Raw genomic sequence first — 114,920 nt, forward strand, 5'->3', positions numbered from 1 at the left:
ACCTGGGCCATCACCCCCACCACCACATAACGCAGGAGGGGCTGTCCCCAACCGGGACAGCCCCTCCACCAACAAGATCTTCAGGAGCCTTCTAGACCCCGTCCGGAGCCTCCGGCAGCTCCAGCACCGCGAGCACCGGCAGGTGGTCGGTCGCGGCGCGCAGGTCGGCCTCGGTGACGCCGGGCAGCCCGTGCGGCACCCCGCAGCCGAGGACGGTGATCCCGGGCGTGGCGAACACCGCGTCGATCCGCTGGTAGGGGCGCTCGGGGACGGACGTGAACTCGCCGCCCCAGGGCGCGGTCGGGTACCCGTCCTGGAGCCGCCCGGCCAGCAGCTGCCAGCCCCTGCCGTCCGGGTGCTCGTTGAAGTCCCCTGCCACGATGCCGTGTTCGGCGATCCCGAGCTGGTCGAGCAGCAGCTCGAACTGTCCGTACCGCTCGTCGGCGTCCAGGCTGAGGTGGCAGCTGGTGAGGGTGAACGGCGCCGTTGCGGGCAGTCGCAGCAGCGCGCTGGCGAAGCCCCGGGCGTGCAGGCCGCGGGTCTTGGGCAGCAGCCGGTCGTGCACGCCCAGCAGGTGCGCCGCGCCGGGCCGGCCGAGCAGCAGCGGCCCGGCGGCGGTCCGGCCGCCGCCGGCCAGGACGACCGTCCCGGTGCTCCGGGCCAGCCAGGCGGCCTGCCCCTCGGGCCGCCAGTAGCGCGGTGACTCCTGGATGCAGACCAGGTCGGGCGCGCAGGCCCGGATCACCCGGGCCAGCGCCCGCCGGTCGTCCCGCAGCGAGCGGATGTTGTAGCTGAGCAGGCGCAGCCGGCGCGGGCCGGGCGGCGGCGGTTCGGCGGGTGCCGTGGTCATGGTCCTGGTCCTCCCCGTACGTACGTGGTGCGTGGGACGACCGTACGGCAGGGCCGGGGGCGTGCGTCGGCGGCGGCGCGTCCGGGGTTGGTCGGGGTCCGGTCGCACCGCCGCCGGCGGGTTCGGGGGGTGGTTACGCGGTGCGGGCCAGGTCGGCGGCGCCGACGATGCCGGCGGCGGAGCCCATCGAGGCCAGCACGACCTCGGCGCGCGGGCGGTGGATGCCGCCGGTGAGGTAGTGCTCGAAGGCCTTGGCGACCGGGTCGAGCAGCAGGCGGCCGGAGTCGGAGACGCCGCCGCCGAGGACGAAGACGCCCGGGTCGAAGAGCGCGGCGAGGTCGGCCATGCCGCGGCCGAGCCAGTCGGCCAGTTCGGCGTAGCACTCCAGGGCGAGCGGGTCGCCCTCCTCGGCCGCCTCGGTGATGTGGATGCCGCGGATGGTCTCGGCGACGCCGTCGTTGAGCTCCAGCATCCGCCGGCCGCGCACCTGGTCGGCGGCGGCCTTCTCCCGGCCGTAGCGGCGCAGCGCCCGCCCGGAGCCGTACTGCTCCCAGCAGCCCTTGCCGCCGCAGCCGCAGGTCAGGCCGTCGGGGACCATGTTGAGGTGGCCGATCTCGCCGGCCACGCCGAACCGGCCGCGGTGCAGCCGGCCGTCGAGGACGATGCCGCCGCCGATGCCGGTGCCGACGGTGATCAGCACCATGTCCTGGTGGTCGGCTGCGGCGCCGAAGCGGAACTCGGCCCAGGCGGCGCAGTTGGCGTCGTTCTCGACGACGGTGTCCAGGCCGGCGAGCTCCTCGATGCGGCCGCGCAGCGGCTCGTTCTCCCAGTCGATGTTGGGCGCGAAGATCACCGTGGAACGGTTGCTGTCCACGAAGCCGGGGGCGCCGACGCCGACGGCGGTGACGTCGGGGTGCTGCTCCTTGAGCTCGCGCACGGCCTGCGCGATGGCATCGACCGCCCACTGCGGGTCGGCCGGGGTGGGCACCCTGGTCCGGGCCAGGATCGCGCCCGCCTCGTCGACCACGCCTGCCGCGATCTTGGTCCCGCCGACATCGACGCCGATGGTCAGAGCCATGTGTCCCTCAGCTATTCACTCGTTCCCGCTGGGCGGAACGGTACCGCCCAACCCTGCCCCCCGTACACAGCCTCGCATACATTAACCGAAGACAATCATGGACCAACCCGGCCGCGACTCTTCAAAAGTCGTATCTAATCGCCCGCTTCGTCACGCACCAGAGCAACGCGATCACGGTTCGAAGGTTACGGATTCACTGCTTGGCGGACGCCTCGTCAGGCGTGTCGAGGTCGATCCGCTCGGTGGCGGCGCCCTCGCCGGCCGTCCAGCGGTGCTCGTGGCCGGCCACCGCGGCCCGGTAGGCGGCCAGCAGCTCGGTGCCCGCGGCGGCCAGTCCGGAGCCGGCGGCGGCGAGGTGGGAGTAGACCTCGGGCTGCTGGGTGCGCAGCCGGTCGGCCAGCCCGGAGAGGGTGATCAAGGTGTCGGCGCTGGCCTCCTGCGCCTTCTGGCCGACGGCGGAGGCGAGCTTGCGCACCTCGTCCACCAGCGGGCCCAGCTCCGGCCCGAACGGGTGGGCCTGCGGACCGCCCGGCTCGGCGGTGGGCTCGGTCCGGTCGTCGGTGCTGGTCATCGCGGGCGCCTCCTCAGCCGGGGCCGCACCCCGCGGCCCTCGGGCCCGACGCTACCGGACAGCCCGTAGGGGCCCCGAAAGCACTTCAGCCCCGGGGCCAGAGCGCCGGGTCGGGCGCGAACCGCACCGAGAGCGCCCCGTCGTGCAGGCTCGCGCCGGCCACCGTGCAGCGGCGCAGCGCGGACGGCAGGGTGAGCACCCGGCGGTGGGCACCGAGGCCGACCACCAGTTCGTCGCCGCGCCGGACGAGGTCCAGCTCGGCCCGGTCGGCGCCGGGCAACGCGAGGTGCCAGACCAGCAGGCCCTCCTCGGCGAGGCGGTCCTCGACCGGCCAGGGCTCGGGGGCCAGCCGCTCCGGGCCGGGCCCGTCCCCGTACAGGCGGTCGGCGACGGCCTCCAGGGTGGCCTCGGCCAGTCCGGTGGCCAGCACCGGGGCGTCGGTCTCGGCGGCGAGCTCGGCCAGTTCCTCCCGGCGGCGGCGGGCCAGCGCGGCCAGCCACGGGTCCGGCGAGTCGGCCGCGCCCTCGGGCAGCACGCCGTGCACCACGACGGCGTCCGGCCGGTGGCCGTGCAGGGCCAACCCGGCCCGGATCCGGCCCAGTTCCTGGTACGGGTGGCCGTCGGCGGGCACGACCAGGCGCACGCTGGTGCCGGGCGCGGCGATCGCGGCGCGGGACTCGGCGAGCACTGCGGCGGCCTTGGTCCGGCCCTCGTACAGCCACTCGGCGGGCATCGGCACGCCGGCCAGGCCGGCCAGCAGCGGGCGCAGCGCCCGGGCGGCCTGCCGCTGCTCGGGGACGAGCCGGTCCAGGTAGCGCTCCAGCTGCTCGGGCAGGGCGAGGGTGGCGATCAGCTCGGCCGGCGGCGGGGCGAGCACGACCAGGACGTCCTGGTCGGCGGCGGGCAGGGCGCGCAGCAGGGCGATCCGGGCGATGCCGGGGAGGGCGGTCAGCTCCTCCGGGTCGAGCTGCTCGGCGCCGAGCAGGTCGAGAGCGGGCTTGAGCCGGCTGGTGAGCTCGCCGGCGGCGTACCGGAAGGCGGCCTGCTCGTCGATCCGGGAGACGGTCAGGCCGGGTGCGTAGCGGGCCGGTTCGGGCTCCAGGCGGATGCCGAGGACGCCGTCCAGGGCGCGGTGCGGGTCGTCGGCGGCCAGCAGCCAGGTGCGGTGGCCGCGCCGGGCCGCGTGCAGGGCGGTGGCGGCGGCCACCGCGGGCGCGCCCGCGTCGCCGCTGACCAGGATGGTGCGTGTCGCCGTCATGCCGTCGGCCCCCCGTTCCGCCGCGTCAGCCCTGGACGGGCTTCTTGCCGTCGGCGTCCTCGACGCGCTTCTTCAGACCGGCCAGGGCACGGTCGATGATGACCTTCTCGGCCTTGCGCTTGATCATGCCGAGCATCGGGATCTTGACGTCCACGGCGAGCTGGTACGTCACCTCGGTGCGGCTGCCGGAGAGCGGGGCGAGGGAGTAGGAGCCGTCCAGCGAGCGGAGCATCTGGCTGCGCACGAGGGTCCAGCCGACCTCGCGGTCGCCGTCCCAGGTGTAGGCGAGGACGTGCTCGTCGCGGATGGCGCCGGCGTCGAGCAGCAGGCGGACCTGGGCGGCGCGGCCGTCCTCGCCGGCTTCCAGGACCTCGACCTCCTTGACCTCGCCGGTCCAGGCCGGGTAGGCGGCGAAGTCGGCGATCACGGCCATGACCGTGGCCGGGGTCGCGTCGATGGTGATGCTCGACCTGGTGTGCTCCGCCATGGAATGGCCCTCCGCGTCGTCCCTCTGCCTGCCGGTCCGGTCGAGCGTGCTCGGCCTTGTCCGCCCGGAGCAGGCTACCGCGACCGGCGATCGGCTCGGCCGCGCGGGCCGCGGCTCGGCGGGGGCCCGGCGCCGGTCGGCGGGGCATGCTACCGGCCGGTCACCTCGGGGCTGTCGTAGGGTGCCATTCGAACGACCCGGTCACGGCCTGGTCGGACCCGGCCGGGTGTGACACTTCGAACACCGGAGCCGACCCCCCTGGTCGAAGCTGCCTACCGGGCAGTAACGTCCTGCCGTCCCGCAGCGTCGCGAACGAGGAGCAGTCTTGCTCGACTTCAGCCTTCCGGCTCTCTATCAGGTACCCAGCGGCGGTAATCTCTCCGACCCTGTGCACCGGAACGCGGCGGAGCACCCGGACGTCGCGGTGCTCAGCCGGAAGGTGGACGGCGGCTGGCAGGAGTTGACCGCGGTGCAGTTCCTGGCCGAGGTGCACGCCGCCGCCAAGGGCCTGATCGCCGCGGGCATCGAGCCGGGCGACCGGGTGGGCGTCATGTCCCGCACCCGGTACGAGTGGACGCTGCTGGACTTCGCGATCTGGACGGCCGGCGCGGTCACCGTCCCGGTGTACGAGACCTCCTCCGCCGAGCAGGTCGAGTGGATCCTCGGCGACTCCGGCGCGGTCGCCGTCGTCACCGAGACCGACCAGCACGTCAAGGTGGTCGACGAGGTCCGCGGCCGGCTCACCGGGCTGAAGCACACCTGGCAGATCGAGCGCGGCGCGATCGCCGCGCTGGCCGAGGCCGGGAAGGACGTCCCGGACGGGACGGTGCAGGAGCGCCGCTCGACCGCGACCGCCGACTCGATCGCCACCATCGTGTACACCTCGGGCACCACCGGCCGCCCGAAGGGCTGTCAGCTGACGCACGCCAACTTCCTCGCCGAGTGCGGCAACGTGGTGGAGCGCCTGGCCCCGCTGTTCCGCACCGGCGACAGCTCCGTCCTGCTGTTCCTGCCGCTGGCCCACGTGCTCGGCCGGATCGCCGAGATCGCCACCGCGATGGCACCGATCAAGCTGGGCCACGTCTCCGACGTCAGGGACGTCACCGCCGAGCTGGCCGCCTTCAAGCCGAGCCTGATCCTGGGCGTGCCGAGAGTCTTCGAGAAGGTCTACAACACCGCCCGCGCCAAGGCCCAGGCCGACGGCAAGGGCAAGATCTTCGACAAGGCCGCCGACACCGCGATCGCCTACAGCCGGGCGCTGGACGCCGGCGGCGCGGGCCTGGTCCTGCGGATCAGGCACGCGGTCTTCGACAAGCTGGTCTACAGCAAGCTGCGCGCCGCCCTCGGCGGCCGGGCCACCCACGCCATCTCCGGCGGCGCCCCGCTCGGCGAGCGGCTGGGCCACTTCTACCGGGGCATCGGCTTCACCGTCCTGGAGGGCTACGGCCTGACCGAGACCTGCGCGGCCACCGCCTTCAACCCGTGGGACAAGCCGAAGATCGGCACGGTCGGCCAGCCGGTCCCCGGCGCCTCGGTGCGGATCGCCGAGGACGGCGAGGTCTTCTTCAAGGGCCCGCACGTCTTCACCGGCTACTGGAACAACCCGCAGGCCACCGCCGACACCCTCAAGGACGGCTGGATCGCCACCGGCGACCTCGGCTCGCTCGACTCCGAGGGCTACCTGACCATCACCGGCCGCAAGAAGGAGATCATCGTCACCGCGGGCGGCAAGAACGTCGCCCCGGCCGTGATCGAGGACCGCATCCGGGCGCACGCGCTGGTCGGCGAGGTCATGGTGGTCGGCGACCGCAAGCCCTTCGTGGCCTGCCTGGTCACCGTCGACCCGGACTTCTTCCCCAAGTGGAAGGAGCTCAACGGCAAGCCCGCCACCGCCACGGTGGCCGAGCTGAGCCAGGACCCGGACCTGCTGGCCGCCCTCCAGGCCGCGGTGGACGACGGCAACGCGGCCGTCTCGCACGCCGAGGCGGTCAAGAAGTTCCGCCTGCTGGACACCGAGTTCTCCGAGGAGAGCGGCCACCTGACGCCCTCCCTCAAGCTCAAGCGCAACCTCGTGCTGAAGGACTTCGCCGCCGACATCGAGGCGATCTACCAGAAGTAGCCGGGTACGGGCCCCGCCTCCGCCGAAGGAGACGGGGCCCGCTCACGTGCCCGAGCCCAGCCTAGGACGCCAGCAGCGAGGTCAGCCGCCCGGCCAGCAGGTCCCAGCGCCAGGAGCGTTCCACCCAGCGCCGCCCGGCCTCGCCCATCCGCCGCCGCAGCTCCTCGTCGCCCAGCAGCCGGACGATCCGCTCGGCGGCCGCGGCGGCCGAGCCGCCCGGCACCACGTACCCGGTCTCACCCTCCAGGACCGCGTCCGGCGCGCCGCCGGAGTCGCCCGCGACCACCGGCAGACCGGTCGCCGAGGCCTCCAGGTAGACGATGCCCAGGCCCTCGACGTCCAGCCCCCCGCGCCTGGTCCGGCAGGGCATCGCGAAGACGTCCCCGGCCCCGTAGTGGGCGGGCAGCTCCTCCCACGGCACCGCGCCGGTGAAGCGCACCGAGGCCCGGACCCCCGTGGCGTCGGCCAGCTTCTCCAGGTCCGCCCGGTACGGGCCGCCGCCGACGATCAGCAGCACGGCGTCCGGCACGTCGGCGAGGATCTGCGGCATCGCCTCGATCAGCGTGTCCTGGCCCTTGCGCGGCACCAGCCGGGAGACGCAGACCACCACCGGCCGGTCCGCCAGCCCGAGCCGGCGACGCACCTCGGCGCCCCCCGAGCCCGGGTGGAAGGTCGTCTCGTCCACGCCCGGCGGCAGCTGCACCATCCGGGCCGCGGCCTGCGGCCCGACCGCGCCCGCGATCCGGGACCGGGTGTACTCCCCCAGGTAGGTCAGCACGTCGGTACCCGCGCCGATCCGCCGCAGCAGCTGCCGGGCGGCCGGCAGCTGGGCCCAGGCCGCCTCGTGCCCGTGGGTCATGCCGAGCAGCCGCACCGCACCGGCCCGGCGCAGCGCGGGCGCCATCAGCCCGAGCGGGGCGGCGGCGCCGAACCAGACCGAGTCGCACTTCTCCGCCCGCAGGATCTCGGCGGCCCGCCGGGTGACCCGCGGTGTGGGAACCATCACCTTCGTCCGGTCCCGGATCACCGGGAACGGCTGCTCGGCGTCGAAGCGGGCCACCTCGCCGCCGTCCCGCCAGGTGGAGGCGTACACCACGATGCTCCCGGCGGGCTGACGTACAGCCATGTTGTGCACGAAGGCCTGGATGCCGCCGGGGCGGGGCGGGAAGTCGTTGGTGACGATCAAGGTTCGGTGCATTCAGGCCACGGCTCGCTTGTCGGGGGGTGCTCGGTGTACCGCTGGGTGATCCGTACGATAGGTCAACACCATGACCCGCCGGGAACGGATCCGCGCACGGCAACCGTTTCACCCCCGGGTCAGTCCTAGTACCTAGGCGGCCGGTGGCGGCCCGGCCAAGCGTGCCGCGCCCGCCCCTCCGACCGCCCGGGCGTCCGTCGCGCGGCGCCTCCGGTGGGACGTCCGAGACGAACGAGGGAGCGCAGTGGAGTTGGCCCCGGCCACCGAGTCCGGTACACCCAGCGGCGCCGCCGGCCCCGGCCCGACGCCGGCCGCCCGGCAGGAGCCGGCCCGTGCCCCCGGCCGCCCGTTCGGGGCGCTCGCCGCACTCGGTGCCACCTGGCTGGCCACCCGGACGGTGCTGGTGCTGCTGATGACCGGCGTGGTCAAGGGGCTCGGCGGGGACATCACCGCCGACGTCTGGATGATCTACCACGCCTGGTACGGCGTCCTGCAGACCGGCACCTTCCCGTTCGACGACGTGACCTGGCAGTACCCGCCCGGCGCGGCCCTGGTGATCCTGCTGCCGGGCCTGCTGCCCTGGTCCTACCTGGTCTCCTTCTGGGTGATCTGCGGGATCGCCGACGTCGCCGCCACCGCCCTGCTGGTCCGCACCGGACTGCGCCGGGGCCGGGCACTGACCGGCGCCTGGATGTGGGTGGTGGCCGTGCCGCTGCTCGGCCCGATGGTCTACAACCGGCTGGACATCATCGTCACCGCGATCGCCCTGGCCGGTCTGCTGGCGCTGATCCGCCGCCCGGCGATCGGCGGGATGCTGCTCGGCCTGGGCGGGATCATCAAGATCTGGCCGCTGCTCGCCCTGATCGGCACCCCCTCCGGCCGCCGCACCCGCCGCGCCTGGACGCTGGCCGCGGCCACCGCCGTCTCGGTGGGCTTCCTGCTCGCGGCCGGGATGAACGGCGCTTTCGGCTTCCTCGCCTTCCAGAAGGAGCGCGGCATCGAGGTGGAGTCGCTCGGCGCGCTGCCGCTGCACTTCGCCCGGCTCGCGGACGCCTGGGACGGCAAGGTCACCATGAACTACGGCTCCCCGGAGATGCTCGGGCCGTGGGTCCCCGTGATCAGCAAGGTGATGATGGCCGGCACCGTGCTGGGCTTCGCCTGGCTGCTGCTCTGGCGCTTCACCGCCAAGCGCCGCAACGCGGCCACCATGTACGACGCGGCGCTGAGCGCGCTGCTGATCTTCACCGTCACCAGCCGGGTGATCAGCCCGCAGTACCTGGTCTGGCTGATCGGCGTCGCCGCGGTCTGCCTGACCGTGCGCGGCAGCAGCCAGCGGCCGGTGGCCCTGCTGATCCTGCTCGCCTGCCCGCTGACGCTGGCCGAGTTCCCGCTGATGTTCAGCCGGATCCTCGCCAGCGAGCCCTGGGGCGTCACCGTGCTCAGCCTGCGCAACCTGCTGCTGCTGGCCGCCACCGTGCTCTCCTGCGTCCGGCTCTGGCGCGCCACCCGCGGCCCGGCACAGCTCCCGGCGACGGTGGTGCTGGCCAAGCCCGAGCCGGTGCCCGCCGGCGCCTATCCGGTGCGCCCCGGCATCGCCTACGAGCAGGACCTGCTGGACGGCATCGACCGGCCCGGCACCCCGGTCAGGCAGCGGCCCGGTACCCCGGCCAGGCAGCGGCGCTGAACGCCGCGCGCGCCGTCAGGCCCGGTCCGGCCGATCTTGCCGGGCCCGCGACGCCGGACACGCCCTAATCGCGCAGCGCGGCCACCTCGTCCAGCCAGAGCCGGGTGAACTCGGCCAGGCCGACGCCCGGTCCGGCCCGGAGCAGCCGGTCGAGCCGGCGGTCCCGGTCCTCCCCCTGCCCGTCGGCCGCGCCGACCGCCCGGTAGAGCGCAACGAGCCGCTCGGGCCCGTAGCGCCGGGCGATCAGCTCGCAGGCGAGCCAGGCCTGCTCGTACGCCTGGGCGATGCCGTCGGCCCCCGCGGTGAAGTCCCGGTCGGCGGGCAGCGTGGTGGGCAGCCGGCCGGCGGCGACGTCCCGGGCCAGCTCGGGGGCGATCTGCTGCGGGCGCCGGCCGGAGTCCCGGTAGGCGGTCCAGTCGGCGACGCCCTCGGAGAGCCAGAGCGGTGTCCAGGCCCGGGTGTCGGCCCTGGTCGCGACGTGGGTGGCCTCGTGGGTGACGACCACCTGCCGACCGAAGTCGCTGAGCCGCCCGAACGTGTCGGGGTTGACCAGCACCCGGTCGGCGGGGGTGTGCCAGGGCGCGCCGGGGGCGGCCGAGGTGACCGCCGCCATGCCCGCCCAGCCCGCCGGGTCGACCTCCAGCAGCCGGGCGAACTGCTCGGCGGTGGCGGGCACTTCGAGCAGCAGGCGGCCCGCCCAGCCGGTGCCCCAGACCTCGCTCACGGCGGGCGCGGCCCGGTCGGCCACCGCGACCAGACCGGCCGGGTCGGGCCCGTCGGCCAGACCGAGCACCAGGCAGTGCGCGCCCGCCGCGGACCGGGCGGTGCCGAGGTCCCAGAGCGCCGGGGGCCCGCTCGCGCTCTCCTCCCGGTCGACCCGCCAGCCGCCGCCGGCCAGGACCAGGTCGATCCGGCGCGGGTACACCACCGGGTAGTCGTCGTACCCGGTGATCCGGACCGCCAGGTCGGCGGCGGCCGTGAGCCGCTCCGGTCCGGCGTCCGCGCCGAGCACCAGGTTGCGGTAGCCGGCCTCGATCGCCGCCGGTCCGGACCAGGAGGGCAGCGCCCGGGCCCGCGCGTCCAGCAGCGCGGCCACCTCGGCCCGCCGCTCCGACGCCCGCCGCTCCGACGCCCGCCCGGCCGCGGAGGGGGCCGGGGCCGCCGGCGGCAGCGACAGCTGGGCCAGCCCGCCGGCCGCGAGCAGCAGCGCACCGCGCCGGGACAGCGTCCGGCGGGCGCCGTCTATCGGGTGGGGGGCGTCGGGGTCGGACGGTGCCGGGCTCAGAGCCGGACCACCCCCGCGACCGGCATCGCGTTGACGCTCTCGTAGCGGACCCTGGCGCCCGGGTAGGGGGCGTGCACGATCACCCCGCCGCCGGCGTACATCCCGACGTGGTGCATGTCCCGGTAGAAGATCACCAGGTCTCCCGGCCGCGCTTCGGAGAGGCTGACCCGCTGCCCGGCGTACGCCTGGGCCTGCGAGGTGCGCGGCAGGGTCACTCCGGCCTGCCGCCAGCTGTAGTACATCAGACCGGAGCAGTCGAAGGCTCGGGGCCCGGTGGATCCGTAGAGGTAGGGCGAGCCGATCATCCGCACCGCGGCGGCCAGCGCGGCCGCCCCGCGCTCGGAGGCGGGCGGGGCCGTGCCGAGGTCCAGCCGGTCGGTGCCCCGGGTGGCCCGCTGTTCGGCCTCCCGGGCGTCCTGGGCGGCCATCCGGGCCCGCTCGGCGACGCCCAGGCTGTTGAGCAGCCGCTGGGCCTTGGTGAGCCGCTGCTGGATCTGCTGCTTGCTGTCGGCCAGCGAGCGGCGGGCCTGGTCGAGTTCGGCGAGCTTGCCGGCGGTCTCGGTGCGGCGCTGGTCGAGCCGGCGCTCGCGGGTGGCCAGTTCGTGCAGGGTCTCCTGCTGCCGCTCGGCGGCCTGGCCGAGGGTGCGGGCCCGGGACAGGTAGCCCTCCGGGTCGGTGGAGAGCATCAGCTGGGCGGTCTGGGCCATGCCGCCGCCGCGGTACTCGGCGCCGGCCACGGTGGCGAGGTCGCCGCGCAACTGGTTGAGCTGGTCCTGGGCGACGGCGATCTCGCCCTGGAGGACGGCCGTCTCGCCCTGGAGCCGCTGCTGCGTCTCCTGGGCGGCGTTGTACTTCTCGGACGCCTGCTCGGCCTCGCCGTAGAGCTGCTCCACCTGCGCCTTGACGTCCTTGCGGGTGGGCGTGTCCGGCGCGGCGGGGGCGGCCTGGGCGCTGCCGCCCGTCGTCACGCCCAGGGCGGTGGTGGCGGCCGCGGTCAGCACCAGCGCACGGGCGAGCAGTTGGGAACGACGGTGCACGGGCATGGCGGCAGCTGCTCCGATCCGGCGGTGGGGCCCCGCCGCCGCCCCAACGCGGGCGGCCCTGGAAGCGGAGTCCGGTGGCAGACGTTAGCGAGTCCGGGCAACCGAGTCCAAACCCCTGCCAACCCGAATATTTGACCCGCAATCGGACATTCGTCCGAGGAACCGGAAAAGCCGCAGGCCCGGCCTTCCGTGTGGAAGGCCGGGCCTGGGAGGGCCTGCGCGGGGATCAGACCCGCACGACGGAGGTCAGCGGCATGTTGCTGACGGCCTCGTAGCGGACCGACGCGCCCGGCTTCGGTGCGTGCAGCACCTGGCCGTTGCCCGCGTAGATGCCGACGTGGTGGGCGTCCCCGTAGAAGATCAGCAGGTCGCCGGGCTGGGCCTGGGAGAGGTCGCTGCCGATCCGGGTGCCGGCGTGGGCCTGCTCCTGCGAGGTGCGCGGCAGCGAGACGTCGACCTGGTTGAACGCCCAGACCATCAGGCCCGAGCAGTCGAAGGAGCCGGGGCCGGAGGCGCCGTAGACGTACGGGCTGCCGATCTTGGAGGCGGCGATGGACAGCGCCGCGGCGCCGCGCGAGCTGCCGGCGCTCGGCTTGGTGACCGGCGCGGCGGGGGCCTGCGACGCGCTCAGGTCGGTGCGGCTGTTGTCGCGGGAGGAGCGGTCGGCGGCCTGCTGGGCCGCCGCCTGCTGCTGGGCGGCCTTCGCGGCGGCGTCGGCCTTCGTCTTGGCCTCGGCGGCGGCCTTCTCCTCGGCCGCGCGGATCGCCTGGCGCTCCTGCTCGGACAGGGTGTTGAAGAGGTCCTGCGCGGCCTTGAGCTTGCCCTGGACGTCGTCCTTGGCGCTCTTCAGCTGCTGGGTGGTGGTCTCCATCTCGGCGAGCTTGTCCTGGGCCTCGGAGCGCACCTGGTCGAGCTTGCGCTGCTCGTCCTGGAGCTGCTTGAGCTGGCCCTTCTGGGTGCCGCCGGCCTGGTTCAGCGTGTCGGCCTGGCTCAGGAAGGTGTCCGGACTGGCGGAGAACATCAGCTGGACGGTCTGGGATATTCCGCCGTTGCGGTACTGCTCGCCGGCGATCTCGGCCAGGCCGCCCTGGAGGTCGGTCACCTGCCCCTGCTGCCGCGCCACCTGGTCCTGGAGGTCGGTGACCTGCTTCTGCAGCTGCTGCTGCTTCTCCTGGGCGGCGTTGAGCTTCTCGGTCGCGACCTCGGCCTGGTCGTTGAGCTGGTCGACCTGCTCCTTGACCTGGTCCTTGGTCGGCTGCGGGTCGGCGTGGGCGCCGGACTGCGCGGACAGCGCGACGGCCGCCGCGGCGAAGCCGGTCAGGATCGAGACCCGGGTGCGACTGGCGGGCTTGGGACGACGATGGGACGCCACGAAGGCGGACTCCTTCTTCCTACGCCGTCTACCGGGTGAGCTGACGGGTTCGGGCCGGAAGCGTGCCCTACGACGCCTCACGACCGTTCCACCGGCCGACCTGGCGCCGATTCACCCCGGAGGAACGTGGTTCCCCGGCTCCGTTCGACAGCACCCCCGACTGCTGGGCTCCCCGTCGGGCAGGCACTGGGCCCGCCCCGCTGCGTCACGAACTCGACGGAAACCACCGCCGTCACCCTGGCTGGGCGATCGGGAGTGCGGTGGTTCGGGGCACGACCCTAGTAACTGAACCGTGATCCGTTCAAATCCTTGTCAGAAAAAAGACGGAAGAAGACCAAAGTTCTTTTGTGAATATGACACATAGTGATCACCGCCGCACGCAAAGCTGATCACTCTTCACCGGCGACTCGCACTGCGGACAAAACCCGAACGCCACCCCCGGTCGGAGGGTGGCGTGGATCACAGGCCCGGACGGGCCCTTCGGGCGTGTCGGGACGTCAGACCCGGCGGATCGTGTTGATCTGCATCGCGTCGACCTTCATCACCTTCACCACGTCACCGGTGTGCGGCGCGTGCACCACCATGCCGTTGCCGATGTACATCCCGACGTGGTGCCGGTCGGGGCCGTAGATGACGAGGTCGCCCGGCTGGGCCTGGTCCAGCGAGACCCTGGTGCCGACGTTGCCCTGCTCCTGCGAGGTGCGCGGCAGCGAGACACCGGCCTGGCCGTACGCCCAGACCATCAGGCCCGAGCAGTCGAAGGTGGTCGAGCCGGTGGCGCCCCACACGTACGGCGAGCCCTGCTTGCTCATCGCCTTGGCGACGGCCACGCCCGCGTAGCCGCCGGCCTGCGGGAGGCTGCCGAGGTCGGCGCGGTCGCTGCCGCGCGAGGCGCGGTCGTCCTGCTGCTGCTGGGCCCGCAGCGCGGCGCGGTCGGAGGCGCTGAGCGAGTTCAGCAGGTCCTGCGCGGCCTTGAGCTTCTGGTTGACGTCCGTCTTGGCCTGGTTCAGGTCCTTGGTGGTGGAGTCGAGCGAGGCCAGGACGGCGGCGGCCTCGGACTTCTCCTGGTCCAGCCGGCGCTGCTGGTCCAGCAGGCCCTTGAGCGCCTCGGACTCGCTGGCGCTGGCCTGCTGGGCACTGGACGCCTTCTCCAGGTAGCCGGACGGGTCGGAGGAGAGCATCAGCTGGACGGACGGGTCGATGCCGCCGGTGCGGTACTGCTCGCCCGCCACGCCGGCCAGGCCGGTCTGGAGCTGGGTCATCTCGTCCTGGCTGCGGGCCACCTTGTCCTGCAGCTGGTCGGACTGCTTGCGGAGCTGGTCGGCCCGCTCCTTGGCGCCGTTGTACTTCTCCGCCGCCTGCTCCTGGTCCTGCTGGAGCTGGTCGATCTGCGCCTTGACGTCGCTCTTGCTCGGCTGGGGCGCGGCGTGCGCGGCGACCTGCGCGGAGAGGGCGACCGCGGTCGCCGCGGCAGCGGTGAGCACGGAGACCCGGGCGCGGCTCGGCTGCTTGGGACGGCGGTGGGAGGCCAAGGGAATTGCTCCTTCTTCCATCGGCCTCACCCGATCAGGTGAGAATCCGGAAAATAGGTTTGACGCCACACCCTAGGGAAGATCCACGGGTTTTGCCACTCCCCCGAAGGCGTGAACTCCACTTCCCCCGCAGGCTTCACCCGATGTGCACACCACCGCAAACCGGGCGCTGACCAGGCATCATCCCGCCGCGGCAGCCGTCAGGGCCGCGCCAGCCGGTTCAGCAGCAGAACGGAGGCCACGGGGCGCGCGCCGGCCTTCCGCACGCCCTCCGCGACCTCCCGGTCGGTGGACACCACCACCACCGGACGCCCCTGCGGTTCGGCCCGCACCAGACGGCGGATCAGCTCGTCCGCGGTCTCGCCGGTCCTGCTGAACCGCACCCGCACCCCGCGCGGTGGCGCCATGATCACCGGAACGTCCAGGTCCTGCCCGTCGAACACGCAGGTGACCTCCGCCTGCGTGCGCTGGGCCAGCATCGCCAGCCCGCCCAGCAGCCGGATCCGCTGCTGCTCCAGCGGCAGCGTCGGATAGCCCGTCTTGGTCACGTTGTAGCCGTCCACCACCAGGTGCACCTGCGGGATCGCCAGCAGCTGGTCCAGCAGCGCCGGATCGTCGTCGGCCAGACCGCGCCGGGCCACGTCGTGCGGCGAGGCCGCACCCGGCACCACCGCCTCCACCAGGTCCCCCGGCCGGATCTGGGAGACCGGCAGCGCCAACTCCCGCTGGAGCCCCTGAGCCGACTGCAGCACCGTGTCCAGCAGCAGCCGCAGCCGCATGTCCTCGACGCTGCGGCCCTCGCGGGCCGACCGGCGGCCCTGCTCGGCCGCCGTCTCCAGCTCGCCGACCCGGTGCCGCAGCCGCCGCGCCTCGGACTCCGCGGCGCCACGCTCGGCGGCCGCCTGCGCCCTCGCGGCCTCCAGCTCGGCGGTCAGCCGCCTGGTCTCGGCCTGCGCCCGGCGGGTGTCGCTCTCCAGCGAGCGCACCTTCTTCCGCAGCGACTCGGCCTCCCGGCGGACGTCCTCGGACTCCGAGCGCTGCCGCTCCAGGTCCGCCCGGGCGGCGGACCGCAGCTCGGCGAGCTCCGCCTGCAACTTCTCCACCAGCCGGGTGGCCTCGGCGGCCGCGCCCTCGGCTCCGGCCCGCTCGGCCTCCTCCCCGGCCTCGGCCACCAGCCGGCTCCAGCCGGCCGCCCGCACCAGGTAAGCGGCGGCGGCGACGTCCATCGGATCGGCGGCGCCCGGGACGCTGCCCGACTCCAACGCCTTCACCAGGTCCGGCTGGCCCAGTCTCAGCCGCTCCGCTATCCGCACCCGGAACGCCGGCTCCGACTCCAGCGCCGCGGCCAGCGCCGTGGCCGCGTACTTGGCCCGCCGGGCCGGGGTGAACTTGACGTACTGGCGCAGGCTCTGCGGCAGCTCGCCGGGCGGCAGCCCGCCGAGCGCGTCCGAGGCCAGGCCGACCACACGCCGGCGCACGCCCTCGGGCAGCGGCCGGTCCAGCTTCTCGGCAGCACGCTCCGGCGCCACCTCGCCCGAACCCGCCGCCTCACCGGAGCCCGCCGCCCCGCCGACGGCCGCGGGCTCGGACGGGGCCGCGTCGGCGGCCTGCGCCTGCGCGGCCGCAGCGGGCTGAAGCCCCTGCGCTTCGGCGGGCTCCCTCGCTGCGTCCACCACGTCCTCGGCTCCGATCCTGGTCCTACGGGGTCACGGCCCGCGGCCGCCGCCCTGTCGTCACGCTCCGTGCGTCCTGTCTGTATTGTCCCAGCGCGGCGGGCAGGCGCGCCGTGCACCCGCCCCCCGCGCCGTCGGGCGTCAGCCCTGCTCGGCGGAGGCCTCCGCGTTCTCGGCGCCCGGACGGGCCACCAGCTCGACCTGGTCCACGGCGTTGCACCAGCGGCAGCGCACCGACTCGATCGTCTCGCTCAGCACCTCGGTCTCCTCGACCTTGGACTCGCCGGCCAGGTCGAAGTGCAGGAACTCGGTGACCCGCGCGGTGCGGGTCACGTCGAAGCGGGTGAGGTTTCCGCACAGGGTGCAGCGCCAGCGCGTCTCGGCGGTCAGGGCGGGGACGGTCATCGGGGGTCCTCTCGGGTGGTCCCTGGGTGGGCTAGGCGCTCCCCCCGGAGCCCCGGCGTCGGCGGCGGGAGGCGGGATTGCCCGCCCCAAGCCTATTGCCTGAGGCAACCATCGCGGCCACCGGTCAGGAGAACGAGCGGGCTAGTCCACCTGCCGTACAAGGCCGTGTCACACGCCCGACACGGAGGGATGCTTGGCCCCATGGCAGTGACGGCCCCCGGGCACACCGACGCGCGGGGCGAGTACCCGTCCGTGCCCGCCCCGGCGGTCACCTACGCCCTGATCGCGCTCAACACCCTGGTGTTCCTGCTGGGCCCGGCCGCCGGGCTCAACCCGCTGTACGGCACCGGCCAGTCCCGGCTCTGCGCGGAGCAGCGGTACGAGCAGCGCTGGGGCGTCATCCCCGCCGAGGTGCTGGCCGGCCGCCCGCTGACCGCCGAGCAGCTGGCCCAGGCCCCCGACCCGGCCCCGGGCTGCCCGGCCGCGCCCACCCCGCGCAAGCACCCGGCACTGTCCGTCCTCACCGGGCTCTTCGTACACGCCGGCTGGCTGCACCTGCTGGGCAACCTGCTCTTCCTCCACGTCTTCGGCCCCACCGTCGAACAGCGGCTGGGCCGGGCCCGGTTCGCCGTCTTCTACCTGGCCGCCGGCAGCCTGGCCACGTACGGCTTCGCCCTCGCCGAGGCGCACTCCCCGGGCTCCACCCGGGTCCTGATCGGCGCCTCCGGCGCGATCTCCGCCGTCCTCGGCGCCTACCTGCGCTTCCATCCGCGGGCCCGGGTGACGACGCTCGTCCCGCTGCTGCTGTTCCTGCCGCTGCGCTTCCCGGCCTGGCTGGTGCTCGGCCTCTGGTTCGCCCTGCAGTGGTGGTCGGTCCACTCGGCCGGGCCCGGGGTGGCCTATCTGGTCCACGTGATCGGCTTCTCGGCGGGCTTCCTCTACGCCTGCACGGTGGTCAGCCACCCCCCGAGACGACCCGGCTGACGCCCGATACGCTGGCGGCACCCCACAAAGGAGCCCGAACAGTGATCACCGCCATCGTCCTGATCAAGACCAGTGTCGACCGCATCCCGGAGATCGCCGAGGCCATCGCGGCCATCGAGGGCGTCAGCGAGGTGTACTCGGTGACCGGTGGCTACGACCTGGTGGCGATGGTCCGGGTGCGCCGGCACGACGATCTGGCCGCGGTCATCCCGGGCCGGCTGAACAAGGTCCCGGGCGTGGCCCACACCGAGACCCAGATCGCCTTCCGCACCTACTCCCAGCACGACCTCGAGGCCGCCTTCGCCCTCGGCCTGGACGAGTAGGCCCCCCGGCCCCGCAGACCGGGCCCCGCCGACCGGGCCCCTCAGCCCTGCTGACGCCCCCGGTCGACCTGCACGGTGGCGACGCAGCGCCCGCCCTCGTTGCGGTAGTTCCACGCGGCACCGTCCGTGACCAGCTCGCGCACGGCGGTCAGGAAGCGGTCGACGTGCTCGTCCGGGGTCCCGGCCCCGAAGCTCACCCGGATCGCGTTCAGGCTCCGCTCGCCGGGCAGCGACGGCTCGGGCGCCCCGCACTCGGAGGGGGAGACCTCTTCATCCCCGAGCAGGGTGCGCAGCAGCGGGTGCGCGCAGAACAGGCCGTCGCGGACCCCGATGCCGTACTCGGCGGACAGCGCGGCCGAGAAGTGCGAGCTGTTCCAGCCCTGGACGACGAAGGACAGCACGCCCACCCGGGCCGCCTCGGCGCCGAACAGGTTCAGCACCTTGACCTGCGGGATCTCCGCCAGCCCGGCGATCAGCCGGGCGATCAGCCGCCGCTCCCGGGCCTCCAGCGCGTCGAAGCCCGCCTCGCTCAGCGCCCGGCAGGCCGAGGCGATCGCGTAGGCGCCGATGACGTTCGGCGAGCCCGCCTCGTGCCGGGCCGGGCCGGAGTGCCACTGGACGGCCACCGAGCCGTCGTTCTCCCGGGCCACCGTCCGGGTCGCCCCGCCGCCGGCCAGGTACGGGTCGGCCGCGTCCAGCCAGTCCGCCCGGCCGGCCAGCACGCCGGCGCCGAAGGGCGCGTAGATCTTGTGGCCGGAGAAGGCGATCCAGTCGACGTCCAGCTCGCGCACCGAGACCCGGTGGTGCGGGGTCAGCTGGGCGGCGTCCAGCACCACCCGGGCGCCGTGCCGGTGCGCGGTCCCGGTCAGCTCGGCGACCGGCCACAGCTCGCCGGTCACGTTGGAGGCTCCGGTGACGCAGAGCAGCTTGGGGCCCTCGGGCGCCTCGGCGAGCGCGGCGTCCAGGGCGGCGACCGCCTCGGCGTGCGAGCGCGGCGCGCGCAGGTAGTGGACGTCGAGCCCGGCGTGCGCCCAGGGCAGCAGCGAGGCGTGGTGCTCGGTCTCGAAGGCGAACACCCGGGTCCCGGCCGGGACGGCCGAGGCGAGCAGGTTCAGCGAGTCGGTGGTGGCCCGGGTGAAGACCACCTGGTCGCCCTCGCGCAGGTCGAGGAACTCGGCGACGGTGCGGCGGCTCTGCTCGAACAGGTCGGTGGACAGCTGGGAGAGGTACCCGGCGCCGCGGTGCACGCTGCCGTAGTAGGGGGCGTAGGCGGAGACGTCGTCCCAGACCCGCTGGAGCGCCGGGGAGCTGGCCGCGTAGTCGAGGGCCGCGTACCCGACCTTCTCGCCGCTGGCGAGCGGGACCTGGACGTCGTGGCCGAGGACGGCGAGGGGGGCGCAGATTTCGGTGGCAATCGACATGAGGATGCACTCCTTCTGGGGGTATGGGACCCCGGGAGTGCTAGTCGTCGGGCGTCCGCGCTTGCCGCACGGACGATTCGCCGAGCGACCCGGTCCTCACCCAGGGCACCCCGCCACGGACGGAGGGTTGCCGGACAGCAAGCTGGGGCTTGGTGCTGTCACTCATGACCTGGCCAAGACTCTAGGTCGCGCCCAGCGAGTGGTCAAACAGGCATCCACCATCCGGACAGCCGAGGAGCCCGCGCCGGCGTTCCGGCACGGGCTCCCAAGTACCGCCTCACGCCTGACTGGTGGCCTCCGACCAACGCCGCAGCAGCTCCTGCGCCGCGCCCGAGTCGATGGCCCGCTCCGCCCGTGCCATGCCGGCCGCGAGCTGTTCGGTGAGCGGCGCCTCGCCCAGGTCGAGCGCGACCAGCGCCGCCGCCGTGTTCATCAGGACGGCGTCCCGCACGGCCCCGCGCTCGCCGGCCAGCAGCCGGCGCGCGACCTCGGCGTTGTACGAGGGGTCCGCCCCGCGCAGCGCCTCGATGCCGACCAGCTCGACGCCGACGTCCCGCGGGTCGAAGGAGGTCTCGGCGACGGTCCCGTCCCGCACGATCCACACCTGCGAGGTGGTGGTGATGGTCAGCTCGTCCAGGCCGTCGTCGCCCCGGAAGACCAGGCCGGTCGAGCCGCGCCGGGCGAGCACGCCGGCGATCAGTCCGGCGAGCCGGGTGTCGAAGCAGCCGATCGCGTGCGAGGTGACCTTGGCCGGGTTGGTCAGCGGGCCGAGGATGTTGAACGCGGTCGGCACCCCGAGGTCGCGCCGGGCGGTGGCGGCGTGCCGCATCGACGGGTGGAACTTGGCCGCGAAGCAGAAGGTCAGCCCGACCTCCTCGGCGATCTCGGCGACCCGCCGGGCCGACAGGTCGAGGCGGACACCGAGCTTCTCCAGCACGTCCGAGGAGCCGCTGGCCGAGGAGGAGGCCCGGTTGCCGTGCTTGACCACCTTGGCGCCGGCCGCGGCCGCGACGATCGCCGACATGGTGGAGATGTTGACGGTCTTGGCCCGGTCGCCGCCGGTGCCGACGATGTCCACGGCCGGGCCGGGGATGTCCAGCGGCTCGGCGTGCGCGTACATCGCGTCCACCAGGCCGGTGATCTCGTCGACCGTCTCGCCCTTGGCCCGCAGCGCCACCATGAACCCGGCCACCTGGACGGGGGACGCCTCGCCGCTCATGATCCGGTCCATCGCCCACGCGGTGGCCGAGCGGTCGAGGTCCTCCCCCTTCAACAGCGCCGCCAGGACGTCCGGCCAGGTGCGGACCACCTGCGCGGGTGCGGTACCACCGTTCGCAGGGTTCACGTTCACCATGGCTGACTCCAGCTGTTGTCGGGTTCCCCGCGTCGGGGGGACGTCCGTACGGATGGAGTCAGCCTATCGACCGGCGGGGTTCCCGCGGCGGCGTCTTCTCTGGTCCTGAGACGGCACCGCTCAGCGGCTGACGGGCGCCCGCTTGGCCAGCCGTGCCCGCAGCAGGGTGGCGACCGCCTCGGCCAGCGCCACCGGGTCCACCGGGCGGGAGATCGCGGCGTCGGCCCGGCTCCAGGCGGCCAGCCAGGAGTCCTGCGGCCGGCCGATCAGCACCAGCACCGGCGGGCAGCCGTAGATCTCGTCCTTGAGCTGGCGGCCGAGCCCGAGCCCGCCGGCCGGCACCGCCTCGCCGTCCAGGATGCAGAGGTCCACGCCGCCCTTCTCCAGTGCCTTCAGCACCGCGGGGGTGGTCGCGCACTCCAGGTAGGACAGTTCCGGAAGGTCCTCGACGGGCCGGCGGCCGAGTGCCGTCAGCACCTGCTCGCGGGTGTTGCGGTCATCGCTGTAGACGAGGACGGTGAGCGTCTCGTCGGTCGTGTACGCCATGGGCCCTGCTCCCTCAAGTGTGATCCGGACCACGTTCGCCTGATCCGGATGCTACTCCCGATCACCCGTCGCCGAGTCCCCCTCGCGGACCTTCCTCCTCAAGCCGCCGCGCCCGCGACTCACCCGCCCGGAGGACGGCCCGTCACCCGGACCCGTCCAGACCACCCGTACGGCCGATAAGGGGCCCTCGCATTACCCCCGGAGGCTCCGCCAAGCGTGCAACGACGCTCTGGGCAACGGGGTCCCGGGCCCCTTCGAGGAACCGTCAGAAAAGGGACACGCCGCTGCTCAGCCGCCATTGGGACCCCCCACCGCCCTCCAGGGGGGCATACCGCACGCACCGGACACTCCGAGGGACACCCCCCGGCGTGAAGACGGAATAAGGGACCGACATAATGTCCGTCGTGGCGACAGCAACAGCAGTAGAAACCGGGCACGCGCACGGATCGGTCAACCGGCCGAACATGGTCAGCGTCGGAACGATCGTCTGGCTCAGTTCCGAGTTGATGTTCTTCGCGGCCCTCTTCGCGATGTACTTCACGCTCCGCTCCGTCAAGGGAGCCGAGTTCTGGACCGAGAAGGCGCACGCCCTCAACGTGCCCTTCTCCTCGGTCAACACCACGATCCTGGTGCTCTCCTCGCTGACCTGCCAGCTCGGCGTGTTCGCTGCCGAGCGCGGGGACGTGAAGAAGCTCCGCTCGTGGTTCGTCATCACCTTCGTGATGGGCGCGATCTTCATCGGCGGCCAGATCTTCGAGTACACCGAGCTGGTCAAGAAGGACGGCCTCTCGCTGTCCTCCGACCCGTACGGCACGGTGTTCTACCTGACCACCGGCTTCCACGGTCTGCACGTGACGGGTGGTCTGATCGCCTTCCTGCTGGTCCTGGGACGGACGTACGCAGCCAAGCGCTTCACGCACGAGCAGGCCACCGCCGCGATCGTCGTGTCGTACTACTGGCACTTCGTCGACGTCGTGTGGATCGGCCTGTTCGCGACCATCTACCTGATCAAGTAACCAGCTGATCAGGTCGCTGGCCACCGGCTTCGGTCCCCGCCCTCACCGGCGTCGGGCCGATTCTGCCGGTGGGCGACGCTCCCACCGACCGACCGCGCGCGCAGCCCTAGACAGGCAGCCTCGTGCCGGCCAGACCGGCCGCCGGGTGCACCCACCAGTCGACCAGATCCTGACACCGGGGTTATTCCGTGAAAAAGCTCTCCGCACGACGGCGCCACCCATTGGCGGCGCTGGTCGTCCTACTTCTCGCCCTGGCGGCAACCGGGGGGCTGTACGCCGCGTTCGCGCCCGCCGACAAGGCGCAGGCCGACGTCGCCGCGCAGTCGCTCGCGATCGATGAGGGCAAGAAGCTCTTCGCCGTGGGCTGCTCCTCGTGCCACGGCCTGAACGGCCAGGGCAGCAGCGACGGTCCGAGCCTGGTCGGCGTCGGCTCCGCCTCTGTCGACTTCCAGGTCGGGACCGGCCGCATGCCGGCCCAGCAGCCCGGCGCCCAGGTGCCGCGCAAGAAGAACATCTACTCGCAGGCGGAGATCGACCAGCTCGCCGCCTTCGTCGCCTCGCTCGGCCCCGGCCCGGTGACGCCGACCCCGGAGCAGTACACCTCGACCAACCCGGATGACATCTCCAAGGGTGGCGAGCTGTTCCGCACCAACTGCGCCCAGTGCCACAACTTCGCCGGCCAGGGCGGTGCCCTGACCAAGGGCAAGTACGCCCCGTCGCTGGAGGGCGTGGACGCCAAGCACATCTACGAGGCCATGCAGACCGGCCCGCAGAACATGCCGTCGTTCCCGGACACCACCATGCCCGAGGAGCAGAAGAAGCAGATCGTGGCCTTCGTCCGCCACACCACCTCCGATGAGCCCAACCCCGGTGGTCTCACGCTCGGCAGCCTCGGTCCGGTGACCGAGGGTCTGTTCGGCTGGATCTTCGGTCTCGGCACGCTCATCGCGGTCGCGATCTGGGTCGCCGCCCACACCACCAAGGCCAAGAAGTCATGAGCCACGACATGTCAGAAGAGAAGCTGCCGGAGTCGCACGGCTCCGCCGGTGACGTCGCCGCGCACGGCGACCCGTTCGCCGACCCGGGCCTGCCGGCCCACGAGCCCCGCCGCACCGACATCGACGAGCGGGCCGCCCAGCGGGCCGAGCGCCAGGTCTCGCTGATGTTCGTGGTCTCGATGCTCGCCACCATCGGCTTCATCGCCTCGTACGTGGCCATCGACCCGGACAAGATCGTCTACATCTTCCCGCTCGGTCACGTCAGCGCGCTGAACTTCGCGCTCGGCCTGACCCTGGGCGTCGCGCTGTTCATGATCGGCGCGGGTGCGGTCCACTGGGCCCGCACGCTGATGTCGGACGTCGAGCTGCCGGCCGAGCGCCACCCGATCGAGGCTGACGACGAGGTCCGCGCGGACGTCATCGAGCAGTTCAAGACCGGTGCCGCCGAGTCCGGCTTCGGCCGCCGCAAGATGATCCGCAACACCCTCATCGGCTCCATGGCGCTGGTCCCGCTCTCCGGCGTGGTCCTGCTCCGCGACCTCGGGCCGCTGCCCGAGAAGAAGCTGAAGGAGACGGGCTGGATCGAGGCGACCCCGGCCAAGCCCCTGCAGCTCATCAACATGAACACCAACCTGCCGATGAAGGCCGAGGACATCGTCATCGGCTCGCTGACCTTCGCCATGCCCGAGGGTCTGCACGTCCACGACGAGGACTTCCAGCAGGCGATCGCCAAGGACGCCCTGATGCTGGTGCGCATCGCGCCGGACGACATCAAGGACGACCGGTCGCGGGAGAAGGGCTTCGAGGGCATCCTCGCCTACTCCAAGATCTGCACCCACGTCGGCTGCCCGATCAGCCTGTACGAGCAGCAGACCCACCACGCGCTCTGCCCCTGCCACCAGTCGACCTTCGACCTGGCGGACGGCGCGCGCGTGATCTTCGGCCCGGCCGGCCACCCGCTGCCGCAGCTGAAGATCATCACTGACGAGAAGGGCTACCTGGTCGCCACCGGCGACTTCGACGAGCCCGTCGGCCCGAGCTACTGGGAGCGTGCTCGATGAGTACGAGCAGCACCACCGGTGCCGCCAAGCCCGCCAGCACGCGCGCCAAGCCCGCCAACAAGTGGGAGGCCGCTGCTGACTGGACGGACGGCCGGGTGGGGATCTACTCCCTCGCCAAGGCCAACCTGCGCAAGATCTTCCCGGACCACTGGTCCTTCATGCTGGGCGAGATCTGCCTCTACACGTTCGTCATCATCATCCTGACCGGTGTCTACCTGACGCTGTTCTTCAAGCCGTCGATGGCCGAGGTCGTCTACAACGGCTCGTACGTGCCGCTCAAGGGCATCGGGATGTCCGAGGCGTACGCCTCGACGGTGGACATCAGCTTCGAGATCCGCGGCGGTCTGCTGATCCGGCAGATCCACCACTGGGCCGCCCTGGTCTTCGTGGCCGCGATGCTCGTGCACATGATGCGCGTGTTCTTCACCGGCGCGTTCCGCAAACCGCGTGAGATCAACTGGGTCTTCGGCTTCCTGCTGCTGATCCTGGGCATGTTCGACGGCTTCTTCGGCTACTCGCTGCCGGACGACCTGCTGTCGGGTACCGGTATCCGCTTCATGGAAGGCGCGATCCTCGCCGTCCCGCTGGTCGGCACCTACATCCAGATGTTCCTGTTCGGGGGCGAGTTCCCCGGCCACGACATCGTGCCGCGCTTCTTCACGATCCACGTGCTGCTGATCCCGGGCATCATGCTCGGCCTGCTGGTGGCGCACCTGATCCTGGTCTTCTACCACAAGCACACCCAGTGGGCGGGCCCGGGCAAGACCGAGAAGAACGTCGTCGGCATGCCGCTGATGCCGGTCTACATGGCCAAGGCCGGTGGCTTCTTCTTCCTGGTGTTCGGCCTGATCGCCGCCATCTCGGCGATCGCCACGATCAACCCGATCTGGGCGTACGGCCCGTACCGCCCGGACCAGGTGTCCACGGACGCCCAGCCCGACTGGTACATGGGCTTCTCCGAAGGCCTGATCCGCGTCATGCCGGGCTGGGAGGTCGGCCTGTGGGGCCACACCCTGAACCTGGGCGTCTTCATCCCGCTGATGATCTTCCCGCTGGTCCTGGTCTCGATCGCGGTCTACCCGTTCATCGAGGGCTGGATCACCGGCGACAAGCGCGAGCACCACATCCTGGACCGCCCGCGCAACGCGCCCGTCCGCACCGCGCTCGGCGCCGCCTGGATCAGCCTGTACCTGGTGCTGCTGGTCGGTGGTGGCAACGACCTGTTCGCCACCCACCTGCACCTGTCGATCAACTCGATCACCTACTTCGTCCGCGTCGGCTTCTTCGCGGTGCCGGTCATCACCTTCATCATCACCAAGCGCTGGTGCCTCGGCCTCCAGCGCCGGGACAAGGAGAAGGTGCTGCACGGCCGCGAGACGGGCGTCATCAAGCGCCTGCCGCACGGCGAGTTCGTCGAGGTGCACGCCCAGCTGCCGCAGAAGGACCTGTACAAGCTCACCGCGCACGAGCAGGTGCAGCCGGTCGAGCTGCCGGCCCAGACGGACGAGAACGGCGTGGCCAGCAAGGCCGGCCTGCTCGGCCGAACCCGGGCCAAGCTGTCCCGCGGCTTCTACGGCGGCGGCGCCCAGATCCCCAAGCCGACCTCCGAGGAACACCACGAGATCACCAGCGGCCACGGCCACCACTGATCCCGTACGCCCCGCAGCGTCACACCCGAGGGCCGCTGACCAGAGTTCTTCTGGTCGGCGGCCCTCGGGCTTTCCCGTCCCCCGTCCGCACCCTCCAGGAGCTCCCGTGCAGCTGTCCGTCGACCCCGCCGCCGCCACTCCCCCGTACGAGCAGATCCGGGCCCAGATCGCCGAGCGGGCCCGTTCCGGCGAACTGCCGACCGGGCTGCGGCTGCCCACCGTCCGGGCCCTGGCCGAGGAGCTGGGGCTGGCCGCCGGGACGGTCGCCCGGGCGTACCGGGAGCTGGAGGCGGACGGCGTGGTGGAGACCCACGGCCGGCGCGGCACGCTGATCGCGGCCACCGGCGACACCGCGCACCGGCTGGCCGCCGCGGCCGCCGCCGAGTACGCCGAGCGGGCGACCCGGCTCGGGCTCCCGCGGGCGGACGCGCTGGCCGCGGTGGACGCCGCCCTGCGGCTGGCCTACCAGGAGGCCTGAGGAGGCGCTCCAGGGGCCCTCAGGCCTCCGGGCGGATCATCCCCGAGGCGTGGGCCTGGGAGGCCGGCGCGGTGGTGCTGACGGGCTGTCCGAGGGCGCTGTGCTTGAGCCAGTCCGTCCAGGAGATGTTCCAGTCCCCGAAGCCGTTGCCGAAGGGCTCCATGGTGGCGCCGCGGCTGTTCACCACCGTCACCAGGTCCCCCACCCTGGTGTTCTGGTAGAACCACTTGGCGTTCTCGGTACTCATGCCGGTACAGCCGTGGCTGACGTTCTCCAGGCCCTGCGAGCGGACCGACCAGGGCGCCGCGTGGACGTACTCGCCGCTCCAGGTGACCCGGGTGGCCCACTCCACGTTGAGGTCGTAGAACTCCGAGCTCCCGGCCTTTATCCCGATCGTCTCGCCGTTCATCCGGACGGACCGCTCCTGGCCGAGCACCACCTTGACGCCGTTGCGGGTGTCGAAGCCGGGCTTGCCGGTGGTCACCGGGATGCTCCGGAGCAGCTCGCCGTCACGGCTGAGGGTGAGCAGGTGGGCGGCCGCGTCGACCACCGTCTCGACCCGTGCGCCGATCCGCAGGCCCAGCGTGCTGCGGTCGCCGCCGTAGAGGCCGTCCGCGATCCGGACGCCGGTGCCGTCGAAGGCCAGCGAGACGGTGGTCCCGGCCGGCCAGTACTCCTGCGGGCGGAAGTGCAGTTCCTTGTCGCCCACCCAGTACCAGGCGCCGGTGACGGCGGGCTGGGAGCTGACGGTCAGGACGCGCTCGACCTCCTGGCGGGCCTGCGGGTCCTGCACCGCCTCGGAGAGCTGCACGGTGAGCGGCTGGCCGACGCCGTAGAGGCCGCTGCCGGAGGAGTCCGGGCCCAGCTTGGCGGTGAGCAGGCGCTGGGCGGCGAGGGTGCTGAAGTCCGCCGTGGTGTCGCCGCGGCCGCCCTTGCCGTCGTCCGCGGCGATCCGCACCGAGTAGTCGGTGTCGGCCTTCAGCCGGCCGGTGGTCTGCCAGCTGCGCTGGTCCTCGGCGAGCTGGCCGGCCACCACCCGGCCGTCCGGGCCGGTCACGGTGACGTCGGTGAGCCGGCTGCCGGGCACGGACGTCACCGTGACCGGCTTGGAGGGGTCGACCTTGCCCTCCCCCTCGGCCGAGAGGTGGACGAGCACGGCCGCGTCGATCCGGTGGGGGCCGACCGCCTCGCCGCCGCCGGACGAGCAGGCGGCCAGCGGGGCCAGTACTGCGAGGGTCAGCGAGATGCCGCCGATACCTGCGATTCCGCGCCTGTCGGCCATGAAACGCCTCCGAGGGTCCGCACGATTGCTCAGATCGTAGGAACGAGGCCCCCCGAAGCGACATCGGAGCGACCCCGTGTTCACCCGGGTGAGTGGTTTCGTCACCCTGGAGACGCAACGGGGCCGGTCCTCCCCCTGCGGGGAGGACCGGCCCTGTCGTCGTCGGCGGAACCCGGGAACCTACTGGTTCTGGTTCTCGCCCCGGTAGAACTCGAAGACCCAGCCGAAGAGACCGATCAGGATGATCGGGATCGACCAGAACAGCAGCCACCAGCCGAAGATCACTCCGAGGAACGCCAGCGAACCGCCGATCGCCAGGGAGAGCGGCTGCCAGCTGTGCGGGGCGAAGAAGCCCAGCTCACCGGCGTCGTCCGCCACCTCGGCCTCGGGGTTGTCACCCGCGCCGCTGTCCACCCGGCGGGCGGTGAAGGCGAGGTAGTACCCGATGAAGGCGCAGAGCGCGAAGGCGAGGAACAGCGCCGTGGTGCCGGCCGCCTCGATCCCGTGCTCCGAGTGGTTGGTCCACAGGCCGTAGGTGACGGCCATCGCGAGGACGAAGACGGCCAGGCCGAGGAAGATCTTTCCCTGTTCCTTCATCAGACGTCGCCCTCCTTCTTGCCCTTGTCCAGCTTCGGGGCGTCGTACTTCGCCGGGGTCACGCCGGCGAGGTGCTTGGCCGGCTCACCGTGGTTCTCCAGGTAGTCCAGCGCGGCGATCTCCGGGTGGTGGAGGTCGAAGGCCGGGGATTCGGAGCGGATCCGGGGCAGGGTGAGGAAGTTGTGCCGCGGCGGCGGGCAGGAGGTCGCCCACTCCAGCGAACGGCCGTAGCCCCACGGGTCGTCGACCTCGACCTTCTCGCCGTACTTGGCCGTCTTCCACACGTTGTAGAGGAACGGCAGCATCGAGGCGCCGAGCACGAACGAGCCGATGGTCGAGACGGTGTTCAGCGTGGTGAAGCCGTCCGAGGCCAGGTAGTCGGCGTAGCGGCGGGGCATGCCCTCGGCGCCGAGCCAGTGCTGGACCAGGAAGGTGGTGTGGAAGCCGAAGAACAGCGTCCAGAAGGTGATCTTGCCGAGGCGCTCGTCCAGCATCTTGCCGGTCATCTTCGGCCACCAGAAGTGGAAGCCGGCGAACATCGCGAAGACGACGGTGCCGAAGACCACGTAGTGGAAGTGGGCGACGACGAAGTACGAGTCCGAGACGTGGAAGTCGATCGGCGGGGAGGCCAGCAGCACACCGGTCAGACCACCGAAGAGGAAGGTCACCAGGAAGCCGACCGTCCAGAGCATCGGCGTCTCGAAGCTCAGCGAGCCCTTCCACATGGTGCCGACCCAGTTGAAGAACTTCACACCGGTCGGGACCGCGATCAGGAAGGTCATGAAGGAGAAGAACGGCAGCAGCACCTGCCCGGTGACGTACATGTGGTGCGCCCACACCGTCACCGACAGACCGGCGATCGCGATGGTGGCCGCGATCAGGCCGGAGTAGCCGAACATCGGCTTGCGGCTGAAGACCGGGATGATCTCCGACACGATGCCGAAGAACGGCAGCGCGATGATGTACACCTCGGGGTGGCCGAAGAACCAGAACAGGTGTTGCCACAGCATCGCCCCGCCGTTGGCGGGATCGAATACGTGGGCCCCGAATTTACGGTCCGCCTCCAGGGCGAACAGCGCGGCGGCCAGGACCGGGAAGGCCAGCAGGACCAGCACGGCGGTCAGCAGGACGTTCCAGACGAAGATCGACATCCGGAACATCGTCATGCCGGGGGCGCGCATGCAGATGATCGTGGTGATGAAGTTGACCGCACCGAGGATCGTGCCGAAGCCGGAGAAGGCCAGACCCATGATCCACATGTCGGCGCCGACACCCGGCGAACGGACCGCGTCCGACAGCGGGGAGTAGGCGAACCAGCCGAAGTTGGCCGCGCCGTTCGGGGTCAGGAAGCCCGCCACCGCGATGGTCGAACCGAAGAGGTACAGCCAGTACGCGAACATGTTCAGACGCGGGAACGCCACGTCCGGGGCGCCGATCTGGAGCGGCATGATCCAGTTCGCGAAGCCGGCGAACAGCGGCGTCGCGAACATCAGCAGCATGATCGTGCCGTGCATCGTGAACGCCTGGTTGAACTGCTCGTTCGACAGGATCTGGGTCCCGGGACGAGCCAGCTCGGCGCGCATGACCAGCGCGAGGATGCCGCCGATCAGGAAGAAGGCGAACGACGTGCCCAGGTACAGGGTGCCGATCGTCTTGTGGTCGGTGGTGGTCAGCCACTTGATGATGGTCGAACCCGGCTTGCGGGTCCGCTGCGCCCCGACCGTGACGGCCCCGGCGCCCCCGCCGGCCGCGGCGGGCTCGTTGAGGATGGTCACTTCTCTTCACTTCCCATGGTCGTGATGCCGGAGGGCAACGCGCCGGTCTGGCCCTTGGCCCGGAGGTCCGCCAGGTGCTTGTCGTAGTCGGCGCGGTCGACGACCTTGACGTTGAACAGCATGCGCGAGTGGTCGACGCCACAGAGCTCCGCGCACTTGCCCATGTACTCGCCCTTGACGGTGGGGGTGACCTCGAACCTGTTCACCACGCCCGGCACGACGTCCATCTTCATCATGAAGTTGACGGGCCAGAAGTCGTGGATGACGTCACGCGAGGTCAGCCGGAACTGCACCGACTCGTTGACCGGCAGCCAGAGGGTCGGAACCTCCTTGGGCGTACCGACGTCGTACGCGGCGTCCTTGTTGGCCGGGTCGGGGTTCTCGGTGTTCTCGTAGTTGAACGCCCAGCTCCACTGGAAGCCGACCACGTTGACCGTGTGCTGCGGCTTCTCGGAGACGGCGATCAGCTTCGACTCGTCGCGGGCGACGAAGTAGAAGAGCACCGACACGATGATGATGGGGACCGCGGTGTAGAGCGCCTCGATGGGCACGTTGTACCGGGTCTGCGGGGGGACCTCCACGCCGGTGCGGCTGCGCCGGTGGAAGATCACGCTCCAGATGATCAGACCCCACATCAGTACGCCGACCACCAGCGCCGCGATCCAGGAGCCCTGCCACATCTGGAGGACCATCGGCCCTTCCTTGGTGACGGGGCTCGGGAGGCCAAGCCTGGGGAGGTCGTTGGCCGAGCAGCCGGTGGCGGTCGCGATGACGAGGCCCAGTGCCAGCGCCTGAGGCAGCTTCCGCCGCATCGTGCGCCGCGGCGAGCGGTCGGAGCCGTTGGGACTCACGTAGCGCCTTCCCGAAGTCTCGCCCGCCTTCGCGTCGCCCCGCGGAGGATTGTGAGCCTCCCCGGCGACCCGTCCACGGGCACGGTTTGAATGCTTATGCGGGCCAAACCCTACTCCAGCCTTATGCGCTCCTGACGGGCAGCCCCCGGTAACGCGCCGCCCGGTCGCCCGATCAGGCCCGGCAGGGGCTGCGCCGCAGGTCATCGTAGGCATTCGAGGTCCTTACGCCCGATCGGGGGACGACCTCGAACTACGCGGGTGACGGTCCGTCGGACGCGGACGAAGCGGACATTCGGGGTGATCGACTGACGGCCGGTAAGCGATGTCGTCGGACCGGAACGGCTCCGGGTGTGTCGTTAAATGTGACCGTGTACTTCGATGCGGCCTCGACGGCCCCTCTGCACCCCGTGGCACGGCAGGCGCTGACCGCCGCCCTGGACGAGGGCTGGGCCGATCCGGCCCGGCTGTACCGCTCCGGCCGGCAGGCCCGGATGCTGCTGGACGCCGCCCGCGAGACGGTGGCCGAGGCCCTGGGCGCCCGGGCGGACGAGATCGCCTTCACCGCGAGCGGGACGCAGGCGGTGCAACTCGGCATGCTGGGCGCGCTGGCCGGCCACCGGCGGCGCGGCGGCCACCTGGTGCACTCGGCGGTCGAGCACTCCAGCGTGCTGCACGTCGCCGAACGTCAGGAGGCGGGCGGGGGCACCGTCTCGGTGGCGCCGGTGGACCGCGCCGGACGGGTCGACCCCGACGTGTTCGCCGCGCTGCTGCGCGCGGACACCGCGCTGGCCGTCCTGCAGAGCGCCAACCACGAGGTGGGGACGGTCCAGCCGGTCGGCGAGGTCGCCGGACACTGCCGCGAGGCCGGTGTCCCGCTGCTGGTCGACGCGGCGCAGAGCGTCGGGCGGATGGACGTCCCGGCCGGCTGGTCGCTGCTGACCGCCAGCGCGCACAAGTGGGGCGGGCCGCCCGGAGTCGGGGTACTGGCGGTGCGCAAGGGCGTGCGGTACGCCTCGCCGCTGCCGGCCGACGAACGCGAGGGCGGGCGGGTGCCCGGCTACGTCAACGTCCCGGCGATCGTCGCCGCGGCCGCCTCGCTGCGGGCCGTCCGGGCCGAGGCCGCGCGGGAGAACGCCCGGCTGCACGCCCTGGTGGAGCGCATCCGGGCCCGGGTGCCGCAGCTGGTGCCCGAGGTGGAGGTGGTCGGCGACCCGGTGCGGCGGCTGCCGCACATCGTCACCTTCTCCTGTCTGTACGTGGACGGCGAGGTGCTGCTCACCGAACTGGACCGGGCGGGCTTCGCGGTCTCCTCCGGCTCCTCCTGCACCTCGTCCACCCTGACGCCGAGCCATGTGCTGGCCGCGATGGGGGTGCTCACCGAGGGGAACGTCCGGGTCTCGCTGCCGCCCGGGACGGCCGAGGCCGACGTCGAACGCTTCCTCACCGTGCTGCCGGAGCTGGTCGCGGGCGTCCGGGCGCCACTCGGGCTGGACCTGCCGGCCCCGGAGCCGGAGCCGGCGGCCGGGCCCCTGCTGGTGATCGACGCGCTGGGCAAGCGCTGCCCGCTGCCGGTCATCGAGCTGGCGAAGCGGATCGGCGAGGTGCCGGAGGGCGGCACGGTCGCCGTGCTCGCGGACGACGAGGCGGCCCGGCTGGACATCCCCGCCTGGTGCGGGATGCGCGGTCAGGAGTACGCGGGCGAGGCCCCGGCCGCCGACTACGGCGGCGACCGGGGCTCGGCCTACCTCGTCGTCCGGCGGACTACTTGACCAGGTGCGCGCGGATGTCCGCGGCGGCCTCGGCGCCGTAGGCGTCCTCGAAGCGCTTCAGGAAGGCGGTCGGGCGCAGCTCGTACTCCTGGGTGCCGACGGTCTCGATCACCAGGGTGGCGAGCATGCAGCCGAGCTGGGCGGCGCGCTCCAGGTCGAGCTGCCAGGACAGGCCGGCCAGGAAGCCGGCCCGGAAGGCGTCGCCGACGCCGGTCGGGTCGACCTTCGCCTCCTCGGCGGCGCAGCCGACCAGGATCGCCGCCTCGCCCTTGCGCTCGATCCGCACGCCCTTGCTGCCCAGGGTGGTGATCCGGGTGCCGACCCGGGTGAGGATCTCCTCGGCGTCCCAGCCGGTCTTGCTCTCGATCAGCGCGGCCTCGTACTCGTTGGTGAAGAGGTACGCGGCGCCGTCGACGATGTCGCGGATGTCGTCGCCGTCCAGGCGGGCCAGCTGCTGGGAGGGGTCGGCGGCGAAGGCGAAGCCGCGGGTGCGGCACTCCTGGGTGTGCCGCACCATGCCCTGCGGGTCGTCGGCGCCGATCAGGACGAGGTCGAGGCCGCCGACGCGGTCGGCGATCGGCTTGAGCTCGATGTTGCGGGCCTCCGCCATGGCGCCGGTGTAGAACGAGGCGATCTGGTTGTGGTCCTCGTCCGTGGTGCACATGAAGCGGGCGGTGTGCCGGGTCTCGGAGATGTGGACGGAGTTGCAGTCCACGTTGTTGCGCTCCAGCCAGCTGCGGTACTCGGCGAAGTCCGCGCCGGCCGCGCCGACCAGGATCGGGCGCAGCCCGAGCACGCCCATGCCGAACGCGATGTTCGGCGCGACTCCGCCGCGGCGGATGTCCAGGGTGTCGACCAGGAAGGACAGCGACACGGTGTGCAGCTGCTCGGCGACGAGCTGGTCGGCGAACCGACCGGGGAACGTCATCAGGTGGTCGGTGGCGATCGAGCCGGCGACGGCGATACGCACGGGAGGTCTCCTCAGGATGGCTGCGGGGCCAACGGGCAAGCACGGGTGAACCCACACACGGTACCGGGCGCGGGGCGGGCGGCAGCAAGACCGCCGCAATCCGCCGGCCCGCAGTGCCATCGTGGCACCCGTCGCCGTCGAACGTGTACTACCTCCGGGTAGCACTGGTGGGTGGGCCGAACCCCGGCCTAGGGTCGGCAGCAGGGGCCCCGCCGAGCCGGGCGGGCCCCGTCGTCGACCGTGGCAGTGCCGCCACGGCCATGGATCGGAGCGATGCCCGATGATGCCCAGCCACGCCCCGCTGCCCGCCCTCCGGACCGAAGCCGACGGCGAGAGCCTCGACGCGCTGGTGAGTTCGTCCCGGCGGCTGCGCCGGTTCTGGCCGCTGCTGGCGACCGGTCCCGAGCCGGCCGCGCCCGCCCGGGAGGGCTTCCGGGTGCCGTCCGACGCGCAGCGGCTGGTCGCCGGGATGGCCGAGTACGGCATGTGACCCGGCGCCCGCCCCGGCCGGGGCGGGTGGAACCGGAGTGGAACCGGATCCGACCGGGTCACGTCACATCCGCGCGGAGCGGCCGAGCGGGCGGCACCGCTGAGCCCTCGGGAGGATGTGCAGATGGACCTGGAGACGATGCCCCGGCGCGGTCGGCGGGCGGTGGCCCTGGCGGGCCTGGCACTGGCGGCGGTGGTGACGGTGGCCGGGTGCAACGGGGACGGCAAGACCTCCTCGGACTCGGCGGCGGGGGGCGCGGCCACGACCTCGGCGGGCGCGAGCGCCTCCCCCGAGGCCCCGGCGTCCTCCGGCGCCCCGTCCGCGCCGGCTCCGGCGGCGAGCCCGTCGGCCACGTCGGACCAGCCCGGCCGGACGCCGCCGACCAAGTGGGCCCCCACCGCGGCCTCGCCCGCCCCGGGGCAGCCGTCGACGGCCGGCTCCGGGGGCACTCCCCCGGGCCCCGGGATCGCGGTGGGCGAGCCCGACCCGGCCGGGTCGGGGGCGCGCCCGGCGGTCTCCTACCGGGTGGACGGCAGCAACGGGCTGACCGTCTACTTCTTCGGTGGGGTCTGCCAGAAGTACGCGCTGAAGGCGGACGAGTCGCACGCCGGCCGGGTGGACGTCAGGATCGTGGTGGCGGCGCCGGTGCAGCCCGGGCAGGTCTGCAACGCGCTGGCCAAGCGGCAGTCGGTGTCCGCCGATCTGCGCTCGCCGCTGGCCGGGCGGACGGTGACCGACCAGTCGAGCGGCCAGAACGTGCCGCTGGACGCCGATCCGCACATGGGCCCGGACCCGGTCACTCCGGACGTCGCCGGCCAGTAGCCGGGACGACCCGGTAGCCGCGACGACGGTGCGCAAACGCGGAGGCGGCCCCGGGGATGATCCCCGGGGCCGCCTCCGTACCGCGGCTCGAACGAGCGTCGAGCGGTGCTGCCTGGGCCTAGCTGAACGAGTCGCCGCAGGCGCAGGAGCCGGTGGCGTTCGGGTTGTCGATCGTGAAGCCCTGCTTCTCGATGGTGTCGACGAAGTCGACGGTGGCGCCGCCCAGGTACGGGGCGCTCATCCGGTCGGTGACGACCTTGACACCGTCGAAGTCCTTGAGCACGTCGCCGTCGAGCGAGCGCTCGTCGAAGAACAGCTGGTAACGCAGGCCGGAGCAGCCACCGGGCTGGACGGCGACGCGAAGTGCGAGGTCGTCGCGGCCCTCCTGCTCCAGCAGGCCCTTGACCTTGGCCGCGGCGGCATCGGTAAGGAGGATGCCACTCTCGACGGTGGTCTCGTCCTGGACGGTCATCTGCTTTCTCCCGGTCTTTGACAACGGTCTGCCGCCAGTGCCAACCACCGGCCGTCCGGATTCATTTCCCGAACGGCGGTCGTCTTCGTCGGCCTGTCGGCGGCGGAATTTCCGTGGGCCGGGTGAGCTACCCGCGTCCCCTACGCTCCCCATGCTCGCACAACCCGGGAGGGTGGGTCACCGTCCGAGCCGCGGAATCCGGGGAACCGGCCCCGGGCCGGGCCGGCGGACGCCAGGATGGTGGCCATGATCCTGCGCCAGGTCAGGGACACCGCCGCCGACGCGGAGGCCGTCCAGGAGCTCTCCCTCGCCGCGTTCGCCGATCCGGCCCTGCCCGGTCCGGCGGCCGCGCCGACCCCGTTGCAGCTCGCCCGGACCAGACATCTGGCACGCACCGACCCGGAGGGCTGCTGGCTGGCGGAGAGCGGCGGGGAGCCGGTCGGCGCGGTGCTGTCGATGCGCCGGGAGGGCCTGTGGGCGCCGTCGCTGTTCGCGGTCCGGCCGCAGGCGCAGGGCAAGGGCGTCGGGCGGCTGCTGCTGGAGCGGGCGGCGGCGCACTCGCGGGGCTGCCTGCGCGGGATGGTCTGCGCGTCGGCGTCCCCGGCGGCGGCCCGCCGCTACCGGCTGGCCGGGTTCACCCTGCACCCGGCGATGCGGCTGACCGGGCGGGTGGACCGGGCCGGGCTGCTCGACCCGGGTGACATCCCGGTGCACCGGGGCGGAGCCGTCCACCGGCACCTGCTGGACTCGGTGGACCGGCGGCTGCGCGGGTCCGCGCACGGCCCGGACCACGAGCTGATGCTGGGCCACTTCGAGGAACTGCTGATCGCCGACGCGCTGGCCGGCAGCGGCTACTGCTACCGGGACGGCGGCGAGGTGAAGCTGCTGGCGGCCACCACCAAGCGGATCGCCGCCCGGCTGCTCCGCGAGGCGCTGGCCCGGGTGCCGGACGGGGTCGAGGCGAGGGTGGAGTTCCTGACCGCCGAGCAGGAGTGGGCGCTGGACGTCGGCCTGGAGGTGGGGCTGACCCCGCAGAGCCGGGGCTTCGTCGGGCTGCGCGGGATGCGGCCGCCGGCGCCGTACCTGCCGAGCGGCGCCTTCCTCTGACCGCCCGGACGGCGGGGCCCCCGCCGGCTGCCTGCTCCGACGGGGCCACGGGTCACCGGGGGCCGGTCAGGCCATGGTGTCCAGGATCTCCCGGACCATGTCCATCGTCGTGCCCGGGTGCAGGAAGGCGAAGCGGGCGACCGTCTCGCCGTCCCAGCCGGTGGGGGTGACGAAGCCGATCTGGTCCGCGAGCAGCTGCTGCGACCAGCGGTAGTAGTCCTCGTTGGTCCAGCCCTTGCGCTTGAAGCAGACGGCCGAGAGCTGCGGGTCGAACAGCAGCTCCAGGTGGTCGGTGTCGCGGATGAGCTGGGCGGTGTCCCGGGCGAGCGTGAGGCCGGCCTCGATGGCGTCGGTGTAGGCCTGGGTGCCGTGGACGGCGAGGGAGAACCACAGCGGCAGGCCGCGGGCGCGCCGGGTGAGGTGGTAGGCGTAGTCGGTGGGGTTCCACTCGTCGCCCTCGGTGTGCAGGACGTCGAGGTAGGAGGCGTCCTGGGTGTGCACGGCCCGGGCGAGCTGCGGGTTGCGGTAGATCAGCGCGGCGCAGTCGAAGGGGGCGAACAGCCACTTGTGCGGGTCGACGACGAAGGAGTCGGCGTGCTCGATGCCGTTGTAGCGCTCGCGCACCGAGGGGGCGAACAGGCCCGCGCCGCCGTAGGCGCCGTCGACGTGGAACCACAGGTCCCGCTCGCGGGCGACCTCGGCCAGGCCCTTGAGGTCGTCGACGATGCCCTCGTTGGTCGTCCCGGCCGTGCCCACGACCGCGATGACGGTCTCCGGGTTCGGGTCGGCGGCCAGCGCGGCGCGCAGCGCCTCGCCGGTGAACCGGCGGTTCACGGTGGGGACCTTGAAGGCCTCGACGCCGATGATGTTGAAGGTGTTCTTGACCGAGGAGTGGACCTGGTCGGCGACGGCGATCCGCAGCCGCGCCTGCGGCCCGACGCCCAGCTTGCGGCGGGCGGTGTCGCGGGCGACGACGAGGGCGGAGAGGTTGCCCGCGGAGCCGCCGGAGACGAAGGTGCCGCCGGCCGAGGCGGGCAGGCCGGCGCGGTCGGCGATCAGGCGCAGCACCTGGTTCTCGGCGGCGATCGCGCCGGCCGCCTCCAGCCAGGAGATGCCCTGCAGGGACGCGCAGGAGACCACCATGTCGAAGAGCAGCGCGGCCTTGGTCGGGGCGCACGGGATGAACGACAGGTAGCGCGAGCTGTCGGCGGAGATCACCGCGCGGGACAGCTCGTGGTCGTAGAGCTTGAGCACGTCGGCGGGGGCGTTGCCGTCCGCGTTCAGCAGACCGGCCAGCTGGGCGCGCAGGTGCTCGCCGTCACCGGGGTGGTCGAGCGGGACGGGGTCGTACTGCAGCCGGTCCCGCATGTAGTCGAAAACCAGGTCGACCAGGTCGTTGTCGGGCCGGTGCATGCGGTCGGGGGCTGCGGACACGGCTGTCCCTCTCGGCTGTGGGGTGTCGGGGGATGCCCGGTCGGCGGGGCGGTTCACCGCGTGGACCGGACGTGATCAGCGTAGGCAGCGGGAGGGGTTCGCCGCGCGTCGGAACCCGGCTGGTCAGGCAGCTTTCGGGCGTCTTCGGGCCGGTCCGCGCAGGATTCCTGCGCACCCGCCGGAGGGGGCCGGGCGGGGGCGCGGATCAGTGGGTGATCAGCCGATGAGCTGGGAGAGGACGACCGAGGAGCGGCTGCGCTGGACGCCGGGCTCGCGTCGGATGCGCTCGATGACGGCCTCCAGGTGGCGCATGTCGGCGGCACGCAGGTGGACCAGGGCGTCCGGGTCGCCGGTGACCGTCCAGGCGGCGATCACCTCGGGGAACTGGCGCAGGCTGGCGAGGATCTCCTCGGGGGCGGTCCGCTCGCGGCAGTAGACCTCGACGAAGGCCTCGGTCTGCCAGCCGAGCACCGACGGGTCGAGCACCACGGTGAAGCCCCGCACCACGCCGCGCGCCCGCAGCCGGTCGATCCGGCGGCGCACGGCGGTGGCGGAGAGGTTGACCTGGAGGCCGATCTCGGCGTACGAGGCGCGGCCGTCGCGGCCGAGCCGGGCGAGCAGGAGCCGGTCGGTCTCGTCCAGGTCGGCCCCGACCACCTCGTGCGCTCGGCTGCTGGTCATCGGTGCGGGGCTCCACGGGTCGTACGGGTCGGTTGCGGCCTCGGGCGGCGGGCCCTCGGACGGAGGGCGGTAGGGGCGGCTGCCGAAACGGTTCGCCAACCATTCTGGCGGATGTCAGGAGCGAGTTCACCGCTGGCAGATGACGGCCGGTGGTCCGCCGGTGGTCCGCCGCCGGTCGGCAGCCGGTCCGCCGTCAGTCGGCCAGCAGGACGATCTTGCCCCGGGTGCGGCCCTCGGCGCTGAGCGCCTGGGCGGAGGCCGCCTGGGCGAGCGGGAACGTGGAGGCGACGGTGACGGTCAGCCGGCCGTCGTCGGCGAGCGCGGCCAGTTCGGCGAGGTCCGCGGCGTCCGGGCGGACCCAGACGTAGTGGCCGCCGAGGGCCTTCACCCCGAAGTCGGTGATCGAGGCGATCCGACTCCGGTCCGCCACCAGGCTCGCCGAGAGCGGGACGGCGCCGTGGCCGACCAGGTCGAGGGCCGCGTCGACCCCGCCCGGGGCGAGCGCCCGGACCCGGTCGGCCAGACCCTCGCCGTAGAGCACCGGCTCGGCACCGAGGCCGCGCAGGTAGTCGTGGTTGCGCTCGCCCGCGGTGCCGATCACCCGGGCGCCGAGGGCCCGGGCGATCTGGACGGCCAGGTGCCCGACCCCGCCGGCCGCGGCGTGCACCAGCAGGGTCTCCCCCGCCCGCAGCCGCAGCGCCTTGAGGCTCTGCAGCGCGGTGAGCCCGGCCAGCGGCAGGCCGCCGGCCTGGGCCCAGTCCAGTGCGGCCGGCTTGCGGGCGAGGGTGCGGACCGGGGCGGAGACGAGTTCGGCGTAGGTGCCGTGCTCGACGGTGTCCTTGCGGACGTAGCCGTAGACCTCGTCGCCGGGCTCGAACTCGGTGACGCCGCCGCCGACGGCGCGGACCACGCCGGCCAGGTCCCAGCCCATGACGAGCGGGAAGTGCGCGTCCAGCAGGCCGTCCAGGGCGCCGTCCCGGATCTTCCAGTCCACCGGGTTCACCCCGGCCGCCCGCATCTGCACCAGGACCGAGTCCGGACCGACCTTGGGGTCGGGCAGGTCGGTGTACTCGACGACGTCGGGGCCGCCGTAGCGGTTGATCGCGATTGCCTTCATGGCCTGAGCCATACCCGGGCCCGGCCGGATATCGATTCGGCCACGCGAGGACCACCCCAAAACGGTCATCCGGTTCCGCCGGGGTCCGATTCGGCGAGCGGTTCTCGTCACATCGACAGGATGGCCATCGTCACTCTGACGCTAACCGGTTATCATAGATAGCGTCAGATAGACGAAAAGTCTTCAGGCTTGATCGGCCGCACAGAAGGGCACCCGCCCGTGACCACCACCATCACCGAGACCCACGGCGTCGACCCCACTCCGACGCCGCTCGCTCTGCTGCTGCTCGGCCGCGAGGCCGACCCGAACAGCGAGCGCGGCGTCGAGTGCCCCGGCGACCTCCCCCCGGCCTCCGACCCGAACCTCGTCGAGCGCGCCCGCGCCGCCAAGGCCGCGCTCGGTGACCGCGTCTTCATCCTCGGACACCACTACCAGCGCGACGAGGTGATCGAGTTCGCCGACGTCACCGGCGACTCCTTCAAGCTCGCGCGCGACGCCGCGGCCCGCCCGGAGGCCGAGTACATCGTCTTCTGCGGCGTGCACTTCATGGCCGAGTCCGCCGACATCCTGACCGGCGACGCCCAGCAGGTCGTCCTCCCGGACCTCGCGGCCGGCTGCTCGATGGCCGACATGGCCACCGCCGAGCAGGTCGCCGAGTGCTGGGACGTGCTGACCGACGCCGGCATAGCCGACGTCACCGTCCCGGTCTCGTACATGAACTCCTCCGCCGACATCAAGGCCTTCACCGGCAGGCACGGCGGCACCATCTGCACCTCCTCCAACGCCGAGCGGGCCCTGGAGTGGGCCTTCGAGCAGGGCCAGAAGGTCCTGTTCCTGCCCGACCAGCACCTCGGCCGCAACACCGCGGTGCGGGACATGGGCTTCTCGCTGGACGACTGCGTCCTGTACAACCCGCACAAGCCGAACGGCGGCCTGACCGCCCAGCAGCTGCGGGACGCCAAGATGATCCTGTGGCGCGGCCACTGCTCGGTGCACGGCCGGTTCAGCGTGGACTCGGTGAACGACGTGCGCGAGCGGATCCCCGGCGTCACCGTGCTGGTGCACCCCGAGTGCAAGCACGAGGTCGTCTCGGCCGCCGACATGGTGGGCTCGACCGAGTACATCATCAAGGCGCTGGACGCCGCCGAGCCCGGCTCCAAGTGGGCCATCGGCACGGAGCTGAACCTGGTCCGCCGCCTGGCCAAGGCCCACCCGGACAAGGAGATCGTCTTCCTGGACCGGACGGTCTGCTTCTGCTCCACCATGAACCGGATCGACCTGCCGCACCTCGTCTGGGCGCTGGAGTCGCTGGTCGAGGGCCGGGTGCCGAACGTGATCACCGTCGACCCGGAGACCGAGAAGTACGCCAAGGCGGCGCTGGACCGGATGCTGGCCCTGCCTTAGCCCGCCCGGGCCGGCCCGGCCACCGGGACACGACGAAAGGGCGGGTCCCCTCCCACCGGAGGGGACCCGCCCTTTCGTCTGGCACCAGCCGCGGCGGCTACTCGGGGTAGCCCGGGATCACACCCTCGCCATCGGCCATCAACAGCTCGCGGACCTCGTCGATCGTCGCCTCGGCGCTCGGCAGGATCAGCTCGGACGGCGCCAGTGAATCCAGCGGCACCGGAGTGCCGAACTGCTTCACCGCGTCCAGCAGCTTGCCGTAGGCCCGACGGAAGTGCTCCTCGTCCCCCGACTCCACTGCGGTGACGAGCTCGGAGTCGAGCTCGTTGAGCAGGTTCAGGTGGTCGTCGCCCACCTCGTACTGCCCCTCACCCATGACCCTCATGATCATGCCGTGCGTCTCCCTGGTTCGTGGGATGGAGCTCAGATCACTTGTTGTAGTTGATGCGCGGGGTGTCCTGCTGGGGGTGGGCCTCCGGCTGCTGCGGCTTGCCCTGCTCGATCGCGGCCGGACCGGAGGACGGGCCCCCCAGCTCGGCCTTCATCCGGGCCAGCTCCAGCTCGACGTCGGTGCCGCCGGCCACTCGCTCCAGCTCGGCCTCGATGTCGTCCTTGCGGCCGAGACCGCTGGAGTCGTCGAGCGCACCGGACGCCAGCAGCTCGTCGATCGCACCGGCCCGGGCCTGCATCTGGGCCGTCTTGTCCTCGGCCCGCTGGATGGCCAGGCCGACGTCGCCCATCTCCTCCGAGATCCCGGAGAAGGACTCGGCGATACGGGTCTGCGCCTGAGCGGCGGTGTAGGTGGCCTTGATGGTCTCCTTCTTGGTGCGGAAGGCGTCCACCTTGGCCTGCAGCCGCTGGGAGGCGAGCGTGAGCTTCTCCTCCTCGCCCTGGAGGGCCTGGTACTGCGTCTCCAGGTCGGTGATCTGGGACTGCATGTTGGCCCGGCGGGTCAGCGCCTCGCGCGCGAGGTCCTCGCGGCCCAGGGACAGTGCCTTGCGGCCCTGGTCCTCGTACTTCGCCGACTGCTGCTGGAGCTGGGTCAGCTGGAGTTCCAGGCGCTTGCGCGAGGTCGCGACGTCCGCGACGCCACGCCGTACCTTCTGCAGCAGTTCGAGCTGCTTCTGGTAGGAGTAGTCGAGCGTCTCTCGGGGATCCTCCGCCCGGTCCAAGGCCTTGTTCGCCTTGGAGCGGAAGATCAACCCCATACGCTTCATGATTCCGTCGCTCATGGGCCTCGGGTGCCCCCTTCTCCGGCCTGCGGTCTCTATCTCGATACCAGACACGACGAGTGTATGTGCAGCGAGCCCGTCGCCGCAGTGCACCTGCCTGCTACAAGACTGCTACAGCGACCAGCGGAGTTCCTCCTCCCCCGGGTGGATCCGCCTCTCATCCCCTCCATAGTCCATCCGATTGATCCCCTACGGGAAGGGGCCGGGAAACCCCGGCGGGCGCCGACCTCGCGGATTGATACGCGTTTGGGTCCGAGGGGACCCCGAGAAGCCGCCCGGCACCCCGTACGCTGGTGGTGTGTTCCGACGCCGTTCAGATGATGCAGCCGCCTCCGCCACCGTGCTGGAGAAGCCGGACGAGACCCGCCACCCCCAGGCCAAGAAGGGCCGGCCAACGCCCAAGCGCAGTGAGGCCGAGGCCAACCGGCGCACCCGGGTGACGGTGCCCAAGGACCGCAAGGAGGCCGCCCGCCAGGCCCGCGAGCGGATGCGCTCCGAGCGCGAGAAGCAGCGCACCGCGCTGCTGGAGGGCGACGAGCGCCACCTGCCGGCCCGCGACAAGGGCCCGGTGCGCAAGTTCGCCCGCGACTACGTGGACGCCCGCTGGTCGCTCGCCGAGTTCTTCCTGCCCGCCGCCGTGGTCATCCTGGTGCTGAGCATCATCAAGGTGCCCGCCATCCAGCTGCTGTCCACGCTGCTGTTCCTGCTGTTCTTCGTGCTGGTGATCCTGGACTTCGTCCGCCTCGGCTTCGGTCTGCGCAAGCAGTTCGCCGAGCGCTTCGCCGGCCAGAACACCCGCGGCGCGGTCGCCTACGGCCTGATGCGCATCCTGCAGATGCGCCGGCTGCGACTGCCCAAGCCGCAGGTGCGGCGCGGGGAGAAGCCCTGACCGCCGAACCGGTGGACTCCGGCTGGGCCCCCCCGTCCTGGGAGGGGCCCGGCCTGTACGCGCTGCCGGGGCAGGGGGACGGCGGCCACGACCGGATCGGCCAGGAGCGCCGGCTGCCCTCGCGCAGCGGCTCCTTCGCCGGCGGTACCGGCGCCTGGCTGGACCGGCTCGGCGGACTGCGCAACTTCGTCCGCCAGGAGCTGGTCTCCCGGCAGCTCGCCGAGCAACTGGCCGGCCGCACCGCGCAGCGCGTCCTCGACATCGGCTGCGGCCAGGGCACCCAGGCGCTGCGCCTGGCCCGGGCCGGCCACTACGTCACCGGCATCGACTCCGACCCGGTCGCGCTCGGCGTCGCCCAGGGGGCGCTCGCCGAGGAACCGCCGGAGGTCGCCGGGCGGCTGCAACTGCTCAGCGGCGACGCCCACCAGTGCGGGCGCTGGTTCGGCCCGCGCAGCTTCGACGTGGTGCTCTGCCACGGCGTCCTGATGTACCTGCCCGCCCCCGACCCGATGATCGCCTCGCTGGCCCGGCTGCTGGCCCCGGGCGGGCTGCTCTCGCTGCTGGTCCGCAACCGCGACGCGCTCGCCCTGCGGCCCGCCGCCGCCGGGGACTGGCGGGCCGCCCTGCACGCCTTCGAGAGCGACCGGTACTACAACCGGCTCGGGCTGGCCGCGCGCGCCGACCGCCTCCCCGACCTCACCGTCACCCTCTCCGAGGTGTCGGTGCCGCTGAAGCACTGGTACGGCGTACGGGTCTTCACCGACAACGCGCCCGACGACGCGACCCCGCCGGTGGACGGGCGGCAGCTGGCCCAGCTGCTGGAGGCCGAGGACCGGGCCGGCCGCACCGACCCGTACCGGCAGGTCGCCGCGCTGCTGCACGTGGTCGGGGCCAAGTAGCGGCCCCGCGACGGCGGTTACGCCTCGTGCAGGCTCATCGAGTAGATCACCCGGTCGTCGTCCAGCAGGACCGCCGTGTCGATGCCGTCCTCGGCGAGCTGCTTCCAGGACTCCCCGATCCAGGTCTCGGCGTCCCCCTGGCCGGCGAACTCCTCCTGGGCGCCCTCCGGCACCACCGCGGTGCCGTCCGCCTTCTCGTACCGCCACGTCCAGACCATGCCCGGCTCCTCCCACCGACGACGCTGCCTGCGTGCTGCGCACCTTAGCCTGCCCGGCCCGATCTTCCGTATGCCTGGCCGGACGGTCCGGATGCCCGGTCGGGCAGGATGGGCGGCATGGCGATCCACCACCCGCTCCCCCGCACGCTGCTGCTCGGCGGCGCCCGCTCCGGCAAGTCCACCCGGGCCGAGCAGCTGCTCGGCGACCACCCGGACGTCCTGTACGTGGCCACCGGCGGCACCCGGGACGGCGACACGGAGTGGGCCCAGCGGGTCGCGCTGCACCGCGAGCGGCGGCCGGCGAGCTGGCGCACCGCCGAGACCTGCGACCTGGAGGCCGTGCTGGCCGACCGGACCGACCCGGCGCCGGTGCTGGTCGACTGCCTGGCGCTGTGGCTGACCGCCGTGATGGACGAGTGCGGCGCCTGGGACGACGCGGTCTGGGCGGCGGGCGGGGAGACCGCCGTCCAGCGGCGCTGCGAGGCCCTGGCGCGGGCCTGGGCGGCCACCGGGCGCACGGCCGTCGCGGTCAGCAACGAGGTCGGGATGGGCGTCGTCCCGGCGACCGCCGCCGGCCGGCGCTTCCGCGACACCCTGGGCCGGCTGAACATGGCCGTGGCGGACGCCTCCGAGCGTGTGCTGCTGGTCGTGGCCGGGCAGGTTCTGACCGTCAAGCCAGCCGCCGCCTGAACATCTGCGGCGTGTAGCCTTCCGGACGATGGACACGACCGTGGATCTCGATACGTTCTCCTCGCTCGTCGAGCGCCCCGACGAGAGCGCCCGACGGGCCGCCGAGGAACTCTGGCAGGAGGCCGGCCGACCGCGCGGCGGGCTCGGCAAGCTGGAGGAGCTGGGCAGCTGGCTGTCGTCCGTACAGGGGCGATCCCCCGTGCGGCCGGTGTCGGCCCCCAAGGTGCTGCTGTTCGCCGCCGACCACGGCGTGGCCGCGCTCGGGGTGTCCCGGCTGCCCGCCAAGGGCGGCACCGCCGCGCGGGTGCGCGCCGTCCTGGACGGCACCGCGCCGGTCACCCGGCTGGCCCGGCGCTACGGCGCCGAGGTGCGGGTCGTCGACGTCGCGGTGGACGCCGACCCCGCCGACTTCCCGGACGACGTGGTCACCCACCGGATCCGGCGCGGCTCCGGCCGGATCGACGTCGAGGACGCGCTCACCCCCGCGGAGACCGCGCGGGCCTTCCGGGCCGGCATGGCCGTCGCCGACGAGGAGGCCGACGCCGGCACCGACCTGGTGCTGCTCGGCGACCTCGGCGTCGGCGCCACCACCGTCGCCGCCGTCCTGGTCGGCGCGCTGTGCGGAACGGACGCGGCCGCCGTCACCGGGCGCGGCTCGGGCATCGACGACCGGGTCTGGATGGTCAAGTGCGCCACCATCCGCGACTCCCTGCGGCGGGCCCGGCCCGTCCTCGGCGACCAGCTGGCGCTGCTCGGCGCCACCGGCGGGGCCGACTTCGCGGCGATCACCGGTTTCCTGCTCCAGGCCGCGGTGCGACGGCTCCCGGTGGTGCTGGACGGCGTCGTCTCGGCGGCCTGCGCGCTGGTCGCGCAGCGGATCGCCTTCCGCGCGCCGGAGTGGTGGCGGGCCGGGCAGTCCAGTGGCGAACCCGCCCAGGCCAAGGCCTACGACCGGCTCACCCTGACGCCGTTGCAGGACCAGGGGATCACCATGGGCGAGGGCCTCGGCGCGCTGCTGGCCCTGCCGCTGCTCCAGGCCGCGGGCGACGCGCTCGCGGACGAGGCCCCGCGGCCGTTCGTGCCGTCGGCGCCGAAGGAGCAGCCGAAGCTGCCCTCGGCGGCGGACCTGCTGCGGCGACTGTAGGACGGTTGTAGGAGACCCGCGGCAACCTGAGGCACCAGGATCATCGGCGCCCCGTCCGGCACATCGGACGGGGCGCTTCCGTTCGGAGGGAAACACGTCGTGCAGGGCGCCAGTTGGGCCGAGGGGCTCCGGTTCGGGTTCGGGACGCTGTCCGTGCTGCGGGTGCGGGTGGAGCGGTGGGACCGGGCCGCGGCGGCGCGGGCGATGACGGCGGCCCCGGTGGTGGGGCTGGTGCTCGGCGCGGCGGCCGCCGGGGCGGGGTCACTGGTGGCCTGGCCGGCCGGCGGACCGCTCGGCGCGGTGGCGGCGGTGGGGGTGCTGGCCGTGCTCACCCGGGGGCTGCACCTGGACGGTCTGGCGGACGTGGCCGACGGCCTGGGCAGCGGGAAACCGGCCGAGGACGCGCTGCGCATCATGAAGCAGTCCGACATCGGCCCGTTCGGCGTCCTGACCCTCGTTCTCGTGCTGCTGGCCCAGATCGCGGCGCTGGCCGGACAGTTCGCCGAGTCGACCACGCGCGGCGCGCTCGCGGTGCTGGCGTCGGCGGTGACCGCGCGGTGCGCGCTCGCCTGGGGCTGCCTGCGGTCGGTGCCGGCCGCCCGGCCGGGCGGCCTGGGCGCGATGGTGGCGGGCACCGTGGCACCCGCCGGAGCGGTCGCGGGGACGGCCGCCGCGGCGCTCGCCCTGGCAGGACTCGGACTGTTTGACGGATCGTCAGCCTTCCGTCTCCCCCTGGCCGTTGCGCTCGGCGTCGGCTGCGCCCAGCTGCTGCTCCGGCGCTGCGTACGGCGGTTCGGCGGAATCACCGGGGACGTGCTCGGCGCGATGGCGGAAACCGCCGCGACCGCCTCGCTGTTCGCCCTGGCGTTGCTCGGCTGATACCGGGCGGCGCGTGATCCCACCATGCGGACTACCATGCGGGGAGCACCGCAGCCCTGCACCGTCGCAGGTCCTGCCCGCCCGGCGTGACCCGAGGAGCCGGGGCCTCTGGTGTGCGTGGCCGCGACCTGCGCGGGTGCGCGCGCCAGGGGGCCCGGACCCGGAGCGTGCCGGGCGGTCCGGCCTGCGACGGCGGGTTGCGCCGGTGCGGCAGCCTCGCCGCAACCGGCCGTGGACCGCGAAAGAACAGGACGCATTACGTGACTGCATTGTCTGTGAGCACCTCCTCCGCCGCCTCGCTGCGCGCGGACGCCCTGGTGGTCGGTGTCGCCAAGGGCCCCAAGGGCATCGTGCTGGCCCCCGGCTCCGAGGCCGTGAACGAGGCGTTCGAGGGCAAGCTGACCGAGGTCCTCAGCACCCTGGGCGCGACCGGCGCCGAGGGCGAGGCCGTCAAGGTGCCCTCCCCCGCCGGCCTGAAGGCCGCGCTCGTGCTCGCGGTCGGCCTCGGCGAGGCCGCCGAGGCCGGCTACCAGCTGGAGGCGCTGCGCCGCGCCGCTGGTGTCGCCGCCCGCACCCTGGCCGGCGCCAAGAAGGCCGCGCTGGCCCTGCCGACCGAGTCCGCGGACGAGGTCGAGGCCGTCGCGCTGGGCGGCCTGCTCGGCTCGTACGCCTTCGGCACCTACAAGGCCGACGGCAGCGGCAAGGAGCCGGTCGGCGAGCTGGTCGTGCTGGCCCCCCGCAAGGGCAGCAAGGACGCCAAGGCGGCCGTGGAGCGCGCCGCCGCGGTCGGCGAGGAGATGAACCGGGCCCGCGACCTGGTCAACACCGCGCCGAACGACCTGAACCCGAAGAGCTTCGCCGCGATCGCCCAGGCGGCCGGCAAGGAGCACGGCCTCAAGGTCGAGGTGCTGGACGAGAAGGCGCTGCTCAAGGGCGGCTTCGGCGGCCTGCTGGGCGTCGGCAACGGCTCGGCCAACCCGCCGCGGCTGGTGAAGGTGGCCTACACCCACCCGAAGGCGAAGGCCACGCTGGCCTTCATCGGCAAGGGCATCACCTACGACTCGGGCGGCATCTCGCTGAAGCCGGCCGGCCACAACGAGACCATGAAGTGCGACATGGCCGGCGCCGCCGCCGTGTTCGCCGCCGTGGTGGCCGCCAAGCGCCTGGGCCTGGCCGTCAACGTGACCGGCTGGCTGGCGCTGGCCGAGAACATGCCGTCCGGCTCCGCCACCCGCCCCGGCGACGTGCTGCGCATGTACGGCGGCAAGACCGTCGAGGTGCTGAACACCGACGCCGAGGGCCGTCTGGTGCTGGCCGACGCGATCGTGCGCGCCGGCGAGGAGAACCCGGACGTCATCGTCGACGTGGCGACCCTGACCGGCGCCATGGTGCTGGCCCTGGGCAACCGCACCTTCGGTGTGATGTCCAACAACGACGAGCTGCGCGAGACCCTGCACACCGTCTCGGGCGAGGTCGGCGAGCAGTCCTGGCCGATGCCGCTGCCGGCCGAGCTGCGCAAGGGCATGACCGAGTCGACCATCGCCGACCTGGCGAACATGGGCGAGCGGATGGGCGGCGGCCTGGTGGCCGGCCTGTTCCTGAAGGAGTTCGTGGCCGAGGGCATCGACTGGGCGCACCTGGACATCGCCGGCCCGGCGTTCCACGAGAGCGCCCCGTTCGGCTACACCCCGAAGGGCGGCACCGCGAGCGCGGTGCGCACCCTGGTCCGGTTCGCCGAGCAGACCGCGGCGGGCGGCAAGGCCTGATCAGGCACTGAGTCGACGGGGGTCCGGCGCGTGTGCGCCGGGCCCCCGTCGGCGTTCGCGCGCCGACACCGGTTACCTGCGAGTAGACCGGGACCCCGGCCCGCACCTCTGTTCGCTGCGGGCGAAACTTTGTTCCACCCTGCGGAAGAGGTGGCACCGCAAGGCCGCGCCGACGCCCGTCCGGCGGCTGTCAACCCCGCGTTGAGCTGCAATGATGCCCTTCCGTCGGGGGTATTCCCGCCCCGGTGACCGCTCCGTGGGACACCCCTGGGGTGGACCCGGACATCAGCCACCGCGAACAAGTGCGAAGATGTATTTCCGGCACGACTGGGCGCCTCACAAAGGCTTCCGACCCCACCGGACCGCGACCGGCCCGGCGACCCACCCCATTGCATGGAGGACGTGACGTGGCGAACGACGCCAGCACCGTTTTCGACGTAGTCATTCTCGGAGGCGGAAGCGGCGGTTACGCCGCGGCGCTCCGCGCCGCTCAGCTGGGCCTGAGCGTCGCCCTGGTCGAGAAGGGGGAGCTGGGCGGCACCTGCCTGCACCGCGGCTGCATCCCGACCAAGGCTCTGCTGCACGCCGCCGAGATCGCGGACGAGACGAAGGAGGCCGCCGAGTTCGGCGTTCTGGCCACCTTCCAGGGCATCGACATCAACGGCGTCCACAAGTACAAGGACGACGTCATCGCCGGCCTGTACAAGGGCCTCCAGGGCCTGGTCGCCTCCCGCAAGGTCACCTTCATCCAGGGCGCGGGCAAGCTCTCCTCGCAGACCTCGGTGGACGTCAACGGCCAGCGCATCGAGGGCCGCCACATCGTCCTGGCCACCGGCTCCGTGCCGCGCTCGATCCCTGGCCTGGAGATCGACGGCAACCGCGTGATCTCCTCGGACCACGCCCTCAAGCTCGACCGCATCCCGAAGTCGGTCGTCATCCTCGGCGGCGGCGTGATCGGCGTCGAGTTCGCCTCGGTCTGGAAGTCCTTCGGCGTCGAGGTCACCATCGTCGAGGCGCTGCCGCACCTCGTCCCGCTGGAGGACGAGAACTCCTCCAAGCTGCTGGAGCGCGCGTTCCGCAAGCGCGGCATCAAGTTCGAGCTGAAGGCCCGCTTCTCGGGCGTCGAGTACACCGAGACCGGTGTCCGCGTCTCCACCGAGAACGGCAAGCAGATCGACGCCGACCTGCTGCTCGTCGCCATCGGCCGCGGCCCGGTCTCGTCCGGCCTCGGCTACGAGGAGAACGGCGTCGCGATGGACCGCGGCTACGTCCTGGTCGACGAGTACATGCGCACCAACGTGCCCACCATCTCGGCCGTCGGCGACCTCGCCCCGACCCTGCAGCTGGCCCACGTCGGCTTCGCCGAGGGCATCCTGGTCGCCGAGCGCCTGGCCGGCCTCAAGCCGGTGCCGATCGACTACGACGGCGTCCCGCGCGTGACCTACTCCAACCCCGAGGTGGCCTCCGTCGGCATCTCCGAGGCCAAGGCCGTCGAGCTGTACGGCAAGGAGAAGGTCGTCACCCTCAAGTACAACCTGGCCGGCAACGGCAAGAGCAAGATCCTGAAGACCGCCGGCGAGATCAAGCTCGTCCAGGTCAAGGACGGCGCCGTGGTCGGCGTCCACATGGTCGGCGCCCGCATGGGCGAGCAGGTCGGCGAAGCTCAGCTGATCTACAACTGGGAGGCCCTGCCGGCCGAGGTCGCGCAGCTCATCCACGCGCACCCGACCCAGTCCGAGGCCCTGGGCGAGGCGCACCTGGCGCTGGCCGGCAAGCCGCTGCACGCGCACGACTGATCACGCCACCACCCCCCATTTCCAGTACGCAAGACTTGATAGGAGTCGCTGAAACCATGGCGGTCTCAGTAACACTGCCCGCGCTGGGCGAGAGCGTTTCCGAGGGCACCGTCACCCGTTGGCTGAAGGCCGAGGGTGAGCGTGTCGAGGTCGACGAGCCGCTGCTCGAGGTGTCGACCGACAAGGTCGACACCGAGATCCCGTCGCCGGCCTCCGGCATCCTGGCCTCGATCAAGGTCGGCGAGGACGAGACCGTCGACGTCGGCGCCGAGCTGGCGATCATCGACGACGGCTCCGGTGCCCCGGTCGCCGCCGCGGCCCCGGTCGCCGAGGCCGCGCCCGTCGCCGCCCCGGCCCCGGTCGTGGAGGCGCCCGCCGCCCCCGCCCCGGTCGCCGCTGCCGCCCCGGCGGCTCCGGCTGCCGCTCCGGCCGCCGACGCCACCCCGGTCCTGCTGCCCGCGCTGGGCGAGTCGGTCACCGAGGGCACCGTCACCCGCTGGCTGAAGGCCGAGGGTGAGACGGTCGAGGTCGACGAGCCGCTGCTCGAGGTCTCCACCGACAAGGTCGACACCGAGATCCCGTCGCCGATCGCCGGTGTCGTGGTGAAGATCCTGGTCGGCGAGGACGAGACCGCCGAGGTCGGCGCCCAGCTCGCGCTGATCGGTGCCGCGGGTGCCGTCGCCGCCGCTCCGGCTCCGGTCGCCGCCCCGGCTCCGGTGGCTGCTCCGGCCCCGGTCGCCGCCCCGGCTCCGGTCGCCGCTCCGGCCCCCGTCGCCCCGGCTGCCCCGGTCGCCCCGGCTGCTCCGGCTCCCGTCGCCGCCGCTCCGGCCCCGGTGGCCCCGGCCGCGCCCGCTCCGGTCGCCGCCCCGGCTCCCGTCGCGCCGGCTGCCCCGGTGGCCGACGCCGGTGACGCCTACGTCACCCCGCTGGTGCGCAAGCTCGCCGCCGAGCACGGTGTCGAGCTGTCCTCCGTCGCCGGTACCGGCGTCGGCGGCCGCATCCGCAAGCAGGACGTCGTCGCCGCCGCGGAGGCCGCCAAGGCCGCTCCGGCCCCGGTCGCCGCCGCCGCTCCGGCCGCTGCCCCGAAGGCCGCCGCCGCGCCGTCCGCCCTGCGCGGCCAGACGGTCAAGATGACCCGCATGCGCAAGGTCATCGGCGACAACATGCTGAAGGCCCTGCACGAGCAGGCCCAGCTGACCAGCGTGGTCGAGGTGGACGTCACCAAGATCATGTCGCTGCGCGGCAAGGCCAAGGAGGGCTTCCTCGCCCGCGAGGGCGTCAAGCTGTCCCCGATGCCGTTCTTCGTCAAGGCCGCCGCCCAGGCGCTGAAGACCCACGCGGTCGTCAACGCCCGGATCAACGAGGCCGAGGGCACCATCACCTACTTCGACACCGAGAACATCGGTATCGCGGTGGACTCCGAGAAGGGTCTGATGACCCCGGTCATCAAGGGTGCGGGCGACCTCAACATCGCCGGCATCTCGAAGAAGACCGCCGAGCTGGCCGCCAAGGTCCGCGACAGCAAGATCACCCCGGACGAGCTGTCCGGCGCCACCTTCACCATCAGCAACACCGGCTCGCGCGGTGCGCTGTTCGACACCGTGATCGTGCCGCCGAACCAGGTCGCCATCCTGGGCATCGGTGCCACCGTCAAGCGCCCGGTGGTCATCGAGGCCGACGGCGGCACCGCCATCGGCATCCGCGACATGACCTACCTGTCGCTCTCCTACGACCACCGCCTGGTGGACGGCGCCGACGCCGCCCGCTACCTGGTCGCGGTCAAGGAGATCCTGGAGGCCGGCGAGTTCGAGGTCGAGCTCGGCCTGTAAGGCACTGCTGGTCCGCGGTTTCGGCTGCACGGAGCCCCGCGTCGTCCCTGGACGGCGCGGGGCTCCGCCGTTGCCCGGGGCCGCCCGTCGTCCGCCCGTCGTCCGCCCGCTTCCGGCCGCGCCCGCCCGTCCGGGGCCGCGACGGCCACGCCTGGCTGCGTCGAACATCACCAGCGTTTCGCCGGGCCATGGCATGCGCGGGGGCTGGCGAACGGGGATGCTGGAGCGGTGATGGACGAGACCGACTTCTGGCAGATGATCGACGAGACCCGGGAGGACGCCGACGGCGATCCGGACGAGCAGGCCGACCGGCTGGTGGAACGGCTGGTCCAGCTGACCCCGGACGACGTCATCGACTTCGCCCGGCTGTTCGAGGCCCGGTTCCAGCGGGCCTACCGCCACGATCTCTGGGGCGCCGCCTACCTGCTGCTGGACGGCGCCTCCGACGACACCTTCGACTACTTCCGCTGCTGGCTGATCGGCCAGGGCCGGGACGTCTTCGAGGGCGCTCTGTTCGAGCCGGACGACCTGGCGGACCTGCTGCCCGAGTTCGACGAGGAGGAGGACGGCGAGGCCGAGGACCTCGGCTACGCCGCCGACGAGGCGTACGAGCAGCTGACCGGACTGCCGCTGCCCGAGGTGGGCGGGCGACAGTCCGGCCGACCGGCCGGGGCCGCGCTGGACTTCGACGACCCGGACGTCATGGCGAAACGGTTTCCCAAGCTCTGGGAGCGCTACGGGGATTAGGACAGCCCGAAGGTTCTGTCCGACCGGACGGCGCGTCAGACACGCCCCCGGCATGAGCGGGGCCGGACGCGTCAGGCGGTGCTGCCGCCGCCGGACGTGCCGTCCTGCTTGACGCCCTTGAGGATCTGGTCCAGCGCGGACGCGTCCGGCGCGCTCGGGGTATCGTCCACCCCGCCCTCGAACACCACGAAGCCGCCGCCCTTGGCCGGGACGGCGGCCAGCAGGACGTAGCCCTGGGTGCCGTCCGCGGTGCGGATGTGCCAGCGCACGGCGTAGCCGGACACGCCCGCGACGGTCGTGTAGCCGGAGCCGGAGTCGGTGTGCGAGCTGATCCCGGTGAAGATCTGGCCGGCGTACGCGGGCATCGTGGCCTCGGCGGCCGCCTTGGCGGTGGCGCCCTGGACGGTGTCCTTCTCGACCGAGAACTGGCCGCGGATACAGGAGTTGCCGTCCGGGCAGGTGTAGCTGCCGGTGCCCAGGTAGACCGTGGAGTGCGGGGAGTTGGGCGCCACGTCCCAGCCGTCGAGCACCGGGACGGTGATCGCGTGCTGGGCGTCCGGGACGGTGCTCCTGACGGTCGGCGCCGGCTTGGGCGCGGGCGTCGGGGCGGACGTGCCCGCCGTGGGGCTCGGGGCGGGGCCGCTCCGGGTGATGGTGACCGTCGGGTTCGGGGCCGGGTCGGCCTGCGGGGAGCCGCCGCCGCTGAGCACGATCCCGGCGGCGATCCCGCCCACGGCCAGGACGGCGACCGCGATGCCGACGACCAGGCCGGGCCTCACCCGGCGTGACGCCGGCTGCTGCGGCGGGTAGCCCGACGCCGGGTAGCCGTAGCCCGCGCCTTGGGCGGGGTAGCCGTCCTGGGCCGGGTAGTAGCCGTCCTGGCCCGGGCGGTAGCCGTCCTGGCCCGGGTAGCCGTAGCCCGGGGCAGGGGCGCTGCCCGGGTAGCCGTGGCCGGGGGCGTCCTGCGGGCCGCCGTAGCCGTACCCGGGCTGCCGGCCGGGGGGCTGCCAGCCCTGGGTGGGGGCGTCGGCGAGGTGGCCGACGCCGCCCTGGGGCGGGCGTACCTCGCTGGTCCAGGCGTTGCCGTCCCACCAGCGCTCGTGACCGGGGGTGCCGTCCGCACCGGGGACCGGGTACCACCCGGGGGGCGTCGAGTTGCTCACGGCCGTACGGTACCCGGCGGGGTGCCGGTCCAGACAGAGCGGATCGGTCACGACTCTGCACCACCCGCCACTCCCTGACGAATCGTCAGACATGGCGGGCGGCAAGGCCGGTCGGGCAGGTCAGTCCGCCAGGCGGCGGGCCATCAGGATGCCGTCCACGTAGGAGCCGTCGATCAGGAACTCCTCCGCCAGCGAGCCCTCGACGCCGAAGCCGCAGCCCTCGTAGAGGCGGCGGGCCGGGGCGTTCCAGCCGAGCACCCCCAGGGTGATCCTGCGGGCGCCCGCGGCCCGGGCGGCCTCGCAGGCCGCCTCGACCAGGCGCCGGCCGACACCCCGGCCGCGGACCGTGTCGTCGACGGCCAGACCCTGGATCTGCCGGACGTGCCGGTTGCTGGCCAGCGGACTCGGCGGGACTTGGCGGATGTAGCCGACGAGCCGGCGGTCCAGGAAGGCGAGCAGGTACTGCTCCGGGGTGTGCCGCTCGTCGAAGATCCCGCCCTCCTCGGGCGGCCGCGGGGAGACCTCGGACAGCGGGGACCAGGCGGCGCGGTTGAGGACGACGAGTTCGCCCTCGTCCTCGGGCCGCGCCGGGCGGATGATCAGATCGTCCTCGTACATGCGCGTCATGCTAATGAGACGCACCTCGACATGACAGGGCATTGGGACCTGGGAGGATGGACGTATGCGCATCGCTGTCACAGGCTCCACGGGATTGATCGGTTCGGCTCTCGTCCGCTCCCTGCTGGCGGACGGCCACGAGGTGGTCCGGCTGGTCCGGCGCCACTCCAGGACGGGCCCGCAGCCCGACGGCAGCACGGCCATCGGCTGGAACCCGCTGCTCGGCCAGGTCGAGCAGGACGGGCTGGCCGGGGTCGAGGCGGTCGTGCACCTGGCCGGCGCCGGGGTCGGCGACCACCGCTGGACGGACGCCTACAAGCGGGAGATCCGGGAGAGCCGGGCACTCGGCACCGAGACGCTGGCCGTCGCACTGGCCGCGCTCAAGGAGCCGCCCCGGGTGCTGGTCAGCGGCTCCGCGGTCGGCTGGTACGGGCAGACCGGCGACCGGGTGATCGACGAGGACTCCCCCGCCGGCGACGACTTCCTGGCCGAGGTCTGCGTGGAGTGGGAGGCCGCCGCGCGGCCGGCCGAGCTGGCCGGCATCCGGGTCGTCCACCCGCGCACCGGGATGGTGCTGTCCGCGGCCGGCGGGGCCGGCGCGCGGCTGTTCCCGCTGTTCAAGCTGGGGCTGGGCGGGCGGCTCGGCGACGGGCGGCAGTACTGGAGCTTCATCTCGCTGGCCGACCAGGTCGCCGCGCTGCGGTTCCTGATCGACCGGGACGACCTCTCCGGCCCCGTCAACCTCACCGCGCCCGATCCCGTCACCAACGCCGAGCTGACGGCGGCGCTCGGGCGGGTGCTCCGGCGGCCGACCCCGTTCCCGGTGCCGGAGGCGGTGCTCAAGGTGGTGCTCGGCGAGCTGGCGGTCGAGGTGGTCGGCAGCCACCGGGTGGTGCCGCGGCGGCTGCTGGACGCGGGCTTCCGCTTCGCGCACCCGAACGTGGACGCGGCGGTGCGCGCGGCGCTGTGAGTGGCAGTGCTCGCGACGCTGTGAGTGGCGGTGCTCGCGCTGCTGTGAGCGGCGGTGCTCGCGGTGCGCTCGGCACTGTGAGTTGTCACTGGGGGCGACCGGCGGCGCGGAACCCTGCCGTCCGCCGCGGGTTTCCGGCACGGGCTGCGCGGCGGGGTTCCGGTACGTCCCGCCGCGTACGGCGGCTACGGCATTCGCCCTGGCCAGGGGCATATGCCGGGCGGAGATCGGGTGGGGGTCGGACGGGGCTTCGGGAGGGGGCGCATGGGAGCACACACCAGGCGCGTCGCACGCCCCCGGTGACCGTGCGCGCCCGCCGACCCCGGAACCCGGCCCCAACGGCGCACTGTCCGTGACCGCGCTCCCGCCCGGTGCCGCACGCCCCCTCTCGCCCCTTGGATCGGGCCCGATGCGCTTGTCTGATGCTCACACTGACTGGGCATCACACCGTCGGACCGTGTCCCGGCACCCCGCTGCCTGCGTCGGCCGGAGCCCCGGGACCAGGGAGGGAGCACGCCAGTGCCCACATACGACTTCACCCGCCGCGCCCGCCGCCCGTCCGACCCTGACGTCATCGTCATCGGCGCCGGACTCGCCGGTCTGGCCGCCGCACGCACGCTCACCGGCCGCGGCCTCACCGTGCAGATCCTTGAGGCCACGGACCGGATCGGCGGCCGGATGGCCACCCGCGAACTGGACGGATTCCGGCTCGACGACGGCAGCCACCTGCTGAACACCGCCTTCCCCGAACTCCGCCGCGTCCTCGACCTCGACCGCCTCGACCTGCGCCCGCTCGCCGCCGGAGTCCTCGTGCACAGCGCCGGCCGCCGCTACCGCACCGGGGACCCGCAGCTCACCACCGCCCGGCAGGCCGCCACCCGCGCCCCACTCGGCAGCCCGCTGGACAAGGCCCGGCTCGGCAGTTGGCTCGGCCGGCTCGCCACCACCCCCGCCAGCCGGCTCAAGGCCCGCCCGGAGACCACCACCGCCCGCGCGCTGGCCGGCCACGGCCTCGCCCCGCGCACCCTCGACGGCTTCCTGCGGCCACTGCTCAGCGCGCTGCTCAGTGACCCCGCCCTCGGCACCAGCAGCCGGATCGCCGACCTGGTCCTGCGCTCCTACGCGCGCGGACGGCTCTGTCTGCCCGCCGGCGGGATCGCTGCCGTGCCGGCCCAGCTGGCCACCACCCTGCCCGCCGGCACCGTACGCACCGGGGTGCAGGTCACCTCGATCACCGCCGACGGCGTGGAGACCGTCGCCCACGGGCGGATCGGCGCCCAGGCCGTCGTCCTCGCCACCGACGCCCGCTCCGCCGCCGAACTGCTGCCCGGGCTGCGGCTGCCGGACTTCCACCCCGTCACGACCTTCTACCACGCGGCCGACCGCACCCCGCTGGGCGAGGCCGTCCTGCTGCTCGACGGCGACCGGCCCGGCGGGCAGCCGCCGCTGGTCTCGCACTCGCTGGTGCTCAGCGAACTGCACCCCTCCTACGCCCCCGCCGGACAGGCACTGATCGCCACCACCGTGCTCGGGCGGCGCTCCTTCGACGCGGGCGGACCGGCCGGGCTGGAACCGGTGGTCCGGGCCCGGCTCGCCGAGCTGTACGGCACCTCGACCACCGGCTGGCAGTTCCTGAACGTGCGGCACGTCCCGGACGCGCTGCCCGCGATGCCGCCGCCGCACAACCCCCGGCGCCCGGTGCGGGTGCTGGCCGGGCTGTACGTCGCCGGGGACCACCGGGACACCAGCAGCGTGCAGGGCGCGCTGGTCTCCGGGCGGCGGGCGGCGCAGGCGGTGCTGCGCGACCTCGGCGTCCCGGCCGGCGCCCGGGAGGCCGAGGCGGCGGCCTGAGCCTGGCGGGCTCCGGGTCTGGCTCCGGCTCCGGCTCCGGCTCCGGCTCCGGGTCTGGCTCCGGCTCCCGCTCCCGCTCCCGCTCCCGGGACACGCTGACGACCTGCCGGTGGGTGACGGAGCGGCGGCATGCCAGGATGCCGACATGACCGCTCATCGGATGATTTACACCGTACGGCCGGTTGCGCGGTGAGCGCCGCCGTCCAGCCGGTGGCCCTGATCCTGATCCCCGCCGCGGCCGTCGCCGCGCCGCTGCTCGCCGACCGCCTGCTGCGGTGGATCGCCGTCCCGACCGTCGTGTTCGAGATCCTGCTCGGCGTCCTGATCGGCCCCGACGTCCTGAACTGGGCGCACGTCGACGACCTGGTCAACGCGCTCTCCCAGTTCGGCCTGGCCATGCTGATGTTCCTGGCCGGGTACGAGATCGACTTCGCCAAGCTGCGCGGCGGCCCGCTGAAACGGGCGGGCACCGCGTGGCTGGTCTCGCTCGTGCTGGCGCTCGGCGTGGGCGCGCTGGTCAACCGGGATCCGCTGAACGGCGCCTTCGCCGGGCTCGCGCTCACCACCACCGCCCTCGGGACCATCCTGCCGATCCTCCGCGACTCCGGCGAACTGCCCACTCCCTTCGGCTCGTCGGTGATGGCCACCGGGGCGGTCGGCGAGTTCGGGCCGATCATCGCGATCGCCGTCCTGCTCAGCGGCAACTCCCCGGTCCGGACGGCCGTCATCCTCGGCGCCTTCGCGGTGATCACCGCCGCCGCCGTCCTCGGCGCACGCCGCCCCCGGCCCGCCTGGGCCACCCGGCTCATCGAGCGCACCCTGCGCACCTCGGGGCAGTTCGCGGTCCGGGCGGTGATCCTGGTGCTCGCCGTCATGGTGGCCGCCGCGATCTGGCTCGACCTGGACATGCTGCTCGGCGCCTTCACCGCCGGGATCGTCTCCCGGCTGCTGCTCTCCGACATCCGCCGGGCCGAGGAGGAGGTGATCGCGGCCAAGCTGGAGAGCATCGGCTTCGGTTTCCTGGTGCCGGTGTTCTTCGTGGTCAGCGGGATGAACTTCGACCTGGCCGCCCTGCTGGACGACCCCGGCACGATACTGCTCGTCCCGGTGTTCCTGCTGCTGCTCCTGGCCGTGCGCGGGCTGCCCGCCGGGCTGCTCGCCCCGGCCGGACTCGGCCGGCGGGACCGCACGGCGCTCGGGCTCTACGGCGCGACGGCGCTGCCGCTGGTCGTGGTGATCACCACCATCGAGGTGGACGACGGCCACCTGCCGTCCTCGACGGCGGCCGCGCTGGTCGGCGCCGGCATGCTCTCGGTCCTGGTGTTCCCGCTGGTGGCGCAGCGGGTGCGTGGCGGCGTCCGGCCGCCCGCGCCGGAGGCCGGGCAGCCGCGCGTCCGGGCCGAGAGCTGGTGAGCCGCTTCGCTCCCGTCCGCCGCCGGAACACTCGGTGCCTGTGCCGGAGCCGGTGCCGGGCGGATGGGCCCTTCGGCCCGGGGCGGACCCGGGCCGGACGGGTTTCCAGGGCCGCCGGGGCTCGCCCGACCGGCCCCTCTTCGACGGGTCCTCAGATCACGCCGGCCTGGCGGGCCGTCTCCTCGAAGGCGCGGGCCACCGGGCTGCCCCGGTAGGGGGTGAGGCGGCGGTGGAAGTCCCGGACGTACTCCAGCGAGCGGGCCGAGCGCATCTCCCCCGCCGCCCGCAGCGCGTCGGTGGCCATGGTGCAGGCCTCGTCGAGGTCCCCCATGCCGAGCCGGGCGGTGGCCAGCACCAGCCGGCAGAAGATCCGGCTGCGCGCGTAGGCGGGCGAGCGCAGCCGCAGCGACTTCTCGGCGTGTTGCGCGGAGGTGCGCCACTGCTGGAGGTCGCGGTAGCAGTGGGCGAACTCGTCGGAGAGCTGGGCCTCGTCGAAGTACCGCGCCCAGGAAGGCAGTTCGTCGCCGACCCGGGCCGCGGCCAGTGCCCGCTCGGAGCGCACCAGGGCGGTGGTGCAGGCCCGGACGTCGCCCAGCAGGCCGTGCCCGCGCGCCTCGGCGGTGTGCATCAGCGACTGGACCACCGGCGGCACGGCGGTGCCCACGCCCTGCTGGGCGACCCTGGCCAGTTGGACGGCCTCCCGGCCGTGGCCCAGGTGGACGGCCTGCTGGCTCATCGTCACCAGGACGTACCCGCCGAGCGCGCGGTCCCCGGCGGCCTGGGACAGGCGCAGCGCCTGGACGAAGTAGCGCTGGGCGAGGCCGTGCGCGGCGATGTCGAAGGACGTCCAGCCGGCCAGCCTGGTCAGGTCGGCGACGGCGCCGAACAGCGCCCGGCCGATCTGCTCGCCGTAGCGGCCGCGCAGCATCGGCTCGGCCTCGCTCTCCAGGTAGCGGACCAGCGCCTGCCGGGCGTGCCCGCCGCCGTAGGCGTGATCGAGCGCCCGGAAGAGGTCACCGACGGCGCGGATGGCGGCGATGTCGCCGCGGCCGACCCGCAGGGCGGGGCGCGACTCGCGGGCCGGTTCGGTGTACGGCGGCTCGACGGCGATCGGCGGGCGCCGGCTCTGGGTGGGCACCCGGCCGATGGCGGGCCCGGCGGGGCCGGCCGCGCCCGGCACGGGGCGCATGCCGGGGGCTCCGAGGTGGGCCTGGCCGCGCGCCGGGCTCGGAGGGGGAGCGCCGGGCGCGGGGGGCACGCTCTGGGCGGGCGCGGCGGATGCGGCGGATGCTGCCGTCACGGCGGATGCCGCGGTGCCGGTGGTGGCGGTGGTGGCGGTGGGCGGGCCGGTGGCGGCGTCGGGACGGGCCATCGTCGAGCCGTCCCGGGCGACGCGCTCGTCGGTGCGGCCGATCAGCCAGTCCCGGCTGGGGACGACCAGGCCCGCCGGGGTGAAGGCGATCCGGCGCAGTTCGGACTGCGGGCCGTTGTCCTTGCGCCACATGCTCGCCACGATGTCCACCGCCTCCTGCGGGGTCTCGGCGAACTCCAGGCCCGCGTACACCGGGGCGCAGGCGTCCAGGCCGAGGTCCTGGGCGGTGAGGCGGCGGCCGAGGCGGCGGGTGAAGACCTCGGCGATCAGCGCGGGGGTGGCGCCGCGGGGCTGCTGACCGCGCAGCCAGCGGGTGACCGAGGTCTTGTCGTAGCGCAGGTCGAGGCCGTGCTCCAGGCCGAGCTGGTCGACCCGGCGGGCCAGGCCCGCGTGCGAGAAGCCGGCTTCCTCGATGAGCGTGGCGAGCTGGCCGTTCTGCGGCGCCGGGCCGGAGTGCCCGGAGTGGCCGCCGACCGGCCCGGGGGCGGCGGGTTCGTGCCGGTCGGTTGTGGCCTGCGCGGGCAGCCGCAGTTCGTCGGCGGTCGGGGCGTCGGCGGTCAGGGCGTCGGGGGCGTCCGGCAGGGCCCGGCCGACCGGGCCTCGGTGGTGGCCGAGCGGGTCGAGCGGTCCGTACGCCGGGCTGTCGGTTGCAGGCCGTTGGGGCATGTCAGTCAACACCTCTCGGACGTCGCACCGGGCTCTACCAGCACTTCGGCTGCCTGGGGCGGCGCCCCCTGTCGGGAATCGGCGTGAATGTAGCGAGCATTCGGGCGCTATGGGTGGATCTGACCGAGCAATCCTCCGAACGGGTGAAGCAATCGCGCCCATTGTGGGGAAGCGCGGTCGGCGCGGGTTTGGCCTTTCGCGGTCGAACCGTCGATCGACCATCGTGGCGGTGAACACCACAGCCAACCGGGATGCTGTGGTGGACCACCACATGGGAGCCTGGCCCCCTGGTTTCCTAGCGTTCTCGGCCATGGACACCACTACAGCCCGCCCGCTCGACGGCCGGACGGCCCTGGTCACCGGGGCCGCCTCGGGCATCGGCCGGGCCTGCGCCGAGGCCTTCGCCGGGGCCGGCGCCCGGGTCTACGTCGTCGACCTCGCGGCCGGCCCGGCCCGGGAGCTCGCGGAGCGGATCGGCGGCCAGGCCGTCGTCGCGGACCTCGCCGACCCGGAGGCCGTGGAGGCCCTGCCGGCCGACGCCGACATCGTGGTCAACAACGCCGGTCTCCAACACGTCGCGCCCGTCCACGAGTTCCCGCCCGACCGCTTCACCCTCATCCAACGCGTCATGGTCGAGGCGCCGTTCCGCATCCTGCGCCGCACTCTCCCGCACATGTACGAGCGGGAGTGGGGCCGGGTGGTCAACATCTCCTCCGTCCACGGCCTGCGGGCCAGCGCCTTCAAGTCCGCCTACGTCACCGCCAAGCACGCGCTGGAGGGCCTCAGCAAGACCGTCGCCCTGGAGGGCGCCCCCTACGGCGTCACCAGCAACTGCATCAACCCGGGCTACGTCCGAACTCCCCTGGTGGAGAAGCAGATCGCGAGCCAGGCGCTCGCCCACGGCATCCGCGAGGACGAGGTCGTCGAGCAGATCATGCTCGAACGCACGGCCGTCAAGCGCCTCATCGAGCCCGAGGAGATCGCCCAACTCGCCCTCTGGCTCTGCTCCCCGCCCGCCTCCTACATCACCGGCGCCAGCCTCCCCGTCGACGGCGGCTGGACGGCGCACTGAGCCGCGGCACCTGGCCGCCCTGCCCAGGCCGACCCCCGGGACTGTGTGGGCGGCCCACATAGTCCCGGGGAACGCGCCTTCCCACCTTGTGGCGACGTCCATTGGGGTCACGCCCGCGCGGCGACATCCCTTGGGGCGCGCAACAAGGCCGCTACCGGAAGGACTCTCCCAGAAGAGCCTCCCGGTGCTGCCAGGCAAGCCGTAGAAGGGCCGCACCGGCAGGCTGCATCGGTTCGGCGCCCGTGAGGCGATCCACCTGCTCGGCGGTAAACGGAATCCCGGTCGAGCGCCCGGTCGTATCCTCCCGTCCGACACGATGGCCTTCATCGTTGGTTGAGACGATCCGCTGGAACGTCTCGTCGAACAAGTCGGCGTCGAACACGGCCACGGTCAGCATGTCGGTGACGAAGGTCAGCGGATCCATGCCGAGGCCGAGCCAGAAGACCTGCAGTCTCCCGTCCTGGCGAGCAGCGGTGAGTGTCCTGTTGAGCGGCCAGGCCGCGTAGTCGATGGGCGCCCTGTCGCTACCGTAGTCCTCGGTGGCACCGAGCAGTTCCTCGCTCAGCTCCCTGAGGATCGCTCGCCAGAGATCGAAGTCGTTCCCCTCGTTCCATGGTGCGTCGTGTGACGCCTGAAACATCCCGACAGGCATGACCTGGTAGAGGCCTCCACCGCTGGCGACCTTTTCAGGGTCGCGCCAGTGCAGCACGAACTCGGCTCCGCCGGTTGCCCGATCGTTCCGGATGGTCAGCGTGCTCGTTGCCGCCATGACGGGCCGACGCATGAGATCGGTCGGATCGGCGATGGCTACGCGGAAGGGCGTAGCTGAAGGATCCACTGGCTTGTCCGAGCTCGCCAGGACTGCCGCGGCGTACTCGTGCGCGGCAGCCTCGCAGATGTTGATCACGTCGAAGTACCGGCCGCGGCCGAAGGTCAGTCTCGGACCGGCGGCCGATGCCTCAACGTCGAGCAGGCGATAGCAGTTTCGGTTCTCGAACAGCCTTGGCTTGGCGAGATCCCGGACGGCTTCCGCATATTCGCGGTAGGCGGTCCCGTCCTCCCGGTGCGGTCGGATGTGATCGAGCTCCGGCTCACTGCCGTTCAACAGCGGTGCAGACGCGTTTGGCTTCCAGCTCAGCCGGACGCGCTCCAGCGGCACCGGCTGTTCCGGAATCCAGTGCTGTCGGGCCAGGAGGGGTGTCCCCGGGATGAGGCTCTCGGACGTGTTCTCTGCCAGCAGCCGACTGGTCAACGCGTAACGCTGATCGTTCAGAAAGCCGCGCACCCGTCGCCACTGCTCTCCACTGTCGAATGGGGTGGGCTGGTCATCTCCCACGGGCGCGCTGGACACGATGCTCCTTCGTTGCATACGGGCACGACGCCTTGCGGTCGGCTACGAGCCGAGCAGCAGGTCGCGGTACTTCCAGGCCAGAGCCAAGCATGCCGCGCCCGGCGACGCCATGGGCTCACTTCTGATGAACTGCAGGACGTTCTGCTCGGTGAACGGGATACCAGCAGAGGTGTCCTGGCCGTTCCACTCCGTGACGGTCACCCCCTCGGCGTTGGTCTTCACCACCTCGCCGAACAACTCCTCGAAGACCTCATCCTCGATCACGAGCGCTGTCGGGATAGTTGCCGCCAGCGTGAGCGCGTCACAGCCCACCCCGAAGCAGTACAACCGGATCCTCCGGGTTCGCCGGGCTCGCTCAAGCGCACGGTAGAGCGGCCATCGATCGTAATCGAGCGGCCGGCTCCCGGAACCGTCGTACTCAGGCGCGCCCAGCAGTTCCTCGTTGAGCTCTCTGACGATGTTGCGCCACAGGTCGAAGTCGCTGCCCGCAGGGTCACCGGCGATGGCGCTCGGTTGGAATTCCCCGGCCGGAATGGTGTCGTAAAGCCCGCCGGCGGTGGCCACCTTGCCTGGATCGCGCCAGTGCAGCAAGAAGCTCGCCTTGCCGGAGGGTCGGACTCGGATCAGCAAGGTGGTGATAGCGGGCACGACCGCGCGCAGATCCACGTCGAACGGATCGCTCACCAGTCGCCGGAAGGGCAGCCGGGCCCAGGTCGCGAGCCCCTCGGTCGTAACGGCCGCAAGTTCATGACCGAGGGCCTCGGAGACATCGAGCTTGTCAAAGTAGGTGGCCAGGCCGAAGGAGAGCTCGCCGTCTCCATCCCGGCCCCACTCAACCCCGGTCAGTCGATAGCTCGGCCGATTCTCGAAGAGCGACGGCGAGTCGATGTACCGGATTGCCTGGGTGTACCGCTCGAACGAACGGCTGGGGCTGTACATCGGCAGGATCTGACGCGCTTCGGGCTCGCTTCCGTCGATCAGGGGAGCCTTTGTCGCAGCTCCGCCCACCCATCTGAGACGTATACGCTCGATCTCCACCGGTGCCGATGGCGCCCATTCGGGTGGCATCAGAAGCGCCGTACCCGGGACATGGAACTCGATCGGGTAGAGCGCGCTGGCCGCGCGAGAAAGCTCATTCCGGTGGGTGTTGAGGTAGTGGCGAACGTTCCGCCAGGCGTTCTGGCTGATGGTCACTTCACTGGCGGTCGAGCTGAACGCGGTCGAGCTGAACTCGGAGATCGAAAGTCGCTCGACATGTCGAGGCGACACCACACCCGGGATGCTGAACCACAGGCGCTCCGCCGGCACACCTAGCACCCGGGCATAGTGGATAAGGGAGATGAGATCGGTAACAGGCGGCCCAGTCTCAATTCTGCTGATCTGAGCCTGAGTTAATCCCAGCCACCGGCCAAAGGTGCTCTGCGGGATTCCTCGCGGCCCGTACTCAACTCGGTGATAGGGGTGAAGTCGGTAGGCCCGCACGATCCGACCGATGTGGCGATCTCCAAAGGCTGAAACAAACTCCCGCGAACTCCAGAACTCTGCTGGGACGCGCGGGGGCTGGTCAACCGCCTGCGATCGACCTGCCGATCGACACGGCGAGCACAGGGCACCTCGCTGGTCCGCGGCCAGCCGTGCGCCACACCGGCGACACGTGAACGTTGCCCCTTGCCCAACCGACACCGTCGCCCCTGATCCGCTCGACCGAGACCCTCAATGTGACGAGCAGTATATGAACCGCCACGATCGGTGTCCGGCGATCTATGTATCACACGTATACGGGGAACCCCAGTCCGGCATGGAAGCAACGGGGCCGGGCGGCCACCGTAAGTACTGGCCGCCTGGGCAACCGGTTTCCTTCGCGCTCCAGGCGGCTGGCCAAGCCGATTGGCACCCGTCAGGGTGCCGCGACCCGGAACGGAGACACAGGTGACCACCGTCGACATCGCGACGATCACGGTCGAGCTGCCCGAGGCGTTCGACCCGCGCTGGAACCGCCTGCCCGGCATCACCGTGGACGGCAAGACGATCACCGTCGACCCGGAGAAGTACTTCTTCCGGTTCGAAACCAGCTCCTGGCTCGTCATCGACTGGCAGACCGTGAAGGACGGCCTGCTGAACGTGGACGAGACCGAAGAGGCCGCCGTCGAGCAGATGGCGCTGGAGTTCATCAAGACCCACGCCCGTTCCACCAGCGATGCCGGCCAGGTGCTGGCCATCGCCCACCAGGTGTACGCGTACCTGTTCCGGGGCGAGCACCTGGCCACCCTCGGGCTGCCGCGGGTCACCGCCGAGCACCTCAAGATGCTTCGCGAGGCCGCCACCTTCATGGCCCTCAACAAGGTCGAGCTCGACGGCCACATCAGCAACGTCGGCCCGTGCTGGTTCTTCCCCTCCGCCACCAGCGTGGTCTTCGACCTCTCCGAGGAGGACGGCCAGATGCTGGACGAGGTCTACCACGGCGGCTGGTTCAACGAGCACCGTCGGATCGAGGGCATCAAGGCCCACACCGCACTCGGTGGCCGGCTGGTCCACGGCTGCCAGTCCGTGCCCGACCAGTCCGGCGGCGTAGTCGCCTCCTACGGCACCTCCATGGCCACGTTCGGCACCGAGCTGGCCGCCTTCAAGAAGGAGTGGATCGACCAGGTCAACTCCTACCGGGTGACCACGGCCTGATCCTCGCATTGACACCGGGCCGGGGCGGCAGGCGCGCTGCCGCCCCGGCCCCACCGCCCCCAACCCGCACGACCGAACGGAAACAACTCTCTTGGACACCAAGCTCGTCGCCGCGATCCTCGCCGACATCTGCTCCAGCACCGGCTACTCCCGGCCCGCCCGCGAAAAGGTGAGGGTGTGGAGAATGTCCGGCGTCGAACGGCTGCGCTTCGCGGGCGGCCGCACCGCCATCTACAAGTACGCCGTCGAACCGTTCGACGGCGAGGACCAGATCCTCCGTGCGGCCAGCCGAGCCGGGATCCCGGTACCTCAGGTGATCGGCTCCATCGCCCGCGAAGGCGTCCTCGGCATGGTGGTCGAAGACCGGGGAGAGCCCGTCCGCGAAGCGACGGCAACCGACGGTGTGGTAGCCGCCGTCGCCCTCCACGATGCCCCCGTCGCGTCCTCACTGCCGGCAATGGACGAAGACGCCCTCACCGCCCTCCCCGAACTCGCGCTCGGCCACCTCCGGCGCCTGCGCGACGCCGGCCGCTGGAACGACGACACCGCGGACATCACCGCGATGTTGGAAGCCCTCGCCACCGCATCCTCCAAGCGCGCGACCAGCGCCGACCTCCCGCCGTTCGGCTGGGTGCACTCCGAATTCCACCCCACCAGCCTCCACCTCGGCGAAGACGGCTGGTGCCTGCTCGACTTCGCCCGCGCCTTCACCGGCCCCGGCCTGCTCGACCTCGCCTCCTGGCACGGCACCGTCGATGCCCCCGACCCGGCCCGCCTCCAGGCCTTCATCGAGGCGTACGTCGCTGCCGGCGGCGCGAAGGACGCGCTCACCGAACGCGGCGGGCTGCCTGCCGGACTGTGGGCGCTCGGCTGGCAGCGGGTCTGGGCCGTGGAGTGGTTCATGGAGCAGGCCGTCAAGTGGATCAACGACCCGTCGACCGACCCGGGCTACATCAAGGTCGTACGCCGACACCTGGCCTCCGCCGTCCAACTGCTGGACGTGTAGGCGTGGACGTCTGGGACGTCCACGCCGCCCAACGCCTCGCCCAGGACCCGCCCGAACAACTTCCCCCACCCCTGCGGATGGAATGGACACAGCGGTCTGGCACCGGTCCCGGCGCCGAACTCCTGGGCAACGACCTGGCCGGGCGTCGGATCGTGGAACTGGGATGCGGCCCCGGCCACAACACCGCCCACCTGGCCGGCCTCGGCGCCCACGTCACGGGGATCGACAGCTCCCGTAGCCAGATCCGCCGCGCGACGGCCCACTACGGACATACCGAAGCCTCGTTCATCCGGTCCACCGCGAGCACCTACCTGAACCGTGAACGCGACAAGCTGGACGCCATCGTCTCCGTCTTCGGGGCGATCGGCCTGACCGAACCGTTCCGACTGCTGTACTCCTGCTCACGGCGCCTGGACCGCAGAGGCATCCTCGCTTTCTCCGTTCCCCACCCCCAGCGGACCGGCACCATCCCGACCAACCCCCGCACCACCGGCCAAGTCGCCCTGCCAGACGGCACCTTGGCCATGGTGGTGCGCTGGGACATCGACCCGGCCTCATGGGTACGGGCCCTCAACCGGGCCGGCCTGCTTGTCGCCGGCGTCCACAACCTCTTCGCGCCGGCCGACGCACGCTGGCCGACCACCCTCCTGATCACCGCACGGAAGCCCTGACACCCGACCACCGCCCGGGAGGCACCCGATGCACGACGCCCCGTTTCTACTCCTCGACATAGACGGCGTCCTGATCCCTTTTCCGGCCGTCGACGGAAGCACACCCGCCAGCCACGTCGGCCACCAGGTCCACACGGAGGCCGCCGTCGAACCGTTCTGGGTCTGGCTCAACCCGGCCCACGGCAAACTGATCACCGACGCCATCCACACCGACCTCGTGCGGCCCGTGTGGTGCACGAGTTGGCGCTTCGACGCTCGCCGCATCATCGCCCCGCTGCTCGGCCTTCCCGACTTCGACCACATCGAGCTGCCCGATCTGCCGATCACCACCAGCCACCCCGACGGCTACCTGTGGAAGCGCAACCACGTCGCGGACTGGCTCTCCGGCGCCCCGGTTGTCTGGATCGACGACGACTTCACACCCCTCGATCACCAGTGGGCCATCGACCGAACCACGTTCGGCAACCCCACCCTGTTGATCGAGCCCGACCCGCACGCCGGAATTCAACCCGAACACATCACGGACGCCCTGGAATGGGCCTCCAATCTCACTCCAACAGCAAGGGCCGCCTGATGCCCGGCCGGAATTCCGCATCAGACCGCGATGGTTTCGGCACCTTCCCGACTTCCAGCCGGGTCAGTCTCCAGATCGTCACCATCGGACTGCTCGGCGTGGTCGTCGACCACCGGCAGCAGGACCTCGGATCCAGGGCAGGCCACTCGGAAGAGGTTCCGGCCTCCGATTCGCCCGCTCCTTCCGAGTACGGCTCCCCCGGCACCCGCCGTGATTGCCTACGCCTCCCGAGCCAGCACCGATTCAGCGCAGGAGGGGTGGTGAGGGGCGAGCAGAGGTGCGTCCGGGTCAGCACCAAGTCAGCACGGGTTCCGTGAAGGCCCTCATCCCTCCAGGTCAACCAACCGGCTCGATGAATCGCCCCGCAGGGTTCATGGTCTTCGCATCCACACCGACTCCTCCGAGTATGTGGTTCACCAACATATGCTCACAGTCTGGGAGTTCTTACCTTGTGGCGACGCCGTCCCCCATCCGGAAGTGGTGACCATGGGCAGCTCTCCTCCGTCCGAAAGCACGAAGGGCTCGCTGCCACGGGTCGTGGCCGCCAGTCTCATCGGGACCACCATCGAGTGGTACGACTACTTCTTGTACGGAACAGCGGCCGCGCTGGTGTTCAACAAGCTGTTCTTCCCGAACACCGACCCGCTGACGGGGACGCTGCTGTCCTTCCTCACCTACGCGATCGGGTTCGCCGCGCGACCGATCGGGGCGCTGGTGTTCGGGCACTTCGGGGACCGGGTCGGGCGGAAGAAGCTGCTCGTCGTCAGCCTGCTGCTGATGGGCGGGTCGACCACGCTGATCGGGGTGCTGCCCACCTACAGCTCCATCGGGGCGGCGGCGCCGGTGCTGTTGACGGTGCTGCGCCTGGTGCAGGGCTTCGCGCTCGGCGGGGAGTGGGGCGGGGCGGTGCTGCTGGTGTCCGAGCACGGGGACCAGCGGCGGCGCGGGTTCTGGGCGTCGTGGCCGCAGGGTGGGGCACCGGCCGGGAACCTGCTGGCGGCGGGGGTGCTGTCGCTGCTGACGGCGGTGCTGTCGGAGGACGCGTTCCTGTCGTGGGGGTGGCGGGTGCCGTTCCTGCTGTCGGCGGTGCTGGTCGGGGTCGGGCTGTGGATCCGGCTGGCGGTGGACGAGTCGCCGCTGTTCAAGCAGGCGCTGGCGGCCCAGCAGCAGCGGAGGACCGCCGAACAGCCGCCACTGGTGGCGGTGTTGCGCAACCACTGGCGGGAGGTGCTGGTGGCGATGGGCGCCCGGATGGCGGAGAACATCTCGTACTACGTGATGACCACGTTCGTGCTGACGTACGCCGTCACCCACGCGCACTTCTCCAAGCAGACCGCGCTGAACGCCGTACTGATCGGCTCGGCGATCCAGTTCGGGCTGATCCCGCTGTTCGGAGCGCTGTCCGACCGGGTCGGACGCAAGCCGGTGTACCTGGTGGGCGCCGTCGGGGTGGGCGTCTGGGCGTTCGTCTTCTTCGGGCTGGTGGACACCAGGTCGTTCGGACAGCTGGTGGTCGCGGTGACGGTCGGGCTGGTCTTCCACAGCGCGATGTACGCCCCGCAGGCGGCGTTCTTCTCCGAGCTGTTCGCCACCCGGATGCGCTACTCGGGCGCCTCGATCGGGGCCCAGTTCGCCTCGGTGGCCGCCGGCGCACCCGCACCGCTGATCGCGACCGCGCTGCTCAAGGACTACGGCAACGCCACCCCGATCTCGGTGTACGTGGCGATCGCGGCGGCGATCACCGTGCTGGCGGTGCTGTGCGGGCGGGAGACCAGGGGCAGCGACCTGGCGGACGTCGAGGCGGCGGTGGAGGCGGAGGCCGCCGCCGTGGCGGCCAAGCCCGCCACCGCCTGACGGCGGAGCCGCTACGATCGCGCTTCCGCCGGACCCGACGCCGATTGGCGGCACGCACCATGAACCACCCTCACGAAAGCGCCGCGCCCGCGCTGCGGCGGCTGCTCGACCTGCTCGCCTCCGGCGCCGCCACCGAGGACTTCGCCGACGTGCTGGCCGACGCCCGCCGCCGCGGGGCGCCGGCCGCCGTCCTCGCCGAGATCGACGACGCCACCTGGCAGGCCCTGCGGGTGCACCGCACACTGCGTCAACACCGGCGCCGGGAGGCGGAGTTGACCGCCCTGTTCGACACCGCCGGGGACCTCGCCGCCTCCCGGGAGCTGGACACCGTGCTCCAGGCGATCGTCCGCCGCGCCCGAATGCTGCTCGGCACCGACACCGCGTACCTGACCCTGCCGGACGAGGCCGCGGGCGACACCTACATGCGGGTCACCGACGGTTCGGTCTCCGTCCTGTTCCAGACCCTGCGGCTCAGCCTCGGCCACGGCCTGGGCGGCCTGGTCGCGCAGACCGCCCGCCCGTACGCCACCCCCGACTACCGCACCGACGAACGGTTCCACCACACCGGCACGATCGACGCGGGCGTGCTCGACGAGGGCCTGGTGGCGATCATCGGGGTGCCGCTGCTGCTCGGCGGCGAGGTCATCGGGGTGCTGTTCGCCGCCGACCGCTCGCCCCGCGCCTTCTCCCCCGACGAGGTGGCGCTGCTGTGCACGCTGGCCGCGCACGCCGCGATCGCCCTGGACACCGCCAAGTCGCTGGCCGACACCCGGGCCGCGCTCGCCGAACTGAACAGCGCCAACGAACTGGTCCGCGCCCACTCGGCCGCCGTCCAGCGCGCCGAGCAGGCCCACGACCGGCTCACCGACCTGGTGCTGCGCGGCGCCGAGGTCCCGGACGTCGCCGCCGCCGTCGCGGCCCTGCTGGGCGGCGAGATAGCGGTCCTCGACGCCGAGGGCGAGCCGCTGGCCGGGCGGTCCGCACCCGCCGGCGAACTGGCGGAGGCGGTCGCCTCGTCCCGGGCCGAGGGACGGTCCGTCCGGCACGGCGAGCTGTGGGTGTGCGCGGTGCTCGCCGGGCACGACACCCTCGGCACCCTGGTGCTGCGCGGACGCCCCGGCCTCGACGACGCGGACCGGCGGCTGTTCGAGCGGGCCGGCGTGGTGACCGCGCTGCTCCTGCTGCTGCGCCGCTCGGTGGCCGAGACCGAGAACAGGGTCCGCGGCGAACTGCTCACCGACCTGCTGACCGCCCCCGACCGCGATCCGGCCGGGCTCACCGCGCGCGGCCGCCGGCTCGGCGTCGACCTCGCCCGCCCGCACCTGGTCCTGGTCGCCGAACCGGCCGAACCCGCCGGGCCCCCCGTCCCCGACCGCGGCCGGCTGGCCGGCGCCGCTCGGCGGTACCTGTTCGGCTCCCGGGGCGTCAGCGCCGAACACGGCGAGGCGGTGGTGCTGCTGGTCCCGGAGGCCTGCGACCCGGAGGAGGCCGCGCGGCAGGCCGCCGAGCGGCTGACCCGGCTGGCCGGGTTCCCGGTCACCGTGGGCGCCGGCCGCCCGGCCGCCGGCCCGCCCGCGCTGGCCGCCTCGTACGCCGAGGGCCTGCGCTGCGTCCGGGCGCTGCGGGTGCTCGGCCGTGCCGGGGAGGGCGCCTCGGCCCGCGCGCTGGGCTTCCTCGGGGTGCTGCTCGGCGACGGGCACGACGTGGACGGCTTCGTCGGCTCGGCGCTCGGCCCGCTGCTCGCCTACGACGCCCGGCGCGGCACCGAACTGGTCCGCACCCTGCGCGCCTACTTCGACTGTGGCGGCAGCCTCACCCGCGCCAAGGACGAGCTGCACGTCCACGTGAACACCGTCGTCCAGCGGCTGGACCGGGTCGAGGCGCTGCTCGGCCCGGACTGGAACCACCCCGAACGCTCGCTCGAACTCCAGCTGGCGCTGCGGCTGCAGTTGCTCGCGGGGGGCTGAGCGGTCCGGTTCGGCCTCCTGAACGGCCCGTACGGGCGGCTGAACCGTCCGTACGGGCGTGGGCGTACAGTGGCGAGGTTGGTCTCGAACGCCTGGCAAGGAGCGGCAGCGGTGAGCGAGAACGTGCGTTTCGTTCGAATGGGGACAGGCGAGGGCGCCATCGCCTACCAGGAGGCCTGGGAGGAGCAGCAGCGCCTCCACGCGCTGCGGGTCGCGGATGAGATCCCCGACACCGTGCTGCTGCTGGAGCACCAGCCCGTCTACACGATGGGCAAGCGCACCAACCCCGCCGACCTGCCGCTGGACGGCACCCCGGTGGTCGAGGTCAACCGTGGCGGGGAGATCACCTGGCACGGCCCCGGCCAGCTGGTCGGCTACCCCATCGTCAAGCTGCCCGACCCGATCGACGTGGTCGCCTACGTCCGCCGGCTGGAGGAGGCGCTGATCCGCGCCTGCGCCGGGTTCGGCGTCGGAACCACCCGGGTCGAGGGCCGCAGCGGCGTCTGGGTGCTGGGCGACTCCATCCCGGACGCCGTGGTGGACCCGGCCCAGGTGGTGGACATCGGCAAGCTCACCCTGCGGATGGGCCTGCCCCTGGGCATCGACCCGCGGCTGGCCGGCCCCGAGTACGCGCCGTCCAACGCCGGCCAGCGCGGCGACGACCGCAAGCTCGCCGCGATCGGCGTCCGGGTCGCCCGCGGGGTCACCATGCACGGCTTCGCGCTCAACTGCGACCCCGACATGACCTGGTTCGACCGGATCGTGCCGTGCGGCATCCGGGACGCCGGCGTCGCCTCGCTCGCCGGCGAGCTGGGGCGCGACTTCACCGTCGGCGAGGCGCTGCCGGTGGTCGAGCGGCACCTGGCGGACGTGTTCGCGGAGCTGCCCGAACCCGCACTCACCCGCTGACCCGGGCCCGGGTCCTCGCCCGGGCTCTTCCCCGGGGTCCGACTCCGGGCCCCACTCCGGATTGCCCCCGGGAATCTACCGGCCAGTAGCTCTGTTGCCCTGCGATTGCGGGGCGACAGGCCCCGCAAAGGCCTCACAACCACAGGCGTACCCTGGGGGTACCCCGTCTAGTTCTAGGAGTCGCACGTGTCCGCTGTCGCGCCCGACGGCAGGAAGCTGCTCCGCCTGGAGGTCCGCAACAGCGAGACCCCCATCGAGCGGAAGCCCGAGTGGATCAAGACCCGCGCGAAGATGGGGCCGGAGTACAACGCCCTCCAGTCGCTGGTGAAGAAGGAGGGGCTGCACACCGTCTGCCAGGAAGCCGGCTGCCCCAACATCTTCGAGTGCTGGGAGGACCGCGAGGCGACCTTCCTCATCGGCGGTGACCAGTGCACCCGCCGCTGCGACTTCTGCCAGATCGACACCGGCAAGCCCGCCGATTTCGACCGGGACGAGCCGCGCCGGGTCGCCGAGTCCATCGTCACGATGGACCTCAACTACGCCACCATCACCGGTGTCGCCCGCGACGACCTGCCGGACGGCGGCGCCTGGCTGTACGCCGAGACCGTGCGCCAGGTGCACGCGCTGACCGCCGACCGCGCGACCGGCCGCACCGGCGTCGAGCTGCTGATCCCCGACTTCAACGCGGTGCCCGAGCAGCTGGCCGAGGTCTTCTCCTCCCGCCCCGAGGTGCTCGCGCACAACGTCGAGACGGTGCCGCGGATCTTCAAGCGGATCCGCCCGGCCTTCCGCTACGAGCGCTCGCTCGACGTCATCACCCAGGCCCGCGCGGCCGGGCTGGTCACCAAGTCCAACCTGATCCTCGGCATGGGCGAGACCCGCGAGGAGGTCAGCCAGGCGCTGGCCGACCTCGTCGGCGCCGGCTGCGAGCTGATCACCATCACCCAGTACCTGCGCCCCTCGCTGCGCCACCACCCGGTGGAGCGCTGGGTCAAGCCGCACGAGTTCGTCGAGCTCCAGCAGGAGGCCGAGGAGCTGGGCTTCGCCGGGGTCATGTCGGGCCCGCTGGTGCGCTCCTCCTACCGGGCCGGGCGACTGTACCGGCAGGCGCTGGAGCGGCGCGCGCAGGCCGCGGTCTGACCCAGTCGGATCGGCTGATCCGGTCGGGTCGGCTGGGCCAGTCGGGTCGGCTGGGCCGGTTGGGCCGGTTGGGCCGGTTGGGCTGATTGAGCCGGCAGATTCCGATGATCCTGCCGATCCGGTGCTTTTGAGCCACCCGGTATGCGAGCGAAAGGGCGGAGCCTCGGCTCCGCCCTTTCGGTTTCACCGCACTTTGACTGCCTGGTCACCGCCTGGTAACACGGGATGGTGACGATGGATTCGTTGCGATCGTTCGATTCTTCTCAGCCACGAGGGGAGCTGTTCGGCATGCGGATGCGTATCCGGTCGGTGGGGGTCGCGCTGCGGCTCGCCGAGAGCGTCCTGCTGGCCGGTGGCCAGCAGCAGGCCCGGCGCAACGCCTGGGCTGCGGTCTGCGAGAACCGCCAGTACGCGGCGGACCGCCGGCACGACACGCGGGCGGCGCCGACGTCACCGCCACAGCGGTGACGTTCTCGAATCGGCTCTCGAATCGGCTCTCGACCCGGCTCCCGACGCGACCGCTCCGGAGGCCGTCCACCGTCGCCGACGGTCGCTGTGCGCGACGGCACAGGGCACACGAGTCACGGATCGAGGCGAACGGGTACCCGGGCTTGGATATCCCGTACCCGTGCCACGTACCATGAGCGTTATGGCGAGGGAAACATCCGAGAACCCCGGGCGACTGAAGCAGATCCGCCTGGCGTACACCATGACCAAGAAGGTCGACACCAAGATCGGCCTGATCATCGCCGGCGTCGGCCTGCTGACCTTCGGCGTGTTCCTCGCCATCGGCTTCGCAATCGACCACCCGATCTACCTGGGCATCCTGGGCTTCATCGTGGCCTTCCTGGCCATGGCGATCGTCTTCGGGCGCCGGGCCGAACGCGCGGCGTTCGGACAGATGGAGGGGCAGCCGGGCGCCGTTGCGGCGGTGCTGAACAACATCCGACGCGGCTGGAGCTCCAACTCCACCCCGGTCGCGGTCACCCGCAACCAGGACGCGGTCTACCGCGCGGTGGGCCGGGCCGGAATCGCGCTGATCGGCGAAGGCAACCCGAACCGGGTGCGCCAGCTGCTGGCCTCCGAGAAGAAGAAGATGGCCCGGGTCGTCGGCGACGTGCCGGTGCACGACATCGTGGTGGGTACCGGCGAGGGCGAGATCCCGCTCAAGAAGCTGCAGATCCACCTGATGCGACTGCCCCGCGCCATCACCGCGTCCCAGGTCACCGAGACCAACGACCGTCTGCGCGCCCTGGGCGACCTGCTCTCCAAGGCGCCGATCCCCAAGGGCCCGATGCCCAAGGGTGCCCGGATGCCCAAGGGCGGCCAGGCCCGCTGACGCTCCCCGACCACAACACTGAACGGCCCCGCCGCGGAGATCCCGCGGCGGGGCCGTTCAGTGTTGTGCGGCAAGACCGTCCGGCCCTGGATCCGGACTGGGTCCGGGCCTCGACAGATCCCGACTAGATCCGGACTAGATCCGGACCTCGACGGTGCCGACCGCCTTGTCGTGCAGACCGCGGGTGTCGCGGTCCCAGACCAGCGGCGGCACCACCAGGCAGAGCAGCAGGGTGCGCAGCAGCACCTGCGGGATGGTCGCGCGGCCGCCGTCCAGACGGATCACCCGGAGGCCGAACAGCCGCTTGCCGACGGTCGTCCCGGTGGTGGCGAGCAGCACCGCCGCGACCAGGAAGTAGAGCGGGCTGGTCCACAGGTTCGCCTCGGCCGGGCTGCCCTTGCCGATCAGCCCGTAGGCGATCAGGGCGACCAGCCAGCCGTCCACGAACAGGGCGCCGATCCGGCGGCCGGGGCCCGCGATCGAGCCGGGGCCCTCCTTGGGCAGGCCGAGGCGCTCGCCGCGGAAGCCGAAGTCGGCTCCCATCTTCTCGGCGGCCGCCTTCGGGCCGTCGATCCACGATCCCAACGCTTCTCTGGTGTCCACGAATCCACACTAACCGGGCGGCCCGTCCGGACCGCCACCGGCTCCCCCGAACGCCACGGGCGGGTGAATCGCGCCGCCGGAGCTTTCCAAGTGGTCCAGACCACTTATGGAGAGCCGAGCCTGACGGCGGTGCGTTTTGCCCCGTCCCGTACAGCTTTGCCACCCGATCGGCGGGCGTGGTTAACATTTATGAAACGACCGGGTCACCGGCCGGAAACGGCCCGTTCCTAGGGTGAGCCCCATTCGCACGCCGAGGAGGATGGATGTTCAACAACGCCGCCGAAGTGAAGCAGTTCATTCAGGACAACGACGTGAAGTTCGTCGATGTCCGCTTCTGCGACCTGCCTGGCGTCATGCAGCACTTCTCCGTACCTGCGGCGACCTTCGACCCGTCCGAGATCCTGATGTTCGACGGCTCGTCGATCCGCGGCTTCCAGGCCATCCACGAGTCCGACATGGCCCTGGTCCCGGACCTCGCCACGGCTCGGCTCGACCCCTTCCGGGTCGAGAAGCACCTCAACATCAACTTCTTCATCCAGGACCCGGTCACCGGCGAGGCCTACAGCCGCGACCCGCGCAACGTCGCCAAGAAGGCCGAGGCCTACCTCGCCTCCTCCGGCATCGCCGACACCGCGTTCTTCGGGCCCGAGGCCGAGTTCTACGTCTTCGACTCGGTCCGCTTCGAGACCAGCGCCAACGCGTCCTTCTACCACATCGACTCGGAGGCCGGCGCCTGGAACTCCGGCGCCGCCGAGGGCGACGTCCGCGGCTACAAGGTCAAGTACAAGGGCGGCTACTTCCCGACCCCGCCGGTGGACCACTTCGCCGACCTGCGGGCCGAGATGTCGCTCGAACTGGCCAAGTCCGGCCTCGAGGTCGAGCGCCAGCACCACGAGGTCGGCACGGCCGGCCAGGCCGAGATCAACTACAAGTTCAACACCCTGCTGCACGCCGCCGACGACCTGATGCTGTTCAAGTACATCATCAAGAACGTCGCCTGGCGCAACGGCAAGACGGCCACCTTCATGCCCAAGCCGATCTTCGGCGACAACGGCTCGGGCATGCACGTCCACCAGTCGCTGTGGACCGAGGGCTCGCCGCTCTTCTACGACGAGCAGGGCTACGCCGGTCTCTCCGACACCGCCCGCTACTACATCGGCGGCCTGCTCCGGCACGCCCCCTCGCTGCTGGCCTTCACCAACCCGTCGGTGAACTCCTACCACCGCCTGGTCCCGGGCTTCGAGGCGCCGGTCAACCTCGTCTACTCCCAGCGCAACCGCTCGGCCGCGATCCGCATCCCGATCACCGGCTCCAACGCCAAGGCCAAGCGCATCGAATTCCGCGCGCCCGACCCCTCCTCCAACCCGTACCTGGCCTTCGCCGCCATGCTGATGGCCGGCCTCGACGGCATCCGCAACAAGATCGAGCCGCTGGAGCCCGTCGACAAGGACCTCTACGAGCTGGCCCCCGAGGAGCACGCCAACGTCCCGCAGGTACCCGCCTCCCTCCCGGCCGTCCTCGACGCCCTGGAAGCCGACCACGAGTACCTGCTCGCCGGCAACGTCTTCACCCCGGACCTGATCGAGACCTGGATCGACTTCAAGCGCACCAACGAGATCGCCCCCATCGCCCTGCGCCCCCACCCGCACGAGTTCGAGCTGTACTACGACCTCTAAATCGCGCTTGCCGGTGCGGGTATGACGCCTGTTCAGGGCCCTGTCGCGCTCTTCTCGAGCGCGGCGGGGCCCGCTCGGCGGGTGGGGCCGATCGGGTGGATGTGGGGGGGGTGTGCGTTGCGTCGGGGGAGGGACGGTCGGGCGGTCGGATGAACTTCCGAGATGCGCATTCACTTCCGGACCGGGCGGATCGCCTCGGTTCTGGCCCTGCTGGCCGGTTCGCTGCTCAGCAGCAGCGTGCTGGCGCCGCCGGCCCAGGCCGCGATCTCTTTCACCAAATCCGTCGACAAGGCGACCGCCTCCCCGGGGGAGAACGTCACCTACACCCTCCGGTACACCTGCTCCATCACCGAGTGCACCAACGGGCGGATCGCCGACACCCTGCCGTCGAACATGCAGTTCCTCGGCTGGACGCCCGACCCCTCCTCGGTGGACCAGGCCGCTTCCACGGTGCCCGCGGCGGGTGCGATGGGCGGCGCCATGGACATCAGGCTCAAGGACCTCAGCCCGGGTACCACCGCCACCATCACGGTGACGATGAAGTACCCGAACTTCACCACCCCCGACGGGACGGTCTCCACCAACTCGGCCACCATGACGGCCACCGGTGAGCCCAGTCAGACCGCCTCCGCCGGCACCAAGGCCCAGGTGCAGCCGCAGTACACGGTGACCAAGGGCATCCAGACCTCCAGCAGCGACGGACGCACCGTCACCTACCAGTTCAGCGCCTGCGCCACCGACCTGGTGCCCAACGTCGACCTGGACACCAGCCGGCTGCTGGACACCCTGCCGCCCGGCGCCGTGGTGGACACCGGCCGCTCGCCCGGCTGGAGCCAGGTCGCGCCCGGCCCCGACACCTGGGGCTACGACATCGGGGAGTTCCGCTCCGGCAACGGCCGCGGCGGCTGCCGGCTGCCGGGCGTGCTGGTCGTCAACTACCCGGAGGCCGACTTCCCGGACGGGACGACCTCCGACAACACCGTGGACCTGTACGGCGACCCGATCGGCCCGGACGCCGAGCGCAAGCTCGACACCGCCGGCACCACCACCGGTCAGTTCCGGCCCCCGGCCACCGGCGTGGTGGTGACCGCCGGCAAGGTGTGGCGCGACAGCGTCGTCTCCGGCGACATCAGCTCCTTCGGCCTGTCGGCCACCAACACCTCCGGCCCGGCCACCAGCCTGACCATGACCGACCCCGGCGCCGGCACCACCGACGGCCTGTACAACTGGCTCTTCCCGCAGTCCCTCCAGCTGGAGCCGTGGAACCCGACCGGCATCGGGCTCACCCTGCAGTACCGCCTCGACGGCGACCCGACCTGGCAGACCTTCAGCCCGTCCAGCCCGCTGGACGGGTCAAGCGCCCGCCGGATCACCTTCGTCCAGGGCGCCGGCGACCCGGCCCGCGACGAGTTGGGCATCCCGGCGGGCCGCTGGCTCGACGGCCTCAGGTTCACCTGGAACGGCCCCATCCCGACCGGCTGGAGCCCGGGCAACTCGGTGCAGGTGATCGCCCAGGTCGTCACCCCCGGCCACGACGGGCGACCGGCCCCCAGCCCGCTGACCAACTGTCTGGACACCACCGCCGGCGACGGCACCAGCACCTCCGCCGCCAACGCCTGCGCCTCGACCACCGTCACCGCCGCGACCAACCTGGGCGCGGCCAAGACCACCGTCGCCGGCGAGCTGTCCGCACCCGGCGGCATGGCGACCTTCCAGGTGATCCCGTACAACCGCAGCGGTCGCGACCTGACCCGCCCGCTCGTGCTGTACGACGTGCTCCCGGCCGGTGTCGTCTACGTCGACGGCTCGGCCCGGCCCGACCCGAACTACCCGGACGCCAAGGCCCCCCGGTCGATCACCGTCACCCCCGGCCCGGACGGCCGCCAGATCGTCCGGATGGAATGGCCGGCCGGCGCGCCCGACATGACGTACCTGCACGACGCGCTGGCCTACCGGATGCTCTTCGACGTCCAGGTCGCCAGCAGCATCCGTTCCGGCGAGCTGACCAACGACGTCTACGTCACCGTCGACCAGCCGACCGCGCCGGTCTCCTGCATGTTCTCCGGCTCCGACAGCGGCAGCACGCCGGACGTGCTGGACCTCAACGGCAACGGCGACACCTCCGAGCTCATGTGCCACGCCTCCTCCCGGATCCAGGTGGACGTGCCGAGCGTGCTGCGCTCCTACAAGGAGGTCATGGGCGACCTGGACGCCGACTACGTCAGCATCGGCAGCGCCACCCCCGGCGGCCGGATCTCCTACCGGATGACCGTCCGCAACGACTCGCCCGACCCGGTCACCGACTTCATCGCCTACGACCAGCTCCCCACCCCGGGCGACAACTACGTCCTCACCCAGGACGCTCCGCGCGGCAGCGCCTGGACCCCGTCGCTGAGCCAGCCGATCACCACCAGCGACCCGACCGTGGGGATCGAGTACACCACCGACCCCAACCCGTGCGTCGACGCCGCCCTGGTCAACCGGACCGGCTGCAACAGCAGCGCCACCTGGAGCAGCACCTTCCCCGGCCCGGGAACGGCCACCTGGTTCCGGGTCCGCCGCCCCGGCAGCCTGCCCTCCGGCGAGGCCTTCACCCTGACCTGGCCCATGGTCGCCTCGGTGGACGCCCCCGACGGGGAGTACGCCTGGAACAGCTTCGCCTTCACCGCCACCGACGCCAGCGGCCGCCAGCTGCTGCCCGCCGAGCCGGCCAAGGTCGGCGTCGCCGTCAAACAGACCAGGCCCTCCGACAACGCGCTCGGCGACTTCGTCTGGCAGGACGTGGACGGCTCCGGCATCCAGAAGCCCGGCGACCCGGGCATCGCCGGCGTCACGGTGAAGCTGCTCGACGGCAACGGCCAGCCCGTCCGCGACAAGAACGGCAAGCCGGTCACCACCGTGACCGACCGGAACGGCCACTACCTCTTCGACCACCTGCCCGACGGCAGCTACGCGGTGCAGTTCGACCTGTCCACCCTGCCCGCCGGCGCCGTCGTCACCAAGCGGGGCGTCGGCACCGATCCGGCCAAGGACTCGGACGCCGACCCGGCCACCGGCATCACCCGGACCGTCACGCTGAGCGGAGGGCAGCGCGACCTCGACCTCGACATGGGCGTGATCCTGCCGACCACCCCCACCGGGTCGCCGTCGCCTTCCCCGTCGCCTTCCCCGTCGCCGTCGCCGACCTCCTCGCCGTCCCCGGCGTCGTCCCCGTCGCCGACGTCCTCGCCCTCGCCGACCGCGACCCAATCCGGCAGCACGACCCCGACCACCGGCCCGACCCGCAGTCCGAGTCCGTCGGCGAGCGGCGGGACGCTGCCCAACACCGGCGGCTCGGCGCCCGACGCGCTGATCGCAGCCCTCGGCGCCCTCGCCGTCCTGGGCGGTGTGGCGCTGTGCGCGGTGGTCTACCGACGGCCCGGACGACACAGCTGACACCGACGACGGACGACTGAACACCCGACCGACACCAGTGGCGCCGCCCCCAGCGGCGCCACTGCCGCGTTGTCGGAGGCCTACGGGCGCTCCGGCGTGAGCGCCAGGACGGCGAGGTCGTCGGCGAGCAGGCCGGCGTACTCGTGGACGTCCTGGGCCAGGAAGGAGACCAGCCGGTCGGGCGAGGTGGTGCCGAGGGCGGCCAGGCGGGGGGCCAGCGGGTAGAAGGCGCCGGTGGCGTCGCGGGCCTCGCTCACGCCGTCGGTGTAGAGCAGGACGGTGTGGCCCGGGGGCAGCGCGACGGCGGTCGGCTTGCCGCGCTCGTCGGGGGGCCCGAGGTGGGCCAGGCCGAGCGGGAGCTCGTCCGCGCAGGACACCGGGGTGATGGTGTGCTCGGTGAGCAGCAGCGGGGTGGTGTGGCCCCGGTTGACGATCTCCACGCAGTCGGAGCCCGGCCGGTACTGCAGCAGGACGGCGGTGACGAACAGCTCGTCGTCGCCCCGGTCGGCGGCGTCGCGCAGGACGGCACGGTCCAGCTGGTCGGCGAGGTCGACCAGGTCGGGGGTGTCGTGCGCGGTCGCCCGGAAGGCGCCGAGCACGTCGGCCACCGTACGGACGGCGCCGAGGCCCTTGCCGCGAACGTCGCCGAGCAACACCCGGACGCCGAAGCGGGTGTCGCACACCTCGTACAGGTCGCCGCCGACCAGGACCTCGGCCTGGGCCGGTCGGTAGAGGCCGGCCACCAGCAGTCCGCCCGCCCGCTCGGGCACCGGGCGCAGCACGGTGCGCTGCAGGGTCTCGGCGACGGTCCGGGCGTGCAGCAGGGTGCGGTTCTGCCGGGTCCGCTGCCAGGACAGGGCGGTGCCCATCACCCCGGAGAGCAGCGTGGCGATGTAGACCCAGACGTGGTGCTGCTCGTCGATGTGGCCCGCCCGCACGGCCAGTACCAGTTGCAGCGCCAGAGCGCCGACCGTGGTGGTGGCGGTCAGCACCGGGCCGTAGCTGAACGCCGCCACCACGGGCAGCGCGGTCAGCAGGAAGCCGGCCGCGACGGCGTCCGGGACGACCGCCTCGGCGGCCAGGTCGAGCAGCAGCAGGAGCACCGGCAGCCAGGGCACCCAGCGCGGTGCCCGGGGTTCCACGGCCGCCGGGTGCTCCGGGCGGGGCGCTACGGGCACGGTGGGGTCCTCCTGGCCGACCGGTCCGGTATGACCGGTTCGTCCCTCCATGCTCTCCCACGGAGCACCCGGCCACGAATGGCCGAACGTCCCGGTTCCCGAGGGCCGACCGGGCCCGGAAGCGGGGTGTCAGGGCCGGTCGGCGGACGGTGACCAATCCCGCCCCGACCGACGGACGGGCCGGCGGCCGGGGCGACGGGCGGTCAGCGACAACCGGGCCGACGGCCGGCCCGGCCGGCGGTCAGCGACGGGACGGTCGTCAGCGGACGATCACCGGCAGGGTCTCGAAGCCGCGCAGGACCAGGCGGTCCCGCCGGGCCGGCACGCCGCCCGGGGCCAGCCGGGGGAAGCGGTCGAGCAGGGCCGGCACCGCGACCTCGGCCTCCAGCCGGGCCAGCTGGGCGCCCAGGCAGTAGTGCGGGCCGCCGCCGAAGCTCAGCGGCTGGCTGTCCCGGCGGGTCGGGTCGAACACCTCCGGGCGGTCGTACCGGGCCGGGTCGTGGTTGGCCGCGCCGAGCAGCAGGAACGCCATGGTGCCGACCCGCACGGGCAGCCCGTCGACGGCCAGCCCCTCGGTCAGCGCCACCCGGGAGGTGAGCTGGACCGGGGTGTCGAAGCGCAGCACCTCGTCGGTGAAGCCCGCCGGGGTGATCGCGCCGCTGCGCAGCCCGGCAGCCGCCTCCGGGTGGCGGAACAGCAGGGCCAGGCCGTTGCCGAGCAGGTTGGTGGTGGTCTCGAAGCCGGCCACCAGCAGCAGCACCAGGTTGGCCAGCAGCTCCCGGGCGGGCAGCCGCTCAGGGTCGTCGGCGGCGATCCGGGCCAGGTCGGTGACCAGGTCGTCCTGCGGGCGGGCGAGGCGCTCGGCGGCCAGCTCGGTGAAGTAGCCGGCCAGTTCCTCGGCGGCTTCGTCCGCCCGGGTGAGCTCGGAGCGGTCCTTGATGAACTCCAGGGCGACGGTGAGGTCGGAGGCGAGGTCGCGGAAGCGGTAGCGGTCCTGCTCGGGGACGCCGAGCAGTTCGCAGATCACCCCGACCGGCAGCCGGAAGGCGAAGGCGTCCATGAAGTCCACCGGCGAGCCGTCGGCACCCTGCTCGGCCATCCCGTCCAGCAGCCCGGCGACCGCCGCCTCCACCGCCGGGCGCAGCGCGGCCACCCGGCGGGCGGTGAAGACCGAGGCGATCAGCGAGCGGACCCGGGGGTGGTCGGGCGCGTTGCGCTGCAGGATCGAGCGGCCGAACAGCGCCAGCGACGGGTGCTCGGCGAAATCCGGGGTCAGCTCCGCGATCATGTCGGCGGTCGCGACGGCGAAGGCGGGGGTGCGCAGCACCTTGTCGGCCGCGGTGTGGCCGGCCACCAGGAAGGTGTCCGGCCCGGCGGGCGCCGCCGCGCCCAGTGCGTGTGCCCGCGCGTACAGCGGGTACGGATCGGCCCGGCCCTCGCTGGTCAGCAGTTCCTCGATGATCGCCGCGCCGTCCATCCGGTGCTCCCCTCCCAGTGGCCACGTTCCTGCTGCGTGAACCACCGGAGGGGGCAGCGGAGTTCCCGTCCGGCGGGGGTATCGGGCCGGGCGGGGGGCTTGTCCGGTGCCGACCCGGGTGCGCGCGCGGCGGGGTACCGGGCCGGGCGGGTTGGCGCCTGCCCCCCGGGCGGCTCGGTAGGGTTGCCGGTATGGAGATCTGGATCAACCCGCGCTGCGGCAAGTGTCGGTCGGCGCTCGGCGAGCTGGAGGCCGTCGGGGCCGAGTACACCGTGCGGCGCTACCTGGAGGATCCGCCGACCGCGGCCGAGCTGGAGCAGGTGCTGGAGCGGCTGGGCCTGGAGCCGTGGGACATCACCCGCATCGACGAGCAGGTCTCCAAGGACCTGGGGATGCGGAAGTGGACCCGGGAGCCGGCGGACCGGGACCGCTGGATCGCGGCGATGGCCGAGCACCCGATCCTGATCCAGCGCCCGATCATCACCGCGGACGACGGCCACGCCGTCGTGGCCCGCACCCCCGAGGCGGTCAAGTCCGTCCTGCCGTAGCAGCGCCGCGTCCGGAGCCCAAGAGGCGTCCGGGGTGTCCGGGGCGTCCGGGGCCGGTCAGTGCAGCTGGATCCGCTGCACCGGCCGGCCCGGGTGCCAGTTGAGGATCCACAGGTGGCCCTCCCCCACGGCGGTGTGCACCACCTGCTCCAGGTCCAGCCGGAAGGCGTGGAAGGCGGTCGGCGGTGGCTCGGGCAGATCGGCCGCGTAGGCGGACAGTTCGGCCTCGTCGGTGATCTCGACCGCGCGGCCGGAGACCTTGGAGTCCCCGCCCGCCATCGTCTCGTCCCCCGGGTGGGCGTGCAGCGCGAAGCGGCCGTCCCGCTGGAGGTCGCGCGCCTTGGCCGAGCCGTACATCGACCCGAGCATCAGGTCGGCGCCGACGAAGTCGACCTCCGTACCGCTCACCCGGGGCGAACCGTCCTTGCGCAGCGTCGCCAGGACGTGGTGCTTCTCGGCTTCGAACCGGGCCCGCACGAGGGGGGCCAGCTCGGGTGCCTGCTGCTCGAAATCCTGCCAGGTGGCCATGGCGCCAGTCTGGCACCGGGCACCGACAACCGCCGGGCCTCAGGGGCGACCGCCGGGTGTCAGTGGCCGGTGCCAGACTGGCCCAGTGACCACTACGACCACATACATCGCGTTCCTGCGGGCGATCAACGTCGGCGGCCGGACGGTGCGGATGGAGCGGCTGCGGGCGCTCTTCGCCGAGTTGGGGCTCGGGGGCGTGCGCTCCTACATCCAGAGCGGCAACGTCTTCTTCACCACCGACGAGCCGGACCGCGCCGCCCTCACCCGGCGCATCGAGGAGCACCTGGAACGCTCCCTCGGCTACCCGGTGCCGACGCTGCTGCGGACGGTCGACGAGGTGGCCGCGCTGCTGGCCGCCGAGCCGTTCAAGGGCGTCGAGGTGACGCCCGACGTCCGACTGGTGGTGGCCTTCCTCTCCGAGCCGCTGCCCGCCGACCTCGCCGTTCCCCACCGCTCGCCGAAGGGCGACCACGAGGTGGTCGGCGCCGACCCGGGCGCCGCGTACGTGGTGGTCCACCTGCGGGACGGCAAGTGGGTCACCGGGGAACTGTTCGGCAAGGCCTACCGGGGTGCGGTCACCTCCCGGTTCCTGCACACCACCGAGAAGATCCTGGCGGCCGCCCGGAAGGGCTGACCCCCTGCCCCCCGGCACCGGCGCCCAACCACCCGGCCGCCCGGAACCGCGGTGGCGCACCGGGCGTCTGGAGTGCAGTGACGTACTCACCGTGCGCCGGCACCCGGCGTGATCTGGACAGTCCGAGCCGGCCGAGCCGACAATCGGGCCATGACGTCTCCTGAGTTCCGCACCGGCGCCGTCCGGCCCTCCGGCGCGGTCCGCCCCTCGGACGCCGAACGGGACCAGGCGCTCGGGGTGCTCAAGGACGGAGCGGGCAGCGGGCGGCTGTCGCACGACACCTTCCTCGGCCGGATGGAGATCGTCCTGCACGCCACCAGCCGGGGCGAGTTGGACGAGGCGATGACCGGGCTGCCGACCGGGAGCCCGGTCGAGCGCTTCCTGCTGCGGACGGTCGGCCGGGTCTCCGCGTTCGGGGACCGGCTGCGCCGGGCCTGGCGCACCGAACGGCTGCCCGGGCTGAGCCTGCCGGAAACCGGGGCCGGGCAGTTGACGATCGGTCGGTTCCCCGGTTCGGGGCTGCGGCTGCACGACGCCTCGGTGTCCCGACGGCACGCCGAACTGCGGCGCGAGGGCGGCGGCTGGGTGCTGTACGACCTGGGCTCGACCAACGGCACGCACGTGAACGGGCGCCGGATCGCGGGCGGGGTGCGGGTCCGGCCGGGCGACCAGGTCCGGTTCGGGAACCTGGAGTTCCGGCTCGCCTCGGACTGAGTCGTACTCCCGGCCGGTCGGTACGGACCTGAGCGGGCACCGGGGAGGCGTCAGGTGGGCGTGCGAGCGTGCGGGCGTGCGGGCGTGCGGGCGGTGAACGTCAGCCGCGGGTGACGTGCAGTTCGGCGTAGCGGTCGCCCTTGTCCGCCTTGCGCAGGGTGACCTTCGCCGTGCCGACGGCGGTCTCGGCGCCCTTGCCGACGGTCTTCCGTTCGTCCCCGACCGCCACTTCGACCGTGCTGTCGGTGATGTGCCCGACGGTCATCTTCACGGTGTGGTCGCCACCGAAGATCTGGAGGGTCTTGGCGGCCTCGGCGTCATCGGTGCGCACGACGACGTCGCAGCTGTCGTCGTCGAGGCAGAGCGCGGCACCGCCGTCGCAGGCGGTCAGTCCGGCGCCGAGGGTGAGGACGGCGCCGGCGGCGAGGAGCGCCGGGCGGCGGACGGTGGGCCCGAAACGGCGCCGGGCAGGGGTTCGGTGGGAGTTCGGGGTGCTCGTTGTGGTCATGGCGTCGACGGTAGGCGTTCGGACGTGCCCCGCCATCGGCCGTCGGCGGTACGCACCCCCTGGCCGGCCCCGGAGCACCCGAACGATCGCGACCCCGAGGGTGATGGGTCGAATCCCCTAGGGGATGAGGGGAGTTGGAACTACGGGATCGGATTCCGGAAAGGCTCGGCATATGCCTCAGGGGTATGCCACGCGCGTAGATCGACGGGCCGCGAAAAGGACCGGCGGTCAGTCGGCGACACCGCCCAGGTCGCTGCCCCGCGCACCGGCCGGGCTCCACAGCGGCGCCGTGCAGCGCTGGTAGGTGGCCTGCCAGTGCGGCCAGTTGCGGGCCACGTCGTCGTCGCACTCGGCCAACAGCCGCTCCACCAGCGCCGGTTCCACACCATCCAGCAGCCAAGCCAGCGCGTCCGCCGTCCCCGGGCCGTCCGCCGAGCGCAGCAGGTCCATCAGCTCGCCCAGGCCGCCGAGCCGGGAGCCCTCCGGGACCACCCGCTCCATCCGGGGCAGCAACTGGCGCTCCTCGATCCGCAGGTGGGTCTCCAGCCGGGCCGCCAGGTCCTCCATCGCGTACGCCACCGGCCAGGCGCTGCCGGTGTCCCGGCTGGCGATCCGCACCAGCGTGGTGACCCGGGTGAACGAGTGGTCGAGGTTGTGGTGGTCAGCCTCCAGCCAGTTGAGCAGCAGCCGCAGCTCGGGGGCGAAGCGGCGCACGATCGGCCAGATCCGGCTGTCCTGCTGCTCGTGGTGGCAGGTCAGCATCGCGGTCACGAAGCTCCAGTGCCGCAGCAGCGCCTCGCCGGCGTCGTCCTCGCCGGGCTGGAGCAGCCGCAGGGCGTTGGGCAGTCGGGCGAGGTCCCGGCGCAGCGCGGCGTGCACCAGTCGCAGTCCGGCGAAGCGGGCCGTCGCCGGCTCCTCGCCGACGGCCCGCACGGACACGGCCGCGACCCGGGTGTCGACCCCGGACCCCGCCTGCTCGGGCACGGAGGGGGACGGCTGGGGCAGCAGATGGATCGGCATGGCACTCTCTTCACGACGTCGTGGGGCGGGCGGGGCCGGCCGGTGGAGCGGCCCCATCCAAGGTGCTCACAGTCGATCAAAAGTGAATCAATGTCCGATTGACGCGCAGGTCACGGGCGCGTGCGCGGGGGAAGCGGCGCCGCGCGGGAGCCGCCCCGCGATCGCCCGCCCCGGTCTCCGGACGCCGCCGGAACGCCGTGGGCCCGGGACACCTGGGTGCCCCGGGCCCACGGCCTGCGGGTCGTCGTACGGCTCGTCGTGCGGACGGCCGTGCGGCTGGGATCAGTCGGCCGCCGGGCCCGCCAGGTTCTTGGTGAGCCACTCCAGCGTGTCCGGGATCATCTTCTTGAAGTCCGAGGTCAGGTGCTTGCCGCCGGGCTGCTCGTAGTACTCCAGCGACACCGGCGGGGCGGCCTTGGCGACCCAGCCCTTGACCAGCTTGGTCTCGTACGGGTTGGCGCCGCCCGCGGTGACCAGCATCTTCACGTCGGCCTTGCCCTGGGCGACCAGCACGTCGGGGTTGTTGGCCTGCCGCTCGGCGTCGTGGCCCTTCCACAGCCCCGAGTCGGGAACGTAGTAGCCGTCGATCGGGACGGCGGCCTTGTAGACGTCCGGGTGCTGGAGGGCGAGCTTGGCGCTGCAGAAGCCGCCGGTGGAGGCGCCCATCACGCCCCAGCCGTCGCGGCCCTTCACGGTGCGGAAGTTGGCGCGGACGAAGTCCGGGAGGTCCTGGGACATCCAGGTGCCCATCTTGGGCTGGCCCGGGATGTCGGAGCAGTCCAGCGCGTTGTGCTCGTCGCTGTTGAAGTTCTGCACCGGCATGATCATGATGAACGGGTGGGACTTGCCCGCCTTGACCAGCTGCTCGTTCTCCTCCTGGATCGGCAGCTGGTTGTCGGTCCAGGTGTTGTAGCCGTTGCTCTGGCCGCCCGCGAAGAGGGTGAGCACCGGGAAACCGGTCTTGGCGAACTTGGGGTCGTTGTACTCGGGCGGCAGCCAGACCCAGACCTTGCCGGAGACGCCGGACTTCGCGCCGGTCACCGTGGTCACCATGATCGGACCGGCGGACGTGTCCCGGGCCTTGCTCAGGGTGGCGGCCGGGCCGGTGGGCATCAGCACCTTCCCACTGGCGGCCGCGGGCTCCGCGGTGGTGGGCGCGGGCGTACCGCCGCCACCGGCGCTGGGCGAACCCCCCGTGGCGCTGCCACCGGTCGCACCCGGGGTGCCGGCCGCCTTGGCGCTGTCCCCCTTCCCGCCACCGGAACTCCCGCAGGCCGCCAGCGAGGCGGCCAGGGCGAGCACGGCGGCGCCGGTCAGGACGGCGCGGGAACGGGACGACTGCCTAAGCACGGTGAGGACTCTCCGACCGATGACACGCCCGGTCCGTCTGACCGGGCTGTGGCCCCCCGGTGGGGCCGGACAGGCCGGGGGCGCGACGCTGGTGCGGTCCCCGGGGTGGCGGCGCGTCCTCCCTCGCGGTGGCGCGCCTTCCTGCGATCTTATGACGTGGACCGGGGTGGCCCGGTTGCGCGGTGGCCACCGGAAATCCAATGTTTGTTCGCGATCAGGTAAAGGCCTTCACCACTCCCCCCGGTCGACGGGGGCCGGACGGCGGGGAGCACGGTCCGGGGCCTGTCCGGGGGTGCGGATTTTGGGGCCTTCGACCAGTGACGGCGGCCGTCGCATCCGCGACGATCGGCTCACGCCCCAACCGACCCGAGCCCAGTCGAAGCCGAAGCCGAAGCCGAAGCCCAGCAGACCCGAGCAGACCCAGGAGAACGCCATGCCCCAGCAGATCGCCGTCGTCACCGGAGCCGGGAGCGGAGTCGGCCGGGCCGTGGCGGTCGAACTGGCCGCGGCCGGCTGGCGGCTGGTGCTGGCCGGCCGGCGGGCCGAGCCGCTGCGGGAGACCGCCCGCCTGGGCGGCACGCCGGCCGCGGTGGTGCCGACCGACGTCACCGACCCGGCGGCGGTGGACGCGCTGTTCGCCGCAGCCGTCGAGCGCTTCGGCCGGGTGGACCTGCTGTTCAACAACGCCGGCACCTTCGGCGCGGCCGTGCCGGTGGAGGACCTGGAGGTCGAGGCCTGGCGGGCGGTGGTCGACCTCAACCTGACCGGGGCGTTCCTCTGCGCCCGGGCCGCGTTCCGGCAGATGAAGGCGCAGGACCCGCAGGGCGGCCGGATCATCAACAACGGCTCGATCTCGGCGCACGTCCCGCGCCCGCGCTCGATCGCCTACACCGCGACCAAGCACGCCGTCACCGGGCTGACCAAGTCGCTGTCGCTGGACGGCCGCCCGTACCGGATCGCCTGCGGGCAGATCGACATCGGCAACGCGGCGACCGACATGACCGCCGCGATGAGCACCGGGGTGCGGCAGGCGGACGGGCGGATCGCGGTCGAGCCGACCATGGACGTGGCCGACGTGGCCCGCACCGTCCGGCACATGGCCGAGCTGCCGCTGGAGGCCAACGTGCAGTTCGCCACCGTGATGGCGACCGCCATGCCGTACGTCGGACGGGGCTAGGCCCGCCGTCGTGGGCCCGCCGCCGTAGGCCCGCCGTCGTGGGCCCGCCGTCGTGGGCCCGCCGTCGTGGGCCCGCCGTCGGCCGCCCGCCGTCAGCCCGCCACGGACTCGCGCAGCCGCTTCTTGTCCGGCTTGCCGACCGACGTCAGCGGGATCGCGGCCACGAGGTGCAGGGCCTCCGGCGCGTAGATCCGCCCCTTGTGGGCCGTGACGAACGCTCGGACCTCCTCCAGGTCCGGCCGCTGCCCCGACGCGGCGACGACGGCGACGTGGACGTGCTCCGCCTCCTGCGCGTCGCGCACCCCGAAGACCGCGCACTGCGCGATCGCCGGGTGGGTGAGCAGCAGGTCCTCGACCTCGGACGGGTAGACGTGCCCGCCGACCACGATGATCTTGTCCTTGAGCCGGTCGGCCAGGTAGAGGTAGCCGTCCGCGTCGAAGTAGCCGATGTCGCCGGTGTTCAGCCAGCCGTCGCGCAGCACCTCGGCGGTCAGGTCGGGCCGCTTCCAGTACCCGGCCATGACGGTGTCCGAGCGGACGTGGATCTCGCCCTGCTCCCCCGTCGGCAGCCCGGTGCCGTCGGCGGACCGGATCGCCACCTCGATACCCGGGAGGGGGCGGCCGACCGCGATCTGGCCGCCGTGCCCGACCCGGTCGTGCTCGTGCGGGGCGAGCATGCAGATGTTCTGCGCCTCCGACTGCCCGTAGCCGCTCCACAGGACCGGCCCGAACACCTTGAGCGCCTCGCGCACCCGGGTGGGCGAGGCCGCGCAGCCGCCGTACGAGACCCGGCGCAGGCTGGACAGGTCGGTGCGGCCGATCGCCGGGTGGTCCAGCAACTGGTAGAGCAGCGGCGGCAGCACCCACAGGTCGGTGATGCGTTCGCGCTCGATCGCGGCCAGCACCGCGCCGGGGTCGAAGGAGCGCTGGAGGACGACCGCACCGCCGTGGTGGAGCGTCAGGTCGGAGAAGAGCCCGGCGAGGTGGGCGAGCGAGGTGGCGGCGAGGAAGCGGGGCGCGTCGCTCTCCGTGCGGCCGGGGATGTCGAAGACCTTCCGGTAGGCGCCGTGCAGGCTCCGGATGCCCTTCGGGATTCCGGTGGTCCCGCCGGTGTGCCGGATGCCCCAGTCGTCGTCCGGGCCGACCCGGACGGCCGGCGGCTCGGCGGACCGGTGGGCGCAGGCGGCGATCACGTCCTCGCCGATCGCATCCGGTCCGGGGCCGAGGCGGAGCACCGTCGGCACGTCGATCAGGGGCAGCAACTCGGCGGCCGCCGGGTACCGTTCGGCGTCCACGAGCAGGACGGCGGTGTCGACGCTCGTCGCGATCTCGGCCAGGGTCGAGGCGCTCATGCCGTCGTAGAGGTTCACCACCCGCGCACCCGCGAGGCCCGCCGCGTAACGGGCGCTCAGCGCCTCGGCGGTGTTGCCGGCGAGCAGGGTCACGGTGTCGCCGCGCACCACGCCCCGGGCGATGAGCTCGTGGGCGAGGCGGTAGGTGGCGGCGACGAAGTCACCGGCGGTGATCTCGACGCCGTCGGCGGTGGTGATGGCCCGCCGGTCGGGGTCTGCGGCGAGGGACTGAAGAATCAGGGCGGGCGCGCTGACGAACTCCGGTTCGTTCACAGCCACTTCTTCCTTGCAGTTTGCAACCATGCCCTCACCCTAACCCAACCCCACTTTCGGGGATGGGAGTTGGACCGGCGCAGCGTTCACTCGTCGTGCGAGTGGCGGTAGCGGAGCGAGCCGGCACCGTCGCCGTCCAGCCGGTAGACGCTGGTGGTCGGCCGGTACTCGCCGCTCTCCGCGGCGGGCAGGCGGGCCCGGAGCAGCATCCGCAGGGCGGGTGGCGGGGCGGCGGCGTTGACGCGCTTGCGGTGGCCGTCCCAGCGGCCGCCGCACAGTTCGAGGTCGAGGACGAGGGGGGTGGTTCTCATCCCGCGATCGTGTCAGCGCTGCCTCGCCGGCCGAGGTTTGAACCGGCACGGCCACCCACACGAGGGACCCCCGTCAGGCCGGGCTGACGGGGGTCCAAGGGCGGCCCTGAGGAGCGACAAGCGCGACACCCGGGGCCCTACGGCCGCCAGGTGTCGTTCAGGGTGACCGGGCCCGAGGCCGACGCGGTCGCCGTCCGGTTGGCCCCGGACTCCCAGGTCACCGCGCCGCTCGCGTCCTTGCGGACGTACTTGTACTGGAAGGCCGTGCCGGCCGGCAGCGCGAGCGACAGCGACCAGACCGGGTAGCCGGCCGAGGAGAGCGGCAGCGCCTTGGCCGGGTCCCAGCCGCCGAGCGCGGCGATGTCGCCGACCACGTAGACGTTCTGGCCGTTGACGGTGGTCGCGTTGACGTTGAACGAGGCGCCGGAGGCGTTCGCCGCCCCGCCCGGGACGTACAGCGCGATCGCGTCGCCCGCGCCGACCGTCGCGGTGAACTGCCCGTTGGCGCCCACCTGGTAGGTCGGGCCGGTGCAGCCGCCGCCCGGCTGCGGGTCGCCGTGCTGGACGTCGCAGTAGGTGCCGGCCGCGAGCCCGGTCTGGAAGGTCCGGGTGATCGGGCCGCTCTCGTGGTTGAGCGCGACGTAGCCCTTGTTGCCGCGGCCGAAGGCGATCGCGTTGTTGCCGTTGGACCACCAGTTGGTCACGCCGGTGCCCGCGACGGCGTTGCGGAACCCGACCATGTTGGCCACCTGCCGCCAGGCGTGGGTGCAGTTCCAGCCGTCCTGGTAGCAGGCGTTGACGGTGCCGCCGTTGGGCGGGCCGGCGTCGTTGTTGGTGAAGGCGTAGCCGGAGTAGACGTTGGGCGCACCGTACGGCGAGGCGAGCAGGAAGACGTTGGCCAGCGTGTAGGTGTTGCCGTACGTGTAGTTGAGGGTGGAGCCGTTGCGCTCGGTGTCCCAGTTGTCGACGAAGGAGCGCGCCTGCCCGCTCGGCAGGTACCCCCAGGAGGCGCCCCAGCCGGACAGGTTGGCGAGCTTGTCGCTGGTGAACATCCGCTTGAGGTCGGTGCCGACGCGGAACTCGTCGACGTCGCCGGTGCCGGTGTACTCGCCGGGCTGGACCGGTTCGCCGGCGCCGTAGATGACCTCCTGCACCCAGTAGGCCTTGGGGTTGGCCGTCTTCGCCTTGATGGCGGCGAGGTCGCCGGCGGCGATGTGCTTGGCGGCGTCGATCCGGTAGCCGTCGACGCCGAGGGAGCCGAGGTCGTCCAGGTAGCGGGCGATGGTCTGCTGGACGTACGCGCTGCCGGTGTCCAGGTCCGCGAGGTTGACCAGCTCGCAGTTCTGCACGTTGGAGCGGTCCTGGTAGTTGGTGATCGGCTGGCGGCAGGAGTGGAAGTCCTGGTCCTGGTAGGTGCCGGGGTAGGTGTACTTGGTGTACGCGGTGCCGCCGGTGCCGGTGCCGGAGCCGGCCGTCATGTGGTTGACGACGGCGTCGGCGATGACCTTGACCCCGGCGGCGTGGCAGGTGTCGACCATGTTCTTGAAGGACGTCCGGTCGCCGAGCCGACCGGCGATCCGGTAGCTGACGGGCTGGTAGGAGGTCCACCACTGCGGGCCCTGGATGTGCTCCTGGGGCGGCGAGACCTCGACGAAGCCGTAGCCCTTCGGGCCGAGCGTCGAGGTGCAGGCCTGGGCGACCGAGTCGAAGCGCCACTCGAAGAGGGTGGCGGTGACGTCCTTGCCATTGTTGGCGGGTGGGGCGGCCTGGGCGGCGGGGGCGCCGAGGGAGGTGGCGAGCGAGAGCGCCAGGGCCGCCGAGGCGGCGAGGGCGCCGGCCGCGCGGGCGGTCCGGCGGGTGGGGGCGGTGGTGACCACGTCGTCTCCTGGGGGTGGCTGGGGTGGGGGCAGCCGGGGGGTGGGCCGTGCGGGAAGAGCCATGCAGGAAGTTTCTGTAACTTGCCGGAAACTTGCAGCGCTGAACCTAGGGCCGCCGGGAGAGAGCGTCAAGAGCCCTGGAGGAACGTTTCTGCACCGCCTGGGCCCGGACGCACGACAAGGGCCCGGCAGCCGTGGCCGCCGGGCCCCTCACCTGTCCTGGTTCACCGGGCCCGCGGGGGCCCGGTCCGGACTCAGCCGGTCTGGATGGAGGTGTCGTCGATCACGAAGCTCGTCTGCAGCGAGGCGTCCTCGGTGCCGGTGAACTTCAGGGTGACCGTCTGGCCCGCGTAGGACGAGAGGTCGAAGGTCCGCTGCTGGTAGCCCGCCGCCGCGTCCACGTTGGAGTACGTCTTCAGCGTGGTGCCGTTCACCGACACGGCCAGCTTGTCGTACGCGGTGCTGCCCGACTCAGCGGTGTCGATGTGCAGCCAGAAGCTCAGCGTCGCCTTGCAGCCCGCCGGAATCGTCACCGTCTGCGCCAGCGTGTCGGTGTGCGAGGAACCGTAGCCGTTCAGCCACGCCTTCCACGAACCGCCGTGCGCCGCCTGCGAGGAGCTGTTGTCCACCACGCCGGAGCTGGTCGTCCACGGCGCCGCCGAGCCCGTCTCGAAGCCCGCGTTGCCCAGCAGCTGCGCCGGCGTGCACGTCCCGCCACCGCCACCGGTCACCGCCCAGGTGAAGCTGGTGGTGCCGGACTTGCCCGCCGAGTCCTTCACCGTCACCGTCACGCTGGACGAGCCCGCCGTGGTGGCGGTACCGGTGATCACACCCGTGGACGCGTTGATCGCCAGCCCGGCCGGCAGACCCGTCGCACTGTACGACAGCGGCGCGGTACCACCGGAGGCCTTGATCTGGAGGTTCACCGCACCGCCGACCGCGGTGGACTGGTTGCCCGGGCTGGTGACGGTGATGCCGCCGGGGTTGGGCAGCGAGCCGACGTTGACGGCGGCCCAGGCCGTGGCGACCGCGTTGTACTCGGCGCTGTTCGCGCCGTACAGGTCGGTGGCCGCGTTCAGGGTCGCGGTGCGGGCGGCGGCGTAGTTGGTGGTGGAGGTCATGTACGCGGTCAGCGCCTTGTACCAGACCTGCTGGGCCTTGTCCCGGCCGATGCCGCCGACGGTGATGTTGTTGACCGTCGGGCTGTTGTAGCTGACGCCGTTGATCACCTTGGCGCCGCTGCCCTCGGCCAGCAGGTAGAAGAAGTGGTTCGCGACACCGGACGAGTAGTGCACGTCCAGGTTGCCGACGCCCGAGTACCAGGAGTCGGCGGAGGTGCCGTCCTTGGAGGGCTTGTCCATGTAGCGCAGCGGCGTGCCGTTGCCGTTGATGTCGATCAGCTCGCCGATCAGGTAGTCCGGGTTGTCGGCGGGCAGGTTGGCGTAGAACTCGACCATCGAGCCGAAGATGTCCGAGGTGGCCTCGTTGAGGCCGCCGGACTCGCCCGAGTAGTTCAGGTTGGCGGTGGCCGAGGTGACGCCGTGGGTCATCTCGTGGCCGGAGACGTCGAGTTCGGTGAGCGGGTGGGTGTCGCCCGAGCCGTCGCCGTAGGTCATGCAGAAGCAGCTGTCGTCCCAGAACGCGTTGACGTAGCCGGTGTCGTAGTGTGCCCGGCTCATGGCGCCGACGCCGTCGTTGCGGATGCCGTTGCGCCCGAAGGTGTTCTTGTAGAAGTCCCAGGTGGCGGCCGCGCCGTACTGGGCGTCGACGGCGGCGGACTCGCGGTTGCTGGCCTGGCCGTTGCCCCAGGTGTCGCTCGACTTGCTGAACAGCGTGCCGTTGCCGGAGGTGCCGTTCTTCATGTCGGTGGTGTACTGGCCGCCGCGGGTGGCGTCCTTCAGCGAGTACGTCGAGCCGCTCTGGGTGGTGGTCAGCGGCACGTTGCCGACGAACACGCCGTTGCCGCTGCCGCGCTTGATGCCGTCGGCCTTGCTGAGCACGTCACCGGTCTTGGCGTCGGTGACCACGTGCAGCTTGCTCGGGGTGCCGTCGGACTCACGGCCGGAGACGACGGTCTCCCAGGCGAGCTTCGGGGTGCCGTCGGCGGCCCAGACGACCAGGCGCGGCGCGGTGTCGACGGCGGCGCCCTGCTCGGCGGCGAGCGCGGCGGCCTGGGCCTTCGGGGCGGCCTGGGCCGGCGTGGTGCTGACGCCGCTGAGGTCGGCCTCGCTGGCCTTGGTCACGCTCTTGGTGGCGCCCGCGGCGTCCTGGTGGACGATCAGGTCGCCGCCGAGCACCGGGAGTCCGGCGTAGGTGCGCTCGTAGCGCAGGTGGCGGCCGCCGTTGGTGTCCTGGACGACGTCCTTGGTGACCAGCTTCTCCTGGCTGCTCAGGCCCAGGGCCTGGACGAAGGACGCGGACTGCTGGTTCGCGGAGGCGATCAGCGCGGCCCGCTCCGACTGCTGGGCGGCGACGGCGGACGGGGCGTCGGGCGTCGCGGCCTGCGCGATGACCGGTATGCCGGTCACCAGCAGCGCGGTGGTTGCGGCCATGACAACCGCGGCCTTCCGGGCGTGAGCGTAACGGGACATGCGGACTCCTTTTCCGACCGGCGCGGGTTCGCACCGGTGGAGAGAAACCTGGGCCGCAGGGTTGCGGCGCAGTGGGGGCCCCCGCCCGGGGTGTGCGACGGGGGTGCGATTGCGGTGCTCACAAGTCGTGGCAGGTTTGGGACGCGCTGCACCTGAACTGGTCAGCCGCACCGGGGGGTGGGGCCCCCTCGTCTGCAGCCGCAGGAATCGTGGCAGCAAACGAGTCGTTAATGACAGATGCATGCCACGGAATGGCCGATTCATTACCGAAACCGTATGCATGACTGTTCATCAGTTGTGTTACCCCTTTGAGAACTCATGAACACGGTTTTCATGATCCGGGGAATGTTCGATCACTTCCGGATGTCACTGACCAGCGCTCAGGGCTCCCGCCCGCACCACCCGGTGGCCGACGGCGCCGGGCGGGGGCGGCACATCACGCTTCCGGCCGTGCCATCGGCGCTTTCCGGCCACCGGGCGGCCAAAACGAAACGGGTCCCGCACCGCCCCAACGGCGGTGCGGGACCCGGGGGTTCCGGCGTTCGTCGATCAGCCCTGGACGAACACCGCCACGGTGCGGCCCGGCACGGTGAAGGTGCCGGTCACGGCGTCGAAGCCGGCCTGCTTCACCACCGCGTCCGCGCCGCCCGCCTGGACCGGGTGCAGGGCCTGGCCCGTCCCCTTCAGGGCCGCCACGGTCTGCGCCTGCGCGGTGGGCGTGGCGTTGAACACCACGGTGACGCCCTTCTCGGCGCCCTTCAGCCCGGTGCCGTCCAGGTGCAGGGTGATCACCCCGGGCGTCTCACCGGGCGTGCCGGAGAGCGGGTAGGACAGCCGCTGCTGGACGGCGGCCAGGGTGGGCAGCGAGAACAGCGGCGAGGACTGCTTGATCCGCAGGAACTCCTGGTACTGCGCGGAGGTCGCGCGGATGTCGGCCGCTCCCACGGTCAGCCGCGGGTTCGCCAGCAGGGACTGCGCGGTCGGCCACATCTCCTTGTTGTCGGCCGCCGGCGGCAGGCCCCGGCCCCAGCCGTTGCCCTGCGACGGGTCCCAGTGGATGGCGTTGAACCAGTCGCCCGAGTCGTAGGAGTTGGCGTCCAGCGACTTGGAGCGCAACAGGTCGCTGCCGGCCTGGGCGAAGCCCGCGCCCTGGGTGAGCGCGGTGAGCGAGAGCCCGAGCGCCTGCATCCGGGCCCGGTCGGCGGGCGCGGTGCCGGTCGGCAGCTTGTACGCGAGCGCGTCGAACAGGTCGGTGTTGTCGTGGGCGTCCACGTACTCCACCGCCTCGCCCGGCTTGGCCGCGTACCCGGTCGGGGCACCGTTGTAGTCGACCTGCGCGCCGGTGACGGCCCGGCCCGAGCTGTCGGTGAAGGAGTAGCCGGCCAGGTTGCCGGTCAGTCCGACCTTCAGCTGGTCCATCTGGTGCAGCAGCCGGTCCTTCTGCTCCTGCGGGGTGCCGTTGGCGGGCGAGCCGTTGGGGTCGGTGTACAGGCCCGAGGCGAAGCCCTGCTGCGGGGCGGAGTTCAGCATGAAGTTGCCGCCGCGGGCGGCGTCGCGGATCCGGTCGTCGAAGGTGGCGATGCCGGTGCCGGCCAGGTTGAGCTGGGTGGCCTGTTCGAACCGGGCGTTGTTCGCGACGACGCCGAAGTTCCAGCCCTCGCCGTAGAGGAAGACGTTCTTCCCGTCGATGCCGTCCGAGGCGGGCGTCATCTTCCGCAGCGCGGCCTGCACGTCCAGCATGGTGGACTTCGGGTCCAGGCCCATCAGGTCGAAGCGGAAGCCGTCGACCTTGTACTCGCGGGCCCAGGTGGTCACCGAGTCGACCACGAGCCGGTTCATCATGGCGTGCTCGGGAGCGGTGTCGGCGCAGCAGCTGTCCGCGGTGACCTTGCCGTTGTCGTCCAGCCGCTGGTAGTAGCCGGGGACGACCTTGTCCAGCACCGAGTGCTCGGCCTGGCCGCTGGCGGCGGTGTGGTTGTAGACCACGTCCAGCACCACCCGCAGCCCGGCCTCGTGCATCGCCTGCACCATCCGCCGGAATTCGACGGTGCGCGCCGCGCCATTCGGCTCGGTGGCGTAGGACCCCTCCGGCACGGTGTAGTGCAACGGGTCGTAGCCCCAGTTGTACGCGTCGTCCGCGGCGACGGCCGCCACGCATTCCTGCTGCTTCGGACCGTCCGGGGGAAGGGACTTCAGGTCGCAGGCCGGCAGCTTCTGGTCGGCCCGGTTCTCCCGGATGGTGGCGATGTCGAAGGTCGGCAGCAGGTGGACGGTGGTCACCCCGGCCCGGGCGAGCTCCCGCAGGTGCCGCATGCCGGCCGACTGCGACTCGGTGAACGCCAGGTAGGTGCCGCGCTCGGCGGCCGGGACGGTGGTGTCCTCCACCGAGAAGTCCCGGACGTGCAGTTCCTGGATCTGCTGCTGCGCCGGCGGGACGGCCTTGGGGACGTTCTGCTCCTCCCAGCCCGCGGGCTTGAGCTCCTTGGCGGCCAGGTCGGCGACCAGGCTGCGCCTGGAGTCGGTGGACAGCGCGACCGAGTACGGGTCGGTGACGGTGTTGACCACCACCTGCTGGACGGAGGGCGCCCAGACCTTCACCTGGTACAGGTAGTACTTGCCGTCCAACTCGCCCTTGTCGCGGACGACTTCCCAGACGCCGGTCTCGTCGTCCAGCTTCAGCGGCAGCGTCTTCGGGGTGCCGCCGGTCGCGCCGTCGAAGACCTGGACGGACACCTCCTGCGCGGTCGGCGCCCACACCGACAGCGCCACCTTGCCGTTGTAGTAGGCCGGGCCGAAGTCCACCCGGCCGGTGCGGCGCGCGTAGAGGTCGTCCAGCACGCCGGGGGTCTGCACGCCGGTGGCGGCCAGCACGGCGCCGCTGGGCAGGTGTTCGGTGAACAGCAGCTGGCTGCGCAGCGCGGCCGGGACTCGGGCGGTGTCCCGGGCGTCCACGGTGAAGGCCCGGTAGCCCGCCAGGTGCGGGAACGCGGCCTTCTGCGCGGCGGTCAGGCCGCCCTGGGCGGCGTTGAGCCTGATCCACCGGCCGGGCTTCGTGAGCACGCCCTTGTCGGCGCGGATGCCGCCCTCGGGGTCGTACACCAGCTGGGCGCTGGTGCCGCCGGCCAGGGCGGCGTCGCCCGCACCGTAGGCCGCCGGGACGACGACGGTCCTGGCGTCGATCCACTGGGCCTTGGCGCTGCCGAGGTCCACCTGCGCGGAGGCGGCGGCGTTCTGCGGCAGCAGGTGGCCCTCGCGGCCGCCGAGCAGCCACACCTCGCGGCCGTCGACGGCGAGGTCCAGGGACTGGTCGGTGGGCAGGTCCTTGTCGTTGCCCTTGTGCAGGATGTAGCTGAGGCTGGTCGCGCCGGGGGCCAGCGGCACCTCGAAGACGGCGCCGAAGGCGTCGCGGCGCACCGGCATCAGGGGCTTGCCCCAGTCGGTGGGGGTGGCGGCGCCGGTCCAGTCGTGCAGGCCCCAGCCGTCGTAGTCGCCGTCCGGCCGGTTGTAGTGGAGGACGGCGGTGTCGGCGGGCTGGGTGTTCGCCGGGCCCGGGTCGGCGGTGCGCACCGCCGGGTCGCCCTGCCGGATCCAGACCTCGCCGGTGGCGCCGACGTCGACGTGGCGGTCGGCGTCGACGTCCTTGACGCCGTTCTTCTCGACGACGAACCCGACGTCCGAGGCGCCGGGCTTGAGTTTCACGTAGGCGAAGGCGCCGTACGCGTCCCGGCCGGTGAAGGCGTGCCCGGCGGGCCACGGGGTGGCCTCGCCGTCGGCGAGGTCGCCCCAGGCGTAGAGGTTCCAGCCGTCGTAGTCGCCGTCCGGCCGGTTGTAGTGCACGACGGCGTACGGGCGGGCGCCGGCGGTGGGCACCGGCTTGGGCGCGGGGGCGCCGGTGGTGAAGCTCGCGGTGGCGGAGCGCAGCCGGCCGCTGGAGTCCTGGACGACGGCCTTGTAGCGGACGACCGTGCCGGGGGCGGTGGCGCTCAGGTCCTGGGTGACCAGGTTCTTCCCGGTGTCGGCGGTGCCCAGGGTCTGCCAGGGCCCGGTGCCGATCTGGGCGGCGAAGGTGACGCGGTTGAAGCCGCCGCCGGTCGTGGCGCCGACGGTGACGGTGCCGCTCGAACCGTCGGCCGGCGGCTGCACGGAGAGCTGCGGCGCCGCCGTGGTGGGGGCGAGCCCGGCGGCCGCCTTGAACACCACCGAGGAGAGCGCCGGCACCGTCACGGTGACCTTGCGGTCGGCGCCGGAGGTCACCTTCCCGCCCGTTGCCGGGTAGATCCGGTCGAAGCCCGTCCCGGCGGAGAAGGTGTCCAGGGAGACGGTCTTCGCCTCGGCGGCGTTGTTGACCGCCACCAGGTACTCGGTCCGCTGCCCGGCGTCGATCCGGGAGAAGGCGTACACGCCCGCGCCGTCGGCGGCGTAGCGCTCGATCTGGGCGCCGTCGGCGAGGGCCGGGTTGTCGCGGCGCAGCTTGGCCAGCGCGGCGACGTCCTGGTAGAGCGCGCCGCCCTGCCCGTACCGGTCGGCCGGGCCGGAGGGGCCGCCGAGCACCCGGTCACTGTTGTAGGAGGGCGTCTTCGAGGCGAACATGTCCTGCCGGGCGTCCTGGTCGCCGCCCGCGCCGGTGAAGCCCTGCTCGTCGCCGTAGTAGACGACGGGCTGGCCGCGGGTGAGGAACTGGAGCTCGGTGCCGAGCCGGTCCTTCTTCAGCAGGGTGGCCTCGTCGGCGCCCGGGTTGTCGGCGAGCAGGAAGGAGCCGAACCGGCCCATGTCGTGGTTGCCGAGGAAGGTCGGCAGCTCGTACGCGTCGGTGTCGGCGGTGGTGTAGCGGTAGTCCTGGCCGTAGACGTCGGCGAGGTTCTTCGCCGAGCCGCCCTGGGAGACGTAGCTGCGCGCGGCGCCCTGGAACGGGAAGTCCAGGGTGGCCTGGAGCTTGCCCTTGGTGACGTACGGCGAGGTGATCGCCGGGTCGCCGGAGTAGACCTCGCCGAACATGAAGAACTTCTTGTTGCCCTGCTTGGCGGCGAAGTCCTTGAGCGCGGGCGCCCACTGCTGCCAGAACGCCATGTTGACGTGCTTGACGGTGTCGATCCGGAAGCCGTCCACGCCGGCGTCCTTGACCCACTGCTGGTAGACCTTCTCGAAGCCCTTCACCACCCGGGGGTTCTGGGTGTCGAGGTCGTCCAGGCCGCTGAAGTCGCCCTCGGTGGCGGACTCGCCGACGAAGGTCGAGTCACCGCGGTTGTGGTAGAGCGCGGGGTCGTTGAGCCAGGACGGGGTCTTGGCCGTGGCGTCGGCGGGCTTGCGGAAGACCGGGGTGTAGGGGAAGGAGTCCTTGGTGAGCCGCGGCCAGGGCGCGCCCGCGTCGGCGATCGCGGTCTCGTCGACGGGGTTGCCGTCGGCGTCGAGGGTCGGGTAGGCGCCGACGGAGCGGTAGCCGTGCTGCTGCTCGGCGTCGTCGATGACGTCGGCGGTGTGGTTGGTGATGACGTCGAAGAAGACCTTGATGCCGCGGGCGTGCGCCTTGGCTATCAGGTCCTTGAGCTGGTCGTTGGTGCCGAAGTGCGGGTCGACCTGGGTGAAGTCGGTGATCCAGTAGCCGTGGTAGCCGGCCGAGGCCTGGTCACCGCTGCCCTGGACCGGCTTGTTCTTGAAGATCGGGGCCATCCAGATCGCGGTGGTGCCGAGGTTCTGGATGTAGTCGAGCCGCTGGATCAGGCCGGCCAGGTCGCCGCCGTGGTAGAAGCCCTTGTCGGCCGGGTCGAAGCCGTGGTCCAGCCGGCCGCCGGTGATGCCCCCCGTGTCGTTGGCGGGGTCGCCGTTGGCGAAGCGGTCGGGCAGGACGAAGTAGAACTGCTCGCGGCTGAGGTCGTGCCGCCCGGCGGTGGCCGCCAGGGCGGCGTCCGAGGGCGGGGGCGGCGGGGCGGCGGCGAGGGCCGCGGGGGCGCTGCCGAGGGTGGCGGCGGTCAGCGCGGCGGCCAGCAGGACGGCCGTGCGGCCGGGTCTGCGTCGGGGGGTGCTCCGCCGGGGGCGGAGCCGGACATCGGCCACTGAGGGTCTCCCTTAGGGGAAGGGGTGAGCGAGTTCCCTGGAAGCTAGCGGCCTGCAATATGTTTCAGCAAGATGCAGAAACGGTTTCTTTCCGGGAAACTCCAGGCCAGGACCGTTGCTGCCACCCCGATTACGCCCTTGGAGCGGTCGGCGTAACAATGGGACGTATGCCTGTCCCACCGGTAAGCACCAGACCCGACCTCACCCCCTACCCCGGTGGGAGCCTCCCCCTAACCCTCAAGGGGGACAGCCGGTGAAGAATCCACTGCCAGGGGATGATCGGACGGCGACGGGACGTCTGGCAGACTTCTCGTCCATGGGGGAACCGACCAAGATCCAACACGGCCGCGCACCGCGCGCCGAAGCGGCCCGCGGTGACGGTTCCGGAGCACGGCCGGCCTCCTCGGCACGCCTGCCCGACGGAGCCGCCCGCGCCACTCAGTCCCGTGTCGCCGCACTGCGCGGCCGCATCCGCGACCAGCGGCGCTCACCGGCCCGGCCGAAGATCTGGTTCGAACTGGCCCTGATCGGGATCAGCTACTGGGTCTACTCGATCATCCGCAACGCCGTTCCGGAACAGGCCTCGATAGCCCAGAAGCACGCGCGCTGGATCTGGGACCTGGAGCAGTCCCTGGGCATCGCCGTCGAGCGTTCGATCAACCACGCCGCGGACAGCGTCGGGTGGCTCATCACCGGGATGAACTACTACTACGCGACCCTGCACTTCGTCGTGACGATCGGCGTGCTGGTCTGGCTCTACCGCCGCCACCCCGGCCGCTACGTCGCCGCCCGCACCGTGCTGTTCGCCACCACCGCGATCGCCCTGGTCGGCTTCTTCTTCTTCCCGCTGGCCCCGCCCCGGCTGATGACCGACGGCGGCTTCATCGACACCGTGAAGGTGCACGGCACCTGGGGCTCGATGGCCTCCGGGCCCGCCGCGCACGTGTCCAACCAGTACGCGGCGATGCCCTCGATGCACATCGGCTGGTCGATGTGGTGCGGGCTGGCCATCTTCTACCTGGCCCGCCGGACGTGGGTCAGGGTGCTCGGCCTGCTCTACCCGCTGGCCACCCTGACGGTGATCGTCTCGACCGCCAACCACTTCTGGATGGACGCCGTCGGCGGCGTGCTCTGCCTGGGCGTGGGCTTCCTCACCGCCCGCTGGATGTACCACTCCTGGGTCTACAAACTGCCCCAGGTGCCCGCCCGGGAGACGGCGGAGGAGCCGATCACCGTCCCCGAGCAGTGGAGCGAACCCGCGGTGAGCAGCGCCCGCCGGTAGAGCTGCCGGACCTGGACGTACGGAAGGGGCCCCACCCGGGGCCCCTTTCGCGTGCCGGGCCTCAGCCGCCGGCCTCAGCCGCCGGTCCCAGCCGCCGGTCTCAGCCCCCGTAGAACAGCCGCTCCACCACCGCCCGGGCCCGCCGGGTGGTCCGCCGGTAGTCGTCCACCAGCTCACCGCTGTGCCCGGCGCCGTACCCGAGGTAGCGGGCCACCCCGGCCAGCTCCCGGGCCTCCCCGGGGAAGCTGTCGCCCGGCCGGCCCCGCACCAGCATCACCGCCGAACGCACCCGGGAGGCCAGCACCCAGGCCGCGTCCAGCACCTGCGCGTCCGAGCGCCCGACCAGCCCGGCCTCGGCGGCGGCCGCCAGCGCGGCCCTGGTCCGGGTGGTGCGCAGCGCCGGCAGCTCGTGCCCGTGCTGGAGCTGGAACAGTTGCACCGTCCACTCCACGTCGGCCAGCCCGCCGCGGCCGATCTTGGTGTGCGTGGTCGGGTCGGCGCCGCGCGGCAGCCGCTCGGCCTCGATCCGCGCCTTGATCCGGCGGATCTCCACCAGGTCCCGCTCCGGCACCCCGACGCCCGGGTAGCGCAGCGGGTCGATCAGCTGCCGGAACCGCGCGCCCAGCTCCTCGTCCCCGGCCACCGGCTCGGCGCGCAGCAGCGCCTGGCTCTCCCAGGCGTGCGACCAGCGCCGGTAGTACGCCGCGTACGAGGCGAGGGTGCGCACCAGCGGACCGCTGCGCCCCTCCGGCCGCAGGTCGGCGTCGACCAGCAGCGGCGGCTCGGTGGACGGCGCGCCGAGCAGGGTCCGCAGCTCGTTGCAGACCGCCTGGGCGGCCCGGGCGGCGTCCTGCTCCAGCGAGCCGAGCAGCGGCTCGTGGACGAAGAGCACGTCGGCGTCCGAGCCGTAGCCCAGCTCGTGGCCGCCGAACCGGCCCATCGCGATCACCGCGATCCGGGTCGGCAGGTCGCCGTGCTCGGCCTCCCAGCCGGCCGTGCAGGCGCGCAGCGCGCCCTGGAGGGTGGCGGCGTTGAGCGCGGTCAGCGCCTCCCCCGCGGTGTCCAGCGCCTCGGCCGGGTCCTCCCCGAGGCGGCCGAGGACGTCCGCGGCGGCGGTGCGGAACAGCTCCCGGCGGCGCACCGAGCGGGCGGCGGCGACGGCCGCGGCGGTGGATCCGGCCCGGCCGACGGCGGCCAGTATCTCCTGCTCCAGGGCGGCCCGGCCGCGCGGCGCCAGGCCCTGCGGGTCGCCCAGCATGGCGACCGCCTCGGGGGCGCGCAGCAGCAGGTCGGGGGCGAGCCGGCCCGCCGACAGCACCCGGGCCAACTGCTCGGCGGCGGCGCTCTCGTCGCGCAGCAGCCGCAGGTACCAGGGGGTGCGGCCGAGCGCGTCGGAGACCTGGCGGAAGTTGAGCAGCCCGGCGTCCGGGTCGGCCGAGTCGGCGAACCAGCCGAGCAGCACCGGCAGCAGGGTGCGCTGGATCGCGGCCTTGCGGCTCACCCCGGAGGCGAGCGCGCTGAGGTGGCGCAGCGCGGCGGCCGGGTCCGCGTAGCCCAGCGCCTCCAGCCGGGCCCGGGCCGCGTCCGGGGTCAACCCGGCTGCTCCCGGCGGCAGTTCGGCGACGGCGTCGAGCAGCGGCCGGTAGAACAGCTTCTCGTGCAGCCGCCGGACCTCCACCGCGTGCCGCTTCCACTCGCGCTGCAGCGCGGCCACCGGGTCGGAGCGGGTGTCGTCGTTGATCAGCGCGGCCAGCGAGCGGGCCAGCCGGCGCAGGTCCTCCGCGCCGGTGGGCATCAGGTGGGTGCGGCGCAGCCGGTAGAGCTGGATCCGGTGCTCCAGGGAGCGCAGGAAGCGGTAGGCGGTGTCCAGCGAGACGGCGTCCGCCCGGCCGACGTACCCGCCGCGGGAGAGCGCGGCCAGCGCCTCCAGGGTGTTGCCGCTGCGCAGCGCCGGGTCGGTGCGGCCGTGCACCAGCTGGAGCAGCTGGACGGAGAACTCGACGTCGCGCAGCCCGCCGGGGCCGAGCTTGAGCTGGCGGTCCAGTTCGGTGGCGGGGATCGAGTCGATCACCCGGCGGCGCATCTGCTGCACGTCGGTGACGAAGTTGTCCCGGGCGGCGGCCTGCCAGACCATCGGGGCCAGCGCCTCCAGGTAGGCGGCGCCGAGTTCGGCGTCCCCGGCGACCGGGCGGGCCTTGAGCAGCGCCTGGAACTCCCAGGTCTTGGCCCAGCGCTGGTAGTAGGCGAGGTGGCTGGCCAGGGTGCGCACCAGCGGGCCGTTGCGGCCCTCGGGGCGCAGGTTGGCGTCCACCGGCCAGATGGTGCCCTCGCCGGTGGTGTCCGCGCAGAGCCGGGTGAGGGCGGCGGCGAGCCGGGTGGCGGCCTTGACGGCCTCGTGCTCGTCCACGCCCTCGCGCGGCTCTGCGACGAAGATGACGTCCACGTCGGAGACGTAGTTGAGTTCGCGGCCGCCGCACTTGCCCATGCCGATCACGGCGAGCCGACAGGCCCGGGCGGCGTCCTGGTCCTGCTCGGCGGCGAGGTCCAGGGCGGTCTGCAGGGTGGCGCCGGCCAGGTCGGCGAGTTCGGCGGCGGTCTGCGCGAGGTCGGTGGTGCCGGTGAGGTCGCGGGCGGCGATGGCGAGCAGGCAGCGGCGGTAGGCGACGCGCAGCGCGTCCGCCGGGCTGCGGCCGCGCTCCCGGCCGCGCCGGACGCCCTCGGCGAGCGCGCGGCGGAAGTCCTCCGGGCCGGGGTGCATGTCGCGCAGTTCGAAGGTGACCAGCATGTGCCAGTCGTGCGGGTGCCGGGCCAGGTGGTCGGCGAGCGCGGTGGAGACGCCGAGCACGCCGAGCAGCCGGTCGCGCAGCGGCTTGGAGGTGGTGAGGGTGTCGCGCAGGGTGTGCCGTTCGGCCTCGTCGGCGGCCTCCAGCAGCCGGGCCAGGCCGAGCAGGGCGAGGTCGGGGTCGGCGGTGGCGCCGAGCGCGTCCAGCAGCACGGGGTCGTCGGCCAGGCCTTCCAGGCCGGGGCCCGCCAGCAGCCGCACCGCCTGCGCCGGGTCGGTGAACCCGCGCCTGACCAGCCTGATCTCCGGCCGGCTGACCCTGCTCCCGGCCCGCTGCTCGTCCACCGCCATGGCCCCTCCATCCGTCCGCCCCAGCAGGTTACGCGCCCTGACGGCCCGGCGCCGGACACGACCGCCCGGACACGACCGCCCGGACGGCCCGCCGCCGCGCGCCGCGCCGCCCGTCCGTGACCTCGGGCCCGCCGCGCTCGTTCTCCCGGCGCCGACCGTCCCGCCCCGCCCCGCCCGTCCTGTCCACCCCGTCCTGTCCCGTCCCGTCCCGTTCCGGAGCGCCGATGCCCAGCCGCCTGCCCTCGCTCACCGGGCTGCGCTTCTGGGCCGCCCTGCTGGTGGTGCTCTACCACCTGTCCCGCAAGGTCGGCGGGCTGCCGGTGCTCGACCCGCTCGCCTGGTACGGGCGCTCGGGGGTGACGTTCTTCTTCGTCCTGTCCGGTTTCGTCCTGGCCTGGACGTACGGCGGCTCGCCCGTTCCCGCCGGGGCGTTCGCCCGCCGCCGGTTCGCCCGGATCTGGCCGCTGCACGTGCTGAGCACCGTGCTGTCGCTGGGCGCGGACGCCGCGATCGGCACGGCGCTGCCGGTGGCGGCCACGCTCTGGTCGCTGCTGCTGGTGCATCCGTGGGCGCGGGCGACGGTGTACGGCGGCAATCCGGCGTCCTGGTCGCTGGGCGCCGAGGCCTGGTTCTACCTGCTGTTCCCGCTGCTGCTGCGGTTGCTGGCGCCGCGCCGCCGCGCCTGGCTGCCGGTGGCGGCGGTGTGCGCGGCGCTCGGCCCGGCGCTGTGGGCGGCGGGCCCGCTGCTGCCGGCCGATCCGACGGTGCGCGGCTGGCTGCTGGACTACCTGCCGCTGACCCGTACCCCGCAGTTCGTGCTCGGGGTGGCGGTCGGGCTGGCGGTGCGGCAGGGGCTGCTCCCCCGGGTGCGGCTCGGCGCGGCGGCCGCGGCGGTGGCGGGCTGGCACCTGCTGCTGGCGCCCTGGCACGCGGCCGTCCCGGACGCGCTGTGGTGGGGCCCGTACAGCGCCTCCCAGCTGGTGCCGGCGGGGCTGTTCGCGGCGCTGCTGGTGGCGGCGGCCCAGCGGGACGCGGCCGGTGCGGCACCCCGGCCGGCAGGCGGGCGGGGACTGGCCGGGCGGGCGGCGGTGCGGCTCGGCGAATGGTCCTACGCCTGGTACCTGGTGCACGAGATCGGCATCCGCTGCTGGCTCGCCGAGCTGGGCCGCCCGGCGCCCGGGGCGGCGGCGCTCGCGGTCTGGCTGCTGCTGGCCGGTGGGTCGCTGGCGGTGGCGGCGGGCCTGTACCGCTGGGTGGAGCGGCCGTGCGAGCGGCTGCTGCGCGGCTCACCGCGCCGGCCCGGCGGGAACGCGGCGGCGCCGCTGCCGGCCCGCGCGGTGCGGGTGGGGCGGCAGCGGCGCCGGGCGGCGGCCGGTCAGGCGTCGGTGGAGCCGTCCAGGTTGACGTAGGCGTAGAAGACGCCGATGTCGTAGCCGTCCTTCTGGGTGTTGAAGGTGGCGGTGAGGTCGGTGTCCCCGTTGCGCAGGTACGGCGAGATGTCCCAGCGGTTGGAGTCGTAGCCGAAGTTGTTGCGGTTGTACGGGTTGCGGGTGAACTGGTCCTCCGGGGTCAGCTCCTCGATGGTGGAGTTGAAGGCGTCGTTCGGCGGGTGGTTGATGTCGGAGAACAGCGTCTCGGGCCCGTTGGTGGACTTGACCGACAGGGTGTCGCCGGTCCACTTGAGGTCGCCGTCGTAGACCACCCAGCCGAGCTTGCCGTGGAGTTGACCGCTCTGCGGCGTCTGCAGCCCCGTGAGCTTGATCTGCCGCGTCGGGCTGTCCGGCAGCTCGACCTGGAAGCCGTCCCACAGGTGGATGTGCCGCATCGGCTTGCAGTCGTTCTCGTACGCGACGACGATCGTCCAGCCGCCCCAGCTGTGCGGCTTCACCACCGAGTCCATGTCGGCGACGGTGTAGGTGCCGTTGCCGGCGTTCCTGACCAGGTCGGTGATGTCGGCGGAGGCCTGGTAGCTGCTCTCCACGTCGGTGGTGATGTAGCCGATGGACGGCTGGTCGTTGGCGATGTCCCGGTACTGCTTCTCGCCCGGGACCTTGAGGTACACCTCGTCGATCTGGTTCTCCGGCAGCACGGTCTCGCCGATGCCGCGGGTGCCGCCCCAGTACAGCCGGGCGTACTTGACCTTGGAGCCGTCGATCAGGCCGAGGTCGGCGGAGCTCGCGGAGTAGATCGGGTCACCGAGCGGACCGATGGAGCCCGGGTCGATGTTGACGTACTTCATCTCGTACTTGTTGTTGATCGGCATGCTGCCGAGGCCCTTGCGGGCGTCCTCGCAGGGCGGCTGCTCCGGGTCGAGCGGCGCCTTGGTCTCGTCACAGGTCATCAGCGAGTTGCTGATCCTGGTGACGGAGCCGTGGAAGTCGCCCTGGAAGCGGGTGGTGAACGGCAGCGGGTTCTCGGCGATGGTCTCGGCGCGCGGGCGCGGGTTCGACGAACCGGAGCCGGAGCCACGGGCGTCGGCGATCGGGGTGGCCAGCAGCTGGCTCGCGACGGCGGCGAGGGCGGCGCCCGCGACGGCGGTCCGGCGGGCGAGCAGGCGGGCCGCGGCGGCGCGACTGACAGCGGAGGAGGGCATGGGATCCTCTCGGGACGGAACGGACGAGCACGCCCATCGGACCACAACCGTCCGTCACAGGATCTTCACATACCGCCATTGGGGAAACCATCCACCCCAGCGGACGGCCCGCTGTCATCCGATCGAACGACAGCGGGCCCGGAGGTGTTTGGGAGCCTCAGGCGCTCACAGCACCTGGAGGTTCTTGCGCAGCTCGAACGGCGTCACCTCGGAGCGGTACTCCTCCCACTCCTGGCGCTTGTTCCTGAGAAAGAAGTCGAAGACGTGCTCGCCGAGGGTCTCGGCGACGAGCTCGCTGCGCTGCATCAGGTCGATCGCCTCGCCGAGGTTCTGCGGCATCGGCTGGATGCCGAGGGCGCGGCGCTCGGAGTCGGTCAGCGCCCAGACGTCGTCGTCGGCGCCCGGCGGGAGCTCGTAGCCCTCCTCGATGCCCTTGAGGCCGGCCGCGAGGGTGACGGCGTACGCGAGGTACGGGTTGCAGCCGGTGTCCAGGGAGCGGACCTCGATCCGGGTGGAGCCCTGCTTGCCGGGCTTGTACATCGGCACCCGGATCAGCGCCGAGCGGTTGTTGTGGCCCCAGCAGATGTAGGACGGGGCCTCGCCGCCGGCGCCGGCGGTGCGCTGGGAGCCGCCCCAGATCCGCTTGTAGGAGTTCACCCACTGGTTGGTGACGGCGGCGGTCTCGGCGGCGTGCTTGAGCAGGCCGGCGATGAAGGAGCGGCCGACCTTGGAGAGCTGGTACTCGGCGCCGGTCTCGTGGAAGGCGTTGCGGTCGCCCTCGAACAGCGACAGGTGGGTGTGCATGCCCGAGCCGGGGTGGTCGGAGAACGGCTTGGGCATGAAGCTGGCGTGCACGCCCTGCTCCAGCGCGACCTCCTTCATGACCAGACGGAAGGTCATGATGTTGTCGGCGGTGGACAGCGCGTCGGCGTAGCGCAGGTCGATCTCCTGCTGGCCGGGGGCGCCCTCGTGGTGGGAGAACTCCACCGAGATGCCCATCGACTCCAGCATGGTGATGGCCTGTCGGCGGAAGTCGTGGCCGACCCCGCGCGGGGTGTGGTCGAAGTAGCCGGACTGGTCGGCGGGGATCGGCGGGGTGCCGTCGCCGGGCAGGTTCTTCAGCAGGAAGAACTCGATCTCGGGGTGGGTGTAGAAGGTGAAGCCCTGGGCGGAGGCCTTCTCCAGGGTGCGCTTGAGCACGAACCGGGGGTCGGCGTAGGACGGCGAGCCGTCGGGCATCAGGATGTCGCAGAACATCCGGGCGGTACCGGGGGTCTCCGAGCGCCAGGGCAGGATCTGGAAGGTGGTCGGGTCCGGCTTGGCGATCATGTCGGACTCGTAGACCCGGGCGAAGCCCTCGATCGCCGAGCCGTCGAAGCCGATGCCCTCCTCGAAGGCCTGCTCCAGTTCGGCCGGAGCCACCGCGACCGACTTCAGGAACCCGAGCACGTCGGTGAACCACAGCCGGACGAACCGGATGTCACGCTCCTCAAGCGTCCGAAGCACGAACTGCTGCTGCTTGCCCATGGGGACAGTCTCACCTCTGCTCTTTACGCTCGTGTTACGCCCGGAAGACCCCCGGACGCGACTGCCCCCATCATGGCCGATCACCGCGCGGGACGGCAGTCCGGACCCCGGCCCGACCCCCCGGGCAGCACATCGCGTCAGATTGACGATTATACTCGGGGGCATGCCCAATCTCCGTCTCGCCCTGAGCCAGATCGACCCCTGGGTCGGTGACATCGCCCGCAACAGCGATGAGGTGGTGCGCTGGACCAGGCAGGCCGTGGAGGCCGGCGCCCAGCTGGTCGCCTTCCCCGAGATGGCCCTGACCGGCTACCCCGTCGAGGACCTCGCCCTGCGCAGCTCCTTCGTCGAGGCGTCCCGGGGCGCGCTGGTCGAGCTGGCCGGGCGGCTGGCCGCCGACGGGCTGGGCGAGGTGCCGGTGGTGGTCGGCTACCTCGGGCGCTCCGAGCACGCCTCGCCGAGGTTCGGCCGCCCGGCCGGCTCCCCGCAGAACTGCGCCGCCGTGCTGCACCGGGGCGAGGTGGTGACCCGCTTCGCCAAGCACCACCTGCCCAACTACGGCGTGTTCGACGAGTACCGCTGGTTCGTCCCGGGCGAGCAGTTGCCGGTGCTGCGGCTGCACGGAGTGGACGTCGCGCTGGCCATCTGCGAGGACATCTGGCAGGACGGCGGCCGGGTCACCGCGGCCCGCGAGGCCGGGGCCGGGCTGCTGCTGGTGGTCAACGGCTCGCCGTACGAGCGGAACAAGGACGACCAGCGGCTGGAGCTGGTCCGGCGCCGGGCCGCCGAGGCGGGCTGCCCGCTGGCCTACGTCAACATGGTCGGCGGCCAGGACGAGCTGGTCTTCGACGGCGACTCGATCGTGGTCGGCGCGGACGGCGAGGTGCTGGCCCGCTCCCCGCAGTTCGAGGAGCACCTGCTGGTGCTGGACCTCGACCTGCCGGCCGCCGGCGGCGACCACACCGACGGGCTGCTGCTGAGCGACGGGCTGCACCTCGTCCGCACCGAGCTGGGCGGCGAACCGCGGACCGCGCCCGCGGACACCCCGGCCCCCGAGGTGGCGCCGCGGCTGTCCGACGAGGCGGAGATCTGGGCCGCACTGGTCTCCGGCACCCGGGCGTACGTCACCAAGAACGGCTTCCGGTCGGTGCTGATCGGTCTCTCCGGCGGCATCGACTCGGCGCTGGTGGCCGCCATCGCGGTGGACGCGATCGGCGCCGAGAACGTGTACTGCGTCTCGATGCCCAGCCGCTACTCCTCGCAGCACTCCCGGGACGACGCGGCCGAGCTGGCCCGCCGGACCGGCCTGCACTACCGGACCGTCTCCATCGCCCCGATGTTCGACGCCTACCTGGGCGCGACCGAGCTGACCGGCCTGGCCGAGGAGAACCTGCAGTCCCGGCTGCGCGGCACCCTGCTGATGGCGATCTCCAACCAGGAGGGGCACATCGTGCTCGCGCCCGGCAACAAGAGCGAGCTGGCCGTCGGCTACTCGACCCTGTACGGCGACTCGGTGGGCGCGTTCGGGCCGATCAAGGACGTCTACAAGTCGCTGGTCTTCCGGCTGGCCCACTGGCGCAACGAGGAGGCCGAGCGGCGCGGCGAGGTGCCGCCGATCCCGGAGAACACCATCTCCAAGCCGCCGTCCGCCGAGCTGCGGCCGGACCAGAAGGACAGCGACTCGCTGCCCGACTACGACCTGCTGGACAGCGTGCTGGCCCGCTACATCGAGGGCGACGAGGGGCGGGACGCGATCGTCGCGGCCGGCTTCGACCCGGCCGTGGTGGACCGGGTGGTCCGGCTGGTCGACACCGCCGAGTACAAGCGGCGGCAGTACCCGCCGGGCCCCAAGATCTCGGTCAAGAACTTCGGCCGGGACCGCCGCCTGCCGATCACCAACCGCTGGCGGCGGGGCTGATCAGGACAGGGCCCAGGGCGTGTTTCATAATTCGCGTCGGATCAGCGCGCGGCGTTGGGCGCCCGGCTGGGCGTGCCGGCGGAGCACCCTCGTACTGGGCCGTACTTGGGTGCTTCGCCGGTGCGTCCAGCCGGGATGCCCGGCGTCGCGCGCCCGGCGGGAATTATGAAACACGCCCTAGTTGAACCGGTAGGTGGCGGCCACCGCGAGGTGGTCGCTGCCGTCCCGGGGCAGGGTGCGGGAGTCGACCGGCGCGAGGCCGCCCTTGCTCATGATCTGGTCGATCCGGGCCATCGGGAAGGACGACGGCCAGCTGAAGCCGAAGCCGTCCCCGGCGGCGCCCTGGGCCGAGCGCATCTGCGAGGTGACCGGCGCCAGGCTGCGGTCGTTCATGGTGCCGTTGAGGTCGCCGAGCAGCAGGACCTTCTTCACCGGCTCGGCCTGGATCGCGTCGCCGAGCGCCTGCGCGCTGACGTCCCGCTGGTCGACGGTGAAGCCGCCCTCGGCCTTCAGCCGCACCGACGGCAGGTGCGCGACGTACACCGCGACCGGGCCCTGCGGGGTGGCGACCTGGGCCCGGAACGCCCTGGTCCAGCCCATCTTGAGGTCCACCGGCGAGACCCCGCTGATCGGGTACTTCGACCAGAGGCCGACCGTCCCCTCCACCTCGTGGTACGGGTACGCCTCGGCGAGCCCGCTCTCGTACTCGCGCAGCGGCTTGCCGGCCAGTTCCTGGAGAGCGACGATCTGGGCGCCGGAGGCCACCAGGCCGCGGACGGTACCCGGCACGTCGGGGTTGGCGGCGGCGACGTTGTGGCTGACCACCGTCCAGTCGCCGGTGCCGCCGCTCTTGTCGCTGAGCAGGCCGCCGAACAGGTTGAGCCAGATCGCGACGGGCAGCAGCAGCGCGATCAGCGCGGTGGCGGAGCGGCGCAGCAGCGCGGGGACCAGCAGCACCGGGACGGCCAGGCCGATCCAGGGCAGGAAGGTCTCCAGCAGGCTGCCGAGGTTGCCGGCGCTGTTGGGGACGTCGGCGTGGAGGGCCATCAGCAGGGCGGCGAGCACGGCCAGCACCGCGATGACCAGGCCGCGCCGCCAGGTGGTGGCACCGCGGCCGTCCCGGCCCCAGTACCGCAGGCCCAGGAATCCTCCGGGACGGCCCGCGGGGGCCGGGGCGCCCACCTCGCCCCAGGGCCCGGCCGTGCTCCGGTCGGTCCTGTCCGCCTGCGTCATCCGTGGCTCCCGTTGTTCGTGCCGTCGCCGGTCCGGTGTCCGGCCCGTGCGGTACGGGCGGGTGCCGGACTGGT

At 72.4% G+C, this 114,920-nt stretch carries 93 protein-coding genes, 1 pseudogene and 2 riboswitches; of the genes and pseudogenes, 46 read left to right on the forward strand and 48 right to left on the reverse strand.

Annotated elements, in window-relative coordinates:
* Positions 1-91 precede the first annotated feature (91 nt).
* From ACIQVZ_RS00005 to ACIQVZ_RS00025, 5 genes are all read right to left on the reverse strand, one after another.
* Positions 92-850: an endonuclease/exonuclease/phosphatase family protein gene (locus ACIQVZ_RS00005; RefSeq protein WP_350884424.1), complete on the reverse strand. Its 759-nt coding sequence runs from the start codon at positions 848-850 to the stop codon at positions 92-94.
* A 133-nt stretch (positions 851-983) separates the two neighbouring features.
* Positions 984-1,928 carry an ROK family glucokinase gene (locus ACIQVZ_RS00010; protein WP_063347268.1) on the reverse strand — a complete coding sequence of 315 codons (945 nt, stop codon included), beginning with the start codon at positions 1,926-1,928 and terminating at the stop codon, positions 984-986.
* 193 nt (positions 1,929-2,121) lie between these two features.
* Entirely contained in the window at positions 2,122-2,499 is a 378-nt protein-coding gene (locus tag ACIQVZ_RS00015) for a DUF5304 family protein (protein WP_350884427.1), read from the reverse strand.
* 85 nt (positions 2,500-2,584) lie between these two features.
* Complete coding sequence (locus ACIQVZ_RS00020) at positions 2,585-3,757, reverse strand: ArsA-related P-loop ATPase (RefSeq protein WP_350884429.1); 1,173 nt, start codon at positions 3,755-3,757, stop codon at positions 2,585-2,587.
* 25 nt (positions 3,758-3,782) lie between these two features.
* Positions 3,783-4,244: an SRPBCC family protein gene (locus tag ACIQVZ_RS00025; protein WP_350884431.1), complete on the reverse strand. Its 462-nt coding sequence runs from the start codon at positions 4,242-4,244 to the stop codon at positions 3,783-3,785.
* A 325-nt stretch (positions 4,245-4,569) separates the two neighbouring features.
* Between ACIQVZ_RS00025 and ACIQVZ_RS00030 the strand changes: the two genes are divergently transcribed.
* A complete protein-coding gene (locus ACIQVZ_RS00030; protein WP_402445761.1) occupies positions 4,570-6,363 on the forward strand; it encodes an AMP-dependent synthetase/ligase in 1,794 nt (597 codons plus the stop codon).
* Positions 6,364-6,424: 61 nt separating this feature from the next.
* Here ACIQVZ_RS00030 and ACIQVZ_RS00035 read toward each other — a convergent pair whose 3' ends face one another.
* On the reverse strand, positions 6,425-7,561 hold the full coding sequence (locus ACIQVZ_RS00035) for a glycosyltransferase family 4 protein (protein WP_402445763.1): 1,137 nt from the start codon (positions 7,559-7,561) through the stop codon (positions 6,425-6,427).
* Between the two features lie 244 nt (positions 7,562-7,805).
* Here ACIQVZ_RS00035 and ACIQVZ_RS00040 point away from each other — a divergent pair, with 244 nt between their 5' ends.
* Positions 7,806-9,245: a glycosyltransferase 87 family protein gene (locus tag ACIQVZ_RS00040; RefSeq protein ID WP_402445766.1), complete on the forward strand. Its 1,440-nt coding sequence runs from the start codon at positions 7,806-7,808 to the stop codon at positions 9,243-9,245.
* A 64-nt stretch (positions 9,246-9,309) separates the two neighbouring features.
* Here the strand turns inward: ACIQVZ_RS00040 and ACIQVZ_RS00045 are convergent, their stop codons facing one another.
* The 6 genes from ACIQVZ_RS00045 to ACIQVZ_RS00070 form a co-directional block, all read right to left on the reverse strand.
* Positions 9,310-10,341, reverse strand: coding sequence for a hypothetical protein (locus tag ACIQVZ_RS00045; protein WP_402445769.1), 1,032 nt, complete (start codon positions 10,339-10,341; stop codon positions 9,310-9,312).
* Between the two features lie 185 nt (positions 10,342-10,526).
* On the reverse strand, positions 10,527-11,573 hold the full coding sequence (locus ACIQVZ_RS00050) for an NlpC/P60 family protein (protein WP_402445772.1): 1,047 nt from the start codon (positions 11,571-11,573) through the stop codon (positions 10,527-10,529).
* 226 nt (positions 11,574-11,799) lie between these two features.
* Positions 11,800-12,945, reverse strand: coding sequence for an NlpC/P60 family protein (locus ACIQVZ_RS00055; RefSeq protein ID WP_350886366.1), 1,146 nt, complete (start codon positions 12,943-12,945; stop codon positions 11,800-11,802).
* 10 nt (positions 12,946-12,955) lie between these two features.
* A riboswitch (cyclic di-AMP (ydaO/yuaA leader) is annotated at positions 12,956-13,105 on the reverse strand.
* A 337-nt stretch (positions 13,106-13,442) separates the two neighbouring features.
* Entirely contained in the window at positions 13,443-14,477 is a 1,035-nt protein-coding gene (locus ACIQVZ_RS00060; RefSeq protein ID WP_387811613.1) for an NlpC/P60 family protein, read from the reverse strand.
* Positions 14,478-14,677: 200 nt separating this feature from the next.
* Positions 14,678-16,006 carry an NYN domain-containing protein gene (locus tag ACIQVZ_RS00065; RefSeq protein ID WP_402446373.1) on the reverse strand — a complete coding sequence of 443 codons (1,329 nt, stop codon included), beginning with the start codon at positions 16,004-16,006 and terminating at the stop codon, positions 14,678-14,680.
* A gap of 285 nt (positions 16,007-16,291) precedes the next feature.
* On the reverse strand, positions 16,292-16,555 hold the full coding sequence (locus ACIQVZ_RS00070; protein ID WP_350886362.1) for a hypothetical protein: 264 nt from the start codon (positions 16,553-16,555) through the stop codon (positions 16,292-16,294).
* 201 nt (positions 16,556-16,756) lie between these two features.
* On the opposite strand from ACIQVZ_RS00070, the gene ACIQVZ_RS00075 reads away from it, so the two are divergent.
* Together ACIQVZ_RS00075 and ACIQVZ_RS00080 are read left to right on the forward strand one after the other, a co-directional pair.
* Positions 16,757-17,539 (forward strand): rhomboid family intramembrane serine protease, encoded by a 783-nt coding sequence (locus tag ACIQVZ_RS00075; protein ID WP_350886360.1) that lies wholly within the window; start codon positions 16,757-16,759, stop codon positions 17,537-17,539.
* A gap of 41 nt (positions 17,540-17,580) precedes the next feature.
* Positions 17,581-17,862, forward strand: a complete 282-nt coding sequence (locus tag ACIQVZ_RS00080) for an Lrp/AsnC ligand binding domain-containing protein (RefSeq protein ID WP_063347281.1) — start codon at positions 17,581-17,583, stop codon at positions 17,860-17,862.
* Between the two features lie 41 nt (positions 17,863-17,903).
* Here the strand turns inward: ACIQVZ_RS00080 and ACIQVZ_RS00085 are convergent, their stop codons facing one another.
* The 3 genes from ACIQVZ_RS00085 to ACIQVZ_RS00095 form a co-directional block, all read right to left on the reverse strand.
* The gene (locus ACIQVZ_RS00085; protein ID WP_402445776.1) at positions 17,904-19,283 is read right to left on the reverse strand and encodes an aminotransferase class V-fold PLP-dependent enzyme; all 1,380 of its coding nucleotides are present in this window, start codon (positions 19,281-19,283) and stop codon (positions 17,904-17,906) included.
* A gap of 52 nt (positions 19,284-19,335) precedes the next feature.
* A riboswitch (SAM riboswitch) is annotated at positions 19,336-19,453 on the reverse strand.
* A gap of 107 nt (positions 19,454-19,560) precedes the next feature.
* The gene (gene trpD, locus ACIQVZ_RS00090) at positions 19,561-20,637 is read right to left on the reverse strand and encodes an anthranilate phosphoribosyltransferase (protein WP_402445778.1); all 1,077 of its coding nucleotides are present in this window, start codon (positions 20,635-20,637) and stop codon (positions 19,561-19,563) included.
* 120 nt (positions 20,638-20,757) lie between these two features.
* A complete protein-coding gene (locus tag ACIQVZ_RS00095) occupies positions 20,758-21,183 on the reverse strand; it encodes a hypothetical protein (protein ID WP_350886353.1) in 426 nt (141 codons plus the stop codon).
* A 395-nt stretch (positions 21,184-21,578) separates the two neighbouring features.
* On the opposite strand from ACIQVZ_RS00095, the gene ACIQVZ_RS00100 reads away from it, so the two are divergent.
* The 5 genes from ACIQVZ_RS00100 (at position 21,579) to ACIQVZ_RS00120 (ending at position 26,385) form a co-directional block, all read left to right on the forward strand.
* Positions 21,579-22,199 carry a heme-copper oxidase subunit III gene (locus ACIQVZ_RS00100; protein WP_063347284.1) on the forward strand — a complete coding sequence of 207 codons (621 nt, stop codon included), beginning with the start codon at positions 21,579-21,581 and terminating at the stop codon, positions 22,197-22,199.
* A 188-nt stretch (positions 22,200-22,387) separates the two neighbouring features.
* Positions 22,388-23,197: a c-type cytochrome gene (locus ACIQVZ_RS00105; RefSeq protein ID WP_063347285.1), complete on the forward strand. Its 810-nt coding sequence runs from the start codon at positions 22,388-22,390 to the stop codon at positions 23,195-23,197.
* 8 nt (positions 23,198-23,205) lie between these two features.
* Complete coding sequence (locus ACIQVZ_RS00110; RefSeq protein WP_402445781.1) at positions 23,206-24,258, forward strand: Rieske 2Fe-2S domain-containing protein; 1,053 nt, start codon at positions 23,206-23,208, stop codon at positions 24,256-24,258.
* Positions 24,255-25,907, forward strand: a complete 1,653-nt coding sequence (locus tag ACIQVZ_RS00115) for a ubiquinol-cytochrome c reductase cytochrome b subunit (protein WP_350886349.1) — start codon at positions 24,255-24,257, stop codon at positions 25,905-25,907. Before ACIQVZ_RS00110 ends, ACIQVZ_RS00115 begins: the two co-directional genes overlap by 4 nt.
* A 106-nt stretch (positions 25,908-26,013) precedes the next feature.
* Positions 26,014-26,385: a GntR family transcriptional regulator gene (locus ACIQVZ_RS00120; protein WP_063347288.1), complete on the forward strand. Its 372-nt coding sequence runs from the start codon at positions 26,014-26,016 to the stop codon at positions 26,383-26,385.
* Between the two features lie 19 nt (positions 26,386-26,404).
* Here ACIQVZ_RS00120 and ACIQVZ_RS00125 read toward each other — a convergent pair whose 3' ends face one another.
* The 4 genes from ACIQVZ_RS00125 to coxB form a co-directional block, all read right to left on the reverse strand.
* A complete protein-coding gene (locus ACIQVZ_RS00125) occupies positions 26,405-27,667 on the reverse strand; it encodes an Ig-like domain-containing protein (protein ID WP_350886346.1) in 1,263 nt (420 codons plus the stop codon).
* A gap of 180 nt (positions 27,668-27,847) precedes the next feature.
* The gene (locus tag ACIQVZ_RS00130) at positions 27,848-28,264 is read right to left on the reverse strand and encodes a cytochrome c oxidase subunit 4 (protein WP_063347290.1); all 417 of its coding nucleotides are present in this window, start codon (positions 28,262-28,264) and stop codon (positions 27,848-27,850) included.
* Positions 28,264-30,039, reverse strand: coding sequence for a cytochrome c oxidase subunit I (gene ctaD / locus ACIQVZ_RS00135; RefSeq protein ID WP_063347291.1), 1,776 nt, complete (start codon positions 30,037-30,039; stop codon positions 28,264-28,266). Before ctaD ends, ACIQVZ_RS00130 begins: the two co-directional genes overlap by 1 nt.
* Positions 30,036-30,890: a cytochrome c oxidase subunit II gene (gene coxB, locus ACIQVZ_RS00140; RefSeq protein ID WP_350886343.1), complete on the reverse strand. Its 855-nt coding sequence runs from the start codon at positions 30,888-30,890 to the stop codon at positions 30,036-30,038. The genes ctaD and coxB overlap by 4 nt, the downstream gene beginning before the upstream one ends.
* A 368-nt stretch (positions 30,891-31,258) precedes the next feature.
* Here coxB and ACIQVZ_RS00145 point away from each other — a divergent pair, with 368 nt between their 5' ends.
* Positions 31,259-32,659: an aminotransferase class V-fold PLP-dependent enzyme gene (locus ACIQVZ_RS00145; RefSeq protein ID WP_350886341.1), complete on the forward strand. Its 1,401-nt coding sequence runs from the start codon at positions 31,259-31,261 to the stop codon at positions 32,657-32,659.
* Here ACIQVZ_RS00145 and ACIQVZ_RS00150 read toward each other — a convergent pair.
* The gene (locus ACIQVZ_RS00150) at positions 32,652-33,629 is read right to left on the reverse strand and encodes a carbohydrate kinase family protein (protein ID WP_350886339.1); all 978 of its coding nucleotides are present in this window, start codon (positions 33,627-33,629) and stop codon (positions 32,652-32,654) included. The two genes, ACIQVZ_RS00145 and ACIQVZ_RS00150, sit on opposite strands and share 8 nt — an antisense overlap.
* 280 nt (positions 33,630-33,909) lie before the next feature.
* Here ACIQVZ_RS00150 and ACIQVZ_RS00155 point away from each other — a divergent pair, with 280 nt between their 5' ends.
* Together ACIQVZ_RS00155 and ACIQVZ_RS00160 are read left to right on the forward strand one after the other, a co-directional pair.
* Positions 33,910-34,119 carry a hypothetical protein gene (locus tag ACIQVZ_RS00155; RefSeq protein WP_350886337.1) on the forward strand — a complete coding sequence of 70 codons (210 nt, stop codon included), beginning with the start codon at positions 33,910-33,912 and terminating at the stop codon, positions 34,117-34,119.
* A gap of 123 nt (positions 34,120-34,242) precedes the next feature.
* The gene (locus ACIQVZ_RS00160; RefSeq protein WP_350886335.1) at positions 34,243-34,941 is read left to right on the forward strand and encodes a hypothetical protein; all 699 of its coding nucleotides are present in this window, start codon (positions 34,243-34,245) and stop codon (positions 34,939-34,941) included.
* 118 nt (positions 34,942-35,059) lie between these two features.
* Here the strand turns inward: ACIQVZ_RS00160 and erpA are convergent, their stop codons facing one another.
* Positions 35,060-35,413: an iron-sulfur cluster insertion protein ErpA gene (erpA, locus tag ACIQVZ_RS00165; RefSeq protein WP_030391519.1), complete on the reverse strand. Its 354-nt coding sequence runs from the start codon at positions 35,411-35,413 to the stop codon at positions 35,060-35,062.
* A gap of 246 nt (positions 35,414-35,659) precedes the next feature.
* On the opposite strand from erpA, the gene ACIQVZ_RS00170 reads away from it, so the two are divergent.
* On the forward strand, positions 35,660-36,520 hold the full coding sequence (locus ACIQVZ_RS00170) for a GNAT family N-acetyltransferase (protein WP_402445789.1): 861 nt from the start codon (positions 35,660-35,662) through the stop codon (positions 36,518-36,520).
* 66 nt (positions 36,521-36,586) lie between these two features.
* Here ACIQVZ_RS00170 and ACIQVZ_RS00175 read toward each other — a convergent pair whose 3' ends face one another.
* The 3 genes from ACIQVZ_RS00175 to ACIQVZ_RS00185 form a co-directional block, all read right to left on the reverse strand.
* Entirely contained in the window at positions 36,587-37,954 is a 1,368-nt protein-coding gene (locus tag ACIQVZ_RS00175) for a pyridoxal phosphate-dependent decarboxylase family protein (protein ID WP_402445792.1), read from the reverse strand.
* Between the two features lie 216 nt (positions 37,955-38,170).
* On the reverse strand, positions 38,171-38,635 hold the full coding sequence (locus ACIQVZ_RS00180; RefSeq protein WP_063347298.1) for an Lrp/AsnC family transcriptional regulator: 465 nt from the start codon (positions 38,633-38,635) through the stop codon (positions 38,171-38,173).
* Positions 38,636-38,828: 193 nt separating this feature from the next.
* Positions 38,829-39,752, reverse strand: a complete 924-nt coding sequence (locus tag ACIQVZ_RS00185) for an NADP-dependent oxidoreductase (protein WP_402445795.1) — start codon at positions 39,750-39,752, stop codon at positions 38,829-38,831.
* 219 nt (positions 39,753-39,971) lie between these two features.
* On the opposite strand from ACIQVZ_RS00185, the gene nadA reads away from it, so the two are divergent.
* Positions 39,972-41,156, forward strand: coding sequence for a quinolinate synthase NadA (gene nadA, locus ACIQVZ_RS00190; protein ID WP_402445798.1), 1,185 nt, complete (start codon positions 39,972-39,974; stop codon positions 41,154-41,156).
* A gap of 97 nt (positions 41,157-41,253) precedes the next feature.
* Here nadA and ACIQVZ_RS00195 read toward each other — a convergent pair whose 3' ends face one another.
* Both ACIQVZ_RS00195 and ACIQVZ_RS00200 read right to left on the reverse strand, forming a co-directional pair.
* Entirely contained in the window at positions 41,254-41,547 is a 294-nt protein-coding gene (locus ACIQVZ_RS00195; protein WP_063347300.1) for a hypothetical protein, read from the reverse strand.
* 37 nt (positions 41,548-41,584) lie between these two features.
* The gene (locus ACIQVZ_RS00200) at positions 41,585-42,388 is read right to left on the reverse strand and encodes a PspA/IM30 family protein (protein ID WP_350886325.1); all 804 of its coding nucleotides are present in this window, start codon (positions 42,386-42,388) and stop codon (positions 41,585-41,587) included.
* Positions 42,389-42,686: 298 nt separating this feature from the next.
* Here ACIQVZ_RS00200 and ACIQVZ_RS00205 point away from each other — a divergent pair, with 298 nt between their 5' ends.
* Positions 42,687-43,277, forward strand: coding sequence for a DUF3043 domain-containing protein (locus ACIQVZ_RS00205; RefSeq protein ID WP_350886323.1), 591 nt, complete (start codon positions 42,687-42,689; stop codon positions 43,275-43,277).
* 158 nt (positions 43,278-43,435) lie between these two features.
* Positions 43,436-44,176, forward strand: coding sequence for a class I SAM-dependent methyltransferase (locus ACIQVZ_RS00210; protein ID WP_402446376.1), 741 nt, complete (start codon positions 43,436-43,438; stop codon positions 44,174-44,176).
* Positions 44,177-44,193: 17 nt separating this feature from the next.
* On the opposite strand, the gene ACIQVZ_RS00215 is transcribed toward ACIQVZ_RS00210, so the two are convergent.
* Positions 44,194-44,394, reverse strand: coding sequence for a hypothetical protein (locus ACIQVZ_RS00215; protein ID WP_350886321.1), 201 nt, complete (start codon positions 44,392-44,394; stop codon positions 44,194-44,196).
* A gap of 78 nt (positions 44,395-44,472) precedes the next feature.
* Between ACIQVZ_RS00215 and cobU the strand changes: the two are divergent.
* From cobU to ACIQVZ_RS00250, 7 genes and pseudogenes are all read left to right on the forward strand, one after another.
* A pseudogene (gene cobU / locus ACIQVZ_RS00220) lies at positions 44,473-45,084 on the forward strand (bifunctional adenosylcobinamide kinase/adenosylcobinamide-phosphate guanylyltransferase); the annotation flags it as partial.
* A gap of 28 nt (positions 45,085-45,112) precedes the next feature.
* Positions 45,113-46,228, forward strand: coding sequence for a nicotinate-nucleotide--dimethylbenzimidazole phosphoribosyltransferase (locus tag ACIQVZ_RS00225; protein ID WP_350886319.1), 1,116 nt, complete (start codon positions 45,113-45,115; stop codon positions 46,226-46,228).
* Between the two features lie 99 nt (positions 46,229-46,327).
* Entirely contained in the window at positions 46,328-47,107 is a 780-nt protein-coding gene (locus ACIQVZ_RS00230) for an adenosylcobinamide-GDP ribazoletransferase (protein ID WP_402445804.1), read from the forward strand.
* 260 nt (positions 47,108-47,367) lie between these two features.
* A complete protein-coding gene (locus ACIQVZ_RS00235; protein ID WP_387813227.1) occupies positions 47,368-48,873 on the forward strand; it encodes a leucyl aminopeptidase in 1,506 nt (501 codons plus the stop codon).
* A gap of 407 nt (positions 48,874-49,280) precedes the next feature.
* On the forward strand, positions 49,281-50,669 hold the full coding sequence (gene lpdA / locus ACIQVZ_RS00240; protein ID WP_350886313.1) for a dihydrolipoyl dehydrogenase: 1,389 nt from the start codon (positions 49,281-49,283) through the stop codon (positions 50,667-50,669).
* 56 nt (positions 50,670-50,725) lie between these two features.
* Complete coding sequence (gene sucB / locus ACIQVZ_RS00245) at positions 50,726-52,498, forward strand: 2-oxoglutarate dehydrogenase, E2 component, dihydrolipoamide succinyltransferase (protein WP_402445808.1); 1,773 nt, start codon at positions 50,726-50,728, stop codon at positions 52,496-52,498.
* A 231-nt stretch (positions 52,499-52,729) separates the two neighbouring features.
* The gene (locus ACIQVZ_RS00250; protein ID WP_350885237.1) at positions 52,730-53,245 is read left to right on the forward strand and encodes a DUF4240 domain-containing protein; all 516 of its coding nucleotides are present in this window, start codon (positions 52,730-52,732) and stop codon (positions 53,243-53,245) included.
* A gap of 71 nt (positions 53,246-53,316) precedes the next feature.
* Here ACIQVZ_RS00250 and ACIQVZ_RS00255 read toward each other — a convergent pair whose 3' ends face one another.
* Together ACIQVZ_RS00255 and ACIQVZ_RS00260 are read right to left on the reverse strand one after the other, a co-directional pair.
* Positions 53,317-54,408, reverse strand: a complete 1,092-nt coding sequence (locus ACIQVZ_RS00255) for a DUF2510 domain-containing protein (protein WP_402445811.1) — start codon at positions 54,406-54,408, stop codon at positions 53,317-53,319.
* A gap of 120 nt (positions 54,409-54,528) precedes the next feature.
* Positions 54,529-55,026, reverse strand: a complete 498-nt coding sequence (locus ACIQVZ_RS00260) for a GNAT family N-acetyltransferase (RefSeq protein WP_350885241.1) — start codon at positions 55,024-55,026, stop codon at positions 54,529-54,531.
* Between the two features lie 64 nt (positions 55,027-55,090).
* On the opposite strand from ACIQVZ_RS00260, the gene ACIQVZ_RS00265 reads away from it, so the two are divergent.
* The 3 genes from ACIQVZ_RS00265 to ACIQVZ_RS00275 all read left to right on the forward strand — a co-directional run bounded on the left by ACIQVZ_RS00265 (position 55,091) and on the right by ACIQVZ_RS00275 (position 59,260).
* A complete protein-coding gene (locus ACIQVZ_RS00265) occupies positions 55,091-55,996 on the forward strand; it encodes a TIGR01777 family oxidoreductase (protein WP_402445815.1) in 906 nt (301 codons plus the stop codon).
* 519 nt (positions 55,997-56,515) lie between these two features.
* Entirely contained in the window at positions 56,516-57,847 is a 1,332-nt protein-coding gene (locus ACIQVZ_RS00270; RefSeq protein WP_402445816.1) for an NAD(P)/FAD-dependent oxidoreductase, read from the forward strand.
* A 189-nt stretch (positions 57,848-58,036) separates the two neighbouring features.
* Positions 58,037-59,260 carry a cation:proton antiporter gene (locus ACIQVZ_RS00275; protein ID WP_402445818.1) on the forward strand — a complete coding sequence of 408 codons (1,224 nt, stop codon included), beginning with the start codon at positions 58,037-58,039 and terminating at the stop codon, positions 59,258-59,260.
* 151 nt (positions 59,261-59,411) lie between these two features.
* Here ACIQVZ_RS00275 and ACIQVZ_RS00280 read toward each other — a convergent pair whose 3' ends face one another.
* Entirely contained in the window at positions 59,412-61,298 is a 1,887-nt protein-coding gene (locus tag ACIQVZ_RS00280; protein WP_402445821.1) for a regulator, read from the reverse strand.
* Between the two features lie 310 nt (positions 61,299-61,608).
* Here ACIQVZ_RS00280 and ACIQVZ_RS00285 point away from each other — a divergent pair, with 310 nt between their 5' ends.
* Complete coding sequence (locus ACIQVZ_RS00285; protein WP_350885251.1) at positions 61,609-62,370, forward strand: 3-hydroxybutyrate dehydrogenase; 762 nt, start codon at positions 61,609-61,611, stop codon at positions 62,368-62,370.
* Positions 62,371-62,521: 151 nt separating this feature from the next.
* Here ACIQVZ_RS00285 and ACIQVZ_RS00290 read toward each other — a convergent pair whose 3' ends face one another.
* Together ACIQVZ_RS00290 and ACIQVZ_RS00295 are read right to left on the reverse strand one after the other, a co-directional pair.
* The gene (locus ACIQVZ_RS00290) at positions 62,522-63,721 is read right to left on the reverse strand and encodes a transcriptional regulator (protein ID WP_402445824.1); all 1,200 of its coding nucleotides are present in this window, start codon (positions 63,719-63,721) and stop codon (positions 62,522-62,524) included.
* Between the two features lie 42 nt (positions 63,722-63,763).
* Positions 63,764-65,029: an XRE family transcriptional regulator gene (locus tag ACIQVZ_RS00295; RefSeq protein WP_402445828.1), complete on the reverse strand. Its 1,266-nt coding sequence runs from the start codon at positions 65,027-65,029 to the stop codon at positions 63,764-63,766.
* Positions 65,030-65,650: 621 nt separating this feature from the next.
* Between ACIQVZ_RS00295 and ACIQVZ_RS00300 the strand changes: the two genes are divergently transcribed.
* From ACIQVZ_RS00300 to ACIQVZ_RS00345, 10 genes are all read left to right on the forward strand, one after another.
* Positions 65,651-66,397 carry a hypothetical protein gene (locus ACIQVZ_RS00300; RefSeq protein WP_402445831.1) on the forward strand — a complete coding sequence of 249 codons (747 nt, stop codon included), beginning with the start codon at positions 65,651-65,653 and terminating at the stop codon, positions 66,395-66,397.
* Between the two features lie 91 nt (positions 66,398-66,488).
* Positions 66,489-67,403 (forward strand): phosphotransferase family protein, encoded by a 915-nt coding sequence (locus tag ACIQVZ_RS00305; protein ID WP_402445834.1) that lies wholly within the window; start codon positions 66,489-66,491, stop codon positions 67,401-67,403.
* 2 nt (positions 67,404-67,405) lie between these two features.
* Positions 67,406-68,074: a class I SAM-dependent methyltransferase gene (locus ACIQVZ_RS00310; protein WP_402445837.1), complete on the forward strand. Its 669-nt coding sequence runs from the start codon at positions 67,406-67,408 to the stop codon at positions 68,072-68,074.
* A gap of 28 nt (positions 68,075-68,102) precedes the next feature.
* Positions 68,103-68,648: an HAD domain-containing protein gene (locus ACIQVZ_RS00315; protein ID WP_402445839.1), complete on the forward strand. Its 546-nt coding sequence runs from the start codon at positions 68,103-68,105 to the stop codon at positions 68,646-68,648.
* Positions 68,649-69,134: 486 nt separating this feature from the next.
* On the forward strand, positions 69,135-70,502 hold the full coding sequence (locus ACIQVZ_RS00320) for an MFS transporter (protein WP_402445841.1): 1,368 nt from the start codon (positions 69,135-69,137) through the stop codon (positions 70,500-70,502).
* 59 nt (positions 70,503-70,561) lie between these two features.
* Positions 70,562-72,469 (forward strand): helix-turn-helix domain-containing protein, encoded by a 1,908-nt coding sequence (locus ACIQVZ_RS00325; protein WP_402445844.1) that lies wholly within the window; start codon positions 70,562-70,564, stop codon positions 72,467-72,469.
* Positions 72,470-72,607: 138 nt separating this feature from the next.
* Positions 72,608-73,378 carry a lipoyl(octanoyl) transferase LipB gene (gene lipB, locus ACIQVZ_RS00330; RefSeq protein ID WP_063347319.1) on the forward strand — a complete coding sequence of 257 codons (771 nt, stop codon included), beginning with the start codon at positions 72,608-72,610 and terminating at the stop codon, positions 73,376-73,378.
* 186 nt (positions 73,379-73,564) lie between these two features.
* Positions 73,565-74,518 carry a lipoyl synthase gene (locus tag ACIQVZ_RS00335; RefSeq protein WP_350885258.1) on the forward strand — a complete coding sequence of 318 codons (954 nt, stop codon included), beginning with the start codon at positions 73,565-73,567 and terminating at the stop codon, positions 74,516-74,518.
* Positions 74,519-74,806: 288 nt separating this feature from the next.
* Positions 74,807-74,986, forward strand: coding sequence for a hypothetical protein (locus ACIQVZ_RS00340; RefSeq protein ID WP_402445848.1), 180 nt, complete (start codon positions 74,807-74,809; stop codon positions 74,984-74,986).
* 181 nt (positions 74,987-75,167) lie between these two features.
* Positions 75,168-75,857, forward strand: coding sequence for a DUF4191 domain-containing protein (locus ACIQVZ_RS00345; protein ID WP_063347321.1), 690 nt, complete (start codon positions 75,168-75,170; stop codon positions 75,855-75,857).
* Between the two features lie 135 nt (positions 75,858-75,992).
* Here the strand turns inward: ACIQVZ_RS00345 and ACIQVZ_RS00350 are convergent, their stop codons facing one another.
* A complete protein-coding gene (locus ACIQVZ_RS00350) occupies positions 75,993-76,460 on the reverse strand; it encodes an RDD family protein (protein WP_350885262.1) in 468 nt (155 codons plus the stop codon).
* A gap of 263 nt (positions 76,461-76,723) precedes the next feature.
* Here ACIQVZ_RS00350 and glnA (ACIQVZ_RS00355) point away from each other — a divergent pair, with 263 nt between their 5' ends.
* Complete coding sequence (gene glnA, locus ACIQVZ_RS00355; protein WP_063347323.1) at positions 76,724-78,136, forward strand: type I glutamate--ammonia ligase; 1,413 nt, start codon at positions 76,724-76,726, stop codon at positions 78,134-78,136.
* Between the two features lie 162 nt (positions 78,137-78,298).
* Entirely contained in the window at positions 78,299-81,571 is a 3,273-nt protein-coding gene (locus tag ACIQVZ_RS00360; RefSeq protein WP_402445851.1) for an SdrD B-like domain-containing protein, read from the forward strand.
* An 80-nt stretch (positions 81,572-81,651) separates the two neighbouring features.
* Here ACIQVZ_RS00360 and ACIQVZ_RS00365 read toward each other — a convergent pair whose 3' ends face one another.
* Together ACIQVZ_RS00365 and ACIQVZ_RS00370 are read right to left on the reverse strand one after the other, a co-directional pair.
* Complete coding sequence (locus ACIQVZ_RS00365) at positions 81,652-82,749, reverse strand: PP2C family protein-serine/threonine phosphatase (RefSeq protein WP_402445853.1); 1,098 nt, start codon at positions 82,747-82,749, stop codon at positions 81,652-81,654.
* 259 nt (positions 82,750-83,008) lie between these two features.
* Entirely contained in the window at positions 83,009-84,226 is a 1,218-nt protein-coding gene (locus ACIQVZ_RS00370; RefSeq protein WP_402445856.1) for a cytochrome P450, read from the reverse strand.
* A 191-nt stretch (positions 84,227-84,417) separates the two neighbouring features.
* Between ACIQVZ_RS00370 and ACIQVZ_RS00375 the strand changes: the two genes are divergently transcribed.
* Positions 84,418-84,774: an arsenate reductase family protein gene (locus ACIQVZ_RS00375; RefSeq protein WP_350885290.1), complete on the forward strand. Its 357-nt coding sequence runs from the start codon at positions 84,418-84,420 to the stop codon at positions 84,772-84,774.
* Between the two features lie 57 nt (positions 84,775-84,831).
* On the opposite strand, the gene ACIQVZ_RS00380 is transcribed toward ACIQVZ_RS00375, so the two are convergent.
* Positions 84,832-85,302, reverse strand: coding sequence for a pyridoxamine 5'-phosphate oxidase family protein (locus tag ACIQVZ_RS00380; RefSeq protein ID WP_363622285.1), 471 nt, complete (start codon positions 85,300-85,302; stop codon positions 84,832-84,834).
* Between the two features lie 85 nt (positions 85,303-85,387).
* Here ACIQVZ_RS00380 and ACIQVZ_RS00385 point away from each other — a divergent pair, with 85 nt between their 5' ends.
* A complete protein-coding gene (locus tag ACIQVZ_RS00385; RefSeq protein ID WP_402445859.1) occupies positions 85,388-85,936 on the forward strand; it encodes a DUF1697 domain-containing protein in 549 nt (182 codons plus the stop codon).
* Between the two features lie 150 nt (positions 85,937-86,086).
* Entirely contained in the window at positions 86,087-86,650 is a 564-nt protein-coding gene (locus tag ACIQVZ_RS00390; protein WP_063347333.1) for a DUF1707 and FHA domain-containing protein, read from the forward strand.
* A gap of 100 nt (positions 86,651-86,750) precedes the next feature.
* Here ACIQVZ_RS00390 and ACIQVZ_RS00395 read toward each other — a convergent pair whose 3' ends face one another.
* From ACIQVZ_RS00395 to ACIQVZ_RS00405, 3 genes are all read right to left on the reverse strand, one after another.
* Entirely contained in the window at positions 86,751-87,158 is a 408-nt protein-coding gene (locus tag ACIQVZ_RS00395; RefSeq protein ID WP_350885298.1) for a hypothetical protein, read from the reverse strand.
* 228 nt (positions 87,159-87,386) lie between these two features.
* Positions 87,387-88,178, reverse strand: a complete 792-nt coding sequence (locus tag ACIQVZ_RS00400; RefSeq protein ID WP_350885300.1) for a hemerythrin domain-containing protein — start codon at positions 88,176-88,178, stop codon at positions 87,387-87,389.
* Positions 88,179-88,460: 282 nt separating this feature from the next.
* Positions 88,461-89,528 carry an alpha/beta hydrolase-fold protein gene (locus tag ACIQVZ_RS00405; RefSeq protein WP_350885302.1) on the reverse strand — a complete coding sequence of 356 codons (1,068 nt, stop codon included), beginning with the start codon at positions 89,526-89,528 and terminating at the stop codon, positions 88,461-88,463.
* Positions 89,529-89,961: 433 nt separating this feature from the next.
* On the opposite strand from ACIQVZ_RS00405, the gene ACIQVZ_RS00410 reads away from it, so the two are divergent.
* Entirely contained in the window at positions 89,962-90,705 is a 744-nt protein-coding gene (locus ACIQVZ_RS00410) for an SDR family oxidoreductase (protein ID WP_402445864.1), read from the forward strand.
* A gap of 92 nt (positions 90,706-90,797) precedes the next feature.
* Here ACIQVZ_RS00410 and ACIQVZ_RS00415 read toward each other — a convergent pair whose 3' ends face one another.
* The 5 genes from ACIQVZ_RS00415 to pulA form a co-directional block, all read right to left on the reverse strand.
* Complete coding sequence (locus tag ACIQVZ_RS00415; RefSeq protein ID WP_402445867.1) at positions 90,798-92,360, reverse strand: AMP-binding protein; 1,563 nt, start codon at positions 92,358-92,360, stop codon at positions 90,798-90,800.
* 56 nt (positions 92,361-92,416) lie between these two features.
* The gene (locus tag ACIQVZ_RS00420; RefSeq protein ID WP_402445870.1) at positions 92,417-92,641 is read right to left on the reverse strand and encodes a hypothetical protein; all 225 of its coding nucleotides are present in this window, start codon (positions 92,639-92,641) and stop codon (positions 92,417-92,419) included.
* 137 nt (positions 92,642-92,778) lie between these two features.
* Positions 92,779-94,518 (reverse strand): carbohydrate-binding module family 20 domain-containing protein, encoded by a 1,740-nt coding sequence (locus tag ACIQVZ_RS00425; protein ID WP_402445873.1) that lies wholly within the window; start codon positions 94,516-94,518, stop codon positions 92,779-92,781.
* A gap of 254 nt (positions 94,519-94,772) precedes the next feature.
* Complete coding sequence (locus ACIQVZ_RS00430; protein WP_402445875.1) at positions 94,773-97,109, reverse strand: M4 family metallopeptidase; 2,337 nt, start codon at positions 97,107-97,109, stop codon at positions 94,773-94,775.
* Positions 97,110-97,658: 549 nt separating this feature from the next.
* Positions 97,659-103,160, reverse strand: coding sequence for a pullulanase-type alpha-1,6-glucosidase (pulA, locus tag ACIQVZ_RS00435; RefSeq protein ID WP_402445878.1), 5,502 nt, complete (start codon positions 103,158-103,160; stop codon positions 97,659-97,661).
* Positions 103,161-103,476: 316 nt separating this feature from the next.
* Between pulA and ACIQVZ_RS00440 the strand changes: the two genes are divergently transcribed.
* On the forward strand, positions 103,477-104,442 hold the full coding sequence (locus tag ACIQVZ_RS00440; RefSeq protein WP_402445879.1) for a phosphatase PAP2 family protein: 966 nt from the start codon (positions 103,477-103,479) through the stop codon (positions 104,440-104,442).
* A gap of 100 nt (positions 104,443-104,542) precedes the next feature.
* On the opposite strand, the gene ACIQVZ_RS00445 is transcribed toward ACIQVZ_RS00440, so the two are convergent.
* On the reverse strand, positions 104,543-107,575 hold the full coding sequence (locus ACIQVZ_RS00445) for a bifunctional [glutamine synthetase] adenylyltransferase/[glutamine synthetase]-adenylyl-L-tyrosine phosphorylase (protein WP_402445882.1): 3,033 nt from the start codon (positions 107,573-107,575) through the stop codon (positions 104,543-104,545).
* 224 nt (positions 107,576-107,799) lie between these two features.
* Here ACIQVZ_RS00445 and ACIQVZ_RS00450 point away from each other — a divergent pair, with 224 nt between their 5' ends.
* Complete coding sequence (locus ACIQVZ_RS00450) at positions 107,800-108,984, forward strand: acyltransferase family protein (protein WP_402445885.1); 1,185 nt, start codon at positions 107,800-107,802, stop codon at positions 108,982-108,984.
* On the opposite strand, the gene ACIQVZ_RS00455 is transcribed toward ACIQVZ_RS00450, so the two are convergent.
* Together ACIQVZ_RS00455 and glnA (ACIQVZ_RS00460) are read right to left on the reverse strand one after the other, a co-directional pair.
* Positions 108,951-110,168: a hypothetical protein gene (locus tag ACIQVZ_RS00455; protein ID WP_402445887.1), complete on the reverse strand. Its 1,218-nt coding sequence runs from the start codon at positions 110,166-110,168 to the stop codon at positions 108,951-108,953. The two genes, ACIQVZ_RS00450 and ACIQVZ_RS00455, sit on opposite strands and share 34 nt — an antisense overlap.
* 165 nt (positions 110,169-110,333) lie before the next feature.
* Positions 110,334-111,695: a type I glutamate--ammonia ligase gene (gene glnA, locus ACIQVZ_RS00460; protein ID WP_063347345.1), complete on the reverse strand. Its 1,362-nt coding sequence runs from the start codon at positions 111,693-111,695 to the stop codon at positions 110,334-110,336.
* Between the two features lie 163 nt (positions 111,696-111,858).
* Between glnA (ACIQVZ_RS00460) and ACIQVZ_RS00465 the strand changes: the two genes are divergently transcribed.
* The gene (locus ACIQVZ_RS00465; protein WP_402445891.1) at positions 111,859-113,613 is read left to right on the forward strand and encodes an NAD+ synthase; all 1,755 of its coding nucleotides are present in this window, start codon (positions 111,859-111,861) and stop codon (positions 113,611-113,613) included.
* Positions 113,614-113,790: 177 nt separating this feature from the next.
* Here ACIQVZ_RS00465 and ACIQVZ_RS00470 read toward each other — a convergent pair whose 3' ends face one another.
* The gene (locus ACIQVZ_RS00470) at positions 113,791-114,660 is read right to left on the reverse strand and encodes an endonuclease/exonuclease/phosphatase family protein (RefSeq protein WP_402446379.1); all 870 of its coding nucleotides are present in this window, start codon (positions 114,658-114,660) and stop codon (positions 113,791-113,793) included.
* Between the last annotated feature and the right edge of the window lie 260 nt (positions 114,661-114,920).

It is taken from the genome of Kitasatospora sp. NPDC098663, assembly GCF_044760075.1.
Lineage (GTDB): Bacteria > Actinomycetota > Actinomycetes > Streptomycetales > Streptomycetaceae > Kitasatospora.

Bases quoted from the DNA above. Each gene is read 5' to 3' on its own strand.
- ACIQVZ_RS00395 (WP_350885298.1), bottom strand. From the start codon at position 87,158: ATGACCACAACGAGCACCCCGAACTCCCACCGAACCCCTGCCCGGCGC.
- ACIQVZ_RS00390 (WP_063347333.1), top strand. From the start codon at position 86,087: ATGACGTCTCCTGAGTTCCGCACCGGCGCCGTCCGGCCCTCCGGCGCG.
- ACIQVZ_RS00470 (WP_402446379.1), bottom strand. From the start codon at position 114,660: ATGGCCCTCCACGCCGACGTCCCCAACAGCGCCGGCAACCTCGGCAGC.
- ACIQVZ_RS00180 (WP_063347298.1), bottom strand. From the start codon at position 38,635: ATGACCAGCAGCCGAGCGCACGAGGTGGTCGGGGCCGACCTGGACGAG.
- ACIQVZ_RS00130 (WP_063347290.1), bottom strand. From the start codon at position 28,264: ATGAAGGAACAGGGAAAGATCTTCCTCGGCCTGGCCGTCTTCGTCCTC.
- ACIQVZ_RS00315 (WP_402445839.1), top strand. From the start codon at position 68,103: ATGCACGACGCCCCGTTTCTACTCCTCGACATAGACGGCGTCCTGATC.
- ACIQVZ_RS00440 (WP_402445879.1), top strand. From the start codon at position 103,477: ATGGGGGAACCGACCAAGATCCAACACGGCCGCGCACCGCGCGCCGAA.
- ACIQVZ_RS00250 (WP_350885237.1), top strand. From the start codon at position 52,730: ATGGACGAGACCGACTTCTGGCAGATGATCGACGAGACCCGGGAGGAC.
- ACIQVZ_RS00160 (WP_350886335.1), top strand. From the start codon at position 34,243: ATGGACCTGGAGACGATGCCCCGGCGCGGTCGGCGGGCGGTGGCCCTG.
- ACIQVZ_RS00015 (WP_350884427.1), bottom strand. From the start codon at position 2,499: ATGACCAGCACCGACGACCGGACCGAGCCCACCGCCGAGCCGGGCGGT.
- ACIQVZ_RS00260 (WP_350885241.1), bottom strand. From the start codon at position 55,026: ATGTACGAGGACGATCTGATCATCCGCCCGGCGCGGCCCGAGGACGAG.
- ACIQVZ_RS00195 (WP_063347300.1), bottom strand. From the start codon at position 41,547: ATGATCATGAGGGTCATGGGTGAGGGGCAGTACGAGGTGGGCGACGAC.
- ACIQVZ_RS00185 (WP_402445795.1), bottom strand. From the start codon at position 39,752: ATGAAGGCAATCGCGATCAACCGCTACGGCGGCCCCGACGTCGTCGAG.
- ACIQVZ_RS00005 (WP_350884424.1), bottom strand. From the start codon at position 850: ATGACCACGGCACCCGCCGAACCGCCGCCGCCCGGCCCGCGCCGGCTG.
- ACIQVZ_RS00345 (WP_063347321.1), top strand. From the start codon at position 75,168: ATGGCGAGGGAAACATCCGAGAACCCCGGGCGACTGAAGCAGATCCGC.
- ACIQVZ_RS00320 (WP_402445841.1), top strand. From the start codon at position 69,135: ATGGGCAGCTCTCCTCCGTCCGAAAGCACGAAGGGCTCGCTGCCACGG.
- ACIQVZ_RS00075 (WP_350886360.1), top strand. From the start codon at position 16,757: ATGGCAGTGACGGCCCCCGGGCACACCGACGCGCGGGGCGAGTACCCG.
- erpA (WP_030391519.1), bottom strand. From the start codon at position 35,413: ATGACCGTCCAGGACGAGACCACCGTCGAGAGTGGCATCCTCCTTACC.
- ACIQVZ_RS00085 (WP_402445776.1), bottom strand. From the start codon at position 19,283: ATGTCGATTGCCACCGAAATCTGCGCCCCCCTCGCCGTCCTCGGCCAC.
- ACIQVZ_RS00170 (WP_402445789.1), top strand. From the start codon at position 35,660: ATGATCCTGCGCCAGGTCAGGGACACCGCCGCCGACGCGGAGGCCGTC.
- ACIQVZ_RS00325 (WP_402445844.1), top strand. From the start codon at position 70,562: ATGAACCACCCTCACGAAAGCGCCGCGCCCGCGCTGCGGCGGCTGCTC.
- glnA (WP_063347323.1), top strand. From the start codon at position 76,724: ATGTTCAACAACGCCGCCGAAGTGAAGCAGTTCATTCAGGACAACGAC.
- ACIQVZ_RS00050 (WP_402445772.1), bottom strand. From the start codon at position 11,573: ATGCCCGTGCACCGTCGTTCCCAACTGCTCGCCCGTGCGCTGGTGCTG.
- ACIQVZ_RS00455 (WP_402445887.1), bottom strand. From the start codon at position 110,168: ATGCCCTCCTCCGCTGTCAGTCGCGCCGCCGCGGCCCGCCTGCTCGCC.
- ACIQVZ_RS00115 (WP_350886349.1), top strand. From the start codon at position 24,255: ATGAGTACGAGCAGCACCACCGGTGCCGCCAAGCCCGCCAGCACGCGC.
- ACIQVZ_RS00430 (WP_402445875.1), bottom strand. From the start codon at position 97,109: ATGTCCCGTTACGCTCACGCCCGGAAGGCCGCGGTTGTCATGGCCGCA.
- ACIQVZ_RS00445 (WP_402445882.1), bottom strand. From the start codon at position 107,575: ATGGCGGTGGACGAGCAGCGGGCCGGGAGCAGGGTCAGCCGGCCGGAG.
- ACIQVZ_RS00225 (WP_350886319.1), top strand. From the start codon at position 45,113: ATGGACACGACCGTGGATCTCGATACGTTCTCCTCGCTCGTCGAGCGC.
- ACIQVZ_RS00410 (WP_402445864.1), top strand. From the start codon at position 89,962: ATGCCCCAGCAGATCGCCGTCGTCACCGGAGCCGGGAGCGGAGTCGGC.
- lipB (WP_063347319.1), top strand. From the start codon at position 72,608: ATGGGGACAGGCGAGGGCGCCATCGCCTACCAGGAGGCCTGGGAGGAG.
- ACIQVZ_RS00265 (WP_402445815.1), top strand. From the start codon at position 55,091: ATGCGCATCGCTGTCACAGGCTCCACGGGATTGATCGGTTCGGCTCTC.
- ACIQVZ_RS00010 (WP_063347268.1), bottom strand. From the start codon at position 1,928: ATGGCTCTGACCATCGGCGTCGATGTCGGCGGGACCAAGATCGCGGCA.
- ACIQVZ_RS00375 (WP_350885290.1), top strand. From the start codon at position 84,418: ATGGAGATCTGGATCAACCCGCGCTGCGGCAAGTGTCGGTCGGCGCTC.
- ACIQVZ_RS00360 (WP_402445851.1), top strand. From the start codon at position 78,299: ATGCGCATTCACTTCCGGACCGGGCGGATCGCCTCGGTTCTGGCCCTG.
- ACIQVZ_RS00415 (WP_402445867.1), bottom strand. From the start codon at position 92,360: ATGGTTGCAAACTGCAAGGAAGAAGTGGCTGTGAACGAACCGGAGTTC.
- ACIQVZ_RS00035 (WP_402445763.1), bottom strand. From the start codon at position 7,561: ATGCACCGAACCTTGATCGTCACCAACGACTTCCCGCCCCGCCCCGGC.
- trpD (WP_402445778.1), bottom strand. From the start codon at position 20,637: ATGGTGAACGTGAACCCTGCGAACGGTGGTACCGCACCCGCGCAGGTG.
- ACIQVZ_RS00125 (WP_350886346.1), bottom strand. From the start codon at position 27,667: ATGGCCGACAGGCGCGGAATCGCAGGTATCGGCGGCATCTCGCTGACC.
- ACIQVZ_RS00465 (WP_402445891.1), top strand. From the start codon at position 111,859: ATGCCCAATCTCCGTCTCGCCCTGAGCCAGATCGACCCCTGGGTCGGT.
- ACIQVZ_RS00420 (WP_402445870.1), bottom strand. From the start codon at position 92,641: ATGAGAACCACCCCCCTCGTCCTCGACCTCGAACTGTGCGGCGGCCGC.
- ACIQVZ_RS00215 (WP_350886321.1), bottom strand. From the start codon at position 44,394: ATGGTCTGGACGTGGCGGTACGAGAAGGCGGACGGCACCGCGGTGGTG.
- ACIQVZ_RS00370 (WP_402445856.1), bottom strand. From the start codon at position 84,226: ATGGACGGCGCGGCGATCATCGAGGAACTGCTGACCAGCGAGGGCCGG.
- ACIQVZ_RS00100 (WP_063347284.1), top strand. From the start codon at position 21,579: ATGTCCGTCGTGGCGACAGCAACAGCAGTAGAAACCGGGCACGCGCAC.
- ACIQVZ_RS00110 (WP_402445781.1), top strand. From the start codon at position 23,206: ATGTCAGAAGAGAAGCTGCCGGAGTCGCACGGCTCCGCCGGTGACGTC.
- ACIQVZ_RS00070 (WP_350886362.1), bottom strand. From the start codon at position 16,555: ATGACCGTCCCCGCCCTGACCGCCGAGACGCGCTGGCGCTGCACCCTG.
- ACIQVZ_RS00155 (WP_350886337.1), top strand. From the start codon at position 33,910: ATGATGCCCAGCCACGCCCCGCTGCCCGCCCTCCGGACCGAAGCCGAC.
- ACIQVZ_RS00020 (WP_350884429.1), bottom strand. From the start codon at position 3,757: ATGACGGCGACACGCACCATCCTGGTCAGCGGCGACGCGGGCGCGCCC.
- ACIQVZ_RS00340 (WP_402445848.1), top strand. From the start codon at position 74,807: ATGCGGATGCGTATCCGGTCGGTGGGGGTCGCGCTGCGGCTCGCCGAG.
- ACIQVZ_RS00200 (WP_350886325.1), bottom strand. From the start codon at position 42,388: ATGAGCGACGGAATCATGAAGCGTATGGGGTTGATCTTCCGCTCCAAG.
- ACIQVZ_RS00095 (WP_350886353.1), bottom strand. From the start codon at position 21,183: ATGGCGTACACGACCGACGAGACGCTCACCGTCCTCGTCTACAGCGAT.
- ACIQVZ_RS00025 (WP_350884431.1), bottom strand. From the start codon at position 4,244: ATGGCGGAGCACACCAGGTCGAGCATCACCATCGACGCGACCCCGGCC.
- ACIQVZ_RS00285 (WP_350885251.1), top strand. From the start codon at position 61,609: ATGGACACCACTACAGCCCGCCCGCTCGACGGCCGGACGGCCCTGGTC.
- ACIQVZ_RS00280 (WP_402445821.1), bottom strand. From the start codon at position 61,298: ATGCCCCAACGGCCTGCAACCGACAGCCCGGCGTACGGACCGCTCGAC.
- ACIQVZ_RS00450 (WP_402445885.1), top strand. From the start codon at position 107,800: ATGCCCAGCCGCCTGCCCTCGCTCACCGGGCTGCGCTTCTGGGCCGCC.
- ACIQVZ_RS00380 (WP_363622285.1), bottom strand. From the start codon at position 85,302: ATGGCCACCTGGCAGGATTTCGAGCAGCAGGCACCCGAGCTGGCCCCC.
- glnA (WP_063347345.1), bottom strand. From the start codon at position 111,695: ATGGGCAAGCAGCAGCAGTTCGTGCTTCGGACGCTTGAGGAGCGTGAC.
- ACIQVZ_RS00400 (WP_350885300.1), bottom strand. From the start codon at position 88,178: ATGCCGATCCATCTGCTGCCCCAGCCGTCCCCCTCCGTGCCCGAGCAG.
- sucB (WP_402445808.1), top strand. From the start codon at position 50,726: ATGGCGGTCTCAGTAACACTGCCCGCGCTGGGCGAGAGCGTTTCCGAG.